Below are 115,343 nucleotides of genomic sequence, written 5' to 3' on the forward strand. Positions count from 1 at the left end.
GGCAGTTAGCGGTGGTAGTTGGAGTGTTTCGCCAACAGTCCTGGCTGAGGGTAGCTACAATGTTACTGCTACGGTAACGGATCGGGCTGGCAACTCTGTGAGTGATGTCTCAACAGGTGAGCTGGTGATTCAGCCTAGTAGGGCCACCACTGAGGCTGATGGTTTAATAACAATTACCTATAGCGGTAGCTCAAATACGCCAACGGCAACGGTAGGCGCCCTGAACTTTTCTGATCTAGACGGTTTTTCTATAACTAAAGTGACTTGGTACAAGGCAGGGGTTCAGTATGGGGCAGTTCAAACCACGAATTTTGGAAATATATCATTGACCCTATCTGCTGCTTCAGACAAAGCCTCCGGCGGAACTCCTATTAGCTACAACGTAGCGATTGAGGTAACCGATAACTCCAGTGCAAAAAATGTAACAGTGTTTACATCTAGTACTTTTTCTATAAATACAAATAGCGGATCAAATGCAAGTGTATCTCTAACATCCAATGCAAATCCAATAACCCTTGATCTTAATGACAATGGAATACAGTATATTTCAGTGGATTCTGGAGTTACTTACGACTATAACCACGACGGCATAGCCGAATCCACCGCCTGGGTTGCTCCAGAGGATGGCTTGCTAGCTGTGCAGAAAGATGATGGCACACATAACATCGTGTTCTCAACTCAAGCTGGCGAGACTGACCTCCAAGGTTTGTCTAAAGTCTATGACTCCAATAAAGACGGTGTGCTTGACAAGTCAGATGCTGACTTTGCGAAATTTGGTGCCTGGCAAGATGCTGACAGCGACGGTATTGTCGATAACGGTGAGTTCTTATCTCTGGCTGACCGCGGTATTACTAGCTTGTCATTAACTTCAGATGGCCAAGTGCATTTCGAGGCTAATGGCGATGTGATCGTCTATGGTCAAACGACTTACACCACAAGCGATGGTCAATTGCATATCGCAGAAGACGTAGGCTTTGCCGTGAGTGATGTCTACGAACCTTTAGATATCGCAACAATCATTGCTAATGCTGATGCAATTGAGTCAATTACTCATATTGATCAATTGGTTGACACTGCTTCAAGCTCATCATTGATGGTGGAATTGGGTGGTCAGACTTATGAGATCGCCACCTTAGCTGGACATGAGGCTGGTACAGAAGATATCTTGTCTCAGTTCGTAGGTAGCGATACCAGTGCAAACTTGCTCACCAATAAGAGCTGGACCGATGTGATTGATATCTCTAGTGAACATGGCGGCCCAGGATCTATTATTGCTGCTGGCGGTACCTTGAATGAAGGTAACTACGCTAATGGCGAGGGTGATTGGACTGTCATCATCAACTCTGGCGATGCTAAGGTCGATGCAAGTAATAATCAAATTACCTTTGCTTCTGAAAGTGCAGATAATTCAGTGACGATTATTACGGCTGATGGTGCATCACACGACATTAACAACGTCGATAAGATACAGTGGCATGGTTAATTAAATGAAGTGACAGTATTGATGTCAATTTGGCGCACTTTCCTTCGGGCAGTGCGCCTTTTTTATTACTTTACTTAACCAAACCTTATCAATCTTAATTTAATTGACAGCCTAAATTAAAACTTCAGAACTTGCCCACTCTTTATAGATTGGACTTGGAATTCTGCTTGGCTTTGTTCGAGGCAAGAGGTGATTTCTTGCATGATTTTGGGAGCCTCATCAGGCTTGAGATGGGTAATCCAGATACTGCAGAGGCTATTGAGTTTTTGCACATTCATCACCAGTGACTCCGGGTGGTAGTGGCCAGAGAGCTTGGCTAACTCTTGTTCGGTATTAGTAAAGGAAGTCTCAATAATCAAATGCTGAAGGTAGTCTTGGGTCCTATCATTTTTTATCTTTTTGCTGTTGATGTTGCTATTAATGGCCTCCCAAAATTCTTTTGATGGACCAGTATCCCCGCTAAAGACTAATGCACCTTCACCAGAATCAATCCAGTAGCCATTTGCAGGAATGCTGTGATTGACGGGAAGGGCGGTAATTTGGACGTGGTCTACGCTAACCGTTTGCCCAATTTTGATGGTTTCAAATGCAACGCAGGGCTTCTCAAGACTTGGAATCTTTGTGAAATCAGGCCAGATAACATCATTAAATATATGAGATCGAAGGGCTTGAATAGTGTGAGCAATTCCATAGACAATTAGTGGCTTTGGCCGATTAACTCCTACAGCATCTAGCATCAATGGCAGACTGCAAATATGATCTAAATGACTATGCGTCAGAAAGAGGTAATCAATCTTTCTTAATTCATCTAAAGTGAGATCTCCAACTCCAGTGCCTGCATCAATGAGGATATTGTCGTTAATTAGGAAAGAGGTGGTCCTGAGATCTTGGCTAATACCGCCACTACATCCCAGAACACGAAAAGTGCAAGTCATCTATTGCTGATTCTTTCTACTTCTTAGTAAAGGTAAAGGCGCCATCCCACTGATCACCAGGAGGATTATCGCGCAAGAGGGCGATACGCTCTAAGTAGAGCTCATAGAGGACCTCACCAGTATCTTTGTGATTTTGCAGTAGGTTCTCAAACTGATGCTGCGCATCATCCCAGCGTTGTTCGCGATAGGCTTTTAAAGCGCTCTCAAATAAGGGAAGGGCGGTTAATTGACGTTCACCAACTTGACCCTCAAAACCTAAAGGCTCGAAGATTGTCACGGCAATATCTTTGCCCTTAACCCTCACTTTATCTACCTCTCTTGCAATCAGATCTGGCAACTGCTTGCGGGTTTCTTCACCAATGATGATGGCTGCACCATATTCCTTGGTAATACCCTCGAGGCGGGAGGCTAGGTTCACAGCATCACCCATAACGGTATAGGCGAGACGGATTTCTGATCCCATATTACCAACGCTGACTCGACCAGAATTTAAGCCAATACCAACTTTAATTGGCGGCCAGCCTTTGTTGATAAATTCTGCATTGAGTAATTCCATGGCTTTGAGCATTTCAAAGGCGGAGATGAGGCCATGACGAGCATGATCTTCATCCTTAATCGGGGCACCCCAAAAAGCCATGATGCAATCACCCATGTATTTATCAATCGTGCCACGATTTTTATAGATAACTTTAGTAAATGGTGTGAGGAAGGCGTTGATAAATTCTGATAAGGTCTTAGCGTCTAGACTCTCAGAAATCGTTGTAAAGCCACGCACATCGCTGAAAAGAATCGTGAGCTCACGACTTTCACCTTCCATGCTAAAGCTTGATGGATCTTGAGCCATTTCGTCCACTAACTCAGGTGGGACGTACTGACCAAATAGCCCGGTGATTAAGCGTTTACCGCGAGACTCCACAAAGAAACCATAAGCAATGTTCATTAAGTAGATCAATAGTAGGGAGCCCAGCAGCGCCGCAGCTGGCAATACATAGCTGCTTTGATAGCTATACCAGTTAAGTAGACCAACACCCCCTAAGGTCATCACTGCCACAATACTTCCCCATAAAGGACTCATGAAAGGCAATAGCAGAGAAAGTGCTACACCTAACACCAGGATGAGCAGTAAGTTCGCCGCTTGAGTCCAGAGGGGCGCTTGCTTAATTGTGCCATCAAGAATTCCGGCAATTAGATTGGCATGAATTTCAACACCGGGATAGGCATTGCCAACAGGTGTTGCTCTCAAGTCCAGGAGGCCGGGAGCGGTCGTGCCAATCAGAATAATTTTCCCCTCTAGCTTTTCCTTTGGAACCGTTTTTCCTAATACATCTGAGGCGGAAATATATTCAAAACTCTTGTAGGGTCCGCGATAGGGGATATAGCTTGTGAGTTCTTGATCAACCGGCAGCATCGCGCCACCAACATCTAAAAATTCTAAACCGCCAAGCGTATTGGCAGTGGCTCCAGGAGCCAACACTGGTTTAATTGGAAGGCCACCTAATAGGTTCCGTGCGGCAGCAAGACCAAGGGATTCGTAGTAACGATCCCCGTGTTGGATGAGCATGGGGATTTTGCGAATAATGCCGTCAGCATCGACAGTGGGATTAACGTGACCTCCGTCTGCAGCGCTTGCTTGAAGCAATTCAAGATTGGCAGTAAAGCCATCTCGCTTTAAAGCGCTAACTAAAGTTATAGGAATTTCTTGAGTCGTTAATTCCGATTGGGGTAGGGCGCCTTTTTTTGCGTTATCGCCAGGCGATAAGAAACTTAGACCGAGAATGATCGAGCGATCTTTGAAAGACTCGGCAAATTTTGCATCGTAATTGAGTGCTGACTTAATGCTGGCATATTGTGATTGAAAGTTAGCATTGTCTTTAAGCTGCTTCTGAGCTAATTCATCAATTGTGCGAATGCCAGAGGACTCATCGCGTTCTGAAAAAATGACATCAAATCCAGCTAAGGAGACTTCATAGTCTCCAAAAAGGCGATTTACTAATAAAGCCAATCGGTCTCTAGGCCATGGCCAACGGCCTTCTCCGCCCTTTTCTCGCTCTTGCAAGCTCTTTTCATCAATGTCAACAATGACTATACGTGGGTCTACGCTTGGTATCGCATTAAGTCGAACTTTCGTGTCATATACGATGCCATCGAGGCGATCTAAGAAGGAAATCGAAAGAAAAGATCCTGCTTGTAGGCAAAAAATGATAGTTAGCGCAAGGCCTAGAAAAATTCTAGGAAGTCGTTTTTTAAATGCATCAAAAGAAGGTAATAAGCGCAATTTCATAGTTAACAATTTAACCGATTATTGAGCGGAATTGGTATCTAAGCGATAGAAGTTTGGTGATATATTGAGACTGTCTATTTAGCATTCATTCAACTCTCTTCAATATTAGATTGGTCAGTTTAAATGGCGCAAAATTCATCCAAAAAACGTGTAGTAGCCAAGACCCAAGTCAAGTCTGTTGCCATCAAAAAAACTCCTCAGAAAAAAGCGTCTGCAAACCAGGCGATCTCTAAAAAAAATTCTATGAAGAAAAGTGCTAAAAAAGTAGTTCACAAAGAATCCAAGTCATTGACGGCGCTCGAGCAAGCAATCCAACTTCACCATGAAGGCAGGTTAAAGGAGGCATGGACCTCTTATCAATCGGTGCTCAAGGTTGACCCTCGACATTTTCTTGCAGTGCACAGCATGGGTTTAATAGCGGTGCAAATGAAGAATTACCAAATGGCGGAAGATCTTTTTAAGATGGCCTGCGAGTTTGAGCCTGGTAATGCCAAAGCGTTCAATAATCTAGCAAATGCCTATCTCAGTCTTGGTAAGAATGATTTGGCACTCAAGAACTATGACTTAGCTCTTCGGCTAGAGAATGGTTATATCGACGCCTTAAAAAACCGTGGCATCTTGTATGCGGGAACCCATCAACCTCAGAAGGCATTGGCAGATTTTCAGCAGGCACTCAAGCTCAATCCTGGCAATATCGAATTACATTCAAGTATCGCCAATGTCTATATCACAGAAGCGCGTTATGAGGATGCTCTACAAGAGTATGAGAAAGCGCTGAAGATTGCTCCTAAGAGCGCGGTCCTGATGAACAATATTGGGGTAGTTTTATGTTCCGTCAAGCGCTTTAAAGAGGCGCTTGAATACTTTACAAAAGCGACTCAAATCAATCAAGAATACGCTGAAGCCTTAAATAATCGAGCTGTAGCCCTTATGAACCTGAATGAGTATGCAAAAGCGATGGCAGACTATGAAAAAGCAATTGCCCTGAGCCCAGCATATGCCGACGCTTTGCAAGGTCTTGCGCGTGCGCGTAGATTTTTAAAATAGAAGTCCTATTGGTCTGTAGCACGTCGTTTTGGATGATTGTTGGGATCATCGGTTTTTTGGTATTTACCGCAAAAAACAAATAGCTCTAAACGGTTTCTGACTTCCAATTTGTCATAAATTGAGGCCAGGTGATTGCGTAGGGTGTGCTCACTAATGTGAAGGGACTCAGCCACCTGCTTGAGCGTCTTTTTGGGATAGAGCTGAATAGCTTTAGTAACCAATACTTCTTTTGGGGTTAACTGATTCAGTTTTAACTGTTCGGTAGTGAGATCCTTATTCGCATTTGGTTCGGTCACTCTTTTTAAGATTCGCGAAGTAGCATTTCGATTTAACCACAGCTCCCCCTCGGAGATTTTTTCCAAAGCCTTGAGTAGTGTTTCAGGTGATTCAGTTTTGAGAATGACTCCCTTAGCACCTTTCAGAATTGCACGATCTTGTAGTGAAGGGTCGCGATTAGAGGTGAGTAGTACTACCTTTGCCGAAGTCTTCTGAATCAAAGCATCTATTAACGCGATAGCATCTTCGCCATCGAGTTCCGGTTCAATCAAAATAACATGAGGTTTTTCATGTTCCGCATCTCTAAGGGCGTCCACTCCGTTAGTGGAAGATGCACAGACATTGAAACGCGTATCGCCATTGATGAGATGTTGAATACCCCACAAGAGAATTTGCTGAGGCTCAATGACATGTACGCGAATACTTTTAGCGACGGCAGAGCGGGATGGAGTCATGAAACCATTCTAGTACGTCAATACTAACGAGTTCAAGATATGTTCCAAATATAGTATATAAGTACTATGAATACGCTATTAGAGGTGCAAAATGGCCCTATATGCAATTTGCCCATTAGAATGAATTTCCTACTTAACTTGGATTTTTCATTGCGTGGACATGCAAGGCTTGTCGGTACAGAATTCTTCAATCAACATAGATAGACACTCAAAACCTCATGGGGCTCTTTAATCAACTCTTCTATCTATCGTACGGGGTAATTGTCCTAATTATCTGCTTAGGTTCATTCTCCGGTAATAGCTCAAAAGGTATTTTTGGATTCTATTTATATTGGCCGACCACACTAATTTTAATGGTGGTGGCTAGTTTTTGTTTTTTTGCTGCGGGATTCAGTCCACAGTATTTTCTATCTCTGGCCAACACTTCACTCGTATTTTCAGGGTTGGCGACCATTCTCCTTATTCGTTCCTGGCGGAAGCAAGAGGTGCTTTTTCCCATTCAAATTTTTTGGCTTGGATTTTTGATCTTTTGGGCAGTTTATGAATACATGTTACGCAACAGCTCATTTGATGTGCGCGTACTTGTGATGGTAAGTATTATTTCGAGTTTGAATGCATGGGGTCTTTTTGAAATATTCAAGCAATCAAGCAAAAGTGGCAGTCGTCACTATTATGTTCTGGCTCTAGCTTTTATTTTCCAAATCAGCATGATGTTTGTGCGTATTTATGTCTCAGGGCAAACACACTCCTTAGCCACCAATATTTATGAGGAGAAAGATCTCCCTGCAATGCTCCGAGCTATCGGGTTGGCATCTAATTTGCTGGTGTACATTGCCATTGGAAATATCTTACTCGAGCGCCTCTGGAAAAGAGAGGAAAAGAAATCCTCAAACGCTGAACTCAAGATGTTATCAAGCTTGAATGCATTGGCTCTAGCCCGTGATAATGAAACTGGTAGTCATATTATTCGCACTCAGTCCTATGTAAAGCTGATAGCAGAGCGTCTCCGTAAAAATGGCCATTATTTGGATTTATTGACGGATAAGAAGATTGAATACCTCTATAAAGCGGCGCCTTTACATGATATTGGTAAGGTGGGAATCCCGGATAATATTCTGTATAAAGATGGACCACTAAACAGGGATGAGTGGGGCATTATGAAAACCCACACCACGATTGGTGAGTATGTTCTTTCATCCGCCAGAGCACAGCTTGATGAAGAGGTGGAAGAAGAGGACGTTATTAATACCGCAATTGATATCGCCAGTTCACACCACGAGCGCTGGGACGGAGAGGGCTATCCAAAAGGGCTAGCGGCGCATGAAATACCTTTATCAGCTCGGATCATGGCTTTAGCGGATATGTATGACGCATTAGTTAGTGAGCGCGTCTATAAACCGGAGTGGCGGCATCAAGATGCTGTTCAAGAAATATTAAAAAAGAAGGGGTCACACTTTGACCCCTTAGTTGTTGATGCATTTATCGCCGAAAAGGAGGCATTTCAAGCGATCGCTCAAAAATACAAAGATGATCAGTCTGAATTCAAGATATTTTCTGAGGTTAGTCAATCCAGTGATCATAAGCTGCGTCGTTCTGAGGAAAAATTCCAGATTCTTTTTGAGCATTCCCCGATTGGTATGGCATTGGTTGATCATGCCACTGGAGAATTCTTAGAAGCTAATCAAGCTCTATTAAGTTATACGGGTTATACCAAGGATGAGTTTCTAAAACTGTCATTTTGGGATATTACCCCGCCTGAATATGCAGAACAAGAACGCTCTCAGATAGAGCAGCTTAATCAAAAAGGTTTCTTTGGCCCCAACCAAAAAGAATATATTCGAAAGGATGGCTCACGCTTTCCGATTTTATTAAGAGGCTTTGCTCTGAATGATGTTGATGGTCGAAAAATGGTTTGGGGAATCATTGAAGATATTACGATCAAGCAAAAGATTGTTAAGCGAGAAGCGGCACGAAACGCCGTTTTAGAATTATTGGCTAAAAATAGCCCTGCAGAGATTGCGTTATTTCAAATCGTTTCAGATGTAGAGAGAAGTTATCCCAACACATTTTGTAGCATTCTGTTGCTTAATGATGATAAACAAAGTTTTACAGTAGGTGCCGCTCCACGAATACCTCGTTTCTTTAATGAGGCCGTGGAATCATTACGTGTTGGTCCAGGAGTTGGGTGTTGTGGCGATGCGGTTGCTACTGGTCAAAAATCTATTGCAGAAAATCTGGAGACCCATCCTAATTGGGCTCCAGCCAAGTCTTTAGTGGAGCAAACTGGATTTAAATCTTGCTGGTCTCATCCCGTCCACTCATCAAAGGGCGAGATATTAGGAACCTTTGCGACCTATCGAAAAGAAGTGCATGCGCCTTCGGCAGAAGAGGTGGCAGAAATTGAGGCTGCTGCAAATCTCGTGAGTATTGTTCTAGAGCGAAAAATTCTTGAGAACCAGGTTCAAAAGTTAGCTCTTTATGACTATCTCACTGGTTTGCCAAATCGCTATCTATTAATGGATCGCATTAAATTGGCCATGTCCGTTAGTAAGCGGAGTAAGCGGTATGGCGCCATCTTATTCATAGATCTAGATAAGCTCAAGGAGCTCAACGATGAGTATGGGCATCATATGGGTGATGTTTTGCTGACCGAGGCGGCTAAGCGTTTGCAATCCTGTATTCGTGAGAGTGATACAGTGGCGCGTTTTGGTGGGGATGAATTTGTGATCATTCTCTCCGAGATCAGTATTGATATGGATGCAGCCATGGAGCAAGTGAAGATCATTTCAAAGAAAATACTGTCGGCTCTTGTAGAGCCATATCACCTGAATGCTGATGGAAAAGATATTCATTATCGCTCTAGCGCTAGCATCGGTTGTCAAATATTCTTAGACGAGTCCGATACTCCTGAGCATGTTCTTAAGTTGGCAGATATGTCGATGTACCGCGCAAAAAAACTGGGCGGTAATCGGATTGATTTACTTTTCTAATGGGCAGTTTTGCGGTGTGAGTTGGCTGACTATTTAAAATCCCTCCCCACTAAACCGTACTCCATCCTTTTTATTGCTTTGGCATAATCTGCTTTTAGATTGAGATTTTCTGCTATGAAAAAATTCGATATTCTGCCAATTCTGTTTGGGGTTTTGCTGTCCATTATTGCGCTGTACTTCATGTTACGGCCATCCACTGCAACTAGCGCCCCTGTATCTACCATTCCTGTGATTAAGATTGGTAATCTTGCTTGGGATCAAACTGAGATGACAATTGCTGATGTAAAGACGTTTGCAGTTGCCACTGGATTTATTAGTCAAGCTGAGAAAAATGGCGGCGGCCTTTCCTATGAGGCAGGCTTTGTGAAGAAACCAGGCTGGACCTGGAAGACTCCTTATGGGGTTCCTGCAAAAGATAGCGAGCCAGCTGTCCACCTTAACCAATCAGAAGCGCAGTCGGTGTGCCGCTTTTATGGCAAGCGTTTGCCGACCGATGCTGAGTGGACTAGCGCAGCATTTTTGGAGCAAAGAGAAAATCCTCCGGCTGGATATGTCAAAGGACAGCATTACCCTTTTCCTGGTGGTAATAATCCCTCCGTCTCTCACTGCCTAAGTGGTTGTGGCGATTACAAAGGCATTGCTCCAGCAGGCGCTCTAAATCGTGGCACTGGCCATGTTTTAACAGGTACTACAAAGCCGGGCGTTAATGGCTTGCTGGATATGGGCGGTAACGTCTGGGAGTGGACTGCTACAGAGCGCAGTGGAGGCTTTATTACTCGGGGCGCATCATGGTGGTATGGTCCGGAGCGTCAAAAAGAGTCTGATGTGGAGTCTAAAGCGGCTGATATTGGTGTGGTTTACATAGGCTTTCGTTGCGTTAGCTGAACCCATGAAACAATAGGGGATGACAACAGCAATCCCCGACGCTAATGCGATAGAAATCACCCCGGAATATCAGGAGGTGATCGATGCAATTGAGCGTCATGATCCTTATATCTTTGTAAGTGGTAAGGCGGGTACGGGCAAAACCACCTTAATCGGTTATTTGCGTGAACATATTCCCGGCAATATTGTTGTGGTTGCGCCAACGGGTGTTGCTGCCCTCCAAGTGAAGGGTGTCACCATTCACTCTTTCTTTCGCTTGCCACCGCGCTTGATATTTCCCGAGGAGGATATCAAGCCCCTGAAGGATAAGCGTCTCTACAAAGATATCCGTCTGCTCATCATCGATGAAATCTCAATGGTGCGAGCTGATGTGGTTGATGCGATGGATCTCTTTCTTCGCGCTAATGGCCCTCATAAGAATCAACCATTTGGTGGTATCCAGGTAATGTTTGTGGGCGACCTGTTTCAATTGCCTCCAGTGGTATCTCAAGCGGATATGCAAGTTCTTGCAGAGCGTGGCTATGAAGGGCCTTATTTCTTCTGTGCGATGGTTTTGCATCGCAAAGATGTCACCATGGTCGAGCTTTCCAAAATCTTCCGCCAAAAAGATGCACATTTTGCTGGTCTACTTAATCAGATTCGCATTAATCAAAATATTGATGAAGCGCTAGATACCTTAAATGCGGTTTGTTATGAAGCCAAAAAAGAGGCTGATGATCAAACCATCACTTTAACTACGACTAATGCACGTGCCGATCAAATTAACAATGCAGGCCTGCGTGCGCTGACGACAGAGGCTAAGGTTTATACAGGCAGCACAACTGGGAAATTCAATGTGGATGATCGGAATCTGCCATCGCCAAACCAGTTGACTTTAAAGGTTGGTGCGAAGGTGATGTTTACCGCCACGGATAGCAATTTTCCAAAACGCTGGGTCAATGGGACTATCGGCGTAGTTCGCGAGTTACTTCCCAGTACCGTTAAAGTGATGGTACAAAATGGTCCATATTCCAATACGGTAGAGGTAAAGGGTCATCAGTGGGAATCTTACCGGTATGACCATGACATGATGTCCGGAAAAATCTCGCCCAATATCATCGGCACTTTTGTGCAGATACCACTGATGTTGGCCTGGGCCGTCACCATTCACAAGAGTCAGGGTAAAACTCTGGACAAGATTAAAGTAGATCTCTCATCAGGGGCGTTTGCCTCGGGACAGGTCTATGTCGCTTTGAGTCGCTGCACCTCAATGGAAGGCATCATCCTAGAGCGACCTATACAGCCCAAAGATGTGAGCTGTGACCAAGAGGTGAAGCGTTTCTATCTCAACTGTTTGCCTGATTAAGCTACTTTTGCCATTCTCTTGTTATTCTTTTGTTTCTCGACCCGCTGCTTTTCCAGTGCCTCACTGGCAATCAGCTTAAATTCACCCTCTACGAATCGTTTTAAGGCCTCCCGCATGAGAGGTTGGTAACCCATATCGTATTTGGTGCCCAAGAGCTTATAGGACTCAATTAGGTCCTGTTCCAGCCTGATGGAGATCATTTGCAGCCCTAGCGCCTCATCAATTTGAGTGCCGATTTTTTTATCGACGGCTCTTGCATGCTTGAGGTCTCTACCTAGCTCACCACTTTCCCAGGCCTCAGCAGAATTCTCTATTTTTATCTTCTTACTTTTTGCGATCATCGCATTCCTCGCTTTTGAGATTTAACTTTTCGCCACTTTCATAGAAATGACACTTTTAGTAGGGTATTGATATTGTATTGTATATACGAATCTCTATTGAATTTGGTAGGAATGCGCTTTTTAAGTAAATTAGACCATCATCAAAGATAAAAACCACTTTTATCAAAACGCCACGATCATTTTCTGCGATGAACCACTCCGCTGGAGGCTCTGTTTGGTGATCAAGCCTGTTATCTATTAAGTAGGAGCGGGTTCTATTAACAAAACACTGCTCAACATCTTGGCGAGTAATCTGGTGTTTGAGGCTTAACTTTCCCTCGATTGCTGGGCTAATGACCAGATTTTTCATGCTCTTTTCCCTGTATTGTATATACAGATTTTATCGGATGGATAAAATACAAAAGTGATTGGGTTGATTAACCCATGATTGAAAGAGTGAGATTTATTTATTAGGCATTGAACAGTAGTGCCCCATTAAAATTTTTCCTACTGTTACCTAATGTTGGCCCTATGAAAAAAGACCCCAATAAAAATGATGAATGCATTGGTTTGGTGAAAAATATTTCGAATGCAATACTGCGAAAAGAAAGAATGTCTAGTGCTAGTTGGAGTGAGAACTCAAAAGTCATCGCCAGGCATGGAGATGATTATTTGGTTCTCGGTGAATTTCCGAATCTAGAGGATGAAAATCTGGATTGGTAAGTGGTTTAGAAGCCTGCTGCTAATCCATCGCGTCGATGATCGCTACCAGCAATATAGGCGGCGCTAGTATCTTCACCAAGCAAAGCGATAGCCTGAGCACTTCCAAAGTCCAGGCTGTTAGCTGGCATGACAGCGACTTCATGCCCCATTGCTTTTAAACCTTCCACAACTGCTGAAGGCATCGAGGCCTCAACAGTCAGTTTGCCCAGATCATCAATTCTCCAGCGAGGCGCATCAGAGCATGCTTGTGGATTAAGGTATTCATCTACAAAGCGCATGACGAACTGAAGATGCCCTTGAGGCTGCATATTGCCACCCATCACGCCAAATGCCATGACTGGTTGATTTCCTTTTGTGAGAAATGCTGGAATGATGGTATGGAAAGGTCGCTTACCTGGCGCAACCTGATTGGGGTGGCCATCGACTAGACTAAAGCTCATCCCACGATTGTGGAATGCGATCCCGCCTGGCGCAACCACTCCAGAGCCAAAGCCCTTGAAGTTCGACTGAATGTAAGAAATCATCATGCCAGATTGATCTGCGGCGCATAGGTAAACAGTGCCGCCAGCATGTGGGTCTCCTGCGCCATAAGTTCCTGCTTGGCTATGGTTGATGAGCGCAGCGCGACTGGCTAAATAATCTCGATCTAATAATGCGTTAGTGGCCACCTTCATAGTGCTTGCGTCTGATACATGCGCATAGGCATCAGAAAAGGCAATGCGCATGGCTTCAATTTGTAAGTGGATTCGTTGTGCAGAGTTGGCGGGATATTGTTTTACGTTTGCCGCTTGCAATATGCCAAGTGCCATTTGCGCAACAATGCCTGATCCGTTGGGTGGAATTTCATGCAGAGTGTAGTCGCCGTAGTCAAACGCTAAAGGTTCAACCCAGTCCGTTTTGTTTGCGGCAAAATCCGCCATGGTGAAGCAACCGCCTGTACTTTGCGCAAAATCTACCATGCTCTGGGCTAATTGGCCTGTATAAAAAGACTCACCTTCAGTATTGGCAATCTCTCGAAGCGTATTGGCTTGAGCCGGGTAGCGCCAAAGTTGACCAGCTACAGGCGCCTTGCCGTCGAGCAAAAAGGATTCGCTAAAACCAGGCTCATTTTTGAGAATAGGAATAGCTTCACGCCATTGACGCGCAATTACTGGGGAAACTGGAAAACCATTCTCGGCATAATCAATAGCACGCTTGAAGAGTTGTGCAAAAGGCAATTTACCGAATTTGCGAGACAGTTCAATCCATCCTGAAACCATGCCAGGCACAGTCACGGTATTCCAGCCAATTAAATCCATGGCGGATTTTCCGGCAAAGTATTTTGGGGTCCATGCGGCAGGTGCGCGACCGGAGGCATTCATTCCATGAAGCTTCTTTCCATCCCAGATGAGGGCAAAGCCATCACCGCCTAAGCCATTCATAGTAGGTTCAACAACTGTCAAAGTGATTGCGGTAGCCAGCGCAGCATCTACTGCATTGCCACCGTTTTGCAAAACTTCAATACCGGCCTGTGTAGCCAAAGGTTGTGAGCTGGCAACTGCATTTTTCGCGAGAACTGGCGCACGGCCGCCACCAAAAGGAGGGGAGATCAACATATGTCTAAGTGATTTTGAGTAATGGTTAACAAAGAATAAATGATGATACCGATCAAAATTAATCGATCTTAATATTGGCAGACTTTACTACTTTCTCCCATTTGCCATGTTCGCTATTGGTCATTTGCATGAGACTCTCGGCATTGGCAAATTGTGGGTGAATTCCTTGGTTCGCCATACGCACTTTAAAGTCTGGATTGGTGAGAATCTTGCGAATCTCCTTCTCTAGTCTGGCGACGATTGTGGGTGATGTGCCTTTAGGCGCATAGATTGCGTAGAGATTTTCAACGTCAAATTGTTTCATACCATCCTGGCCTAAAGTTGGCACATTCGGCATTAAGGGTGATCGCTCTGCTGCGGCGATAGCAATCGGTCTTAATTTTCCGCTCTGAATGTGGGGTAGTGAAGCGGTCACGCTATCAAACATCATAGAGGTATTGCCTGCAATTAAATCCGGCAAAGCAAAGCTGCTTCCCTTGTAAGGTATGTGAGTGCCAGAGGCGCCAATACGTTGCATGAAAAGTGTTGCCTCTAAGTGGGATAGGCTGCCATTGCCTTGCGAGGCGTAATTAAATTGACCATTTTTGGATTTGATATAGGTAATGAGATCGGGAAGGTTTTTTGGTGGCACGTTTGGATTAATCACAATCAAATGCGGCACCGTTCCAATTAGCGCTACTGGTACAAAGTCTTTGCGCAAATCCGCAGGCGGGTTTTTAAAGAGCGCTTGTGAAATTGCTTGATTGGTCATCGCGCTAATATGAATCGTATATCCATCTGGATTGGCTTTAGCTGCCGCGCCAAGTCCAATCATGCCGCCTGCACCAGGCTTGTTATCAATCACAACCCCTTGTCCCAAGGCTTCACCTAAAGGCGCGGCGATCGCTCGAGCAAATACATCGGTGGAGCCACCAGCAGGAAACGACAGGATCGCAACGATTGGTTTTTTGGGCCACTCTGTGTCTGGGGCTGCTAGTACCACCGTGATCGAATGAGCAACGAAAATCAGACTCCAGGCTATGCTGGTCAAAATATTTCTAGTGATGAGTGGTGAGGCCATTAATTAAAGAGGTGATACAAAATGGGAATGGCTACTGCACTGATGACGCCATTCATACCCATGGCTAGACTGGCATACGTTCCAGCCTCGGGATGGATGCTAAATGCGCGTGAAGTACCAATTCCATGCGCCCCTATACCAATAGCAAATCCACGTTGCCACCAGGCTTTCATGCCTAGAGCATTCAGGATAAACGGGGCCAAGATGGCGCCAAGTATCCCAGTACTCACTGCAAATATTGCGGTTAGTGTTGGCGAGACGCTAATACGCTCAGCAATACCCATCGCAATCGGTGCTGTGACCGATTTTGGATACATTGCACCAGTAATACTGGAGTCTGCACCAAATAATTTTGCGATATTGACTGCGCTGAGAATGGAAACTAATCCACCAGTCAACAAGGAGGCGAGCAAGGGGAAAGAGCGACCCTTGAGGCTATTTAACCCTCGGTAGATCGGAATGGCCAAGGAAACCGTGGCCGATCCTAGTAGAAAGTGTATAAACTGCGCACCCTCGAAATAGGTGGAGTAGGGCATCTCGATAAGCGAGATGATCGTAGCAACCAAAACAATGGCAATGGCTACGGGATTGGCCAGGGGATTTTGTTTGCTAGCTTTATAAATCGATAGCCCAATTTGATAAGCTGCAAGAGTAATAAAGAGGGCAAATAAAGGACTGCCTGAGAGATATACCCAAATCTCCACAATCGAGTGCTTTTCAGTCATCAAGTCTCTCCCCTGGCTTGGGGCTTAAGAAGCGCACCACGATTGCACTACTGGCGATAGTCAGGATGACGCTAGCAACCAAGGCGCTGATAATGGCCAGCGCGTTGGCTTTGAGTTGCGGCAAAAAGAGGACCACTCCAACTGCTGCTGGAACAAATAAGAGGCCAAGATATTGACTAAAGCCATCTGCCACCATCGCTAGCTCGCGGTTAATCCCCTTGCGAAGTACCAGCCAGATAATTAGCAGTACAAGGCCAATGACGGGGCCCGGTAGGGTAGGCAGGAAAAATTTGGAGATAAGCTCCCCCAAGCTTTGAAACAGGAGGATTTGGACGAGGCCGGAGATCATCACATGATCTTACTGCTCCGCAATATATGTTGCAAAGCAATATATGAATTCTTCGTTAAGATAATCACAACCACAGCAGGGGCTCTATTCAATAGATAGGGTCTTTATATAAAAAGTACTTAGGAGAGCATTCATGGCTGACTTAAACGTCAACGGTAAAAAATATAAGGTCGATGTCGATCCAGATACCCCTTTGTTATGGGTGATCCGCGATCATGTCGGTTTAACTGGCACTAAATACGGATGCGGCGTTGGTCAGTGTGGTGCTTGTACCGTGCTATTTGAAGGTCAGGCTATTCGTAGTTGCGCTATCCCGGTGAGTGCTGCTGAGGGTAAAAAAATTGAAACTATTGAGAGTTTGGAAAAAAACGGTCAACTCTCCAAAGTGCAAAAAGCTTGGGTAGACAATCAGGTGCCTCAGTGCGGCTATTGCCAATCTGGCATGGTGATGGCAACCACTGCCTTATTGCGCAACAATCCAAAGCCAACCGATGCGCAGATTGATGCTGCTGTCACCAATATCTGCCGTTGCGGAACCTTTCAACAAGTGCGTGATGCGATTCATGCTGTGAGCAAGGCATAAGGAGCGATCATGACAAATATTATTAATTCATCTCGTCGTAACTTCATAGTAGGCGCTAGCACTATTGGTGCTGGCCTGGCAATTGGTTTTGATCTTTCCTTTATCTCTGCGGCAAATGCGGCAATGGGAACCGGCACCACATCCATGGCTCCGTTGGCAACGCCTGAAATTGGTGTATGGGTTGTTGTGAAGCCAAATGATGACATCGTAGTGCGTATTGTTCGTTCGGAAATGGGTCAGGGAACTATTACTGGTTTGGCTCAGATGGTTGCCGAAGAATTGCAGTGCGACTGGAAGAAGGTGACATACGAATATCCATCTCCAGCAGAGAGCCTTAAGCGCAAACAAGCTTGGGGTAGCTATTCAACGGGTGGTAGTCGTGGCATTCGCACCTCAGAGCAGTATGTGCGTAAGGGTGGTGCAGCAGCGAGAATGATGTTGATTCAAGCTGCCGCTAATCAGTGGAGCGTTCCTGTATCTGAATGCGTTGCTAAGGATAGTGTTATTACCCATACTGCATCTGGACGTAAAACGACTTTTGGTAAGGTTTCAGTAGCGGCTTCCCAGCTGGAAGTGCCAAAAGAAATTCCTTTGAAGGATCCAAAGGAGTGGACTTTAATTGGTAAGCCAGTAAATCGTATCGACGGTACTGCTGATAAGGTGACCGGAAAGCAAATTTACGCTATTGATTTGAAATTGCCTGGTATGTTGGTTGCGACCATTAAAGAATCTCCTGTATTTGGTGGCAAGCTGAAAAGTTTTGATGCCTCCAAGGCCTCTGGAATGAAGGGGGTGAAAAAGGTTGTCCAAGTTGGTGATTCCGCGGTGGCGGTAGTGGCCGATACTTTTTGGCAGGCCAAGACAGGATTAGATGCAGTCAACATTGTTTGGGATAACGGTAGCAATGGAGATGTTTCTAGTGCATCGATTAAAAAGATGCTTGAAGGAGGTTTGACGGCCAGCGATACCTTCGTTGGCAACTCCAATGGCGATACTAAAGAGGCGATTGCTAAGGCATCTAAAACGATTGAAGCAACTTATTTCTACCCATTCTTGAATCATGCCACTCTTGAGCCTCAAACAGCTGCTGCTAAGTGGACTCCAGATTCTTGTGAGGCTTGGGTGCCTACTCAAGATGGAGAGGCTTCTTTGGCTGCGGTGATTGCAGCCTCGGGATTACCTGCTGAAAAGTGCAATGTCTATAAAGTGAATTTGGGTGGTGGTTTTGGTCGTCGTGGTGCGTTCCAGGATTACACAACTCAAGCCGTCAATATCGCAAAGCAAATGCCAGGTACACCAATTAAATTAATCTGGACTCGCGAAGAAGATATGACTCAGGGTCGCTATCACCCAGTCATGATGTGCAAAATGACTGCAGCGATAGATGATAAGAAAAATATTACTGGTTTAAATATGCGTTTATCAGGGCAGTCGATTTTGTCCTCAGTGCGTCCTGCCGTAGTTGCGGCCAATAAAGGTAAAGATCCAGCGGTATTTCAAGGTCTTGATCCTACCGGTGAGCATGGCATTACCTATAGCTTTCCAAACTTGATGGTGGATCATGCGATGCGCAATACGCATGTGCCTCCTGGTTTCTGGCGCGGTGTGAATGTGAATCAAAATGCTATCTTTCTTGAAACCTTCATGGATGAAATGGCTGAGGCGGTAGGAATGGACGCTGTTGAGTTCCGTCGTAAGCATATGGAGCAATATCCTCGTGCTGTAGCTGTACTCAATGCGGTTGCGGATGGTATCGGTTGGGGCAAGCCAGCTAAACCGGGCGTATTTCGTGGGGTTGCGCAGATGCGTTCGTTTGGAAGTTATGTCGCTGCTGCTTGCGAACTGTCGGTAAGCAATGGCAACGAGGTGAAGATTCATCGTATCGTTGCGGCAACTGATCCAGGCTATGTCGTTAATCCTGCACAAGTGGTTCGCCAGGTCTCTGGTTCATTTGTATATGGCTTATCCGCCTTGTTTGAAGAGGAAATTACGATCGAGAAGGGTGCAGTAGTGCAGAAGAATTTTGACACCTTCAACTCCATTCGCTTGTCTCAAATGCCTAAGGTGGAGACCATCATCATTCAGGGAGGCGGAAAGGAATGGGGAGGTGTTGGTGAGCCTACGATCGCTGTCGCAGCACCTGCAGTATTGAATGCGTTCTATCGTGCTACTGGTAAGCGTTTGCGTGAAGTGCCATTAAAAAATAGCGGCATTAAGTTGGTATAAGTGTTATGTATTGGAATGGGTGAGGCGAAATGAAGGGCGCGCTAGCAGCAGTATTGCTAGGTTTGTGCCTGATGTTTCTACCGCACTTATCCCAAGCGCAAAACTGGGCGGGGGAATCGATTATCGATCCCCTGACTTCAGTTCCTGGAGATGCAACTAAAGGTCGTGCGATAGTAGCCAGTCGTCAAACGGGTTTATGCCTACTGTGTCACAGTGGGCCTTTTCCTGAGGAGCGGTTTCAAGGTAATTTAGCGCCAGATTTAAGTGCTAGCGTGGGTCATTTAAGTGAAGGGCAATTGCGCGCAAGAATGGTCGACCCAGCCCGTTTTAATCCTGGCACTATCATGCCCGCCTATTACCGTACCGAGGGGCTTACGCGGGTTGCTCCCAAGTTTCAAGGGCTACCCATATTGAGTGGTCAAGAAATTGAAGATGTGATTGCCTTTTTGCTTAGCCTTAAAACAAAGCCCTCTTAATTGAAGTCTTTGATCAATATACAAATCATGCGAAATCTAAAAATGAATCAATGTGGAAGTGTTTCACTCACACGCCGCTGGTATTTATCAACGCTTGGTATCTTGGGTTTAGCGAGCTGGCTAACACCATTTGTAGCAAACGCCAAGAAGGCTGATGCGATGGAGGCCATCTCAAAAATTGTTGGATCAAATACGATTCAGGATGGTAAGGTGAAATTGGTCATCCCCCCTTTGGTAGAGAGCGGAAATTTAGTTGTTCTGAAGGTATCCATTGATAGCCCAATGACTGCTAGTGATTACGTCAAGGCAGTGCATATTATTGCTGAGGCAAATCCTTTGCCTAACATTTTTACAGCGTATTTCACGCCACGTTCCGGTAGGGCTGATGTCACAACTCGTGTGAGGCTAGCCGACTCCCAACGTGTTTGGGCCATTGCGCAAATGAGTGATGGCAGTTATTGGCAGACCTATGCCGATACTTTGGTGACCTTATCTGCTTGTACGGAGATGATATGAGTAAAACATCTCGGACGGGTGTTGCAGCCCCAGCACAAGCCAAGCAAGGCGCAATCATTGAGATTCGAGCTATCGCCCAGCACGATATGGAGACAGGCTTTCGTTATTCGGAGGATGGAAAGCGAATTCCAAGAGATATCATTCGCACTTTTACTTGTCTCTACAACGGCGAAGAGGTTTTTAAATCTGACTTTTATCCTGGGATTGGTGCAAATCCACTAATTATTTTTAATACGATTGCGGTAGCATCTGGCACGATTGAATGTCGGTGGGTGGGAGACGATGGTTATGAGGCAATTAACCAGGTCAAAATTACCGTTTCGTGAAAATGATTATTTCCTGCAGTCGATGGATTTTTTTAATGCTAGCACTTTCTGGCAGCCAATTAGCTTTTGCAGTCGATATATCAAAAGATGAGCGCCAATCCAGTTATCAGTTGATGACTGTGGAAAATCAAGCAATGCAAGATGATCCCAATCTCAATCCAGCTTGGTTTTGGGTAATGGATGGTCAGACTCTCTGGAAAGAGTCATCTGGAAAAAGAGCGGTATCTTGCTCCTCCTGCCATGGTGAGTCTGGGAAGGCTATGGCAGGCGTGGCGACTCGCTATCCCAAGATAGTGCAGGGTAGACTTCGCACCCTAGAGGGGCAAATTAACCAGTGTCGAGTATCACGGCAAGATGCTAAAGCTTTGGCCTATGAGAGCAAAGAGTTATTGGCCTTGACCAGCTTTGTAGCAACCCAGTCCAAAGGAATGCCGATTGCCGTTCGAGAGACGCCTCAAAACAGCAAAGACCTCAAGCAGGGCCGTCAATTTTTCAATGAGCGTATGGGTCAGCTCAATCTGTCCTGTGCTCAATGCCATCAGGATCGCGCAGGATTAAAGCTCGGTGGAAGCCTCATACCCCAGGGTCATCCCACTGCTTACCCGATTTATCGGATTGAGTGGCAAACAATGGGATCTTTACAAAGACGCTTAAGAAACTGCATGAGTGGGGTGCGAGCCAAGCAATTCGATTATGGTTCGATCGAAATGGCGCAGCTAGAGCTCTATTTAATGTGGAGAGCCCGGGGCATGACTCTTGAGAGCCCCGGGGTCAGACCTTAGTCCGAAAAGACAACGGAGGTAGCGCCATTAATTAGTACGCGATCATGAAGGTAGTAGCGTAGGGCGCGGGATAAAACGGTACGCTCTAAATCACGACCTTTGCGAACCAAGTCCTCCGGCGTATCCCCATGAGTCACACGCGTGACGTCTTGCTCAATAATTGGTCCCTCATCCAAATCACTCGTGACAAAGTGAGCTGTTGCTCCAATGAGTTTGATGCCGCGTGCATGGGCTTGGTGATAAGGTTTTGCGCCTTTAAAGCTTGGCAAGAAGGAGTGGTGAACGTTGATACACCTTCCAGATAGTTTAGTCGATAAATCATCGGAGAGAATTTGCATATAGCGAGCCAAAATCACCATGTCTACTTTAGATTCGGCGATGATTTCTAATAGTCGTGCTTCCTGAGCTGGCTTCGTTTCTGGGGTGACTGGCAAGTGATAAAACGGAATATCAGCAAAATCAATGCTGGCATAAACGTCGCGCGGGTGATTCGAAACAATACCGCAAATAATCATAGGCAATTCACCGATGCGCCAGCGATACAGTAGATCGACAAGACAGTGATCAAGCTTAGAGGCCATGATCAGTACGCGCTTTAATTCCTTGACGGCACGCAAATTCCAGGTAAGGTCAAAGCGTTCAGCAATTTCTACAAAGCCTGCTTTAAGCGCTTTTGCATCCGCAGCACAACTAAAGCTCACCCTCATAAAGAAGCGCTTGGAGGCCTTGTCATCGAATTGTTGGGCTTCTTCAATATCGCCGCCTAATTCAAAGATGTACGTGGATACGGCAGCGACGATACCGGGTCGATTGGGGCAGGTAAGTGTGAGGTAGTAGTTTTCTGTGGTCATGACTAAATTATCTAGCAAGGTTACTGGTTTATCTCAATTTTAGACTGCTTCTGCCCCATGTAGATTCTGAGTCTCTATTGCTTGGTATTTGGGCTAGGGGCGTCAGCTGGTCCGAGGTAGGGTTCACTTTTATCTGTAATGGTGGGAATGGGAATGTCTACGCAGATAGGTTTGGATCCCAAGGCATTTAAAAAATTACAATCTTGCTTTGTTGCAGCTGAGGCAGCATGCTCTAAGGGCGATTTACCAGTAGTCACCGTGGATATAGCGCTGGCCGCGGTACTGGGGTTGGCCACAGCAACAGATACCGCAGCGCTCCCTGCGGTGCTGGCCGCGCTTGTAGTTGCACCACCGAGAGCGACTAATGGCGCTGCGCAACCTGCAAGGACTAGGCTAGTCGTGACACTGGCCAGAATAATGAAGAGCTTAAATAATAAGGCGGCCCAGGCACCACTTTTTTTATCGACGAGACTAGATCCGCTCAATATTGAGTGATTATTTCCGCTGACAAACAATGTTGAATACTCCGGCTGCCCAGGATTCATTCACAACAGGTTCAAATACGCTGTCTGGAGTCTTGTTATCAGAAACAACCGTGCCCTCACCTTTGTTCCCAGAAAATTCTTTGTATTCGATAGGGCGGTAGCTTACTGCAGGGCAGTTGTATTCGTTGATGCCGATAATGGAATTCACTGGCTGTTTGGTCTTTGGGTTTACGCCAGATTTTTTAAGATCGAGCATAGACATGATTTGCGCTTTCTCACCAACAACGCTGATAGTGTCAAGATCAACATAAACTACCATTGCTTCGTTGAAGCCAAGCTCTTTCCAGGCTGCAAAACTGCTGGCGATCGGAAGAAGAGAGAGGGTGGTAAAGACGGCAAGTACGTGAATTTTTTTCATGAATTAGATTGGTATTAATCGTTGGCTAATAGGGTAATGCCTTGTGGGGCGAATAAGGCTTATTTTAAACCCCTTGCTTGCCTTTACTTTATATTGAGTTCTAGTTGACGCACGGATTTTTCGGGCTTCATTTGGAGGGGTAGATATTCATTTTGAGCCCATAAGGCGCTCATATTCCGATATAGCTTGCTCTGAACCCAGCCTGATTGCCCTGATTGGTAGATAAAAAGCGATTTCTCTAGTTCGGATAGGTCATAGAGGGTTCTTAAGCTAGGGGCCTGCTTAGTTTCAAAGGGATTATCCGCCCTGAGCAGCTCTAGTCGACCTACGTTGATGCTAAAACTATCGCCAGGGAAGGGTTTGCTTAAGTTAAATAGATTGCCCAAAAAAGGCACCTTGCTCAGAGGGCGATGTTCTGAGACTGCAATATGGGCATTACCCCATGCCCAATTTTTCGGATTATTACCAAATTGAGCGCTCAGCTGATCTAGGGCCTTATCCATTGCAGTATTCAATGCATCTGCGCAGGATTCAACAGCCGCTGTTTTGGGGTCATCACACCAAGGACTATTTGGATTTTGTAATTGCAGAATTAAGGCTTGCCTAAAGTGACGTGCGCCATAATTTTCGGTAAACAAATAACTTAAGCGTGAAAAAAGTCTTCGGGTAATTTGATCTGCCCACGCATTAAAGATCAATGCCCCTGCACTATCCACCTTCATATTTCCATCAAAGTTCTTGCTAAGCTCTTTCGCTTGTTGAGCAAGGGGGTGTTGCGATTGTGATGATTGAAATAATTCCAAAAGCGGAGTTGCACCTAGAGAGAGTGTGTCAGCCTGCATTGATTTCATAGAGGTTAGATCGTGCATTGATTTTTCTTTAATCAGATTAACAATGCGGTCATACCGAGTGGGTAAATCCCAGTCACCCGTTAAAGGGTTTGGGTTATTAATCGCTAATACCTTTTGGTTAGCCGTGGCAATCCAGTTGGAGTCCGGATTATCGCTACTGGGTAACATGTCAAAGGGTAGGTAGCCCGACCAGTCATTTTGTTTCTCCCAGCCTAGGGCAGGAGCCACTCCATATAGCCCCTGATGAAGGGTGCGCTTTGGTGCAACGCCGGCGGCCTGAAATGCAATATTTCCATCAACATCGGCCATGACGACGTTTTGCATGGGCGCGTAGTTTTTACGAAGAGCCTGTTTAAAGGTATCTAAGTCCTTAGCATGATTCATTTCTATGAGGCCTGCCACCGATTGATTTTCTGTATCTAATGCGGTCCAGCGCAGTGCTAAGGCGAAACGTTCCGTGTCAATTGAGCGTTTGGCGCGAGCATACGATTCCGATATCACTGGCCCGTGACGGGTTTCTTTCACCAAGAAGCGCAATGGCGCCTCACCCTTAATGTCGATGATTTCCTGACGGACCTTAAATGCCAGTGGGCCATCGGGCCCACGATAAATCCCTGGATTTTTTGGATCAAGTTGTTCTATATATAAATCTTGAACATCTGGCCCTGTGTTGGTAAAGCTCCAGGCGAATTTTTCCGTACGACCCAAAACTACTGCAGGAATGCCAGGCAGAGTTCCTCCAATGACGTTGATTCCAGGTGCCTTGAGGTGGGCAAAGTACCAAATTGCTGGTGCCGATAGACCTAAATGCGGGTCGTTAGCGAGAAGTGGCTTTCCTGATGTCGTTAGTTTTCCATTGAGCGCCCAATTGTTGGAGCCGATGCCATCTTTCCCTCCGGGAATTTCATTCAGAGCCAATTCGGTTGCGGGGAGCTTTTTGGACTTCTGATCGCGCGCTAATGGATTGGGATTAAAGACATTGATATCTCGATAGAGTTTCGCAAAATCAACATTGCTTACAGGTTCGCCCGGGGTGTAAGCTGGCATGACTTCCCACACTTGTTTAGTTGTTAGAAACTGTGAGAGCTCAAGACGTTGCAATTCTTTTTGCCAGTTGCCACCCAGATCAAGTGCCATCATGAGCATCCACGCCACGCTATCGCTTGCAGACCAATAACCTGGCTTAGATCCTGTTAAAAAATACTCCAATGGAAGTGCCCAGCCTAAGTGGGCATTTCCGGCATTTACCCCATCTGCATAAGATTGCAGCAACCTTTTGGTGGCGATGGGGTAATGGTCAAATTGTTTTTCCGCTGCATGCTTGATTCCAAGGGTGCGAACAAAGCGATCTATCGCCACGGTTTCTTTGCCTAATATCTCAGATAAACGACCACTTGCCAGTCGACGATTAATTTCCATTTGCCATGAGCGCTCACTGGCATGAAGGTAACCCAAAGCAAAGAGTGCGTCATTAGATGTTTTTGCTTCAATATGGGGGATATCGCTCTCATCAAATGTGATGACGACTGAATCACCCAGGCTCTTGATCGTGCGCTTTCCAGAAATACTGGTTTGCGCAGAAAGTAGGTAGCCTACCCCAGCAATAATAGCTAAGATCAGCGCCGTGGAACCAAGCCAAAGAATGGCTTTCAAAAGGGATTTGAGGGTAGATTGAGGAGCGGGGATTTTCATGGGAGTAGTGTAGTGGGTTTGCCCCTTTTTCAGATCGGGCTTGATTGGAATGGGCTTCTCCTCCCGTACACTGATTCACATGCTAAAATTTCAACTGTCTTGATTTATTTAGCGCGACTTACTGCTCGTGCGAGCCCGAGTGGTGAAATCGGTAGACACAGCAGATTTAAAATCTGCCGACTCAAAAAAGTCGTGCCGGTTCGATTCCGGCCTCGGGCACCAATCGAAAATAGGCTTTAATGCCTCACTTATCTTTATTTATCCTGCGATTGATGAGGATCCAGGTGGACGAGTTACCTCGAAAATGTCCGTGCTGCGTAAATAAAATGATTTACCGTGCATTCTGGCTATCAGCCCCAACTTTTCTACAAGTACGTAACCAGTTTGTGCGTCATAGAATTCATCGTTAATGTGGTAATGAATGACGTTGCCAATGATCAGGTTGCGATCAAAGCCAATATCCATCACGTTCACAATTCGACATTCCATATTGATGGGCGATTCAGCAACTCTCGGTGGCTTGACTTGAATCGATGGCGCCGCTGTAAGTCCTGAAAATTTCAATTCATCTTCACCCTCTGGAAGAGGGGAGGCGCAAAGACTCATTTTTTCAGCAATATTTTCCGAAACCATATTGACTACAAATTCCCCAGTCAATTTCATATTGCGTACTGTGTCTTTAGGTACTCCTGGACTTTTTGAGTCGATTCCTAAAACAATAATTGCTGGTGTGCTCGCCATAATATTAAAAAAGCTAAAGGGCGCGGCATTGACTCTTCCTTGATCGTCTTGTGTAGTGACTAAGGCAATTGGCCGAGGGAGAATGCTGCTCATTAGCAGCTTATAACGGTCTTTTTTGTCTGCTTTGTTAAGGTCAATATGCATATGATTGTTTGATATGAATGCGATTGAGCTCTAGTCCAGGGTAATGCCGGCCTTATCAATCACTACTTTCCATTCTTGAATTTCTGATTGAATTTGCTTATTCATTTGCGCTGGTGTGGTGTGGGTGGTCGTCCAGCCCTGCTCCATGAGTTTAGATTTGACCTCTGGCATTGCCACAATCTTGCCCAATTCGCCATTGATCTTGTTGATGATGGCAGTAGGTGTCCCACTTGGCGCTAGGATGCCGTACCATGAACCAATTCTGTAGCCGGGTACGCCCTGATCTTTGATGGGCTTGATATCTGGCAATGCTTCCAGTTGTTTATCTCCTGTCACTGCGATTGCGCGTAGCTTGCCAGATTTGATGTATTGAATCACAGAGGGCACAGTTGAAAAACTCATTTGAATATCCCCACCTAACAAGGCAGTAGCCATTGGTGCCCCACCGCGGTAGGGAACGTGCACGATATCTAGGCCGGTTTGCTGATTAAATACCTCTAGGGCGAGGTGGCCTGTTGTGGCGATGCCAGAAGATCCAGAATGAAGCTTACCTGGATTGGCTTTTGCATAAGCAATCAATTCAGGAATGTTTTTAACGGGCACTTGGCTGTTTACAACCACTACGTTCTCAACGTTGACTAAGATATCTACGCCTGAAAAATCTTTTTCAGAGTCGTAAGGTACTTTTTTCATGATCTTGGGTAGCACTTCAACGGGCCCAACAGAGCCTAGTAATAGGGTGTAACCATCCTTATCAGCTCTCGCTACTTCTGCGGCAGCAATGACACCGCCACCACCAGATTTGTTGTCGACAATCACCGATTGCTTCCAAGCCTCTCCTAATTTTTGCGCCAAGATACGAGCCAGTATGTCAGTAGCTCCGCCGGGTGCAAAGGGGCTAATAATTTTGACGGTTTTATTTGGATAATTGCTTGCTAAGTCTTGCGCATGGCTTGTCAAGCTAAAGCCAAACAGGCACGCGATAGCAAGCGCTTGAATCAACTGACGGAAAGTTTTGCTCATCAGAATTGTCTCCAGCTTTGTGGATGTAGTTGGTATTATCCAATCAGTATATATTGAATTTTTTTATGAGTCATCAGTACCTACAATCGAATATGCGTCTCATTTCTAGTGCGTTTAGTTTTTGTCTAAGTCTTTGCATTGCTAGTGCCTCTGCCGAAACTTTAACTTTTAGTTGCACGAGAACTGAGCGTGACTTCACAGAAACTTATGATTTGCAAGTGAGGACATCTCCTAGTAATTTGACGACGCAAAAAAGCAAAGTCTTTTTGGATGGGCGTGACTTAGATCGAGTGGGTGCCGATGGAAATCAAACCATTAAAAATGTTCTTATCACCAAGGATAAAGTCTCATATCTAAGTGATACTCGGTTTGAGGCAGAGGTGCTTGATGGGATTTCTTATGCACCAGGCTCTGTGACCACTATGGTGATGATTGATCGCCATAGTGGAAAATTGCGTAAAGTTGAAACAGTGTCTGGCGGGATTCTCGCTAACAGCTTGGGCGAGGGCACTAGGTCCTACGAAGAGCAGTGCGTGTCAGTGGGTAACCCTTAATTAGGCTCCGTCACAAAGCCCAGCTTGGTCAAGCCTGCACGACGAGATGCTGCTAGGACTTGAGCGACATATTCGTACTTCACTGATTTATCTGCGCGCAAGTTAATTTCTGGTTGAGGTTCCTTCTGAGCGGCCTTTTCTGCATAACCATTGAAGGTTTCTAGATCAATCGCGGTACTGTTCCAAAAAATTTGTCCTTTAGCATCAATTGATAGCTGAACTGACTCAGGCTTCACTTCATTGCGAACACTATTCGCTTTGGGCAATTCAATCTTGACCGCTTGCTGAATTACGGGAAGGGTGATGATGAAGATGATCAAAAGAACCAGCATGACGTCCACCATGGGAGTCATGTTAATTTCAGACATGATAGCGTCGTCGTTTTGGTCGTCTTGAATATTAAAAGACATATTTATTCCCCAGACTTCACTCGAGCGCCAGTAACGAAGTAAGCGAGTAGGTCATTGCCAAAGCGATTGAGATCCGCAACGAATAATTTGTTGGCTCGATTAATCGCATTAAAACCGAGTACCGCTGGAATGGCGACCGCCAAACCTAAGGCGGTCATGATGAGAGCCTCGCCGATAGGGCCGGCAACTTGATCAATTTGGGCGCTACCAGAACTGCTAATGGAGATGAGTGCATGGTAGATGCCCCAGACCGTTCCGAAGAGTCCAATAAAAGGCGCAGTAGCACCTGTGGATCCAAGGAAAGTAAGTCCTTTTTGAAGGCTAGCAGCCACACCATCAATGCTACTCTTTAGGCTTCTTGCCATCCACTCAGAGTAATTCAGGGTCTGTAGTAATTCACGGCGACTGCTTGATTGGCTTTGGTGGTGAATAGATGCGCCGCTCGCTGCCTTAGCAATTTGATAATAAGGATTGCTAGCTTGATTAGTAAAAGTTTGAAGACCTTGCTCGTAGCTAGTCGCGTGCCAAAATTGGTCTAGCTCGGGCTTTAGTTTTCGCAAGTTACGAAGATCCCAAAAGCGAGAGAGTAGGATTACCCAAGTAACGATGGAGCAAAACAGTAAAGCAAGCGCTACAAATCGGGTGATGGTATCGCCCTCTAGCCATAAATTTGCCAAGCCAAATGGTGTGTTCATATGATTAATTCTTTAAATTAAATTTAATTAAAAGGTTAGTAGAAATTCTTTGGGGTGAGCCATTGACTAAAAATGGTTTAAAACGGTAGCGACGACCAATTTCTGCTGCTGCACGATCTAAACGCGGAAATGAGCTGGATCGTAGTAAAGCTACATCTTCCACTATCCCAGTTTCATCAATAATTAATCGCACTACTACTTCGCCCTGTTCTCCAGAGCGTTTTGAGAATGAGGGGTAATAGGCGTCCGCATCAGGCTGATACAACACTACCAGTTTACCAATATCAGTCTGAATTGGTGTTCCGCTCGGGCCAGAGCTGCTTGCGGGAGCGACAGTAGCGTTTGGTACTGGCGATTCGCTTTTTGATGGCTGAGGCGTGGGCGGAGTAGCTGTTTGCTGTTGGGATTGCGGGGGTGTTGGCGCTTGAGTAGATTTTTCATCCACCACTTTTTTCTTTTTTTCTTGCTTGGGTTTTGGTGGCGGTGGGGCTGCCTGAGGTTGCTTAGGCGCCTCTGGACTGACTAAATTGGCCATGACGCGTGAATCGTCGAGGTCGCTGTCATGGTCGGGTTTCATACCGTTTTGAAAGCCGATCAAAAACAATAAATGCAAAGCAATTACAACGCCTATGATGATGCGTTCTCTTTTATCAAATGGCAGTAGTGCGCTGATTTTTGATAAAAAGTGATTCATTTAAATGTGCTCACGAGTTCTAGCTCGGTGTGGTGCGCACTGAGATCGGATTGCATTAATTCTTGGGCCATATTGTGCAAGGTTTCTGCATCTTTACTACTAATAAATTTAACGGTACCCGCTTTGTCGTTCGTCAATTTCCCTTGGGGGGTCTCTAATTTTCTCTTAAGCTGACGTACCACCGCATCGCTAGTGTCAATCAGATTAATGGAGTCCCCTAGTAATTTGCGAATTGCTTTTTTTAAAAAAGGGTAGTGTGTGCAGCCCAGAACAATGGTGTCGGCGCCGGCGTCCTGCATAGTGATTAAGTGCTTTGCAAGAAGTTCCAATGTTTCTTCGCTATTGGCTTTTCCCGCCTCAATGAGTGGCACTAGACCTTCGCCAGATTGTTTAATAAAGTGACAGTCACTTGGGAGTGTTGCCAGCAGCGCATTGAACTTATCGCTTTTCAGCGTGGCTTCTGTCGCTAGGACGCCGACTACGCCATTATGAGATTGCATGGCAGCCGGCTTAATGCCGGGCTCCACTCCGATAATGGGGATACTGTTCAGTTCGGCACGGATATGTGCAATGGCTTGTGCAGTGGCGGTGTTACAAGCGATCATGATTGCTTGACATCCTTGAGCGGCTAAATATTGGCAAAGCTCCATGCTACGTAAGGCAATCCACTCGCTCGATTTTTCTCCATAGGGTGCATTCAGAGAATCTGCCAGGTAAATATAGTCATGCTCGGGAAGCTGGCGCAGAGCCTCATCCAGAATGGACAAACCTCCAACGCCAGAATCAAATACCCCGATGAGTGCCAATTAAGAGTCGCTTAACTATGAGCAGTTTTCAATGAATACATTAAGCAATCTTGACTGGAATGCCACCAATCTTTGCTTGCCATTCTTTTGGACCTGTCTCATGCATGGAGATACCTTCAGAGTTGACTGCCACGGTTACCGGCATATCTTTAACATCAAACTCATAGATTGCTTCCATGCCTAAGTCTGCGAAGCCGACAACTTTAGCTGTCTGAATTGCTTTGGACACTAGGTAAGCGGCGCCACCAACAGCCATGAGGTAGGCAGACTTATGTTTCTTGATGGCTTCAATAGCAGCAGGACCACGTTCTGCTTTACCAATCATGGAAATTAAACCAGTTTTGGAGAGCATCATTTCAGTGAACTTATCCATGCGGGTTGAGGTTGTTGGGCCGGCAGGACCAACGGCTTCATTGCCCACGGGGTCAACTGGACCAACATAGTAGATCACGCGATTCTTAAAGCTGACTGGCAGCTCTTCACCTTTGGCGAGCATGTCTTGAATGCGCTTATGAGCGGCATCTCGACCAGTTAAGATTTTTCCGTTGAGTAGTAGGGTTTCGCCTTCTTTCCAGCTGGCAACTTCTTCAGCGGTGAGGGTATCTAAATTCACTCGCTTAGACTTCTTGGTATCAGGGGTCCAAGTAACATCTGGCCAATCAGAAAGGGAAGGTATCTCTAATTTTGCTGGCCCATCACCATGCAAATGGAAGTGCACGTGACGTGTGGCTGCGCAGTTCGGAATCATTGCCACTGGAAGTGACGCGGCGTGCGTTGGGTAGTCCATGATCTTGATATCAAGCACGGTAGCTAAGCCACCCAAACCTTGAGCGCCAATACCGAGTTTGTTTACCTTCTCAAAAATTTCTAAGCGGAGTTCTTCGATCTTATTCTGTGGCCCGCGAGCAATCAGTTCTTGAATATCCACTGGACCCATCAATGACTCTTTGGCCATGAGCATGGCTTTTTCTGGGGTTCCACCAATACCGATGCCCAAGATGCCAGGAGGGCACCAGCCAGCACCCATTGTTGGCACGGTCTTCAGTACCCAATCCACGATTGAATCCGACGGGTTGAGCATGACCATCTTTGCCTTGTTTTCAGAACCGCCGCCTTTAGCTGCGCAAATGACCTCGACATCATCGCCTGGAACAATTTCGTAATGAATGACAGCTGGGGTGTTATCACCCGTATTCTTGCGTTTTCCAGCGGGATCGGCCAAAACAGAGGCGCGTAATGGATTGTCTGGGTTCATATATGCCCGACGAACACCTTCATTGACCATCTCGGTAACGCTCATGGTGGCATCGCCCCACTGAACATTCATACCAATTTTAAGGAAAACGACCGCAATACCGGTGTCCTGACAAAGAGGGCGGTGACCTTCTGCGCACATGCGGCTATTGGTCAAAATCTGAGCGATAGCATCCTTGGCAGCTGCACCCTGTTCAAGCTCGTAGGCCTTGCCCATAGCGGAAATGAAGTCTTTTGGGTGGTAGTAAGAAATGAACTGGAATGCGTCTGCAACGCTTTGAATCAGGTCGTTTTGTTTGATATTTGTCATGGTTATTGGCTTAATTTATTAAGGTTTGTCCTATTTTAAGGGTTTGCCATAGAGCAAATCCTGCGTGTTTTCACTTATCTTGTTAGCTCTTGGGGTTGCGATCCCCTAATTCTGCGTTATTTTCGCGGAAAAAGACGACTCATTATTGAATAGAAGGGCTGTGAAGCATGGAACCATTAATGCAAGAAAACCGCGTATTTAACCCACCAGCAGATTTTGTTAAAGGGGCTGCCATTCCTGGGATGGATGCCTATAACAAGCTTTGTGCTGAGGCTGAGAAGGATTATGACGGTTTTTGGGGTCGTCTCGCAAAAGAAAATATTTTCTGGAAAAAGCCGTTTACCAAGGTTCTTGATGAATCCAAAGCGCCTTTCTATAAATGGTTTGAAGATGGCACAACAAATGCTTCTTACAACTGCTTAGACCGCCAAGTTGAAAATGGTTTGGGTGACAAGACTGCCATTATTTTTGAGGCAGATGACGGTACCGTTACTAAAGTTACTTACAAAGAGATGCTTGAGCGTGTTTGCAAAATGGCAAACGCACTACGCAAGATGGGTATTAAATCTGGCGACAGCGTCATTATTTATATGGCGATGACTATTGAAGGTATTGTTGCCATGCAAGCCTGCGCCCGTATTGGCGCGATCCACTCTGTCGTGTTTGGTGGCTTCTCTGCTCAAGCATTGCGCGATCGTATTGTTGACGTCGGTGCAGTTGCGGTGATTACTGCTGATGGACAGTTCCGCGGTGGTAAATCCCTGCCGCTGAAAGCGATTTGTGATGAGGCGCTATCGAGTGGCGAGTGCAGCAAAGTGAAGCATGTCATCGTTAGCAAGCGTACTGGCACAGATATCGCCATGACCCCGGGTCGCGATGTTTGGATGCAAGAAATTGTGGCCAATGAAGCTAGCACTTGTGAACCAGAGTGGGTGAGTGCAGAACATCCGCTGTTTATTTTGTACACATCAGGCTCAACTGGAAAACCAAAGGGTGTTCAGCATTCCACAGGTGGCTACCTCTTGTGGGCGATTCTCACGATGAAGTGGACCTTTGATATCAAGCCTAATGATGTGTTCTGGTGTACAGCTGATATCGGTTGGGTAACAGGCCACTCTTACATTACCTACGGCCCTCTCGCAGTTGGTGCTACTGAGATTGTGTTTGAGGGCGTTCCAACCTATCCAAATGCTGGTCGTTTCTGGGACATGATTCAGAAACACAAAGCAACGATTTTCTATACTGCCCCAACCGCTATTCGTTCATTAATCAAAGCATCTAGTAACGATGCAGCGGTACATCCAAAGAGCTATGACTTGTCTTCATTGCGCCTTTTGGGTTCAGTTGGCGAGCCGATTAATCCAGAAGCTTGGATGTGGTACTACGAGAATGTCGGTGGCTCACGCTGCCCAATCGCGGATACTTTCTGGCAGACCGAAACAGGTGGTCACATGATTTCACCATTGCCTGGCGCAACTCCGATGATTCCGGGATCATGCACATTGCCATTGCCGGGTATTCAGGCTGCAATCGTTGATGAAGCTGGTAATGACGTGCCTAACGGTCAAGGCGGTATCTTGGTAGTCAAGCGCCCATGGCCTTCAATGATTCGCACTATTTGGAATGATCCAGATCGTTTTGTAAAGTCTTACTTCCCAGAAGAATTGGGCGGCACTTTATACCTTGCTGGTGATGGCGCAATCCGTAATAAAGATACTGGTTACTTCACAATCACTGGCCGTATTGATGATGTGTTGAACGTCTCCGGTCACCGTATGGGCACGATGGAAATCGAATCTTGCTTAGTTGCTAATCCATTGGTTGCTGAGGCGGCGGTGGTGGGTCGTCCAGATGATATGACCGGTGAAGCTATTTGCGTATTCGTAGTTCTCAAAGGTGGCCGTCCAACCGGTGATGAGGCTAAAAAGATTGCCACTGAGCTGCGTAATTGGGTCGGTAAAGAGATTGGCCCGATTGCTAAGCCAAAGGATGTTCGTTTTGGTGATAACTTGCCTAAAACTCGTTCCGGCAAGATCATGCGTCGCTTGCTGCGGGTGATTGCTAAAGGTGAGGAGGTTACTCAAGATACTTCAACCCTGGAAAATCCAGCAATTTTGGATCAACTCAAAGAGTCTCTGTAAGCATTTGGAGCTAAACCCTCTCGGGAAACGTATAATCGATGGTTTCCGGAAGGGTGGATGAGCGGTTTAAGTCACACGCCTGGAAAGCGTGCGTAGGTTAATAGCCTACCGCGGGTTCGAATCCCGCCCCTTCCGCCAGTAGTTCTATGACCACCTCCGGGTGGTTTTTTCTTTTCTGAAGAGGGCTTTGCTGCCTTAAACGATCAAAAACCCCAATTTAAATGGTCTTCAATGTGGTTTTCCGAATATTTATAACCTTTTTCAATAAATATGTTGCAATGCCGCAATTTTCATCTTAAAATGGTGCATCGCAACAAATAACTGATGTAATTTTTAAAGGATAAATCATGTTCCAGAATCAATTAAATGACCAACTCGTACAAGCTCAAGCTAAAGCTGTTGAAAACGCTAAGCATTTGGCTCAAGTAGCTGTTGAAAGCGCTCAAGAATTAGCTGAAATCAATCAAGCTGCCGCTAAGGATGCTTTGGTTGTGGCTCAAGAAACTAGCACTCAGTTGTTGGCTATCAAAGATCCACAGCAATTGTCCAAATTGGCTCAGCCAGAAGCTGCTCAAGAAGCCGCTAAGTACGCAGCTGCTTACCAAGCTAAAGTAAGCAAAGTAGTGCGTAATGGCAATAAAGAAGTTGCTCAAGTGGTTGACGCTTCTATTGATGACGCTCGCGCTGACTTGGTTAAGTTTGTTAAAGAAGCTACTAAGACTGCTCCTGCTGGTTCAGAGGCTTTTGTTTCTGCATTCAAAACAGCATTTGAGTCTTCACTACAACAGTTTGATCAAGTTCGCGCATCTGCTGCTGATGCATTTGCCAACTTTGAGAAGAGTGTTGATGCTGCTTTTGCAAACATTCAAGGTCAATACGCTGTTGCAAAGCCAGCTGCAAAAGGTCGTAAGTCTGCTTAATGCAGCTTTACCGGCTTGACTAAAAAAACCACCTTCGGGTGGTTTTTCTTTTCCCGCTTGACGTAAGATGCTTTCATTAAAATAACACCATGGAGAAAGTATGATTTTTGCAATCTGGTTAAAAGATCGCCCGGGTACCGCCCAATTGCGTACTGAGATTCGTCCCGTGCACAGGGCTTATCTTGAAAAGATGTCTGATCGCATCGCTTTTGCTGGCCCTTTGACTTCAGATGATGGCAAGACAACCCTTGGTAGCTTGTTGGTTATGGAGTTTTCTAGCCGGTCCGAGGTCGAGCATTGGTTGAAGGAGGAGCCCTTCATAAAAGCGGGTGTTTATGAAGAGCCTATCGTTCATGTTTTTTCGAATCTGTGGCAGCAAAAGGTGGGATATCCTTCGGTATAGGACAGTTTAGAGATACGTTAATGCGTTTACTTCAGCTTTCAACAATGCAGCGCTGGTCACTCAGAATTATTGGGGGAATCTGTGCATTGATCTTTCTTTTTTGGGGTGCATGCCATCTTTTTTTGCCGGGCGTAATTAAGAATGCAGCAGGGGATTACGGCAAGAAGATTGGCTATGAGATTGGCTATCAAGACCTGAGCATTTCTCCTTTGCGCTTACGGATTGAGCTTGAGGGTTTGCATCTAGCTGATCAACATCGCAATACATTGCTCGAACTCAAAAAGTCAGTCGTGATGCTCAATTGGTCAAGTCTGATGGCCGGCGAGATCGGTTTTGGTGAGATCACATTGAGTCAGCCGGCCGTTCGATTTGAAAAGCATGCAGCGAAGGGTGCTAAAGGCCAATGGAATTGGCAAGAATTTCTGGTCGATATTCAGAAACAGTTGCCTCCACCTGATCCTGGTAAGCCAAAAAAGAATATCAAAATTTCTGTGGATGCGTTGACAGTTTCTGGCGCCACTGTATTGATTGCTGATCCAAGTGTGAAGTTGCGCGAAGAATTTGGACCGCTCTCCATTGAGGTATTGAATGTTGCCAACTATGATTTGTCTGGAGAGATAGATGGTGTTCGTGGTCAATATGGATTAAATCTTGGCGCACTGCATTTCACTTTGCCGGGGCTGAATAAGAAGCTTGCTTTCAATCGTGTTGTCGTGAAAGGTGCCTTGGATAATTCAGCTCCAGGCGCTTTGGGGGCACAGGTAGATTTTGAAATTGATGAGGGCCGCATTCGGTCTCATTGGGATTTGAAGGGTGACAAATCCATCGCAGGAAAATTACAGGTAGAGAATTTCTCTATTAGCCCTTTTATTCCATTGCTTCCAGCAAACAAGGAACTGCAGGGAAAGAGTGGCACTATTCAGTCTGAAGTCATGCTTGATTTAAGGGGTGGCGAACTAATCGCATCAGGCGATTTTCATCTGCTTGATTTAGATGTATGGGAGCCTGGCCAAAAGCATGCTCTGCTGTCGTGGAAGTCTGCTGATATCAATCGATTTGCTTACAAGAGCGCCAAAACCACAGAGTCTAGTTTGACGATTGAGGAATTATTGATTAATCACCCCGGTCTGCGATTTGAGATTGACGAAAAAGGTTTTTCTAATTTTAGAAGGCTATTCTCAAAGCCGGTTAATGCGGAAGACGATCAAAAGGCCGGTGCAATAAAGTCTGAAAAGAATTCTAAGTCATCTGCCTTTCATTACGATATTGGCAAAATTCAGTTCCGCGATGGGGAGATGGCCTTCTCTGACTTGGCAATGAAGCCTAATTTCGAGGTCGATGTGAGAAGGTTTAATGCCAGCTTGTCTGGTGTAACTAATGCTCCAGGCAAGTCTGCTCTCGTTGATATTGAGGGTATGGTGGCTCGCTCTGGTGCAATGCGCATTAAAGGTCAGGCTTCATTTGATGATCCTCGGCGTAATAACGATCTCAGTCTGAATTTTAAGAATATGCCGCTGAATGCTTTGAACCCGGCGGCGATGAATTTTGCTGGTTATCAAATTGTCGGCGGTCGACTGAATTTAAATCTGCGCTATCAAGCTAAAGATGGCGAGCTCAAGGGCAGCAATCAGATTGTGATTAAAAAGGTGGAGTTGGGTGAAGAGGTTCCCAACTTTCAAGGAAAGAAATTACCCTTGGGCTTAGCAATTGCATTGATTGAGGATTCGGATGACACCATCGACGTCACAATTAATATCGCGGGAAATGTAGATTCTCCTGAATTCAGTGCTTCTGGATTGGTATGGCAGGCGATTGCGAATGTATTAACCAATGTGGCGACAGCGCCATTTAGAGCTCTAGGCGCACTTTTGGGTATGGGGTCTAGCGATGGTGTGAATGCAGTTCTCGGTGAAGTGGTTTATTTGCCACCAGATCAAGATCGACTAGAAAAATTTGGCGACTTCTTGGCAAAAAGACCTAACGCCACTTTAGAGCTAGTTGGTACGTATGACCCAGCTCAGGATAAAGAAGCGCTAGCACGTGCGATTGCCAGCACTGCCATTCTGAAAGCTTCGGGCATTAAGTTGTCTTCCAATGAGCCGGTTCCAAGCTTGAATCTTGCGGATGCCAAGACTCAGGCGGGTTTGCGGTCCGCCTATATCGAGCGGGTGGGAAGAATCAAGCTTGGCCAACGTTTGTTGATGTTGCCCGAAGGTGATGCGCGCAATCAGCAGCTCTACGCCGAGCTTGTTGCTGCTATTCCGGTTGGGGATGTCGAGTTAAAAGCCCTGGCAAAGAATCGCGCTAAATTGGCTTCTGAATTGATGGTTAAAAACAACCCTAATCTTCAGGAGCGGATTATGTTTGGGGATGTGAAAACAGCAAGCTCGGGAAAAGAGGGTGTTCCTCTCGAAGTTGAAGTCAGAATCAAGTAGACTTGAGGGATGAATTCACACCACTTCCGACATTCGATTGCCTTAACTTTTGTTGCCGCGCTTACTTTGTCGGGTTGCGGTTCTATTGAATCTGCGGCCCAAGATGACTGCACCTCCATAGGTTGGCAGATTGGTAGCCAAGGCTATCAAGAGTGCTTCAAGGCAAGGGTGTATGAGCGTAAGTTAGATTACTCACTACCACCTGGCGACAAGCCCTCCCCATCTGTAATCTAACTAGGGTTTTCCCTGACATCGATTCCCTTGAGCGCCGTCAAGGACTTGAGGGCGGAAATCACTCAAAATCAGCTGTGAATTTAGGGTTCACCTATATATAGCGAAGAATTTTCCTTCGCGATTATAGGGTGCCCTGAACTGAGCCATTTGAGTATAAAAATAGCGTCGAATATTGCGACTAGAAATTAGAGACTACAAACTATGAATCACCCAAAACCCTCAGGAGAAATCAATGCTGTTGCGGTAGCAACGGCGGATGATTTAAGGGATATTATTCGTCGCAAAAGTAAGTTGAAGGGTCGTCAGCCTGATGATGTTTCTGTGGCGGAAGTTCGTCAATTGATTGGGCTTGCTCCTCACCGTCGCGATCTTTTAATTGAAAATCTACACAAGCTCAATGACGCGTATCGCGCACTTCACGATCGTCACTTGGTCGCCTTGGCCAAGGAAATGAATTTGCCAATGGCTGAGGTGTATGAAGTGGCTACCTTCTATCACCATTTCGAGGTGGTTCGAGGTAATGACCCTGTTGCCGATATCACTGTACGAGTATGTGATGGTATTGCCTGTGAATTGGCGGGCGCGCAAAAGTTACTGGCTAAACTCCCCGCTATTTTGGGGAACCCAAAAGTGAAGGTCGTGGCTGCGCCATGCGTCGGTCGTTGTGAGCAGGCCCCTGTCGCCGTGGTGCATCAGTATCCAGTGTTGTTCGCAACTACTGATAAGGTTGCTGCTGCCGTACAAAACAAGCTCACCACTCAGCCTATGGCTCAAGATAGTGCCAGTTTTGATCCGGCCGCCTTGGCTGAAAAAGGTGTGTCACCGTTGGGTGAAAACCAAGCCATCTCCCCGGACTATGTTGGTTACGAGTCTTACCGCGCACAAGGCGGTTACGCTTTGGCAACGCAAATTGCTGAAGGTCAGGTTGATGCTGAGAGCATTATTAAGGCAATGGAGAATTCTGGCTTGCGCGGCTTAGGTGGTGCAGGCTTTCCAGCAGGACGTAAGTGGCGCATCGTTAAAGATCAGCCTGCGCCTAAGCTAATGGCTGTGAATATAGACGAAGGTGAGCCAGGCACGTTTAAAGATCGCACTTATCTTGAGCGTGATCCCCATCGCTTCTTAGAGGGCCTATTAATTGCGGCCAATGTAGTGGGTATTGATGCTTGCTACATTTATTTGCGTGATGAATACCATGGTTGCCGTGAGTTACTTGAGCTTGAGTTGAAAAAACTTCAGGCAAACCCACCGTTTAAATTGCCATTGATTGAGTTGCGTCGTGGCGCCGGAGCATATATTTGCGGCGAAGAATCCGCGATGATTGAGAGTATCGAAGGCAAGCGCGGTGAGCCGCGGATGCGTCCACCTTATATTGCTCAAGTAGGATTATTTGGTCGCCCAACGTTAGAGCATAACTTTGAAACACTTTATTGGGTGCGCGACATTGTGCAACGTGGCCCAGAATGGTTCAGTTCTTTTGGTCGCCATGATCGCAAAGGTTTGCGTAGCTACAGCGTTAGCGGGCGCGTCAAAAATCCTGGCGTGAAATTAGCTCCAGCAGGCATCACCATTCAAGAGTTGATTGATGAGTACTGTGGTGGCATGCAAGATGGACACAAGTTCTATGGCTATTTGCCCGGTGGCGCTTCTGGTGGAATCTTGCCGGCTACCATGAATGACATTCCATTGGACTTTGATACCTTACAGCCTTATGGTTGCTTTATTGGTTCTGCAGCAGTGATGGTGTTTGGTGATCAAGACAAAGCGCGTGATATGGCTTTGAATGTGATGCGCTTCTTCGAGCATGAAAGTTGTGGCCAATGTACACCGTGTCGCGTAGGCACAGGTAAGGCAGCTCAGTTGATGCAGTCTCCTTCATGGGATCAAGAGACTCTTGAGGATTTGGCAACCGTCATGGTCGATGCTTCTATTTGTGGTCTTGGCCAAGCTGCCCCCAATCCAATTCGTTGTATCCATAAATATTTCCCGCAAGAAGTTGCTTAAGAGCGAGCGCATAAAAACCAAGGGAAAAACGAGACAAATATGAACGCACCAGTAAATCCTAAAGAACTTGAATTACAAACCGTTGAGTTCAAGCTAGATGGAAAAACCATTGCTTCCTATGAGGGTGAGACCATCCTCAAGGCAGCTAAGCGCCACGGTATTGATATCCCGCATTTGTGTTTTAACGATGGTTATCGCCCTGATGGTAATTGTCGCGCATGCGTAGTGGAGATCAATGGTGAGCGTACTTTGGCGCCTAGCTGCTGTAGAAGCGCTACACCGGGCATGGAAGTCAAGGCAAATAGTGAGCGTGCGATAAAGAGTCAAAAACTTGTGCTGGAGATGTTGTTGTCTGACATGCCAGACGAGGGATTTAAGTGGGTTGGAGACAGCAAAGAAGAAGAGCAAAAAAATCAACATGGCGAATTAAGTACCTGGGCAGCGCGCCTAGATGTGTCGGTTCGACCAGAGCTCAAAGCATTACGCCGTGAAAAAGTAGGCAGCGATCTTTCTCATCCAGCAATGGCTGTGAATTTAGATGCCTGCATTCAATGTAATCGTTGTGTGCGGGCCTGTCGTGAAGAGCAGGTCAACGATGTGATTGGCTATGCAATGCGTGGTGCGCATAGTGAAATCGTTTTCGATCTGAATGACCCTATGGGTGAGAGTACTTGTGTTGCCTGTGGGGAGTGTGTTCAAGCATGTCCAACTGGCGCATTAATGCCTAAAGGATTGATTGGTTCGCAAACGGTTGATCGTAAGGTCGACTCGGTATGTCCTTTCTGTGGGGTAGGTTGTCAAATTACTTACAACGTCAAGGACGAGAAAATTGTGAGTGTGGAAGGTCGCGATGGGCCTGCCAACCACAATCGACTCTGTGTCAAGGGACGCTTTGGTATGGACTATATCCATAACCCACAGCGTTTAACTAAGCCGCTTATTCGTAAGGCGGGGGTTCCAAAGGACGAGGCATTGCTTGAGGGCAATCAAGACTGGTCGCATATCTTCCGTGAGGCTAGCTGGGAAGAAGCCTTGGAGTTGGCGGGTGGCGGTCTGAAGAAATTAAAGGATCAATACGGCAATAAGGTATTGGCTGGCTTTGGTTCCGCCAAGGGCAGTAACGAAGAGGCATATTTATTTCAAAAGTTAGTTCGCACAGGATTTGGTAGCAATAACGTGGATCACTGTACCCGTCTTTGCCATGCCTCTTCTGTTGCCGCTCTGCTAGAGGGCGTAGGGTCTGGTGCAGTTAGCAATCAGGTTAATGATGTAGAGCATTCAAGCTTGATCATGTTGATTGGATCTAATCCAACCGCTAATCATCCTGTGGCTGCGACTTGGTTTAAGAATGCCGCTAAACGCGGAGCCAAAATTGTATTGTGTGATCCACGTCAGACCGATATCGCAAAGCATGCGTGGCGGACTATGCAATTCAAGCCTGATACTGACGTTGCCATGCTCAATGCCATGATTTATACCGTCATTGAAGAGGGTTTGGCTGATGAGGAGTTTATTAAAAATCGCGCTAATAACTTCGAGGCCTTAAAAGAAAATATTAAAGGCTACAGTCCTGAGGCTATGGCGCCAATCTGCGGCATTCCTGCGGAGACTCTGCGTGAAGTTGCCCGTGAGTTTGCGACAACAAAATCAGCCATGATTTTGTGGGGGATGGGCGTTAGCCAGCACGTCCATGGTACAGATAACGCACGTTGCTTAATTGCCTTGGTCAGTATTACTGGTCAAATTGGTAAACCGGGTTCTGGTTTGCATCCACTACGTGGACAAAATAACGTTCAGGGTGCAAGCGATGCCGGTTTAATCCCGATGATGTTCCCGAATTACCAGCGCGTCGATAATCCGGAGGCGCATGCTTGGTTTGAGAAGTTCTGGGGTACTCCGTTAGATCGCAAGCCTGGTTATACAGTAGTTGAGATCATGCACAAGATTACGGCGCCTGATAGCGATCCCGATAAGATTCGCGGCATGTATGTCGAGGGTGAAAACCCTGCTATGAGTGATCCTGATTTGAATCATGCCCGTCATGCTTTGGCATCCCTAGACCTATTGGTGGTTCAGGATATCTTTATGACCGAGACCGCTCTATTGGCCGATGTGGTTTTACCAGCAAGCGCATGGCCAGAGAAGGTCGGCACAGCAAGCAATACGGATCGTATGGTGCAGATGGGTAAGAAGGCTATTAATCCACCTGGAGATGCGAAGCCTGATCTATGGATTATTCAGCAGATTGCTAAACGCATGGGTCTGAATTGGAACTATCAAGGCCCTGATGATGGTGTTGCTCAGGTATATGACGAGATGCGTCAAGCAATGCATGCTGCTATCAATGGAATTACTTGGGAGCGTTTAGAAAAAGAATCAAGCGTGACCTATCCTTGTTTATCTGCCGATGATCCGGGTCGTCCAATTGTGTTTGATGACAAGTTTGCTACGGGTGATGGCAAGGTGAAGTTAGTGCCCGCCGATATCATTCCAGCCGATGAGCGGCCTGATGCCGACTATCCATTTGTATTGATTACAGGCCGTCAGCTCGAGCATTGGCATACCGGCAGTATGACTCGCCGTGCCACGATTTTGGATGCCATAGAGCCAATGGCTACAGTCTCCATGAATGGAGAAGATATGGCCCAATTGGGTGTCACTGCGGGTGATGTTATTACCGTTCAATCACGCCGCGGTGAAGTCGGTATTCACGTGCGCAGAGATGACGGCACGCCTCGTGGGGTAGTGTTTATTCCATTTGCTTACTATGAGGCTGCCGCCAATCTCATTACTAATGCAGCTTTAGACCCATTTGGCAAGATCCCAGAATTTAAGTACTGTGCCGTTAGGCTTGGCAAGGGCGGTCAAGCCTCGTCAGTAATGGGTTATGGAACGAATAATCCTAAAAAATAAAGGGCGGCAATAGTTTCTTAAGGAAATTCCTCTCGACTCAACAAAGTCCCGTTATTAGGGGCTTTGTTGTTCTTGGGCTTGAAAAATGCCTAAATAGCGAATGCCCTTTAGAATTAACCCTCCATGACTAATTCAAAATCTCAAATCCCTCCAGCCGATAGTAAAGCGGAACTCCCTGTCTTGATTATTGGAGCTGGTTTAGCAGGCTTAACTGTTGCTCTGCATATGGCCAAAACCCAGCCTGTGATTGTGATGGCAAAGCGCGGTTTAGGCGAAGCAGCAACGGCTTGGGCGCAAGGCGGTATTGTTGGGGTAGTTGATAAAGAGCATGACAGCGTAGATGCCCACGTAGCAGATACCCTGGATGCTGGCGCCGGTCTTGTTGTGGAATCTACCGCTCGCTATATCGCCGAGGAAAGTACTGAAGCGATTCAATGGTTGGTAAATCAAGGCGTGCCTTTTACTGCTGATGAGGCAGGTCCTATGGGCCTGCATTTAACACGTGAAGGCGGCCATAGTCAGCGCCGTATTGCTCACGTTGCTGATGCAACTGGTAAGGCAATTCATGAGGTGCTTTTAGATAAAGCGCGCACTCATAAGAATATTCAATTGTTAGAGCATTGGATTGCGCTAGATCTGATTACTAACCGCCATTTAGATGCGAAGACGCAGCGCACCAAGCCTAATCGTTGCTACGGTGTCTATGCACTCGATATTAAAAATAACCGCGTTGAAACGATTGCGGCTAAATCTGTTGTTTTGGCTACGGGTGGAGTTGGTAAGGTATACCGATATACCAGCAATCCAGATACCGCTACAGGTGATGGTATTGCTATGGCATGGCGTGCCGGTTGTCGTGTGGGTAATATGGAATTTATTCAGTTTCATCCAACCTGCTTGTATCACCCAAGCGATCGTACTTTCCTGATTACTGAGGCAATGCGTGGTGAAGGTGGGATATTAAAGTTACCCGATGGCACGCGCTTTATGCATGAGCATGATGAACGCAATGAATTGGCTCCTCGCGATATTGTGGCTCGTGCTATCGACTTCGAGATGAAGAAGCACGGCTTGGATTATGTTCATCTTGATGCAACCCATTTAGGCGAGACATTCATTAAAGAGCACTTTCCGATGATCTATGCTCGCTGCAAGAGTCTTGGATTGGATATCACTAAAGAGCCTATTCCCGTTGTGCCTGCTGCCCATTACACCTGTGGTGGTGTAGTGACGGATCTTAAGGGGCGCACTGATTTGCCGGGCCTTTACGCTGTAGGTGAGGCTACATACACTGGTTTGCACGGCGCGAATCGCTTGGCAAGTAACTCATTGTTGGAGTGTGTCGTAATTGGCAAGGCTGCTGCGGAAGATATCTCTGCATTAAAAGCGCAAGCCATGCCGAAACTACCACTTTGGGATGAGAGTCAGGTGGAAGATGCTGATGAACAAGTAGTTATTGCTCACAACTGGGATGAGTTGCGCTCATTAATGTGGAACTATGTGGGCATCGTGAGAACGAATCGCAGGCTAGAGCGAGCATTGCATCGCATTAAACTCTTGCGTTACGAAGTTCAAGAGTATTACGCTAATTTTAAAGTGACGCGCGATCTGATTGAGTTGCGTAACTTACTTGAGTGCGCGGAGTTGATCGTTAGATCGGCACTCATGCGCAGAGAGAGTAGAGGTCTGCACTATAGTCGTGACTACCCCGGTACTTGGGCCGTTTCTTATCCAACTATTCTGACTCCTCAGGCCGAGGGGAATTCAGAGGGTGCGGAAACTTAATTGGCCACACCTTCGGTTTGGGTGCTTTTATTTCTTAATAGCGGGCGTAGCATGAAGGCTTAAGCCCAATGCTGAGATAACTTTAAGGATGGTATCGAATCCCGGGATTCGATCACCCGAGAGTGATTTGTATAGGCTCTCTCTCGTCAATCCAGAATCCTTGGCAACTTGAGTCATCCCTTTGGCTCTGGCAATATCCCCTAATGCTTTGGCAATAAATGCGGCATCACCATTTGCCTCTTCAATGCAAGCCTCTAAGTAGGCAGCCATTTCTTTTGGTGTACGAAGATGTTCGGCTACATCATAAGGGGTTGTGATTGTTTTTTTGATCATGATTTTTTATAGATTTCTAGCTAAACGTTGTGCATGTTTAATATCTTTGGCTTGTGTACTTTTGTCTCCACCCAATAAAAGAATGGTAATTTTTTGACCATGTTTGGTGAAGTACACTCGATACCCAGGACCAAAATCAACTTTCATCTCAAATACTTTTTCACCTACTGACTTAATGTTGCCTGCATTGCCTTCGTACAATCTTTTAATTCTCGCTTGTATCTTAGCTCTGGCCGTTAAATCAAATAAGTTATCTAACCAGACTTTAAATTCTTCTGTTTTCCTAATCTCGATCATGCACAAGTGTATCCAATAGGATACACTAAGTCAAAGAATATGCCCGATGTTGATCTGGAAATAGGGGGAAGGACTTACAAAATTCTCATTGAGAAATCTACAGCCAGAATATCCTTAGTGAGCTTGCCCAGGGAGATACGATCAACGCCGGTGGCTGCAATAGCGCGCATCTGCTCTAGGTTAATGCCGCCAGAAGCCTCTAAAAGGGCGCGACCATTAGTAATGGCAACAGCTTCTTTCATCTGATCGGTAGTGAAGTTGTCTATCAAGATACTCTTTGCACCGGCAGCCAAAGCTTCTTCCAGTTCGGCAAAGTTTTCTACTTCTACCTGAATATCTACTCCAGAATTTAAGGCTTGAGCAGCCTTGATTGCAGCAGCAACTCCACCGGCAGCGGCGATATGGTTTTCTTTGATGAGAATGCCATGCCAAAGAGCTAGACGTTGATTTTGACCGCCGCCTACTCGTACCGCATACTTTTGTGCTTGTCGCAGTCCTGGAATTGTTTTACGAGTATCTAGCACCGCGCAACCCTTTGGATTTGGACTTGCACCAGCAATGGCGTCAACATGTTGGCGCGCAATACTTGCGGTCCAAGAGAGTGTTTGCAAGAAATTAATGCAGGGGCGTTCGGCAGATAGTAGGGCGCGTGAATTTGCTTCAATATCGCAAACCTTAGTATCGGGCTTCATGAGATCGCCCTCAATGTAGTGCCAAGTGACCTTTGCCGCGGGGTCTAATTTTTTGAGGACGCCCTCAAACCAATCTACTCCACATAAAACCGCCTCTTGACGAACAATGAGTTGCGCATGAACTAACTTACTAGGAACCAATTGCGCCGTCCAATCGCACTTACCGATATCTTCCATGAGGGCATCGTGAATATTTCGTTGACGCGCTTGCTCTAAGGTTTCGTTGTAATCAAACATGGAGGGAATCAATCAAAAATGAAGTCAATGCAAATGGATTAGGCGGCGCCAATATTCTTCACAAAGCCATGTTGCGCTTTTGCTAGAAGGTCGGGATGATTTTGGGTGAAATCAAGCATACGTTCGATACAGCCCAATGCTTTTATACGAATATCTTCCTCAATGAAGATCTCACCAGAAGCATTCTCTAGGCAATTTAATATCCCTTGTAAGCCATTCATAGCCATCCAAGGGCAATGCGCGCAACTCTTGCAAGTGGCGCTATTGCCAGCCGTCGGCGCTTCAATTAATACTTTATGCGGTGCGAGTTGGCGCATGCGGTGCAAGATGCCTTTATCCGTAGCTACGATGTACTCAGTAGCGCTACCCTCGACAACGGCTTTAATCATGGCGGAAGTAGAGCCGACAACATCCGCTAAATCGACCACTGCTTGTGGAGATTCTGGATGAACCAGAATCATGGCATTTGGGTGTGCCGCTTTTAGCATTTCCAGCTCTACTGCTTTAAATTCATCGTGGACAATGCAGGCGCCATTCCATAGCAGCATATCTGCGCCAGTTTGTTCCTGTATGTAGCGACCTAAGTGACGATCAGGCGCCCATAAAATTTTCTTTCCCTCAACTTTGAGTTGATGAACAATAGCTAGAGCACAGGAACTTGTCACCATCCAATCAGCTTGTGCTTTCACGGCAGCGCTGGTGTTGGCATACACCACCACAGTGCGATCGGAATGCGCAGCTCGAAAGCTTGCAAAGTCGCCGGCATCACAGCCTAAATCCAAGGAGCAAGTTGCGTCTAAGTCTGGCATGAAAACGCGTTTCTCAGGACTGAGAATCTTTGCCGACTCACCCATAAAGCGCACTCCAGCGACAATCAAATTCTTAGCGGAGTGGTTCTTGCCAAAGCGTGCCATCTCTAATGAGTCGGCAACAAAGCCTCCTGTTTCTATTGCGAGGTCTTGAATATCGCCATCGACATAGTAGTGAGCTACTAAAGCGGCATCTTTTTCAACTAATAATTGCTTAATGCGGCTAATAACAGCAGCCTTCTCGGCGCCATGGAGTTGAGGCGGTGTTTTGGCCCATGCTTGGGCGGTACAGGTAGCCCCAGCGGCATCTTGCTGGGGGTAGTCAAAAGCAATAAGGGGGTTTGAGCTCATGCTAAATTTTAGCTTGCCATTTAATTTCTGGTTAAGGAAGGTTAAATCTTGTAGAACACCCTAGTGATATTAGAAGGGTAATTGTGCCCCAGGCTTGGCAGCGAATAATGCCGCTTTAAATTCCGCCTGAATGCGTTTGATAGCCTCTTGGCTATCCGCCTCGAAACGCATCACTACTACGGGGGTAGTGTTTGATGGTCTAGCTAGGCCGAATCCATCGGCGTATTCCACACGTACGCCATCAATCGTATTGATTGACTCTGCGGTAGGGAACTTCGCATTGGCCTTAATGGTTTCCAACAGGGTAAATGGCTCACCTTCAGCGCAAGCGAGTTGCAGTTCTGGAGTGCAGATGGCATTTGGTAAGTTATTCAGTGTATCGCTTGGATTTTTCTCTTTACTAAGAATCTCTAACAAGCGCGCACCTGTATATAGACCATCATCAAATCCAAACCAACGATCCTTGAAGAAGATGTGACCACTCATCTCGCCAGCAAGTGGCGCGCCAGTTTCTTTCAGCTTGGCCTTGACCAGTGAATGACCTGTTTTCCACATAATGGGCTCACCACCATGTTCTTTAACGAAGATACCAAGATTGCGAGTGCATTTCACATCGTAAATAATCTGTCCGCCAGGATTTCTGGATAACACATCTTTAGCAAAAAGCATCATTTGGCGATCAGGAAAAATCACCTGCCCATCTTTAGTGACAACGCCTAAACGATCAGCATCACCATCAAAGGCGAGACCTAATTCATTATCGGTAGTCTGGAGATTTTTAATCAGATCCTGCAGATTTTCAATATGGGCTGGATCTGGATGGTGATTGGGGAATTTGCCATCAACCTCGCAAAATAATTCTTGTACTTCACATCCAAGCGCTCTAAAAAGTTTTCCCGCGAATGCGCCACCAACGCCATTGCCGCAATCAACCGCAATTTTCATGGGGCGCGCCATTTTGATATCCCCCACAATGTAGTTGAGGTACATCGGGAAAATATCAAAGGTACTTCTAGCACCTTGACCGCTTACAAATTTTTTTGCTTCTATGCGCTTGCGCAAAGCTTGAATCTGATCGCCATAAATCGCAGCACCACCTAAGACCATTTTGAATCCGTTGTAGTTTGGCGGATTGTGGCTGCCAGTAATCATGATGCCTGACTTTGGAGTTTTGCCATCTATCGTATGGTTCGCAGCAAAGTACACCATTGGCGTAGCAACCATTCCTAAATCAATAACGTTAATTCCAGTAGAAAGAAGACCCTCGGTTAATGCTTCAATCAAACTAGGTCCAGATAGGCGGCCATCGCGACCGATGACAATGTGGGTTTCTCCAAGCTCGCGCATTTCAGTGCCAAAAGCTTGGCCGATTAACTTAGCGATAGAAGGATCTAAAGTCTCGTCAATAATGCCACGGATGTCATAAGCTTTAAAAATTGATGGAGACAATTGCATTGCAGATCTTTCAGTTAAAAAATGCTCACACTTAACTAGGATGGTGAGTAATTTGAATTCAATAAATTAATACGGGCGGCGGTAACGGCATCGATCTCTGCGTTCGATTGAATATCGCTTTGATGGCTCGCCAAGGCCTTTTCAATTGGCTTGGCTAATACCTTGCCGTATTCAACACCGGGCTGATCAAAGCTATTGATATTCCAAAGCGCGCCTAAGGTGGCAGTGCGGTTTTCGTAAAGCGCGAGAAGGGCGCCTAAGTAAAAGGCATTGAGTTTAGGTAGCAATAGGAAATTGCTTGGACGCTTACCGGGATAAACATCATTTGGATTGCTGGCAGTCTTGCCGTTTGCTAGTGCCTGAGCTTGGGCTAAGCAGTTTGATAGCAAGATACGATGGTGCGCAACCGCTTCAGGACGGTCGCTCATAGGGTCTCGTACCGCAATGAAATCTATCGGAATAATTTCAGTGCCCTGATGAAAAAGTTGGAAGTAAGAGTGCTGCGCATTGCTTCCCGCGCTGCCAAAGACAACGGGAGAAGAGTGCTTCACTGGTTTGCCATTGCGATCAACGCTTTTACCGTTACTTTCCATATCAAGCTGCTGTAGCCATTTTGGAAACCAATCCAACGCATCCGCATAGGGAATTGCCGCATAAGCCTTGATGTGATGTTTCTCTTGCTGATAGAGAAGACTTAAAGCCATGATGACGGGCAAATTTTTCTCAAGAGGTGCATTCTTAAAATGGAGATCGATTGCTTCCGCGCCAGCCAAAAATTGTTTGAAGGTTTCAAAGCCATACTGTAGGGCAATGGGAAGTCCCACTGCTGACCACACCGAGTAGCGACCTCCAACCCAATCCCAAAAAGGAAAGATATTGTCTTCATCAACCCCAAAATCTTTGGCAGCGTGAATATTGGCAGTTACCGCATAGAGTGCGTGAGTAATTTGACTTTGAGTGCAGCCACTGTCTTTAAGCCAAGCAACTACCGCTTTGGCATTCATCGTAGTCTCAAGGGTTGTAAATGATTTGGAGACAATGACAACGCGTGTACTGTGGGGTTGCGCACGCGCCAAAATGCGCGCTAATTCTGCGGTATCAATATTGGCCAAAAAGTGCATCCGCATACCGCGACTTTGTAGTCCCGGAACATGTGCTAATGCCTCAATAGCTAGGCGAGGCCCAAAGTCTGAGCCGCCAATGCCAATATGAATGACATCAGTGACACCCACCCACTTATTGCAAAGAGCCTCAATTCGTCGCCAAACATCAGCAACCGCTGGCATCACATCCTTGCCATCGATAAGGATGGGTGTTTTGGTGAGATTTCGTAGTGCTGAATGAAGTGCGGGGCGGTCCTCGCTATTGTTAATGTGTTTGCCCGCAAAAAGATCGGCAATAAATTGCTCCAGCTGCGATTGGCGCGCTTCCGCAAATAACTTTTCCCAGCCTTGGGTATCTATGCCTTGGTAGGCAGTATCAAGGACTATTTCAACGGCCGAATGGAGGTTTGGGGGGTTTAAATGGGACAAATAAGACATTTCTAGATTTTATCAATATAGATATCTAAATCCCCTTAAAACACTGAAAATGTTACGATTTCAGCAATGTAGAGCCTTAGTATGGCTGAAAATCAGGATATCTAGAGTCGAGTCAGGAAAAATTGAATGGAGCAGGTGGATTGCGTTGTTGTCGGGGCTGGCGTAGTTGGACTAGCTGTTGCGCGAGAGATGGCTCTCCAGGGTCGTGAAACGATCTTGCTCGAGAGAGAGAACTCCTTTGGCACCATCAGTAGTGCTCGTAACAGCGAAGTCATTCATGCGGGCATTTATTACCCCAAGGATTCTCTCAAAGCGAAACTTTGCGTAGAGGGCAACCGACTTTTGTATGAATATTGCCGCAGTCATCAAGTGGGCACTCATGCTTATGGCAAGTTAATTGTGGCTTCAGATGCCAGCCAGGTAGATGATTTGCAGGCCATTCTCTATAAAGCACAAAACAATCAAGTGCCAGATATTAAATTGATTTCTGGGGCGGAGGCTCGGGCGCTTGAACCACAACTTCAATGTGAGGCTGCACTCTTATCTGGCTCTACAGGCGTTGTGGATAGTCATGGCCTCATGCTCTCCTTGCTAGGTGGCTTTGAGGATGCAGGTGGCATGGTCGCCTATCAATCCCCGCTAATGAGTGCAAAGCCAATTGGAAAGAATGCTGAAGGAGGCTTTGAACTGGAAATTGGGGGCGCTGATGGGATGCGGATGCAGACCAAATTACTCATCAATTGCGCTGGCATGAGTGCACCAGCTCTAGCCAGAAAAATTGAAGGCCTATCTCCCGAACAAATTCCGAAGGCCTATTTCGCAAAAGGAAATTATTTTTCCTTGTCTGGAAAGTCACCCTTTACCCATCTGATTTACCCAATTCCCGAACCTGGGGGTTTGGGTGTGCACCTTACGCTTGATATGGGTGGGCAAGCTAAGTTTGGGCCAGATGTGGAATGGCTTGATATTGAGGAAGAGGATCAAATCAACTATACGGTCGACCCTCGGAGGGGAGAGGGCTTTTACGCCGCAGTTCGTCGTTATTGGCCCGGCCTAAAAGATGGGGCTCTACAGGCAGATTACTCTGGCGTTAGGGCAAAAATTGTGCCCTCGAGCGCACCAGCAGGGGACTTTTGCTTTGATGGACCCAGCCAACATCAGCTGCATGGCCTATTTAATCTCTATGGCTTTGAGTCCCCTGGACTCACTTCCAGCCTAGCAATTGCCAAGCATTTGGAGATGCTTGTGAAAAGTTCTCTATAATCTAGGTCTCAATTCGCAACGGAAGAGTGGCAGAGCGGTTGAATGCACCAGTCTTGAAAACTGGCGAGGATGAAAGTCCTCCGTGAGTTCGAATCTCACCTCTTCCGCCAATAAGTGCTGTTGGTCAGTTGCACTTCTGGTATTTGATTTTCTTTGCATCCTCTAGGTAGGTTTCAAATACCAACAGTGGATCAAATTGTTTCTCTCCTAAGATTGCAAATTTAAAACCTTTGGGCGTCACTTGATTAGATCCAAACCAGGAGTAGGCAGTCATAAAGCGCAGAGTCTTACTGTTTATCGTTAAATCCACATCCGAAGCAGTTCCATCTTTCTCTGGATTGATTAAGCGAAACTCAATAACAGTCTTTCCATTGCAATAAACAACGCCTTCGGGTTTTTCAATGGCAAAAGTAGCTTTAAAGCTAAATTGCGTAATTAAAAGTATGATTGCGTGGAGCTTCATATTATTTCCTTAACAATAATTTTAGGCTTGGTTTGATTAAATCTAGACAACCTTGCGCGTTGGCATCATTCATGACTGCAGCTCTATAGCCCACGTAATAAAGAGACCAAATTCCAAAACATCTTGCCTCAATGTCATCATAGTGTTCATGCAGTAGCGCATCAGAAATCGGCTTCAGTATTTGCATTAACTGTCCAATGATTAATGACTCGTATTTGCCGGACCACCTCCAACCAAATGCTGCACCCTCCTGGCGAATGCCTTTGATTGCAATGTCCTGTTTATATAGGTCAAGTAAGTAGGCCTCAATAAATTGAGGTGTAGTGAGTTTTTGGTTTGGGATGAAGGGCTTGATATTTTTGATTTGCTTGGCATTTACCCTGAGAATCACTTCAGCTAGTAGATCCTGCTTATCAAGACCTAAGCGATAGAGTTGCATTGGGCTTTTACCAGCGGCAGAACTGATTTCACGCATTCCCACTCGCTCATAGCCATTTTTCTCAAACAGCCGATGCGCCACTTTCACGATGTCTTCGATCTGTTTTTCAGCCTTTTTAGCTTTTTCTTCAAGCTTTTCAAGGGCTTTAGTCATGGCAGTTGTGTAATAATGATGAGCATTGTAGATAACATGTTAACAAATTCTGATGATCAAGTCACTATTTGCAGTCCTTCTTCTAGTAATAGGTTTAAGTTCCTGCACTACCTATCGATATGAATATATTGCGCCAGCAAGTGACTCTGGAAAGATGTGCGCGACCCAGTGCATGACTACTAAACAGGTTTGTTATAACGCTATGGGTCAGCAGGCACAAAACAATGTCAATTTCTGTCACCAACAAAATAATTACAGCTATCAGGCTTGTGTAAATCGCGCAAAAAGCCATGATGATGCGAAGAGGTGCAATCCCAATCCGCAATACTGTGCTGTTAACCCAAATTACTGGCAATGCGATGAGTCATATCGACAATGCTTTGCCACATGTGGCGGAACCGTGAACGTTTATAAAAATGAATAAACATCAATCTGCCTTGTTGATGCGATTTGCAATTGCAACACTTATTGCTTGCGGGTTTTCCGCAAATATCTATGCACAAAGTGCATCCGCTAAATCTATTCAGGCCTCGCTTTCGCAGAATCCAGTTTCGTTAGAGCGGGTGGATTTATCTGGGGTAACAGTTTTCGATGCAAGCAAGCTATGGTCTGACGCTCTCAAACGTTCGAGCGGAGGTTCTGATGCTCAATCTTATCCAGAGGTTTGTGACTCTGTGCGTAAGATCTATCGTGAGACAGGGTATTTCTTGGCTGAAGTGAGTTGCAAGATTGAGGGCTCTAAGCTGAGAGTTGTGGTCTACGAGGGTAGCATTCGCAAAATAGAGATTAGCGGTGTTGATGACGACCTGGCGAAGAAGATTTCCGACATCATTACTCGGGCTATTGGTGGCGGCCCTGTTACTCTTGAAAACTTTGAGCGTGGCGTCATGCTTGCAAAAGATTTGTCGGGAGTTTCACTCACAACAGAAGTAATTGCAAGCGCAGAATCAGGCAGCGACTTATTAAGAATTGCAGCGAATTCTGTTAAGCAGAGAGGAAGCATTTCTCTTGATAATCTACCTAGAAATTTTGGCCAAGGAATTTATGGCGTCCTGACGGAAGAGATTTATTCAACCCTGATCGCAGGAGATTTATTGAGGTTGAACGTATTGCCAAGCTCTGACTTTAACGGCCAGTGGAGTGGGGTGTTTGGTACGGCTACCTATAGGGCCCCATTAAATCTCGATGGTTTGTATGCTGAAGTGACAGCTGGTACAGGGCTGACAAAAACGTTTTATAACGGCACAAGTACATCCCCTAGCGATACCTTTCAAAAAACAAACCTAGCAAGTGCGATTATTGGTTATCCAATTATCAGAAATGCTCATGAATTTCTCTATACGCTCTCCGAGATTAATTACTACAGCCTAGCTGGCACCAATACTGGTGTGAGTAATATTGATACGAGAGTATTTCGCCAGTTTTTAACTTACAGCACCAATACGAATGATGGCAAATCTACGCGTGCTTCTGTAACCGTTTCTGCCGGCACCTCTGGCATTCAAACACTTCAATCGGCGCCGCCACAAAATTTGAATGATGCGAATTTTTACAGCTTAAGAGCGGGGGCTGGCCACATTACTCCACTCGATGATTTGAGCCCTGGGCTAGGCTTACGTTTAGAAGCTTCTTTGCAATATACAAGCAATAGCTTACCCACTGTTGAAAAGTATTTTTTAGGCGATAGGGCACGGTTGCGCGGATACGGTTATGCCGAGGTAATCGGTGATACTGGCTATGCTGCTACCGCAGAAATCGCGCAATATTTTCATCTAGGGTGGAATTATTTGGACTCCATCTCTCCATTTGGGTTCTTTGATTTTGGAGCCGTTAAGCAAAACACTGTTGTGCAGGGTAACTTTGTTAATCAGGCTAACTTAGCATCATTTGGAGTTGGTGTTCAAACAAACTCTAGAGAGAAATTCTCGGTACGTGGTTGGTATGGGGTGCCGATGAAGAGCATTCCCAATGGAACCCAAGCTTATTCACCTGCATTTTGGTTGCAGCTAACACAATCCTGGTAGATGATCCAATGCAGACTCAGATGATTAAAACTATTATTAGCATTACTTCGGCTTTCCTTCTGCTTAGTCAGGCTCATGTATTCGCCAAAGGTGGCGGCGGGGGTGGAGTAGGTAACTGCAATGGCAACGGCAATATTAAGCATGGTTGTGGCTCTTCCGTAATTACTCCTGATGTCTTGACTCAGACATCCCAAGGCAACGCAAGGCAGCCAACCGCTCCAATACCAACGGCAAATCAGTTACCCCCTCAACCGCCAGTGACTCCATTATCACCACCCCTGGTGCCACCAATGGTTCCACAACCAAAACCTGCCGCTCCGCCGTTAGCACCACCCCTGGTGCCACAACAAGTTCCTGTGCGTCAAGCTGTTGAAGGAACTCCAATTGAGCAAAGAGTTCCAGATTTACCTCCACCCCAAAGAACAGATGTGGTTACTAGTCCTGCCTTGGTTCCACAAGCTATTGTGGTTGAGCCACCGAGAGGGCTACAGGAAGTACCAATGGCAACACCACCCCTGGTGCCACAACAAGTTCCTGTGCGTCAAGCTGTTGAAGGAACTCCAATTGAGCAAAGAGTTCCAGATTTACCTCCACCCCAAAGAACAGATGTGGTTACTAGTCCTGCCTTGGTTCCACAAGCTATTGTGGTTGAGCCACCGAGAGGGCTACAGGAAGTACCAATGGCAACACCACCCCTGGTGCCACCAATGGCTCCACAACCAAAACCTACCGCTCCGCCGTTAGCACCAAAGATGATTCCACAAGCAGTGCCGCCAACGGTTTCTTCTGTAACCCCTATGTTTGTGGCATCACCATTGGCCTCGCCTCAGTTGGCTCCGGAGCCTAAAGTGGAAGTTACGCTAAAAGCTAGTAGTGCAGGGTTCAATAGAAGTATGATTTCGAATATTCCAGGGCGTCAGCCTGCTGATTCCTATGCGATTTTCAGAAACGATGCTACTGGGGTCTATAGAGAATGTGTAGTCAGTGGCCTGGAGCGCAGAAAAGTAATTCTCCCTAATGGCGAAATTATTTATAGAGGCACTTTGCCGAGTTTAAGAACTGTTTCGAATGAGTTGTCCGATATCCCGTCCTGGCATCCACATGAAGCAGGATGCATTATTTCTATTGAACATAAGAAACGGTAAAAAGTGCTTTCGCCACAATCTTCGTGGCACTTTTTTCTCTAATGTCCACCTAGGCGAAAAATCTTATTAGCTTAAGAGCTAATAAGAGTGGGGGTTATCCTAGCTTCTTGGTATGCAGTTTGCCTGGAAGTATTGTCATAATTGGTGCTTTTAGAACTTCTGCCACCTTTAAATGACTTTGCAGTCCTCATGCCGTTTTGTTCCCAATGAATCATCACATATATTTTTGATTGATGATGACGATTCTGTGCGACTCACTTTAAGTGCGATGCTGAAGTTTTTGGGTTATCAGGTGCATGCATTTTCATCAGCACTCGAATTCTTGCAGCAATCCGTTCAAGCAATGCCCGCAGTCATTATTACGGATATGCGCATGCCAGAAATGACTGGTGTCGAACTTCAGACGGAGTTGGTGAAACGAGGCAGGCAGATCCCCATCATTTTTATTAGCGGTCAAAGTAATGTGCCTCAAACGATTCGCGCAATGAAGCAGGGTGCTATTGAATTTTTGGTCAAGCCATTTGAGCGTGATCAGTTATTGGCTGCCATTACCCGCGGCTTAGAGCAAGATGCACTTTATATGCGTCACTATATTGAACAAACAAAATTAGAGGTAGATCTAAAGAACCTTGCTCCACATGAGCGTGAGGTATTTGAGTTACTTGCTGTGGGTTTCAATGATGAGCAAATTCAAGAGAAGCTCCAAATCTCTTTGTCAACCGCTGAGCAATATAAGTCAGAAGTAATGCGTAAGCTTAATTTGCACTCATTGGCTCAATTGATCGCCCTTAAGAATGGACAAGACTTCGAATCTCAGCCTCTGCGCCATTGAACGTTACTAGCTCAATACCCGACTAATTTGCTCGCATATGGCCTAATAATGTTATCTCTAGGGTGCATACTTAAGGATTCAGGGTGCATAAAAGGGTATTTATGTTGGCGAAGTTCATTGGAGTGATTTCTGGGCTACTGATTTCTTTATCCGTTGGAGCTGCAACACCTCAGGATTTGCTGAAATCTTATGAGTCTCAATCTGGCAAGGCTTCATCTGCCCGAGGGGAGCAATTTTTTAATGCCAAGCATGGAAAAGAGTGGAGTTGCGCCTCCTGTCACGATAATCCCCCCAATCACGAAACCAAACATGCCGTTACAGGAAAAGTTATTAAGCCTTTGGCACCAAGTGCGAATCCTGCGCGCTTCACTGATGAAGCTAAGGCGGAGAAATGGTTTAAACGAAACTGCAATGATGTACTTGCTAGGGATTGCACTGCTCAAGAGAAGGCAGATGTCCTTGCTTGGCTCATGACGGTGAAATGATTTCATGATGAAAAAATATAACTTCGTTTTATTAACTTGTTTGTTGAGTATCTCTGGCGCGTTCGCTGCCAAGATGCCAATGCCAGCTGATGCACCAGCATCCTATGAAGCAGAGTGCGCTAGCTGCCATATGGCCTATCCTCCAGGGCTATTGAGTGAGAAGAGTTGGCAAAATGTGATGTCTGGTCTGGATAAGCATTTTGGTACAGATGCGAGCGTAGATGCAAAGACTCGGACTGAAATGACGAGCTGGTTAGTTAAGAATGCCGCTACTCGGCAGAAATACAGCGAAACCGCTCCTGAGAATCGAATTACCAAAACATCTTGGTTTATACGGAAGCACGATGAGGTGAAGGCTGATGTTTGGAAGCGGGCCAGTATCAAGAGTCCAGCGAACTGCGGGGCTTGTCATATCGATGCCGCTAAGGGCGTCTTTAGTGAGAGCAACATTAAGATTCCCTCAAAATGAATAAACCCATAAATCATCCTATGGCTGATGTCGTTGGTACCACTGGAAAGTTGCGGCAGTTGATTCTTGTGTGGGATATGCCGGTACGGGTCTTTCATTGGCTTTTGGTAATCTGTTTTGCTGGTGCTTGGCTGACTTCAGAGAGCGAGCGTTTAGCCATGATTCACTATGCGTTTGGCTATACCGCATGTCTACTTGTGTTGATAAGGTTGATATGGGGGCTGATTGGCAGCCGTTACGCTAGATTTTCTCAATTCTTGAAGAGTCCTCGAGTGGTGCTTACCCATTTCACTGATATGTTGAAAGGGCATCGACATCATGATGTTGGACATAATCCAGCAGGCGGTTTAGTCATGGTAGCTCTGATGCTGCTGATTTTGTTGATCGGTTTTACAGGCTACTTAACCATGAAAGAGTTTCTAGGCGACTTTGTTTCTGAAATTCATGAGGCAGTAGCGAGTTTGGCTCTAGGTTTGGTGATATTGCACATTTTCGCGGCGATTGCGATGAGTGTGATTGAAAAGCAGAATTTGGCAAAGGCAATGCTCACTGGTAAGAAAATGGGTCTGCCGGAGCAGGCGATTCGTTACCCTCAATATTTCATTGGTACTACGCTTCTGGTTGCAGCCGCTTACTTTTTTTATCTTGTTGTTAGCGGCGCCTTACCCAGCCTCACTCAATAAGCAAGATCTGTTTTTGTATATTGCCATAGTACGATGACAGTATGAAATTACTGATTGCCCTCTATTTCTATATGCTGGCTACGATTCAGCTTGGTCTGCTATTGGGTGTCTATCACTACTTCCGCTCTCAGAGCTTGATTAAGCCAAGTCCATTCTGGATGAGATCATTAATCGTAAGCATTTTGGCCTTAATTGTTTTTGGCACCGGAATTGTAGGAATTGAAAATATAGAAAAGCCAGAATTTAATTTTACGATTGCTAATTCTTTATTTTATATAGCGGCTATTTTTCAGCTACTTTTTTGCCGCTCTTTAAACGGGTCAATTAGTAAGTCTATTCAGTATGGATTTATAGCCTCCGTAGTAATCTTTGCCCCCGTTTTTGAATATATGCGTCTTAATGGCACATATGAGATGCGTACGGTATTCATGTGTCTTGTGGGCAGCACCTTTTTTATCTGGCAAATTGCTCAATTAAGAAAAAAACGAAAAACAGAACCCTCTCGACAGCTCATGTATCTGCAGTACGCCACAACTGCGGAGTTGTTCTTTGCCCTAGCTCGCTTAGTGATTCTGGTTGCATCAGGCCTCACTATTCGCCACATCGAGCAGATTCCACAAGTATTGATTTTGATGACTATTGCCCAGTTGGTAATGAATACCTTGTCTTATATTGCACTCGGAGGCTACTGGGCTGAAAAAATTGCCTTATCGAACGCACGGTCACAAAATGAAAACCAGGAAATTAAAGCGCTCCTCGCCGAACGTGAGAATCTCATCTCATCCTTGCTAAAAGCAAATAAGACTGCAGCTACTGGTGCCTTATCTGCCTCTATCGCTCATGAGCTTAATCAGCCCTTAGGTGCTTCACAGCTCAATATTCAATTATTGCAAATGAAATTAGCAAATGGGAATATGGATCGCGCACAGTACGAAGAGGTGCTCTCCTCTTTGCTGAGTGATAATCAGCGTTCAGCCAAAATTATCCAATCATTGCGTTCGATTTTTTCAGATGAAAAAATTGGATCGGAGGCGGTTGATATTAACGAATTGGTTGAGTCTGTCCTCAATATTGCAAAAGCAGAGTTAAGCTCCAAAAAAATTCAAGTCATCCTCAATCTGTCTGCAACAATTCTAGTTAATGGAAATCGGGGCGAGCTTCAGCAAGTGATCTTGAATTTGGTGAATAACGCAGTTCAAGCCCTGTCAGGGGTGAGTGGTCCTTCCAAAGTGCTTCAGATTGAAAGTCGAGATACGGCTGAGGGTATTGAGCTTTTGGTCACAGACAATGGCCCAGGAATCAATTCAGAGAATCAAGCCCATCTATTTGAATTACTGGCTAGCAGCAATAAAAAGGCGGGCATGGGACTTGGTCTATGGTTGTGTCATCACATTGTTTCTCGCCATAGTGGCCAGATTGGGTATCGTGATGCTCCAGGAGGCGGCGCGCAATTTATTATCTCTTTACCGCAAGAACAGCCATAAGTGTTAGCCTAAGAGCTAATTGCCTCTCGCCCATGCTCTCTTTACATTAGTGTTGTCAATTTTTGCACTATTTACTACTAGATTTGAGAACTCCCATGAAAACTAAACTCACATTCATTGCGCTAACTGTTGCATTGATCTCCGGTAACCCAGTATTTGCAGCTGGAGGCGGTGGAGTAGTAGCCGATCCAGGCGCCATGGAAGGTAAGCACTTCGACCCCAAAGGCAAGGCGCCATCGACTTTTACTGTTCAACTGCAAAATGGCTTGCGAAAGTCATTGCCGTTTGAAGATAAACGCGACTTTGAGGAGTCCAAGAAGGGCTTTATCGCTGCCCCAGCCTACAAAACTATTAAAGCTGATGCTGGCAACGTGGCCTGGGATATGGGTAGCTATGAGTTCTTACTGCAAGGCAAGGATTTCGATAGCGTGCATCCATCATTGCAGCGCCAGGCTATCCTTAATATGGGGTATGGACTCTATGAGGTCGTACCAGGAAAGATTTATCAAGTACGCGGTTTTGATTTGGCCAATATTAGTTTTATTAAGACGAATACCGGCTGGATCGTATTTGATCCATTGACCGCTAAAGAAACTGCTAGGGCAGCCTTAGAGTTGGTGAATGAAAAGTTAGGTAAGCGACCAGTGGTAGCAGTAGTCTATTCACATTCTCATGGCGACCATTTTGGTGGTGTGCGTGGTGTGGTAGATGAAGCAGACGTGAAGAGTGGCAAGGTAAAGGTGATTGCTCCTGCAGGCTTTATGGATCATGCCGTGGCTGAAAACGTCTATGCTGGTAATGCCATGACTCGGCGTATGTATTTTCAATACGGAGTACTCTTGCCCCGTAGCCCATTTGGACACGTGGATCAGTCGATTGGTAAAAATACAGCTGCCGGTAATCTGGGTCTAATTGAGCCTAATGTCTATATCAATCAACCTTTTGAGAAGATGACGGTTGATGGTGTTGAGATGGAATTTCAGAACACTCCTGGTACAGAAGCGCCAGCGGAAATGAATACCTACTTCCCACAGTTCAAGGCATTTTGGGCTGCTGAAAATATCACGGGAACTATTCATAACATTTACACCCTGCGTGGCGCTCTAGTGCGTGATGCATTGGCATGGTCTAAGAATATTAATAACTCTTTATACCGCTATGGCAATGAGGCGCAGGTAATGTTTGCCTCCCATTCTTGGCCGCGTTGGGGTAATGAGCGCATTCAGGAAGTGATGCGTACGCAAAGAGATAGTTACGCCCACCTGAACAATGAGGTGCTCCATCTTGCGAATAACGGTGTCACCATCAATGAAGTGCATAACGTATACAAGCAACCAGAAAGCCTGAGATCGCAATGGGCTGCTCATAGCTATCACGGTTCTGAAGAGCACAATAGCCGCGCTGTGATTAATCGTTACTTAGGTTATTGGGATGCCAATCCCGCTACTTTGATTCCTTTGTCACCACGTGACTCTGCGCCACTTTATGTGGAGATGATGGGTGGTTCTGGCAAGATTATGGCAAAAGGCAAACAGCTCTATCAGCAAGGCAAGTACCGCGAAGCGATGGAGATCGTGAATAAGTTGGTATATGCCGAGCCAAACAATACTGCAGCCAAGGACCTATTAGCTGATATTTTTGAGCAAATCGGTTATCAAAAGGAAAGCCCAAGTGTGCGTAATAGCTTCTTAGGTGCTGCTTATGAGCTACGTCATGGTATGCCATCTGGTGCATCGCCAAAATCGAATGGCCCTGACATGATTAAAGCTATGACTACCGAGCTGTGGCTCAACTCACTGGCCATTAGTATGGACAGTAAGAAAGCTGCTGGCATGAAGTTTGTGATTAATCTTGATACTCCAGATAATGGCGAGAAGTTTGTTGTGGAGATGAGTAACTCTGCCTTGACCAATATTAAAGGTCAGCAAGCAAAGAACCCAACATTAACAATCGTGATTAATCGCAGTGATTTAGAAAAGATTATGGGTGGCCAAACTACCTTTGATAAGTTGTTGGCTGAAGGTAAGGTCAAGTTTGAGGGCGATCGCAAAGCATTCGATCAACTTCGTAGCACCTTAACAACCTTTACTCCAGACTTTGAATTAATGCCTGGCACAAAGGCGAAGAAGCCAGCACCTAAGCCTAATAAGGATCCTTTTGAGGCTCAGGAAATGGCGATTACTGCGGGAGAATAGACCTCTGTGGGTCATTCCGTGTAATTGCCTTGTTATTGAACGCTTAGTATGGCCTTAGATTGTGAAATCTTCTAGTAAATTTTCTGCTAGACGATTTCATTCATTCTATTAAGTAATTTCTTTCAATCAAGCTATCCGTGTGGAGCTTGTTTTTTTCATAATAATTATGTATTGTTGTATCGTTACATCAATACATAATTTAAAATGATCAACAGCAAAAAAATTCATCCGATACACATTGATAGAGATATCTATGGTTCCAGCTATAGATCCTCCGCATTTTGGGTCTACAAAAATCTATTAAATACATTCGATAGCAATGAATTATTTTTGCTGGAATCCTTAGGCGCTAGCTCGATCGATTCAAGAGCATCCTTAATAGGCATCAATCCGGTCTTTCGTATAGAGGTATTTGATCGGATGGTTACCGTTTCAGGAAACGAACAGCTCTTGAAAAGAGTTCGGTTGTTATATGCGGGGGAGTCATTGGTTGAATCTAGTAAAGATGTATTGAGATTTGAACTAGCAAGTCGAACGGGGGTTTGGGATTTTTTGAGATTACTAGATGCTGAATTTGATGGGGTCGTTGGGGGAGTGATGGCTTTTACTGTTTTTTCCTACAATACCGTCTATTTCATAGAGGAAATACCTGGCTATCTTCAGGGTGAAATTCCTGATATTTGTTTAGTGTGCTATTCCACCTATATAGAATTTGAAGAAAATCATGTAACACTTTATGAGTACGAATTTCTAGGTGTTGACTCTCTCAATCTTTCTAAGATCGAATCATGTTTCTCCTTAAAAGAGGTGACTACACCAACATTTTCTAAAAATCATTTTGAGATCAACAGAGAGACCCTTAAGAGCGACTACCTGAACAAGGCAATCCTAGCTTTAAATCATGTAAAGGTCGGAGATGTTTACCAAATTCAAGTCGGGCAAAAAATTACTATCAGGTCTGATATATCCACTTTGGATGTGTACTCAAGATTGCGATTCCTAAATCCATCCCCGTATATGTATTTATTCGATTGCGATCGATTTAAGGTGGTTGGAGCTAGCCCAGAGTTGTTTGTATATATGAAAGATGATGAAGTGGTTATGAGGCCAATTGCTGGAACGCTGGGTAAGGCTGCAGTACGAACTAGGGAGGATGCCAAAAATGAGTTTTACCAGAACTCAAAGGAGATTGCTGAGCATATGATGCTAGTGGATTTATGTCGAAATGATTTGTCTAGGATTTCGCTGCCTCAAAGCCTTGAAGTTTCTGAGCTTATGTCTGTTGAGGAGTATTCACATGTTTATCATATGACATCAACTGCAAAGTCAAGGGTAAAGAAAGATTGCGATAAATGGGACGTGCTACGGGCTTCGTTTCCCGCGGGAACAATGACTGGAACCCCCAAAATTAGAGCTATTGAGTTGATCTCTCAAATTGAGGATAGTGGCAGGGGTCTCTATGCTGGTGCTTTGGGCGTGATTGGATTGGGGGTTGATTTTCTCAATACAGCTTTATGTATCAGAACCGCGATTCAGTGTAACTCGGTTTTTACATTAAGAGCATCTGCTGGCATAGTGGCTGATTCCGTGGTTGAGAATGAGTACGCCGAGACATTGCAAAAGATGGGGTCCGTTTTTAAGGCTATTACTAATGAGGAAATTTCATGTCACCTCGTGTAATAGTGGTTGATGCATACGATAGCTTTGTCCACATCTTGGTGAATTATTTGCAAAGCATTGGTTGTTTCGTTGACTTGTATCGAAATGATGATGCTCGCTTGGTTCATGTGGTTCAAGAGTCAGCTGGCGATATCCTTTTACTCGGTCCGGGGCCTGGACATCCTAAAGATTCTGGTTATGGTAATTTGCTTTACTTAAATGCAGGGCGTATGCCGGTGCTAGGGGTTTGCTTGGGTCATCAAGCCATTGGCTTATATTACGGGTGTCAAGTAGAGTATGCAAAGCATCTAATGCATGGAAAGACTAGTCGCATACTCCATGATGGGCATGGGTGCTTCAAATCTTTTGGACTCAATGCATTTAACGCAATGCGATATCACTCAATTATCGTTTCAGATAAAAATCTTCCCAGGGAAATCGAAATTTCAGCTAGATCGGAGGATGATGATTATGTGATGGGAATTAGACATACGTCATTGAGCATTGAGGGTATTCAGTTCCATCCAGAAAGTATAGGTACAGAGTTTGGAATTCAGATCCTTCAAAATTTTATCGGCACACATCTCCACAATTAGCCAATGATTTGAAAGCAATTTTTTCCCACACCAAGTCAATTCTTTGGGAGGGAAATTTATGGTTGTTCCATTCAATGAAGTTTGCTAATCGGAGTTATTGTTATGAAAGTATGTGTATTGGTTGGTTCATCTCGTAAAAATGGCTTAAGTAGTCATATTTGTGCTGCATTACAGGATCAATTTAGGATCAGAGGTTTAGCTGGAAACTTTATTAATTTGGCTGACAAACGTATCGAATTTTGTGATGCTGATAATTTTTGCCAATTTTCTCCCTGCACAGTACCTGATGATATCCCGCATATTTTGGCCGATATGCAAGCCGCAGATGGAATTATTTACATGCCCGTGATGCATGCATTCGGTACTAATAGTAAATTCCAAGCTTTTTTAGAGCGAGTTGGTTACGGCTATTTGCGACCTTTAAATCGCCCACTTGTAGATAAGATTGCAGCAATTATTGTTGTTGGACGTAGGTATGGCCATACGGCTGTCTATTCTCAAATAATGCTAAATATCATGCTGAATAAAATGATTATGGCTGGGTCAGGTTTCCCAGCATTATTTTTAGGTATGCTTGGAGACATTCAGGATGATTCTGAAGCCCTTGAGGCTTTAAAGCAGACGGTGGATAGGATGCATGAAGTGCATCAGAGGTTTTGGAATATTAGGGTGTGACTTTATGGCGCAGGAATCTAATTGAATCCAGAAAACTTTGATTTCCAATAGGATTTAGCTTTTTGATCTCTAAGATTTGATGCGCCCCTGGTTACTTTGGAGATGCTGACATTTAGGGATTTGGCAGTATTTCTTTGGGGCATTTCAGTACAAGTCAGGGTTTGGTATATTCGAATCCTATCAAGTAGATCATTGACTTCTGCAGCAGTTAATATTTGCTCGAGAAAATATCGCATCTCATCAGCATTTTTAATATTGCATAGCATGTCTATTAAGGTCTGCTTTGCTTTAGATCTATTCATGAGTATGCTCCGTTTCTTCCACTAATGTACGACCCACTCAATTTTAAACTGCTAGCATATTTGTCGAATAATAATAATGATTGAGATTTAGTGGGTGAAAGCGCCACCAGCTTCAAGTTCTTTCAGGGCCTCACCCTCAATACCCAACTCTTCAAGTAATTCCTGGGTATGCTCGCCAAGGAGTGGGGGGTGCCTTCTCACTTCTTGAGGGGTGCCCATCATCTTCACGGCAAAGCCGATGTTAGGCACTTTGCCTTCAATTGGGTGATCAATATCCATGCGCATTTTTCGGTGTCTACCATGCTCGCTATCAAATGCTTGGGGGTAGGTATTGATTGGTCCTGCGGGAATGCCTGCTGCCAAGAGGAGGTCAACCCATTCATCACTGGTTTTGGTAACAAAGGTTTTTTCTAGCTCGCTAGCAAGCTCAAGGCGGTTAGCAAGCCGTAAGGGATTGGTTTTAAAGCGGGCATCTTCAAATAGCTCTTGACGACCAATTTTTTCACATAAAAGTTCCCAAAGTTTTTGATTGGTTGCCCCCATTACGAAGTGGCCATCCGATGCCTTCATGGCTTGATAAGGTGCGCTCATATGATTTGCGGTGCCCAGTTTATAGGGCTCTACACCAGTACCCCAATATTGCGCTGTATCCCAAATGGAGAATGCCAATGCAGAATCAAAGAGTGAGGCGTCAATAAATTGACCTTCACCAGATTTAGTTTTGCCGATGTAGGCCGACAGGATGCCGTACACCGCAAAAAGGGCGCAGCCGATATCGGCGACTGGCACACCTGCTTTGACTGGAGGACCATCTGGATAGCCTGTAACACTCATCACACCAGACATAGCTTGGGCCATTAAATCAAATCCAGGGCGATCTGCCCATGGACCTGTTTGACCAAAACCAGAGATGCTGGCATAGACCAGCCCGGGGTTTACTTCTTTTAGCGAGGGGTAATCAATTCCCAATTTTTTCATGACACCGGGTCGATAGTTTTCAACTAAGATGTCGGCAGTCTTCACAAGCTCAAAAAATACTTTTTTGCCTGCAGCCGTTTTTAAATTTAACGTAACACTACGTTTGTTGCGATTCATATTCAGAAAGCCCATGCTATCTGAGCCCTTCATCTTGAATCCCATGGCGCCACGTGTTTGGTCTCCCGTGCCAGGAGGCTCTATTTTGATGACATCAGCCCCCAAGTCTGCCAGCAACATGCAGCAATAGGGGCCTGCCATTACTTGACTTACGTCAAGAACCCGAACGCCAGCCAGCGGTAATAGCTTGCTCATAGGTGTTTTCATCATTGTCTCTGTAGTTCTTATATGTTTAGAATGAAATGCTAATTAATAGCCATGAATATAAAACAAAATATGGAGACAGTATGATCAATAAATCCCCTCGTTGGATTTTGAGTGGTTTCGCTTCCTTAGCTCTCTGCATGTTCGGTGCATTGCCACTTTCAGCTAATGCCCAGCAAAATTTTCCCAATAAGCCAATTCGTTTAATCGTGGGCTTTGCTCCCGGTGGTGGTACTGATATTGTGGCGAGAGCAATTGCGCCAAAGATGAGTGAAATTTTAGGTCAGAGTGTCATTGTTGAAAATAGAGCGGGCGCTGCTGGAACAATTGGTGCGGATTTGGTTGCTAAGTCGCCAGCAGATGGCTACACACTGTTGATGGGGCACTCCAACTCGAATGCGATTTCTCCATTTGTTTTAAAGAATGTTCCTTACAACCCAGCTACGGATTTCACGCCAATCACGTATTTGGGATATGTACCTAACGTATTGGTTGTGAAATCCAGCTTGCCAGTGAACTCTGTGGCGCAATTAATCTCGCTTGGTAAGCAAAACCCAGGTCAGATGACTTATGGTTCGTCTGGTATTGGTAGTACGCAGCACTTAGCCGGCGCATTGTTTTCTAAAATTACTGGGGTGCAAATGAATCACGTACCCTACAAGGGCAGTGGTCAAGCCATTATCGATTTGTTGGGCGGTCAAATTACGATGAACTTTGACACCCTTCCTCCGAATCTGCAGCAGATCAGACAGGGTGGTTTAAAGGCGCTGGCGATTTCTACGCCTAAGCGTCTACCATTGTTGCCTAATGTGCCCACATTTAATGAAGTCGGTATTGTGGGTTTTGATGTGACTAATTGGTATTCGATCATGGGTCCAAAGAATATAGATCCAGCGGTTGTGAATAAAATCGATCAGGCTGTTAAAGCGGCAACGAATGATCCAGAGATTAAGAAAACCTTGGACTCGCAAGGCCTCCAGCCGGAAGGGCCTGCAACACCGGCCGCCTTCAGTCTTTTCTTGGCTGGTGAGTTGGCTAAATATCAGCGTTTAGTGAAGAGTTTAAATATTCAATCTGAATGATCTTTTGAGTTATTGGCGGACCCTCTCTCCGAAATGAGAGAGGGTTTTTTTGTTGATCACATTGGCAAGAGATATGAATTTAGAGCGTGTTGCACAAGTTCGTTGTGAGTTGCGAGAAGGAATCGCATTTATTACCTTTGATCATATTGCCGCGCGCAATGCAATGACGGTTGACATGTATCAAAGTCTTAAAACTATTTGCGAGGATTTGGCCAAAAACCCAAACGCTCGGGTCGCTATTTTGCGCGGTGCAGGTGACAAGTCATTCGTTTCTGGAAGCGATATTGCTCAGTTTTCAAGCTTTCAGGATGGAAATGACGGCATTCGTTATGAGCAATCGATTGATGATTACTTAACGCCATTAGCGATGCTGCCAATTCCGACGATAGCGGTTATCGATGAGATGGCTATTGGGGGCGGGCTTGCGATTGCAAGCTGTTGTGATTTTCGGATTTCCACACCAGAAGCTCGTTTTGGCGTGCCTATTGCAAAGACTTTAGGTAACTGTCTATCTGCTGGAAATGTCGCGTGGCTTGTTGCGCATTTGGGGGTAAATATCGTTAAGCGTATGTTGTTGTTGGCAGAATTAATTTCTGCCCCAGAACTCTTAAAGCAGGGTTACCTGTTGGCGACATATTTGACTCAAGATCTGGAGCATGAGGCCAAGCAATTGGCGGAACGATTGATGAAGCTAGCGCCAATCACGCAAAAATCGAGCAAGTTAAGTTTGGCTCGAATCATGAGAAATCAGTTGCCAGATTGTGATGATTTAATTCGTGAGTGCTATGGAAGTCGCGACTTTCATAATGGTGTTAGCGCATTCTTGGAGGGGAGACCCCCAGTTTGGACTGGGGCTTAGAGAAATAACTCTTGTAGGTTATTTAGATAGCGCAAGCCTTGTTCTGTTGGCCTTAGTCTACTGGGATTGGTATCTAACAAACCTTTTTTACTAGCTTCATCCAGATTATTTGAGATTACATGGAGTGGTAAGCCGGTACGCTCACTAAAGGTATTAGTTTCAACGCCATCGGTGAGGCGAAGTGCATTGAGCATAAATTCAAAAGGTAGATCTTTAGTGGAAATCTCTTTTGATTCAATGAGTGCATGACCTGTATTTTCGATCGACTGCATATAAGTCTCGGGATGGCGCTCTCTAACTTGTCGGGTAATTTTGTCTGGGAAGGAAATTTTTCCGTGAGCCCCTGCACCGATTCCAATATAGTCCCCAAAGCGCCAGTAGTTGAGATTATGTTTGCACTCCTGATCTTTCTTGGCGTATGCAGAAACCTCATAACGTCGATAGCCTGCTTCTTTGAGTAGTGTGAGATTTTGCTCAAAGATTGCATCAATTTCATCCTCGGTTGGAAGTTTTGGAGGAAAGTTGGCGAAGTAGGTATTTGGTTCAAGTGTCAGGTTGTAAAACGAGAGGTGCGGTGTTTTAAAGGACAGGGCTGTATCAATATCTGCTTTAGCAGCTTCTAGACTTTGATTGGGTAGGCCATACATTAAATCGAGATTGACTAACTTGAAGTGCTTTAGCGCAATCTCAATAGCCTTCTTTGCTTCTGCTCCATTGTGGATACGACCCAAGGCTTTGAGTTGTGCATCTTGAAAACTCTGAATGCCTAAGGAGACTCGATTAATTCCAGATTTGGCAAAGGCAGCAAATTTTTCTGTTTCTACTGAGCCTGGGTTTGCTTCCATTGTGATCTCGCAATCCGGCTCAAGATTGACTCGTGCTCGAATTGCGGAAAGTAATTCATTCATACCCTCAGGAGAGAGGAGGCTTGGAGTACCGCCGCCAATAAAGATACTGTGTACTTGGCGACCCCAGGTGCGCGGAATTTCCGTCTCGAGATCAGTGATTAAGGCTCTGATATAGCGAGCCTCATCAAATCCCTGAGTCCGCTTCCCGTCACCTTCACTTTTAATTTGATGTGAATTGAAATCACAGTAAGGGCATTTCTTTTCACACCAGGGAAAGTGGATGTAAAGGGAAAGCGGTGGCAAAGCCTTAAGTTGCGGCTTTTGTGCTAACGAAGGCTGTAAGGTATTAGGCACGATGCTGTAATTGAGCTATGAGTTCACGTAAGGCTTGGCCTCGGTGACTTATGCGGTTTTTTTCTGATGGCTCTAGCTCTGCTGCCGTCTTATCAAGTTCTGGCAGCAAGAAGTAGGGATCATAGCCAAACCCATGAGAACCTTTTGCCTCATTAATAATTTGCCCATACCAACGCGTTTGCACAATCAGTGGCTCGGGATCATCAGGGCTGTTGACCAAAACTAGTGCGCAAACATAGTGCGCACCACGATCTTCTTTTTCACTTAAAGCGGTAATGAGCTTTCTATTATTGGCGTCGCTATTCCCATCTTCGCCTGCATAACGGGCAGAGTAGACCCCAGGCGCTCCGCCTAAGGCATGAGCGCAAATGCCTGAGTCATCTGCTAGAGCAGGTAGGCCGCTAGCGGCACTTGCATGACGCGCTTTGGCAAGCGCATTTTCAACAAAGGTGTGGTGCGGTTCTTCGGCTGCAGGTATTCCCAGTTCACCTTGGGGGATGACCTGAAAGTCAAAGGGCGCTAGGAGCTCTTGAAATTCGTGCACCTTGCCAATGTTGTTAGAGGCGAGAACCAACTTTTTCATATGAGCAACTTTTAATTCAAAGCTTCATGTTGGAGTTGAGTTAAATCTCGAATCCCATCTTGCGCCAGATCTAATAATGCGTTTAATTCTTCTCGCGAGAAAGCCGCTCCTTCGGCTGTCCCCTGAACTTCAATCATGCCTCCCTTGCCGGTCATGACGACATTCATATCGGTATCGCAAGATGAGTCTTCTGGATAATCCAAGTCGAGTACGGGTACGCCTTGATAGATGCCCACCGAAATTGCGGCAACGCTATCAATGATTGGATCGGCTTTAAGTGATCCATTATTGAGGAGAAAGTTAATGGCGTCGCGGGCGGCAATGTAGGAACCAGTAATGGCAGCGGTTCTAGTGCCACCATCGGCTTGCAGCACATCACAGTCCAAATGGATGGTGCGCTCACCGAGAATTTTTAAGTCAAAAATACTGCGCATCGCGCGACCGATCAAACGTTGGATTTCCTGAGTACGGCCGGATTGTTTTCCACGCGCAGCCTCCCGATCACTGCGAGTATGGGTGGAGCGGGGGAGCATGCCGTATTCAGCTGTGACCCAGCCTTCACCGGAGCCCTTTTTATGGGGAGGCACCTTTTCTAACACGCTAGCGGTGCAGAGTACCTTGGTATCCCCGAAGGCAATCAAGACCGATCCTTCAGCATGTTTTGTAAAGGAACGGCTAATGCTGATTGGGCGCAACTGGGTTGGGGTGCGTCCGCTTGGGCGGTTGATATTGGAATTGCTCATATGGGATGTCCTAAAGATCTACAATGTTCATATGATATCGAGCATGACTGGTTATGGCAGCGCTTCTCGCCAAGTCTCCCTGGGGGCTGGTGTGGTTGCTGATCTGCAGGTGGAGTGTCGGGCTGTAAATAGCCGTTTTTTGGATTTGGGTTTTCGTTTGCCCGATGAATGTCGTGGCGCCGAGCCCGCCCTCCGAGAAATGGCATCTCAAAGCCTCTCCCGTGGAAAGGTGGAGTTTCGTGCTGCGTGGCGCGTCAATGCTGCCGCTGCGGGCGTGGCCAAGGCCAATCCCCATGCCTTAGGCGCCCTGAACAAGGATCGCCTTGATGCTTTGTACACTCTTCAAGAAAAAGCTCAAGAAGCCTTTCCAAAGGCTGAGGCCTTGCGTATGGCTGATATTTTGCGGTGGCCCGGCATTGTTTCAGAGCCTAGGGGCGAGGAAGAAGGTTGGATTGCTGCAACCCTAGAGGCTGGAAGGGCTGCCTTAAGTGCCCTGATGGATAGCCGGAATTCTGAAGGTAAGGCTTTAGTCGCCGTTTTAACCAATATCACCGCCAAGATGCGTGAGATTGTCAAAGCGATCGAGCCCAAGGTGCCGGAGTATGTTGCGCAGTACCAAGATAAATTGACCGAGCGCCTAGCCCAGGCTTTGGCTACACAAGAGCAATCTCAGGGCGGTACCGAGCTTATGGAACGCATTCGTCAAGAGGTGGTGTTGTACGCAGTACGTATTGATATTGCCGAAGAGTTTGCGCGCCTCAAAACCCATCTGCAGGCAGTTGATACCGCGCTCGCTGGTAAAGGTCCGGTTGGAAAGCGTTTGGATTTCTTAATGCAGGAGCTCAATCGCGAAGCAAATACCCTGAGTTCAAAGTCGGTATCTGAGGAATGCACGCAAGCCGCATTAGAGCTAAAGCTCTTGATAGAGCAAATGCGTGAACAGGTTCAAAATTTAGAGTAACGCAGAGTTCATACATCATGACGGCTAGCATCAAACCCAATCTTTCTCCAGCCTACCAAGGCAGCATGTTGATGATCGTGGCACCATCGGGCGCGGGTAAATCATCCTTGGTTAATGCTTTGCTGCAGGAAGATGCTGCATTGAAGTTATCTCTTTCTACTACGACTCGGGCACCAAGACCTGGTGAAGTGGATGGCAAGGATTATCGATTTGTTGCTCGAGAAGAATTTATCGCAGAGCGTGATCAAGGTAATTTCTTGGAATATGCGGAAGTGCATGGTAATTTTTATGGCACTTCCCGAGCTTGGATTGAGACTCAAATGAAGACTGGGCGCGATGTCGTTTTAGAGATCGATTGGCAGGGTGCTCAGCAGATTCGAAAGATTATTCCTGAGGTGCAGTGGATCTTTATTTTTCCCCCCTCGTTTGAGGCTCTAGAAGAGCGCTTACGCAAAAGAGGGCAGGATGATGAAGCAACCATTCAGAGAAGGTTGGCTGCCGCTCATTTGGAGCTCCAGCATGCCCATGAGGCAGATTTTATCGTTGTTAATGATGATTTTCAGCAAGCATTGACTGATTTAAGGCATGTGGTTGCCGCTAGCCGCCTACGATCTGGCCCAATTATGGCGCGTAACCCTGCGCTTTTACGGCGTCTCGGGGTCTAATCAGTTATCCTATAGGTATTGAAGCTAAATTAAGTGAGTTCAGCATGGCCCGTATTACCGTAGAAGATTGTCTAAAAACTATTCCTAATCGTTTTGAGCTGGTACTGGCCGCGACATATCGCGCTCGTCAATTAGTTCAAGGTCACTCCCCACGTGTTGAGTCCAGAGACAAGGCAACTGTAGTTGCTTTGCGTGAAATTGCCGCTGGTGCAACCGACCGTGACATGTTGACCAAAGTACCTTTGTAATTTAGGGGTTCCGGTGTGGAGCTCCCCTTAGGCGACCCAAACACATCGGATACTCATGGCCAGGTCTCGCCCAAAGAGATCGTTAAAAACAGTAAGTCGTCCATCATTGCCACATTGCTGGCGCAATCTAGTCGTCATTTATTTGGGCCCACTTCAGCTCCCAACCTTCCGCTAAAGCACCAAGTTGTATCCATTGAAGGTTTAATTTCAAAACTCAGCTACCTAAAGCCTGAAGAAGTCACTTTAATTAAGAAAGCCTTTCAGTTTTCTGATGCAGCCCATTTAGGGCAGTACCGGCATAGTGGCGAACCTTACATCACTCATCCAGTAGCTGTTGCTGAACTCTGTGCCACTTGGCGCTTAGACGCACCTTCGATCATGGCCGCTTTGTTACACGATGTGATTGAAGATACGGGGTGTACAAAAGCGGATTTAGTGGAAAAGTTTGGCAGTAAAGTTGCCGAGCTCGTTGAGGGTTTAACTAAGTTAGATAAGCTGGAGTTCCAGAGTCATGCAGAGGCACAAGCGGAAAGTTTCCGCAAAATGTTTATGGCGATGGCCCGCGATGTTCGGGTGATTTTAGTCAAACTAGCTGATCGTACGCACAACATGAGAACCCTAGATGCTGTTCCTATGGAGAAGCGGCGTAGGGTGGCTGCTGAAACGATTGAGATTTATGCTCCGATAGCGCATCGTCTGGGCCTCAATATTATTTATCGTGATTTGCAGGATTTAAGTTTCCGATTCTCGATGCCTATGCGCTTTAGGGTCATTGAGGGCGCGGTAAAAAGAGCTCGCGGCAACCGCAAGGAGATGGTCGAGAAGATTTTGCAAAACACCCGCATGGCGTTTGCAAAAGCGAATCTTGAGGTAGACCTTCAGGGTCGTGAAAAAACCCTTTTTAGTATTTACAACAAAATGCGCAGCAAGCATTTGAGTTTTTCACAGGTGCTCGATGTGTATGCTTTTCGGGTAACAGTGCATTCGATTGACGAGTGTTATCGAGCCCTAGGAATACTGCACTCTCTTTATAAGCCGATGCCAGGCAAGTTTAAGGACTATATTGCGATTCCTAAACTCAATGGGTATCAATCGCTTCACACTACCTTGCTAGGACCTTCTGGTGTGCCGGTGGAGTTTCAGATTCGGACTAGTGATATGCATGCCGTCGCTGAGGCTGGGGTTGCTGCGCACTGGGCATATAAGGATGGCTCTCCTGATATGAGTGAGGTTCAAAACCGCGCACATCAATGGTTGCAGTCTCTGATTGATATTCAGGATAGCAGTGGCGATTCTCAAGAATTCTTAGAGCATGTCAAGATTGATTTATTTCCAGATGCAGTTTATGTATTTACTCCCAAGGGACAAATTAGAGCTCTTCCACGTGGTGCAACTGCTTTAGACTTTGCTTACTCCATTCATAGCGACCTGGGGAATACCTGCGTAGCAGTCAAGATTAACGGTATGCAATTGCCATTGCGTAGTGAGTTGAAAAACGGCGACATTATTGAGGTAGTCACTTCATCAAATTCTCAGCCTAATCCCGGATGGTTGGCTTTTGTGAGAACAGGTAAGGCGCGCGCCTCCATTCGCCACTCGCTTAAAACAAAACACTATGCTGAATCTCTTCAGCTTGGTGAGCGCTTATTGGCCAGCGCCCTTCGCCAGCAAGGTGTTGATGCTGGGCTATTATCCCCAGAGATTTGGGAAAAGTTATTACATTGGACGGGCGATAAAACCCGCGAAGAAGCTTGTGTGAATATTGCCTTAGGCCGAAGATCTGCTCAAGAGTTAGCCATTCGCTTGAAGATTTTGATTGATGAGGAGGGTGGTTCAGAGCAAATGCGCCTCGGAGTGGCTGATTGGGTTTCTCCTCAGCAAGAAATGATCGCCCATCACCATCAGCGTCAGGCGATTTTGGTAGATGGAAGAGAAGGAAATTCCATTAGCTTTCAGAGCTGTTGCCACCCCATTCCTGGGGACAATATCATTGGCTACCTCGGTAAAGGTGAGGGCTTGCAAGTCCACACCAATGACTGTCCAGTCGCGCTCAGAATGCTTTCAAAAGATAGTGATAAGTGGGTTGAGGTAGAGTGGGGTAAAGAAGTTAATCGTGAATTTGAAGTTGATCTAGCTATCGATACGCGCCAAGGCAAGGGGGTCTTGGCAAGGGTTGCCAGCAGCGTGACTGCTGCTGACTCCAACATCATGAATGTTTCTATGGATGATCGTTACAAAGAAGATGCGGTCACCATTCGCTTTACGATTCAGGTATCAGATCGTTTGCACTTATCCAAGGTGATGAGAAGTTTGCGTGCCAATCATGATGTCATGCGAGTGACGCGCACCAGATCCGCTTAAATATTGAGTTAACGGTATTGCACTTCCAAAATTTCAATTTCAGTAGGGCCGGTAGGCGTCTGAATCATCACGCAATCGCCTAAACGGGCTTTAATAAGGGCCTTGGCTATCGGGGATACCCAACTGACGTGCCCCAAATCTAAATCAACCTCATCGACCCCTACTATGGTGATCGTCGTCTTTTTTCCAGCTTGAGGGCCCTCTAGATTGGCATAAGTGACTGTTGCCCCAAAAAAGACCTGTTCGGCGTCCGCTTCCCCGGTTTTTCGGGCTTGATTGTCGACAATTACAGCAAATTCTAGGCGTTTATTGAGGAAGCGAATCCTTCGATCAATCTCCCGAAGCCGCTTTTTTCCATAGATATAGTCCCCATTTTCCGAGCGATCCCCATTCGAGGCGGCCCAGTGTACAACCTTGACAACCTCAGGCCTATCAAGGTTTAGGAGCTGTAAAAGCTCACTTTTAATCCGTTCATGACCAGCGGGTGTGATGTAGTTCTTCTCTTCCATGGCATAATTATGGCTGTTGCGGCTGTAGCTCAGCTGGATAGAGTACTTGGCTACGAACCAAGGGGTCGTGGGTTCAATTCCTGCCAGCCGCACCATCCCATTCCGGGCCTAGTTGAAAGACTAGGCCCGTTTCTTTTTAATAGCTTGTTTCACGAAGTTTTCATCGGTATCCCTTATAGTTTGCTTATGAGCATTTCAGAACCCATTCCACAGTCTGCGACCCCAGTTGCCGTTTGGTCGCAAGTTGACTCAAATCATGCTCAAGTTACCCTAAGTGGGGTGGTGAATGTGTATTCATTGGCCGGTATTTGGACGCAGGTTCGCCAGCAACAAGATGCATGGTTGCAGCAGGGTGGCGGCAAAGGCCAGTCCCTAAGTTTTGACGCTTCCAAAGTCGGATCCTTGGATGGTTCTGCATTTGCCTTCTTGATAGATGTTGAAGAGGCGCAGAAAAAGGCGGGCGGACAATTTGAGGTTCAGGGTTTGGATCCAAAGTATCAGCCCCTGTTAAAAGAATTTGATCCTATTGACAGTCTTTTTCCAGTACCCACCTCAAAGCCAAAAAATAATTTTGTCGTCACTGCTGGCATGGCTGCGCAAGATCTTTTGGATGATGCGCGTGGCTTAACAATTTTTATTGGGCATCTCTCTGCGGACTTAGCCTGGTCCATACGCAATATCAGGCAAGTGCGTTGGGGTGATTTTGTCAATGCCGCAGTAGAGGCTGGTATCTCTGCATTGCCAATTGTGGGCTTAGTGGCATTTTTAATTGGTGTGATTTTGTCTTTTCAGGCGGCGATTGGTATGGAACAGTTTGGTGCTGTTTCATTTGTAGGACCATTAGCTGCTTTAGGCATCGTTCGTGAGATGGGCCCCTTGATTACCGCGATTCTGCTTGCTGGTCGTTCATCCGCAGCTTTTGCTGCAGAGATTGGAACCATGACCGTCAATAGTGAGGTAGATGCATTGGTAACGGGTGGCCTAAGTCCTATTCGGTTTTTAGTGGTGCCAAGAGTTCTCGCAGGAATCTTAGTGGCGCCAATCTTGACCTTATTTGCTGACGTTGTCAGCATTTTCTCTTCCATGTTGACAATGCAGATTTACGGTATTCCATTTATTAATTACTACAACGGCATGTTATCCGCCGTCGATATAGAAGATATTCTTTCTGGTCTTGTGAAAGCTACATTGTTTGGGGTGGTTGTTTCCGCAATGGGCTGCTTACGCGGCATGCAAACGGGCACAGGCGCGGCGGCAGTTGGCATCTCTGCTACGCGCGCGGTTGTGAGTAGTATTGTGATGATTGTGCTGGTTGACGGTATCTTTGCTTACATCTCTTACAGGACGGGCTTCTGATGAGTGATCAAGACAACGCAATCGATGTTCAAAATCTCACTGTAGGCTACGGCTCAAAAGTCTTGCTGCAGAATCTCAATTTCTCCGTAAAGAGCGGGGAGATCTTTGTTATTTTGGGCGGTTCTGGCTGCGGCAAATCCAGTCTGTTAAAGAATTTATTTGGTCTTTATCAACCGCTTTCAGGAGACGTATTGATTGAGGGCCAAAATATCACTACCGCTCAAGGCGCTGAGCGTCAAAAGATCATGACCAGCTTTGGTGTGATGTACCAGCAAGGCGCTTTATTTGGATCTATGAATTTGCTTGATAACGTCACTCTCTTTATGGAGGAGTACACCAAGCTCACCAGGGATCAGATGAATTTATTGGCGCGCTGTAAGCTCGATTTGGTTGGCTTACTGCCTTATGAAACTTATATGCCTAGTGAAATCAGTGGCGGTATGCAAAAGCGCGCTGCGATTGCCAGGGCGATGGCTCTAGATCCGAAGATTCTATTTTTGGACGAACCTTCAGCTGGTTTGGACCCCATCACCTCGGCAGATCTAGACAGTACGATATTGGACCTCTCTAAAAACTTGGGCTTTACCTTTGTGATTGTTTCCCACGAGTTAGCGAGTATTTATTCCATTGCCGACAAGGTGATCATGCTGGATAAAGAAGCCAAAGGCATCATCGCCGAGGGCGATCCCAAGGTTTTAAGAGATACCAGTCAAGATCCTAGAGTGCATCAATTCTTTAATCGCATTATGAGCAAGGACGCAGCATGAGTAATAACTCCAATCTCAATTACTTCCGTTTGGGCATTTTTGTCCTACTGGCAATCGGTGCATTGATTTCCATCATCTTGATCTTTGGTTCAGGGCAGCTCTTTAAAAGGTCATTCATGGTTGAGACCTATGTTAAGCAGTCGGTAACCGGTTTGGATGCTGGCGCAGCCGTGCGCTTTAGGGGGGTAAAAATTGGTCAAGTGACTGCCATTGGTTTGTCTGGAGATTTTTATGAAAAAGACATTCCGATGGTCAATAAGCTGGAGTATGTGGTTGTCAGAATGCAAATTTTTGGGGATGGTATTCAGAAAGATCATCTTGAGACTTTCATTAAAGACAACTTGCGCGCGCGAATCAAATCGATGGGGATTACTGGAGTCAATTACGTAGAGCTGGATTTTTATCCTAAGGCGACTCAAAATCTCACTCTCAAATACCCATGGGAACCAGAATATCCAGTGGTTCCTTCAATGCCTAATCAAGCGGATGAAATAATTTCTGGCATTCAGAAGTTAATTGGAGCACTCAACGAACTGAATATCGATGGAACCCAGAAGAAGTTTGATACGCTTTTAGGAAATCTCAACAAATTAATGGCAGGCGATGGTAGGGATAACTCTGGGCTAATTAGTTCAGTGAAAGATCTTAATGTCTTGTTAGATCGCATTGCTAAAGTTACCGATAAAGATCAACTTAATATTTTGATGCGTGAGTTAATCGCCACCATGGTTTCCCTGCGTCAAACAGTGTCCTCTGTTCAAGGTGATACGACTGTTACCTTGGAAAACCTGCGTCAAGCAAGCGAGCAGTTAAATGAATTTACTCGTGTGGCCAGTCAATCTCCATCTACCTTAGTTTGGGGTGAGCCGCCTGCACGTATTACACCTCCAATGAATGGAGCTCAAAAATGAGAACCAAGATCTTTAAGAACAACTGTTTCACAAGGTTTGCTTTAGCGGCGCTCCTGATCGCCACACTAACGGCCTGCTCCTTGCCTAAAAGACCAGCATTAGAGACCAGCAGTTGGATGTTGGCACCCGAGAGAACTGGTGCGCCGTATCAGCCTCGCACAGATTTATGGTTAAAGATGGGCAATGTATCTATGGCTACTCCATTTGATGGAAAGTCGCTGGTATATCGCTTGAGTGATCAGCGCTATGAAAAAGATTTTTATAACATTTATTCTGCGCTGCCTAGTGAGATGATTGGTAATGCCACTCGTCAGTGGCTCAATAATTCCCAAATCTTCATGATGACAGTAGGTCAGGGAAATGCCTTTTTCCCTTATTACTACTTACAAACTTCTGTCGAAGAGTTTTATGGCGATTATCGGGTTCGCCCTGAGGCCGTTGTGACGGTTGAGTTTTTTCTGACCGCCACTGACCCTAAAAAACACAATCCCGTGATTGGAAAGAATCGCTATACCAAGCGTGTCGTGCTTAAAGACAATACCCCTCAGGCATTGGTTTTGGGGCAGCAGGAAGCTTTAGCGCAAATTCTGAAGGAATATGAGGCTGTATTGTATAAATACGCTGGTAATTTGCCGCCACCCTTAGGGCAGTAGTGATTTTGTAGTAGCCGTACATATTCAATAGAAGATGGAGAAGACATGGATTTAGGACTCAAAGGTAAGGTTGCTTTGGTAATGGCATCGAGCCGTGGTTTAGGTCAGGCAATGGCCGTATCGCTTGCGCGTGAAGGCGTAAAAGTAGCGGTGACCGGTCGCAATGCAGAAGGCCTAAAAAAGTCTGTGGAGCTGATTGAGGCTGCCGGTGGCAAGGCGTTGGCCTTGAGCTGGGATTTATCTGATGCCTCTGTGATCGACGCTCTTGTGACAAAGGTGGAAATCGAATTAGGTCCCATTGATATCTTGATTAACAATACTGGCGGACCGCCACCAACGCCTGCCGCAGGTCAAGATCCCGCTTTATGGCAAAAAAGTTTTAACGATATGGTGTTGTCTCTTATCGCCATTACTGATCGCGTGCTGCCAGGTATGCGTCAACGTAAGTGGGGGCGCATTATTACTAGCACAACATCAGGCGCAATTGCTCCGATTAAAAATCTGGCGATTTCTAATACATTGCGCGCAGCCTTGCTTGCGTGGTCTAAAACTCTGGCAACAGAAGTTGCTGCTGAAGGCATTACTGTAAACGTGATCATGCCAGGTCGTGTTGCTACTGATCGTCTGCGTCAATTGGACGAGGCGCGTGCTCAGCGTGAAAACGTTAGTTATGAGGCAGTAGTTCAGGCAAGCTTGAGGCAAATTCCAATGGGCCGCTATGGTGATCCAAAAGAATATGGTGATACTGCCGCATTCTTAGCCAGCCAGAATGCTTCTTTCATTACTGGTTCCGTGATACGAGTTGATGGTGGTCAGGTACAGGCGATCTAATCGTTGTGTTACTCAATTACTTTCGAGGTATTCAAAGAGAATTTAGATCGAGTGAGTTAGTGTGGCTTTTTGTCGCACTAACACTCTCTGTCACCGCTTTATCTAGCGTCGCATTTTTAGCCGATCGGATGCAGCGAGCATTTCAGTTTGATGCTCGTCAGCTTTTAGGCGCTGATCTACTCTTGGTTGGTGATCAGCCATTAGCAGAACGGTTTCTTGTTGAAGCTAAGGAGCGACAGCTTCAGCTTGCACAAACTATCGTTTTTCCAAGCATGGCAACCGTTGGGGTGCAAAGTAAGCTTGCCTCTTTAAAGGCGGTAAGCCCCGCTTACCCTCTACGGGGGCATCTCAAGGTCTCTCCCCAGGTGGATGCTCAGACTCCTTCCCCGGGTTCTGTATGGGTTGATCCTCCGATGTTGGCGAGTTTGAATGCTCGGGTGGGCGATCAAATGCGACTAGGGGACAAGCAATTCTTAATCGCTGGCGTACTCGAGCGTGAGTTAGATCGCGGTGCTGGTTTTATGAACTTTGCGCCACGTGTCATGATGTCGCTAGAGGATTTACCTTCTACAGGTCTGATCGGTCTGGGTAGTCGAGTAACTTACCGTTTGTTGTTGGCCGGAGACGATCAGTCTATTGCGTCTTATGAGCAATGGGTAAAGCAATATATCGAATCCGAAGGTCTGCGAGGTTTGCGTATCGAGACCTTAGAAAACGCCCAGCCAGTGATGCGTAAAACGCTGGAGAGGGCAGAGCGATTCCTTTCCCTAGTCGCCTTATTGACAGCCATGGTTGCGGCAGTTGCAATTGCCTTATCAACCCGCCGCTACGTCTTTAAGCAGGCTGATACCTGCGCTGTGATGAAATGTTTGGGCGCAAGTCAAAAGATGATTTTGCTGGCACAACTCAGAATACTACTGACTCTTACCGTTCTTTCTGCTCTTTTTGGCGCACTCATTGGCTACGTCGTTCAGGAATTATTGATGTGTATCTTGGGCAATTTGGTAATGGGGAACTTGCCAGATATCTCGCTTTGGCCTGTAGCTTGGAGCGTTTTATTGTCCCTTTCTTTGTTGATGGGTTTTGCTGGCCCTCCATTACTAAGTCTCATAACAATTTCTCCCATTCGCTTGGTTAGGAAAGAGCTGGGAACGATCAACATCAATGCCTTATGGGTGGCTATTTTTAGTATTGTGGCTTGCCTGGCTTTAATCGCCTTGGCTGCACGTGACTGGAAACTAGCTGCTTGGGTAAGTTTAAGTTTTGGTCTAGCGGTTGTGTTGTTTGCTGCTATTTCTTGGGGAGTATTACGCATCAGTAATGGTATTTTTTCTCGTTGGGGAGAACATAGTTTTGCCGTGCGCTTTGCATTGAAAACTCAAGCGCGTCGTGCAGGATTTGCGGTGATGCAAATTACCGCTTTAGGAATCGCATTAATGGCTTTATTAATGATCTTATTGCTTCGCCAAGATTTATTGGCTGCATGGCAGGGCAGTATTCCGCTTGATGCACCAAACCGATTCATGATTAACGTTCAGGAGGAGCAGAAGCAAGCAATTGCGAAATCTTTATCTGCCGCAGGCGTATCTCAACCTAGTTTTTATCCGATGGTACGTGCTCGTCTGATTGAGGTTAATGGAAAGTTAGTTAGTCCAGACGACTATGCTCAGGAGAATGCGCGTCGCTTAGTTGACCGCGAATTCAATCTTTCTTATACGGATCGATTACCAGAAGGAAATCGCGTGACTTCCGGCCAATGGATTGCAGGTGATGCGCCTCAAATTTCATTGGAGGCGGGGATCGCAAAAACCCTCAATCTTAAGCTGGGTGACTTGATGACATTTGAGGTAGCTGGTGAGAAAATTGTTGCTCCGATTACCTCATTGCGAAAGTTGGATTGGGGTTCTATGAGAGTGAATTTCTTTGTCATCATGCCTCCAGCGCAACTAAGTGGTATGCCGCAATCTTGGATTACTTCTTATTATCAAAATCCCACAATCGAAGGATTGGATCATCAGCTTTCTCAGTCCTATCCGAACCTCACTATTGTTGATGTTGCTGCGTCTCTTAAGCAGATTCAAGATGTTTTAGATCGCCTCTCTTCAGTTCTGGGATTGCTGTTTACTTTTACTATCGCAGCTGCAATGTTGGTTCTCATATCGGCTATTGCCGCTACGCAAGATGAGCGATTTAGAACTGCCGCGCTCTTGAAGGCGGTAGGGGCGTCACGTACTTTGCTGGGAAAAATTGCTATTGCTGAACTTTTAACCATTGGCTTGTTGGCCGGTGTCCTAGCTGGTTTAGCATCAGGCTTTGCTGCTTGGGCTCTTGGTCGTTTTGTGCTTGAAATTGAGTTCCATGCATTTATTGAAGCGCTCACGATGGGGGTGATGTTCGGTGTGTCAGCCTGTCTCTTGGCAGGCTATCGCTTTCAAAGAAGAATTCAGACGACTACTGCAATTGATTGTTTGCGTGAGGTCTAAAGCACTGTCTCATCGCCTTGAATTACGATAATGTGACGAGATTTTTAGGTAGCTCAACTAAGCGAGTACCGCCAAGACGATCGGGCAAACTTTGGCGTAACAATGGATTTACGCGATGAAGGTAAATGGTCAATGGCCAGAGAAATAGCGCAACAGTAAATAGCATTTCAATGATCTGCCATCTATGAAAATCTAGGAGCCACTGCAAAAGAATGCAGGGTACAAGCCATAGAGAAGCAAATACATAGCGCCATACTGCTTGTCGGCGAGTGAGGTTATAGCCGCCGGGACCAATCATGCGTACACGCCATGTTTGCATAGCTAATGTTTGCCCTGATTTTGTCCAATACCAAACAAAGTAGATACCAAGGACGGCATAGAGATACAAGAAAGTTAACCAGCTTGGCAATGAGACGCCAAACAAAATACCCAAACCTAAGTTGGGCAGAAGAAATGTAAAGGCCACTACACCCAGCAGAACAAGTTGTTCATAGAGTGCACAAGACACACGTCGCCAAAATTTCGGAGCGGGTAAGACGTTTAATTCTGCAGGAGTCATTGCAGATTAGGGGTTGCTTGAGCTGCTGTCCGAAGCGCCAGGTGCGGGCGTTTCAACTGCTGGTGTGCTTGGTGCGGCAGTTGGCGCTAGACTGGGTTTTTGCGTAATGGGATGTTGTTGCAAGGTTGGGGCGCTTGCGGCAGTAGGCTTTTTCTTATTCACCTCTGCTTGGGCAAGTTTCTTCTTTTGCTCGTCACTTAATTTTTGATAAGCGCTCCAGGCCTCTGCTTTTTTCTCAGCGGGGAATTTCAGGCTGCTTAAATAATTTTCGCGAGCAATGCGACGATCCCTTTGGGAGAGGTTGGACCAGCTTGCCATGCGTGACTGTAGGCGCTGTTGATCGACTTCGCTCATTTTGGGGTAGAGGTTAGCTACTTGAATCCACTTCTTACGGCTGTCGGGGAGCATGTAGTCCCAGTCGCTTTCGAGGGGCGCCAGAATCTTTTGTTGCTCTGGTTTTAAACCTTCCCAAGTGCCATCAGGCTTCTTCTCGGGAATTCCGGTGGTTTTGCCATGCGATCCAGAAGGAGTGGTTTGCGCCAAAGCCGATGCACTCTGAGTCAAGCAATATCCACCCAAGGCGAGTATCAGCAAGCTACTGAGGGCGAGTGAGGCGCTAATGGATCTCCAGATTTTTAGCATGCGTTATGCGGGGTCAGTATTTTTAAGAGGGAGCTTTGGATGAGTCCAAGCCATCTTTATCTGAGTCTGCGAGAGGGCCATTTTTTAGGAAACCCATAAAACCGCTATCTGCGTAAGCATCTGGTGGAACATCATCCGTTAGGAGGGCGGCATCAAGCTCGGCAATGTCGTTGATCCGAGATTCTTGCTGCCATTGAGCAATTCCAATCAGTCCAAAAACGAGAACGACTAAGGGTGCAACCCAGCTGAAGTTATCCCAAAGTGAGCGTGGCCCTGAAAACCAGTTTCCAGTGGAATTAGCCAATACATGCTGTTGAGCACGAATTTTTTCTGGTTTTTGAACCGAAAGCGCTTTTAAGCGAGCTGCATACAGGCGATCTTTGATGCCTGCAGGCAGGGATTTTGATCCGTGGCGGAGCAGGGCGGCAGTAGCTAGACCAAACTGGTCAACTTCTGTTGAGTCTAAAAGATCTTCATTCATGCGGTTCACAGCGTAATTCCTTTTAATTTCAATGCTTTAGCTAGAGCCTGGGTGGCTCTTGAGCAGTGGGTTTTGACGCTTCCCTCGCTACAACTCATAGCAAGGGCAGTTTCAGTAATGCTCAGCTCATCCCAATAACGCATCAGGAAGGCTTCTCGTTGACGGGCAGGCAATTTTGATATTTCTGACTCTAGCGCCTCTAAAAGTTGGCTCTTTTCGAGTTTTTGTGCCCCATCTTGGTGAATTTCGCTATCGTCAGGCGCAGAAAGTGACTCGAGAGGGTCAAAATCATCATTTTCATCTGATTTTTTACCCATGCTGGAAAAGAGGCTAACCCAAGTATTGCGAACTTTTTGGCGCCTAAACCAGTCATGAATGCGATTTTGCAAAATTCTAGTAAAAACGAGGGGGAGCTCCGCAGCAGGGCGGTCGCCGTATTTTTCGGCTAGCTTGATCATGGCATCTTGAACGATATCCAGAGCTGCATCGTCATCTCGCACAGCATAGACGGCTTGCTTAAAAGCGCGCTGCTCAACACTGCTGAGAAAATCAGATAGTTCTTGGGGGGAAGCCATTCAGCGAATTAGACCTGAATCAGATTGAATTCGTCTATTTTAGGGGATTACTATAGAATATAGGGCTTACTACCTAGAATCTCATTTACGAAGTGGTTTTTTCCGGTAGCAGCGCCGTTCGAACTCAGGCCACAAGCAGGAGACAGAACAGACCAAACAATTTTTTGCCGAAAATTGCAAAGGACGAAAGAAAATGAATACAAGCAGCGCCGAATTTTTAGCTACTAAAGCTAATCAAGACACAGCAAATATCAATACTGCAGCAGCCGCGCCTGAAATGATTGGTGCCGAGATGCTGGTTAGTGCATTGCACAAAGAAGGGGTCGAGTTCGTTTGGGGTTATCCCGGCGGATCGGTTCTCTTTATTTACGATGAAATTTTTAAGCAGGATAAGTTCGAGCATATCCTTGTTCGCCATGAGCAAGCAGCAGTTCATGCAGCCGATGGTTATGCACGCGCAACCGGTAAGGTTGGCGTTGCCCTAGTCACTTCGGGTCCTGGTGTAACTAATGCGGTTACTGGAATTGCTACTGCCTATACTGACTCGATCCCAATGGTGATCATTAGCGGTAATGTGCCAACATACGCAATTGGTGAAGATGCCTTCCAGGAAGCTGATACCGTTGGTATTACTCGTCCGGTCGTAAAGCACAACTTCTTGGTCAAGGATGTCAGAGACCTTCCCTTGGTGATCAAAAAAGCTTTCCATATTGCCCAGACAGGTCGCCCAGGTCCGGTGTTGATTGATATTCCTAAGGATGTATCAGCGGCCAAAGCCCCATTTGTTTATCCAGATGTTTTGGAGATGCGCTCCTATAACCCAGTCATCAAGGGCCATAGTGGGCAAATTCGTAAGGCGGTTTCCTTATTGCAGGAAGCGGAGCGTCCATACATCTATACCGGCGGTGGGGTTATCTTGGCTGATGCTGCGCCAGAGCTCAAAGAGTTTGCTGATTTACTGGGTTACCCCGTTACCAACACCTTGATGGGCTTGGGAGGTTTTCCGGGCACTAGTCCGCAGTTCTTAGGCATGTTGGGTATGCACGGAACATACGAGGCAAATATGGCGATGCAGCACAGTGATGTGTTGATTGCTATCGGTGCGCGTTTTGATGATCGCGTGATCGGCAATACATCGCACTTTGCAAGTCATCCGCGAAAGATTATTCACATTGATATCGATCCATCCGTCATCTCTAAGCGGGTAAAGGTGGATGTTCCGATTGTTGGCAATCTCAAAGAAGTACTGGTTGAGATGACCGCGCAGCTCAAAGCCGCTGGCCCACGCAAGAATGATGCCAAAGTGGCAGCATGGTGGGAGCAGATTAATGAGTGGCGTAAAAAAGATTGCTTGAAGTATGACGAAGCATCACAAATCGTGAAGCCTCAGTATGTCGTTCAGAAGTTATGGGAACTGACTGGTGGCGATGCGTTCATTTGCTCTGACGTTGGTCAGCATCAAATGTGGGCAGCGCAGTTCTATAAGTTCGATAAACCTCGTCGTTGGATTAACTCAGGCGGTCTGGGCACGATGGGTGTGGGCTTGCCATATGCGATGGGTATTAAAAAAGCATTCCCTGAGAAAGATGTATTCACCATTACTGGTGAAGGCTCTATTCAGATGTGTATTCAAGAGTTGTCCACTTGCAAGCAGTACGACACACCGGTAAAGATTGTTTCATTAAATAATCGCTACCTAGGTATGGTTCGCCAATGGCAAGAGTTGACCTATAACAAACGCTATTCCAGTTCCTACATGGACTCTTTGCCTGACTTCGTCAAGTTGGCTGAGGCCTATGGTCACGTCGGTATGCGTATTGAGAAGAAGTCTGATGTTGAGGGCGCTCTCAAAGAGGCAATTCGTTTAAAGGACCGTACAGTGTTTATGGACTTCCAGACAGACCCAGAAGAAAACGTTTGGCCTATGGTTCAAGCGGGCAAGGGTATTACTGAAATGCTTTTGGGTAGTGAGGATCTCTAATGCGACATATTATTTCTGTACTGATAGAGAACGAGCCAGGCGCCTTATCGCGTGTAGTGGGTTTATTTTCAGCGCGCGGTTACAACATTGATACTTTGAGTGTTGCCCCAACTGAAGATTCCTCTTTATCTCGCATGACTATCGTCACTTTTGGCTCTGATGATGTGATCGAGCAAATCACTAAACACTTAAATCGCTTGGTTGAAGTGGTGAAGGTTTTTGATTTAAGCGAAGGTCCGCACATTGAGCGCGAGCTCATGATGATTAAGGTTCGCGCTGTTGGTAAAGAGCGTGAAGAGCTTAAAAGAACAACAGATATCTTCCGTGGTCGCATCATTGATGTGACCGATAAGAGTTACACCATTGAATTAACGGGTGATGGTGCCAAATTAGACGCCTTTATTGATTCAATTGATCGCGCATCGATTCTAGAAACCGTCCGCTCGGGTGGTTCTGGTATTGGGCGCGGCGAGCGTATCTTGAAGGTTTAATTTTTTAACGAATTGCAGCATTAACTATATTTTCAACACAAGGAAAGAGCATGAAAGTTTTTTACGATAAAGACGCGGATTTGTCCCTCATTAAAGGCAAAAAAGTGACCATTATTGGTTACGGTTCACAGGGCCATGCGCACTCATTGAACCTTAAAGATTCAGGTGTGAACGTTACCGTTGGTTTGCGTAAAGACGGCGCCTCTTGGAGCAAGGCAGTTAATGCTGGCTTGACAGTAAAAGAAGTTGCTGAAGCGGTTAAGGATGCTGATGTCGTGATGATGCTCTTGCCTGACGAACAAATCGCTGATGTTTACAACAAAGAAGTTCACGGCAATATCAAGCAGGGTGCTGCATTGGCATTTGCTCATGGCTTTAACGTTCACTACGGTCAAGTTCAGCCACGCGCTGACTTAGACGTGATTATGATTGCTCCTAAGGCGCCAGGTCATACTGTGCGCGGTACATACGCGCAAGGTGGTGGTGTTCCTCATTTGATCGCTGTGTATCAAGATAAATCTGGTTCAGCCCGTGATGTTGCTTTGTCTTATGCAACAGCAAACGGTGGTGGTCGTGCTGGCATTATCGAAACAAACTTCCGCGAAGAAACTGAAACTGACTTGTTCGGTGAGCAGGCTGTTCTATGTGGTGGCGCAGTTGAGTTGATCAAAGCAGGTTTTGAAACTCTGGTTGAGGCTGGCTACGCTCCAGAGATGGCTTACTTCGAGTGCTTGCATGAGCTTAAGTTGATTGTTGACTTGATCTACGAAGGCGGTATCGCCAACATGAATTACTCTATCTCTAACAATGCCGAGTACGGTGAGTATGTGACTGGTCCACGTGTTGTAACTGAAGATACTAAGAACGCAATGCGTCAGTGCCTAAAAGACATTCAAACTGGTGAGTACGCTAAGAGCTTCATCTTGGAAAATAAAGCGGGTGCGCCTACTTTGATTTCTCGTCGTCGCTTGAATGCTGAGCATGATATCGAGGTAGTTGGTGCGAAATTGCGTGCCATGATGCCTTGGATTGCGAAGAACAAGTTAGTTGACCAGACTAAGAATTAAGTAATAACTTGGTAATTAGAGGTTAGAAATTAATAGCAGTAACTAAAAAGGCTCAGAACAAAGATGATGTATCCACACCCCATTATTGCGAAAGAAGGTTGGCCGTATTTAGCATTGGTGGGGGCGGTAACTTTGCTAGTCCACTACCTTGGTGGTATTGCATGGTCATGGCCCTTGTGGATTATCTTTATCTTTGTTCTGCAGTTCTTCCGCGACCCGCAGCGCATTGCTGCCTTAGGTCGTGATTTGGTTTTATCTCCAGCCGATGGTCGGATCGTTGTGGTGGAAAAAGCGAATGACCCTTATGCGGGTCGTGAGGCTTTGAAGATTAGTGTGTTTATGAACGTATTTAATGTTCATTCCAACCGGAGCGCGGTCAACGGCTTGGTTAAAGAGATTCAGTACTTCCCCGGTAAGTTTGTGAATGCTGATTTAGATAAGGCATCTACAGAGAACGAGCGTAACGCTGTTGTGATTGATGCCAACGGCCAGATTGTGACTCTAGTTCAGGTGGCCGGCTTAATTGCGCGCCGCATTCTTTGCTATATCCATGTTGGCGATAGGTTGAAGGCGGGTGAGCGTTACGGCTTTATTCGTTTTGGTTCTCGTGTGGATGTATATTTACCGTTAACAGCTGAGCCACTAGTCAGCGTTGGCGATAAGGTCTTTGCAACAAATACTGCCTTAGCACGTTTACCTGGCTTAGATTAATTAGGTTTTATTACTGGGATATTCTTTGACTACATTTCGCCGTCGTGGCCGTATAGATCGCAGTCGCCTTTCTCATAAGCGTACTCAAGATGAGTGGGCTCAGGATTTGGGTGATGGGGTTGATTTTGAGGTAGATGAACTGCATGCGGACAAACCGCGTCAACGTAGTAAAGGCATCTACTTGCTTCCTAATGCGTTCACAACCGCCGCATTATTCTGCGGTTTCTTTGCCATTGTTAACGCGATGAATCACCAGTTTGAAATGGCGGCTATTGCCATCTTTGCATCCTTGGTTCTTGATGGTATGGATGGTCGAGTAGCTCGTATGACCAATACGCAAAGCGCTTTTGGTGAACAGTATGATTCTTTGGCTGATATGGTGTCATTTGGTGTAGCTCCAGCTTTGGTCGCTTATGAGTGGGCTTTAAAAGATTTGGGTAAGTGGGGCTGGTTGGCTGCTTTTACATACTGTGCTGGGGCGGCTTTGCGTTTAGCGCGCTTCAATGTCAATACTGGTGTTGTTGATAAAAAGTTCTTTCAGGGCTTGCCAAGTCCTGCTGCCGGATCATTAATGGCGGGTTTCATTTGGCTCGCTGATGACAATAAGATTCCGGTTCGAGACAGCGCTATTCCTTGGATCACCTTCTTTTTGGCTGTCTACGCCGGCTTGACAATGGTTTCTAACGCCCGCTTCTATAGTGGCAAAGCCTTGGATGTCCGTTATCGCGTGCCTTTTGGTGTAATGGTCTTGATGATTCTCACTTTTGTCTTGATTTCCTCAAATCCACCCTTGACCCTATTTGGTTTATTCGTGATTTACTCGATCTCGGGCTACGTGATTTGGGCATGGGAGCGTTTAAGCGGGCGTCGTTTTAGCTAAAACTGTATTTTTAGGTTATATTTAATCTATGTTGATGAATTTCTCACTTTTTTCTAACTTGCCTAGCGGAAAACTGCTACTAGCACTAAGCCTAAGGCTTGGGGCAGGTAAGGCCTGAGTTAATGAGATTAACGTAATTCATTAGCCACGACATACCAGCCCCAGCAATTTGCTGGGGTTTTTGTTTTTAGATTCGCAATTGAGTAGCAAACATAATTAAGCAATATTGAACCGGAGAGTAGTGATGAGCGACAAAGTAATCATTTTCGATACCACCTTGCGTGACGGTGAGCAATCCCCTGGCGCATCAATGACCAAAGATGAAAAGGTTCGCATTGCGCGTCAATTGGAGCGCCTTAAGGTCGATGTGATCGAGGCTGGTTTTGCTGCTAGCTCTGAGGGCGATTTCCAGGCTATCTCCGCCGTGGCTGCGGCGGTAAAGGATTCCATTGTTTGCTCACTCGCACGCGCTAACGATAAAGATATTACTCGCGCTGCCGATGCTTTAAAGGCTGCCAATGCAAAACGGATTCATGCATTCTTGGCAACTAGCCCGTTACATATGGCTGTGAAATTGCGCATGTCTCCAGAAGAGGTGTTGGAGCAGGCCAAGCGCTCCATTCGTTTTGCGAGGAACTTGGCTGAGGATATCGAGTTCTCAGCGGAAGATGGCTATCGCTCTGAGATGGACTTTTTGTGTAGAGTGGTTGAGGCGGTTATTAATGAGGGTGCAAGCACTATCAATATTCCCGATACCGTAGGGTATGCAACCCCAGAGTTATACGGCGAGTTCATCAAGACCCTGCGTACTCGAGTGCCGAACTCAGACAAAGCAATTTGGTCCGTGCACTGCCATAACGATTTGGGTATGGCTGTTGCCAATTCATTGGCTGGCGTGAAGATCGGTGGTGCTCGTCAAATCGAGTGCACGATTAATGGTTTGGGTGAGCGCGCTGGTAATACTGCTTTAGAAGAGATTGTGATGGCTTTGCGTACCCGTAAAGATTATTTTGATTTGGTGTGTGGCATCGATGCGACTCAGATTGTTCCTGCATCGAAGTTGGTTTCACAAATCACCGGTTTTGTAGTGCAACCTAATAAAGCAGTGGTCGGTGCCAATGCCTTTGCACATGCCTCCGGTATTCATCAGGATGGCATCTTAAAGAATCGTGAAACCTACGAAATCATGCGCGCAGAAGATGTGGGTTGGTCTACCAACAAGATTGTCTTGGGCAAATTGTCTGGTCGCAATGCATTTAAGCAACGCTTGCAAGAATTGGGTATTGCCATTGAAGCTGAGGCAGATTTGAATGAGGCCTTTGTGCGCTTCAAATCTTTGGCTGATCAGAAGGCGGAGATTTTTGATGAAGACATCATTGCAATCATGTCTGATTCAGCAACATCCGAAGAGGGTGAGTTTTATAAATTCATTTCTTTGAGTCAGCATTCTGAAACCGGTGAGCGTCCGAAATCCAAGGTAACTTTCCGCGTTGGTGATAAAGAGATGAGCTCAGAGGCCGAAGGCAACGGCCCGGTTGATGCGAGCTTAAATGCGATTGAAGAAATTGCAAAAAGTGGAGCAGAGCAGTTGCTGTATTCAGTAAATGCTATTACTTCTGGCACTCAGTCGCAGGGTGAGGTGACAGTACGCCTTGCAAAGGGTGGTCGAATTGTGAATGGTGTTGGAACTGATCCCGACATTATTGCCGCCTCGGCTAAGGCTTATTTATCTGCGTTGAATAAATTGCACGATCCTAGCCAAGCTAAGCTCAATGCGCAGATGACGCCTTAGGATTGTTGCGGCGACATCTGCGGTAAAGCTGCCTCAATAGAATTACTTATTAAGGTCAGTATTTTTATAGTACTTAGTACCCTTGCCAGTAATTTCAGCGGCAAGGCCTGAGTCTGTAAGTTGATACATGAGAACGCCCGGAGCCACCACAGCTGCATCTTGGTAGGCATCTCCATTATTTTCATATTTGGCTGCAGCTGTGACTTGGCCACCAAAAGTCCATCCGGAGTTCACGAAGTCATTTAAGGCGGCTTGTGTTTCAAAAACAAAGATATTTTGGAAGGATTTAATGCCAAAACCCAAGCCAGCTTGAACTTCGGCCATATTCATGTAAATAGGCTTTGCCCCATCTTTTTGGATGACTACGCCACTACCGGTTCCACCACCAGCAATCAAAATCTTCATGCCAAAGTTGCTAAAGGTCGCGTAGCCAACCGACCTTTCAATGAGTCCCTTTGCCTTAGGCTGTACTTGATAAAGGGTTTTTAGAGTGGCACTGCTTGTTTTGAGAATGTCTTCGCGTTGCTGGGCAACTGTTTTTTGGGTTCCAAATGGATTGGAAAATTGGGCGAAAGCCGTACCCTGAAGGAAAAAAATGCCTAAAAAAAGTGCAAATATAGGGCGAATGAGGGGGTTAATTTTCATAAGTTATTGATTTAATTGAATATTTTTATATTAAAGGTAGATCTACCCCTAGAGCATAGCAAGTTCTAGGGCTTGCCACCCCATTTTTTGGGTTCTCTCTGATACAATTCGAGGGCTTTGATTTTTAAAGCTTTTTTGTTTTATTTGATTAATAAGTGCACGACACAGATTGGGTGAAAGCTCAAGTGTTCGCAAGTAAGGAGTATGAAAATGGCAGTTGCTGATATTAAAACGGCGGAAATCGTCAAAGAAAACGCGCGCAGCGCAAACGATACGGGTAGCCCTGAAGTTCAAGTTTCATTGCTAACAGCCCGCATCAATGAATTAACCCCCCATTTCAAAGCTAACGCTAAAGATCATCACAGCCGTCGTGGTTTGTTGAAGATGGTTTCACGCCGTCGCCGCCTCTTGGATTATCTCAAGGGCAAGGATTTGGGTCGCTATCGCGCATTGATCGAGAAATTAGGTCTCCGTAAGTAATTCTTATCGGTATTGCAATGCCATCTTTCTTAAGGTTGTTTCGTAACAGAATCAGTCTTAAGCAGATGGCATGTTTTTTGAGCGCTTCAAGATTATTTGTGTAGGGGATCGTGTCATTCCAATGAGTTTCTGAGTTGATTAACTCAGTGCCTCCCTGGAATGGCATCCCTTGTGATCTTTAAACGCTCCAGTGTTGTCGTGACACTGCTTTATCCCACGACAAGCGTACTACCCATGTGGGTTTTGCGTGAACAATTTGGAGAAGATCAGAATGACGATGTTTAAAAAAGCAGTAAAAACGTTTCAATGGGGCAACCATCAAGTCACTATGGAAACTGGCGAGATCGCTCGCCAATCTGGTGGTGCCGTTATCGTTAATGTGGATGACACAGTAGTAATGGGCACGGTAGTGGCCTCTAAATCAGCTAAGCCGGGCCAGTCGTTTTTCCCGTTGACTGTTGATTACCTCGAAAAAACTTACGCAGCAGGAAAAATTCCTGGTGGCTTCTTTCGTCGCGAAGGTCGTCCATCAGAAGGCGAGACATTGATCTCCCGTTTGATCGATCGTCCATTGCGCCCATTGTTCCCAGAGGGCTTCTTGAACGAAGTTCAGGTGGTAGTGCATGTCTTATCTATTAACCCTGACGTTCCTGCAGATATTCCTGCGCTGATCGCAGCCTCAGCAGCTTTGGCTGTCTCAGGTATTCCATTTGCCGGCCCAGTTGGCGCAGCGCGCGTTGGCTATGCTAACGGTCAATATCTTTTGAACCCAACTCGTACAGAGCAAGCTACTAGCGAAATGGATTTGATTGTTGCTGGTACGCAAGCTGCTGTTTTGATGGTTGAGTCAGAAGCCAATCAGTTGTCTGAAGAAGTGATGTTGGGTGCAGTTGTATATGGCCATGAGCAAATGCAAACTGCGATCAACGCAATCAATGATTTAGTTCGCGAAGCTGGCAAGCCAGAGTGGGATTGGACTGCCGCTCCTAAAGATGAGCCATTTATTGCTAAGGTCACCGCATTGGCAGAGGCGCCGTTACGCGAGGCTTATCAGATTCGTCAAAAAGGCGCGCGTTCTGACAAGCTCAAAGAAATCTCTAAAGAAGTATTGGCCAAGTTGTCTGAAGAGGGTGATGTAGATACGGTTGCCGTTAGTGACATCATGTTTGAAATTGAAGCGAAGATTGTTCGTAGCCAGATTTTGAATGGTGAGCCTCGTATTGATGGTCGCGATACACGCACTGTTCGTCCAATTGAAATTCGCAATGGCGTATTGCCACGCACACATGGTTCAGCATTGTTTACTCGTGGTGAAACGCAGGCTCTCGTTGTGGCCACGTTGGGTACTGCACGCGATGAGCAGATCATTGACGCACTCGAAGGTGAGTACCGTGATCGTTTTATGTTCCACTACAACATGCCTCCATTTGCTACAGGCGAAACTGGCCGCGTAGGTAGTCCTAAGCGTCGTGAAATTGGTCACGGCCGTTTGGCTAAGCGCGCATTGATTCCAGTATTGCCAAGCGCTGAAGATTTTGCATACAGTATTCGTGTTGTTTCAGAAATCACTGAATCCAATGGTTCCTCATCTATGGCTTCCGTTTGCGGTGGCTGTTTGGCCATGATGGATGCTGGTGTTCCAGTTAAGGCGCACGTTGCAGGTGTTGCAATGGGCTTGATTTTGGATGGCAATCGTTTTGCTGTATTGACAGATATCTTGGGTGATGAAGATCACTTGGGCGATATGGACTTTAAAGTAGCTGGTACTGCTAACGGTATTACTGCCTTGCAGATGGACATTAAAGTTCAAGGTATTACTAAAGAAATTATGCAAGTTGCATTGGCCCAAGCTAAAGAAGGCCGTTTGCACATTTTGAGCAAGATGCAAGAAGCAATGGGTTCAGTTCGCACTGAATTGTCTGCGCATGCTCCACGTATGGTTTCTTTCAAGATCCATCCAGACAAGATTCGCGAAGTAATTGGTAAGGGCGGCGCAACAATTCAAGCCTTGACTAAAGAAACTGGTTGCAGCATCGACATTAAAGATGACGGCACTGTAACGATTGCTTCTACTTCCGCGGAAGGTATGGCCGAAGCAAAAGCGCGCATCGAAGGTATCACTGCCGAAGCTGAAGTAGGCAAGATCTACGAAGGCCCAGTAGTGAAGTTGCTCGAGTTCGGTGCTTTGGTAAATATTCTTCCAGGTAAAGATGGCCTCTTGCATATCTCCGAAATTTCTAATGAGCGTGTAAAAGAAGTGAAAGACTATTTGGCGGAAGGCCAAGTGGTTCGCGTGAAGTTGCTGGCTGCTGATGAGCGTGGTCGTTTGCGTTTATCTCTCAAAGCTGCAATGGCGGATGAAGGTGGCACGATTGCTCCTTTGGCTGGTGCATCCACAGTAGCCGAAACGCCTGCTGAGGCTGCTCCTGCATCCGGTGAAACTGCTTAAGTTATTTATTAAGACACTGAGTTAGCGAGTGGAGTTCATATGCGCGTAATGGAGATTAAAGAATTTGGCGCACCAGAAATGTTGGTGGTCGCCACTCGTCCTGATCCGGTAGCTCCTGCTGCTGGAACGGGCGAGATTTTGATCAAGGTGATTGCTGCGGGCATTAATCGCCCAGACGTATTACAACGTAAAGGCCATTACCCAGTTCCTGCGGGCGCATCTGATATTCCCGGCCTTGAGGTTGCTGGTGAAATTATTGGTGGCGATTTAACGCATGCCGACAATCTCTTTGGTCTCAAAGTTGGCGATAAGATTTGTGCGCTTGTACAAGGGGGTGGTTACGCGGAATTGTGTACCGCTCCGATAGCGCAATGTTTGCCTTACCCAAAGGGGTTTACCGATCAAGAAGCGGCTTCATTGCCGGAAACCTTCTATACCGTATGGAGCAATGTCTTCATGCGCGGTGAATTATCTGAGGGCGAGACTTTATTGGTACAAGGTGGCTCTAGCGGTATTGGTGTGACTGCCATTTTGATTGCAAAAGCTTTGGGTCATAAAGTATTTGTGACTGCCGGCACTGATGAGAAGTGTGCTGCCTGTGTTGCTTTAGGCGCTGACCTAGCTATTAACTACAAGACACAAGATTTTGTAGAAGAGGTGAAGAAGGCTACTGATGGCAAAGGCGTTAACGTCATCTTAGATATGGTTACTGGCTCCTATGTGCAAAAAGAAATTGACTGCTTGGCTGATGATGGACGCATTGTGATTATTGCAATCCAAGGCGGGTCAAAGGCAGAGGTCAGTACCAATCAAATTTTGCGTCGTCGCTTGACTATTACTGGCTCAACTTTGCGTCCTCGCCCAGTTTCTTTCAAAAAGCAGATTACACAGCAATTACATGCTCATATTTGGCCGTTGCTCGATGCCGGCAAATTAAGGCCGGTGATTTATAAAACATTTACTTTAGATCAGGCTGCAGATGCTCATCGACTAATGGAGTCGTCTGAGCATGTTGGCAAGATTGTGTTAACTGTTTAATTATTGAATTTGATTTAATGCGTCCACTCACGGTTATTGGCAATTGGAAAATGAACGGCAGTCTTGCTGGTAATGCAGGCTGGGTTAAGACCGTTTGCCGAGGAATGGAGCAGGGTATGCCTGCGGGACGAAAGTTTGCCGTGTGTGTTCCAACCCCTTATTTAGCTCAGTGCGGTAAGTTGATTGAAGATTGTTCTCTCGCTTTTTTAAGTTGGGGCGCGCAGGATGCTTCAGCGCATGTTTCCGGCGCCTATACCGGCGAAGTGGCAGCATCGATGCTGAAAGAGTTAGGTTGCACCTATGTGATTGTTGGGCATTCTGAGAGACGTCAATACCATCACGAGACCGATGAGCAAATTGCCGAGAAGGCTCTGCAGGTTTTAGATAGCGGTATGACGCCAGTAATTTGCGTTGGAGAGTCTGCTGATGAGCGAAATTCTGGTCGTGCAACAGAAGTTGTGCGTGGTCAGATCTCAAAGCAGGTGATGGTGCTTCAGGATCGCTTGGCCGATTGCCTGATTGCTTATGAGCCAGTTTGGGCTATTGGCACGGGTAAGGTGGCTAGCGCCCAGATTGCGCAGGACATGCACCGCGCAATTCGTTTGCAGCTGGCTGAGTTTGATGAAGATGTAGCATCCCATGTGGGAATTTTGTATGGCGGTAGTGTCAAGCCCGATAATGCCGTTGAATTGTTTGCAATGCCGGATATTGATGGTGGATTGATTGGGGGTGCTTCTCTAGACCCGCAGGATTTTCTTTCTATCTGTCAGGCCTAGATTTTTTATTTGGAGATAAGCCATGGAATGGTTTAAGACTTTATTGATTGTTTTGCAGGTAATTTCAGCTTTAGCTGTGATCTTGCTAGTGTTGCTTCAGCAGGGTAAGGGTGCCGATATGGGCGCAGCTTTCGGCTCAGGGTCTTCAGGTAGCCTATTTGGCGCCAGTGGTTCAGCTAACTTCCTTTCGCATACAACTGCTATTTTTGCAGCGGTGTTTTTTATCTGCACCTTGGGTATTACCTGGATTGGCAATAAAAAAGAAGTTAGTCCCGGTGTTTTGTCTGGCACAGTAGCCCCTGTTGTTGCTCCTGCAGCAACTCCAGTCGCTCCAGTTCAGGATCCTACAAAGCCAGCGGTTCCAAAGTAAAAGTCGCCTTTAAAGCATCTCTGCCACACATTTTGGGGTAGTTTGCTGGTGCAATGCAGTAGAATTAACAAGTTTTACAAGATGCCGACGTGGTGAAATTGGTAGACACGCTATCTTGAGGGGGTAGTGGCTTAGGCTGTGCGAGTTCGAGTCTCGCCGTCGGCACCAAATTGTAGAATTTGTAGGGGTTTATGCGGTAAATCAAGGTTTTATGTACCGGAATAATTGATAATTTGTAGCTTCTTAGGACTTACCAGACGAACGACTTAGGGCCATTTTGAATCTCGCTAATTACTTTCCCGTTCTGCTTTTTATCCTTGTAGGTATTGGGGTTGGCTTAGTCCCCATGTTCCTCGGAAAGATTTTGGCTCCTTCGAAGCCAGATGCTGAAAAACTTTCTCCATATGAGTGCGGTTTTGAGGCATTCGAAGATGCGCGCATGAAATTCGATGTGCGTTACTACTTAATTGCCATCCTCTTTATTTTGTTTGATCTAGAAACCGCATTCCTATTCCCATGGGGTGTGGCTTTGCGTGATATCGGCTGGTTTGGCTACGCTTCCATGGTGATTTTTCTTTTGGAGTTCATCGTGGGCTTTGTGTACATCTGGAAAAAGGGCGCTCTCGACTGGGAGTGATCGATATGGCATTAGAAGGCGTACTTAAAGAAGGATTTGTTACTACTACTGCGGATCAGTTAATTAACTGGACGCGTAATGGTTCTTTGTGGCCAATGACATTTGGCCTTGCTTGCTGCGCTGTGGAAATGATGCACGCTGGCGCTTCCCGCTATGATTTGGATCGTTTTGGCGTAGTCTTCCGCCCATCCCCACGTCAGTCAGATCTCATGATTGTTGCTGGGACTCTTTGCAATAAGATGGCGCCAGCTTTGCGTAAGGTTTATGACCAAATGCCGGAGCCACGTTGGGTAATTTCCATGGGTTCATGTGCCAATGGCGGTGGTTATTACCATAATTCGTATTCAGTAGTTCGCGGGTGTGACCGCATCGTGCCGGTGGACATTTATGTGCCTGGCTGTCCTCCAACTGCAGAAGCGTTGATTTATGGAATCATCCAGTTGCAATCCAAGATCGCTCGCACCAGCACGATTGCGCGGAAGGCTTAAAGCATGTCAGATCGTTTAGTTCAACTCGCCGCCAATCTGGAAAAAGTTTTAGGTAAGCGTGCGCAGTCTATTGAAATCGCTTTGGGTGAGGTAACCGTTGTTGTCAGTGCCGATACCTATTTTGAATCCGCCATGTTATTACGTGATGATCCATCTTTAGCTTTTGAGCAATTGATTGATTTATGTGGCGTGGATTATCAAGACTTTCGTGATGGGCAGTGGGGTGGTCAGCGTTTTGGTGTTGTGACCCACCTCTTATCTTTGGCGCACAATTGGCGTTTGCGTGTACGTGTATTTGCTCCTGAAGATTCATATCCGGTTGTTGCGTCACTTACCCCTGTATGGGCTGCGGCCAATTGGTTTGAGCGTGAAGCATTTGATCTTTACGGCATCTTGTTTGATGGCCATGAAGACTTGCGCCGCATCTTGACTGACTATGGCTTTATTGGTCACCCATTTAGAAAAGATTTCCCCATTTCTGGCAATGTAGAAATGCGTTATGACCCAGAGTTAAAGCGTGTGGTGTATCAGCCTGTCACGATTGAGGCGCGTGAAATCACGCCACGTATCGTGCGTGAAGAGCAGTACGGAGGCCCGGTTTAAGTCATGGCACAAATTAAGAACTACACCCTCAATTTTGGCCCTCAGCATCCTGCGGCACATGGCGTATTGCGTCTAGTGCTTGAGTTGGATGGCGAGGTTATTCAGCGTGCTGACCCCCATATTGGCTTATTACATCGTGCTACTGAAAAATTAGCAGAGACGCGTACTTGGATTCAAAATGTTCCTTACATGGATCGTTTGGACTATGTGTCGATGATGTCAAACGAGCATGCTTACGTGATGGCAATTGAAAAATTGCTTCAAGTTGATGTGCCACTTCGCGCTCAATACATTCGCGTGATGTTTGATGAGTTAACACGCTTGTTAAACCATCTGTTGTGGATTGGTTGCCACGGCTTAGACGTTGGCGCTATGGCGGTCTTCTTATATGCCTTCCGTGATCGTGAAGATATTTTTGATATGTACGAAGCGGTATCTGGTGCTCGTATGCATGCTGCTTACTATCGCCCAGGTGGCGTATACCGTGATTTGCCAACGCAAATGGCGCAGTACACAAAGTCTAAGATTCGTAGCGCCTCTGCTATCAAGCGTTTGAATGAAAACCGTAGCGGCACTTTGCTTGATTTCATTGAGCAGTTCTCCAGTGGCTTTGATGCCAATGTAGATGAATATTGCAACCTGTTAACCGATAACCGTATTTGGAAGCAGCGCCTGGTTGGTATTGGTGTTGTCTCGCCTGAGCGTGCTTTGCAGCTCGGTTTTACTGGTCCAATGCTGCGTGGTTCCGGCATAGAGTGGGACTTGCGTAAAAAGCAACCTTACGAAACTTACGACAAACTCGACTTTGATATTCCAGTAGGCGTGAATGGCGATTCTTATGATCGTTATTTAGTTCGTATGGAAGAGATGCGTCAATCCAATCGCATCATCAAGCAGTGCGTAGCTTGGCTCAAAGCTAACGATGGCCCTGTTATGAGTGACAACCACAAAGTGTCTCCGCCAAAACGCGTAGATATGAAAACCAATATGGAAGAGTTGATTCATCACTTCAAACTCTTTACCGAAGGTATTCATGTTCCTGATGGCGAGGCTTACTCTGCGGTCGAGCACCCCAAAGGTGAGTTTGGCATTTACCTCATCTCTGATGGTGCTAATAAGCCATATCGTATGAAGATTCGTGCGCCAGGATTTGTACACTTATCCGCTATGGATGAGATGTCACGCGGCCATATGTTGGCTGATGCTGTAACCATTATTGGTACCCAAGATATCGTGTTCGGGGAGATTGACCGCTAATCAAGCGCGCCAAGGATTAATTCATGACAACAACTCTTCAACTATCCGATAAAACGCTCGCAGACATTGCGCGCAATGTCGCGAAATATCCTCCAGAGCAAAAGCAGTCTGCTGTGATGGCCTCCTTGATTGCTGCGCAAACCGAAGTAGGCTGGGTTTCACCAGAAGTCATTGAAACCGTTGCTCAAATTCTTGGAATGCCAACGATTGCCGTTGAGGAGGTGGCTACGTTCTACAACATGTATGACACTAAGCCGATTGGTAAATATAAGTTGGTGATTTGCACTAATTTGCCATGTCAGTTAACTCATGGTGAAACAGCTGCTACCTATTTAAAAGAAACGCTCGGCATTGGTTATAACGAGACAACGCCCTGCGGTACTTTTACCCTGAAAGAGGGGGAGTGCATGGGTGCTTGCGGCGATTCTCCAGTGATGTTGGTGAACAACAAGCGTATGTGTAGCTTTATGAGTAAAGAAAAGATTGATGCTCTGTTGAACGAGCTTCGTGCAGAAGGGAAAGTGGCATGACCAGTTTGCACGATAGACACATTAAGCCTTTAATTCTTGCGGGACTCAATGGCGAGAACTGGCGTCTAAAAGATTACGAAAGCCGTGGCGGATATCAGCAGCTACGTCGCATCATTAATGACAAGATTGCGCCTGATGCCATCATTGCGGAACTAAAGGCATCGTCATTGCGTGGCCGTGGAGGCGCAGGCTTTCCAACGGGATTGAAATGGAGCTTTATGCCTCGTCAGTTCCCGGGACAAAAATATTTAGTTTGTAATAGCGATGAAGGTGAGCCGGGTACTTTTAAAGACCGCGACATCATGCGCTACAACCCGCATGCCTTAATTGAGGGCATGATAATTGGTGCCTACACAATGGGCATCACGACAGGTTACAACTATATCCACGGAGAAATCTGGGAGGTTTATTCTCGCTTTGAGGAGGCTCTTGAGGAAGCGCGTGCTGCCGGCTATCTTGGTGACAAGATCATGGGAAGTGATTTCAACTTCCAGTTGCACGCTGCTCCAGGTTGGGGTGCCTATATCTGTGGTGAAGAAACTGCTTTGCTGGAGTCGCTTGAAGGCAAAAAGGGTCAGCCACGCTTTAAGCCGCCATTCCCAGCAAGTTTTGGTTTGTACGGCAAGCCAACTACGATCAACAACACTGAAACTTTTGCAGCTGTGCCATTCATCATGGCTATTGGCGGTCAAGCATATTTGGAATTAGGTAAGCCCAATAATGGCGGTACTAAGATTTTCTCTATATCTGGCGATGTGACTTATCCAGGCAACTACGAGATTCCTCTTGGTACACCATTTGCCGATTTGCTCAAGCTTGCTGGCGGCATGCGTGATGGAGTTGCGTTGAAGGCAGTTATTCCTGGCGGATCTTCTTCTCCAGTTATTCCTGGTGCCGAAATGATGACTCTCACGATGGATTACGACAGCATTGCAAAGGCTGGATCAATGCTGGGTTCCGGCGCGGTGATCGTGATGAACGAGACTCGCTGCATGGTGCGCGCATTAGAGCGTCTGTCCTATTTCTACCATGAAGAGTCATGTGGTCAATGTACCCCCTGTCGTGAGGGTACCGGTTGGTTGTGGCGAATTGTTCATCGCATTGAGCATGGCCAAGGTCGCCCAGAAGATTTGGATTTGTTAAACGATGTAGCGGCAAATATTCAAGGTCGCACAATTTGTGCCTTGGGTGATGCTGCTGCTATGCCAGTTCGTGGCATGTTGAAGCATTACATGGATGAATTTGCGTATCACGTAGAACACAAGCGCTGCTTAGATTCTGCGAAACCTTTATAAGACATTGAGCACGGGACATCTTAAAGTGAGCATGGTTGAAATCGAATTAGATGGTAAGGCAGTAGAAGTTCCGCAAGGTTCGATGGTGATGCACGCCGCGAACAAGCTCGGCACTTACATTCCTCACTTTTGCTATCACAAGAAATTATCTATCGCCGCCAATTGCCGTATGTGCTTGGTGGAGGTGGAGAAGGCTCCTAAACCATTGCCAGCTTGCGCCACACCAGTGACGCAGGGTATGAAGGTGTTTACCCATTCTGCTAAAGCAGTAGATGCTCAGCGTTCAGTGATGGAATTCCTTCTCATTAATCATCCTTTAGATTGCCCGATTTGTGATCAAGGTGGTGAGTGTCAGTTGCAGGATTTAGCGGTTGGTTATGGCAAGTCAAATTCACGCTACGAAGAAGAGAAACGTGTTGTTTTCCATAAGAATGTAGGCCCGCTCATCTCTATGCAAGAGATGTCTCGTTGTATCCATTGCACGCGTTGCGTACGCTTTGGCCAAGAAGTGGCTGGGGTAATGGAATTGGGTATGGTTAATCGCGGTGAGCACTCTGAAATTACTACATTCTTAGGTCAAACCATTGATTCAGAATTATCTGGAAACATGATTGATCTTTGCCCAGTGGGTGCATTGACAAGTAAGCCTTTCCGCTACGCAGCTCGTACCTGGGAGCTTGGCCGTAAACGTTCAGTCAGTCCACATGACAGTCTTGGTGCAAACACTACCGTTCAAACTAAAGCAAACAAAGTGATGCGAGTCGTTGCTTTGGAGAACGAGGCGATCAACGAATGCTGGATTAGTGATCGTGATCGTTTCGCCTATGAGGGTCTCAATAGTGCAGATCGTGTAACAACACCAATGGTAAAGCAGGGTGGTCAGTGGCTTGAGACCGACTGGGAATCCGCAATGGATTACGTAGCCCGCTCATTAAAAACAATCTCCTCTGAAAGTGGTCCTGACTCTGTTGGTGCTTTAGCGCATCCGATCTCGAGTACTGAAGAATTGCATTTACTGCAAAAAATAATTCGTGGCTTAGGATCTAAACAGGTTGAAACTCGTTTGCGTCAAACGGATATCACCGGTGCGGCACCCGCACCATGGTTGGGTATGCCGATTGCCAAATTAAGCGAGCTCGATCGCGCCTTGGTCATTGGAAGTTTCTTGCGCAAGGATCAGCCGCTTGTGGCTGCTCGTTTACGTACCGCTATTAAGCGCGGTTTACAAGTGTCGCGTATTGATGCTGGTGGCGATGATTGGTTAATTCCTGCCGCCGCAAGCATTTCTGTTGCTCCGAGTGCTTGGGTTAATGCTTTGAGTGAAGTGGCTGGCGCAGTTGCTAAAGCCAAATCTTCCACATTACCCGCAGGAGTTTCTGTATCCAATATTTCTCCGGCAGCGCAAGCGATTGCTGACAGCCTACTGTCCGGTGCAACCAGCGCTGTATTGATTGGCTCAGCAGCGCAAGCCCATCCATCCGCTTCCAGTCTGCATGCATTGGCACAATTTATTGCCGCTCAAACTGGCGCCACTCTTGGTTTCTTGCCGGTTGGTGGTAATGCTGTTGGTGCCAGCTTGGTTAATGCTAATGGTGTGGGTGTTGATTCTGTCTTGTCTGGCGAGCGTCGTGCTGTTCTCTTGATGAACATCGAGCCAGATGCAGATTTACCAAATCCTGAGCAAGCTCGTGCTGCCTTGGCTAAAGCGAGCACCGTGATTGCCTTGAGCGCATATCAGAGCGCAGATATTCTTGAACTTGCTGATGTCATTCTTCCAATTGCAAGCTATACAGAAACCGTTTCTACTTTTGTAAACGCAGAAGGTAGAACTCAAACTATTCAACCATCGGTTAAGCCCCTTGGCGACTCGCGCCCAGCATGGAAAGTATTGCGTGTATTAGGCGGTCTATTAAATCTGGATGGTTTCCTATTCAATATGCCTGAAGAGGTTTTGGGCGAGGCTTTGCCAGAAGACTATTGCAAGCTTTTGAACAATCAATGTTCAGCAAGCATAACTACTGCGCCGGTTACTAGCGGCTTGGAGCGTTTATCCGATGTCAATATTTATGGTGGCGATCAGATTGTGCGTCGCTCACCTGCTTTGCAATTGACCCGTGACGCTAAGCGTGGCAATCAAGCGGGTCTTGGTCAAAAGCTCTATGCCGAGTTAGGGCTAAAAGAGGGCGATGTAGTTCGAGTAACTCAGGGCGGCCAATCAATCGACTTGCCTGCGTTATTAGAGTCGAATTTAGCTGACGGTACCGTCAGAATTTCTGCGGGAACTGCGGCAAGCGCAAAATTGGGATCGATGTTTGGTCCTATAACTATTAGCAAGGCATAAGGGACGAGATGGATAATTTCTTGAACCTCATTACTACTCAGGGCGAAGCGATCTTCGGGTCTCTGTGGCCGGCGGTCTGGGCTTTAATCCGTATCGTGATCATCGTATTGCCGATGTTTGGTGCAGTTGCATATCTCACCCTTTGGGAGCGTAAGCTCATTGGTTGGATGCATATTCGTCTTGGCCCAAATCGTGTTGGTCCCTTGGGGTTGTTGCAGCCAATTGCGGACGCCTTGAAGTTGTTGATGAAGGAGATTATTTCCCCAGCACAGGCAAGTAAGGTTCTTTATGTCATTGCTCCAGTCATGGTGATCATGCCAGCATTTGCTGCTTGGGCTGTGATTCCATTCCAGGCAAAGATGGTCTTGGCGGATGTGAATGCTGGATTGCTCTATGTAATGGCTATCTCATCAATTGGTGTTTATGGTGTGATCTTGGCAGGTTGGTCATCTAACTCCAAGTACCCATTCCTTGGCGCTATGCGTGCATCAGCCCAAATGATTTCCTATGAAATTGCTATGGGCTTCGCGCTCGTAACGGTATTGCTCACTTCTGGTTCATTGAACCTAAGTACGATTGTTGCCTCGCAGGAGCAGGGCTATTTTGCTAGCATCGGCTTGAACTTCCTCTCTTGGAATTGGTTGCCATTGCTTCCAATGTTCTTGATTTACTTCATCTCCGGCGTTGCTGAAACGAATCGTCACCCATTTGACGTGGTGGAGGGCGAGTCTGAGATTGTTGCTGGCCATATGGTTGAATACTCTGGTATGGCCTTTGCGATGTTCTTTTTGGCTGAGTACGCCAACATGATTCTCATTGCGGCCTTGGCTTCAACCATGTTCCTAGGTGGCTGGTTGCCTATCGTTGATTTACCGATTTTGCGTGATATTCCAGGTTTCTTCTGGTTATTCGCCAAAACCTTCTTCCTCTTGTCTTGCGTGATTTGGTTGCGTGCTACATTGCCGCGCTATCGTTATGACCAGATCATGCGCTTGGGTTGGAAGATCTTTATTCCCATCTCTGTATTTTGGGTGGTTGTCGTTGGCGCGTGGGTGGTTTCCCCATGGAATATTTGGAAATAAGTTGATCAATCATGTTTAAGAAAATTTCCCAATTCCTCGATAGCTTAATGCTCAAAGATATTTTGACTGGTATGTCTATTACTGGTCGTTATCTCTTTAAGCCCAAAATCACTGTTCAATATCCAGAAGAGAAGACTCCTCTATCACCACGTTTCCGTGGCCTGCATGCACTGCGTCGCTATGAAAACGGGGAAGAACGCTGTATCGGCTGTAAGTTATGCGAGGCGGTATGCCCGGCTTACGCAATCACCATTGAGACGGCTGAGCGTGACGATGGTACGCGTCGGACCAGCCGTTATGACATTGATTTAACAAAATGTATTTTCTGCGGATTTTGCGAAGAGGCTTGCCCTGTAGATGCGATTGTTGAAACCAATATTTTTGAGTATTTCGGTGACAAGCGCGGTGATTTGTATTTCACCAAAGAAATGCTTTTGGCAGTAGGTGATAAGTATGAAAAAGATATTGCCGCTAACCGCGCAGTTGATGCGCCTTACCGTTAATCGAATAGAGCACAAGAACATATGACATTCGATACATCTACACTTTTCGCAGCATTCTTTTACGCTTTCGCTGGTCTGTTGGTGATTTCAGCGGTACGCGTGATCACTGCGCGCAATCCTGTGCATGCAGCACTGTTCCTTGTGTTGGCTTTCTTTTGTGCCTCTGGCCTATGGATGCTTCTCAAGGCAGAGTTCTTGAGTTTGGCGCTGATCTTGGTTTATGTCGGCGCCGTGATGGTGCTCTTCTTATTCGTTGTCATGATGTTAGACCTTGATTTAGAGCACTTACGTCGTGATTTCAAAAAATTCCTACCGGTTGCTTTCTTGATGGGTGCGGTGATTGTGCTCGAACTATCGATCGTATTGATTCGTAGCTTTATCGGCACCAGCTCACCAGTTCAGCCAATGCCAGAGGAGATGATGGCTAGCAATACTCAGGCTTTGGGCATGTTGATCTTCGTTGACTATGTTTATGCTTTCGAGGTTGCCGGCGTCATCTTGTTGGTGGCAATTATTGCTGCCGTAGCATTAACCCTGCGTAACCGCAAAGATGCCAAATCCCAAAATATTCATGAGCAGGTCAATGTCAATGCTGCCGATCGTATGCGCATTGTAAAAATGGGTTCAGATATGGCTGCAAAGCAAGATACTCGTGGGGAGAAGAAATGACTATTACTCTTGCCCACTATTTAGTGCTTGGTGCAATCTTATTTGCAACTAGCGTCATTGGGATTTTCTTAAACCGTAAGAACGTCATTGTGCTGTTGATGGCCATTGAGCTAATGTTGCTTTCGGTGAACATGAATTTTGTAGCCTTTTCCCATTATTTGGGCGACATGGCTGGTCAAGTATTCGTATTCTTTATTTTGACTGTGGCTGCCGCTGAAGCGGCTATTGGTTTGGCAATTCTGGTAGTGCTCTTCCGTAAGGTTGACACCATCAATGCTGAAGACCTTGACCACCTAAAAGGCTAGTCATGCAATTAACCTTAACTCTTCCTGTTCTTTGTGCAATTCCGCTCGCGCCATTATTCGGCTCTGCGATTGCTGGCTTCTTTGGAACAAAATTAGGCGGTAATCGTATTGGCCAAGGAGCTTGTCAGTTCGTGACCATTCTCGGTGTGATGATTGCTTTTGTATTGTCATGCTTTGTATTAGTGCAGGTAATGGATGGCTTTTATTTCAACGGCACGGTTTATCGTTGGATGCAATTAGGCGAACTCAATCTGGATATTGGCTTTTTGATTGATCCACTTACTGCAACCATGATGTGCGTGGTGACCTTCGTTTCCTTAATGGTGCATATCTACACAATTGGCTATATGCAGGGCGAAGAGGGCTATAACCGCTTCTTCTCATACATCTCGCTCTTTACCTTTGCTATGTTGATGTTGGTGATGAGTAACAATCTATTGCAGCTCTTCTTCGGTTGGGAGGCGGTTGGTGTTGTCTCTTATCTGTTGATTGGTTTTTACTTTGAACGTCAATCAGCAGTATTTGCCAACATGAAGGCTTTTTTAGTGAACCGCGTTGGTGACTTTGGCTTCATCCTCGGTATCGGCATCTTGCTAGCAAGCACTGGTTCTATGAACTATGACGTGATCTTTGCGCAGAACAATGCTTTGGCCGCCCAAACGCTGCCAGGTACAAGTTGGAATTTGTTAACAGTGGCTTGTATCTGTCTCTTTATTGGCGCTATGGGTAAATCTGCTCAGTTCCCGCTCCACGTTTGGTTGCCAGACTCAATGGAAGGCCCAACACCGATTTCCGCATTGATTCATGCTGCAACGATGGTTACTGCTGGTATTTTCATGGTGTCCCGCATGTCCCCATTGTTTGAGTTGTCGGATGCTGCTTTGAGCTTTATTTTGGTAATCGGCTCAATCACTGCGCTCTTTATGGGCTTTTTAGGAATTGTCCAAAACGATATTAAGAGGGTGGTTGCTTATTCCACTTTGTCACAGTTGGGTTACATGACTGTAGCGCTTGGAGTTTCAGCTTATCCAGTGGCAATCTTCCATTTGATGACACACGCTTTCTTTAAGGCGCTTTTATTCCTTGCTGCTGGTAGTGTGATTTTGGGTATGCATCACGAACAAGATATGCGCAAGATGGGTGGCCTGTGGAAATACATGCCTATTACTTGCTTGATGATGTTGCTCGGTAATCTAGCTTTGATCGGCACACCATTCTTCTCTGGCTTTTATTCAAAAGATTCCATCATTGAAGCGGTGGCGGCTAGCCATATTCCTGGATCCGGATTTGCTTATTTTGCAGTTATGGCCAGCGTCTTTGTAACCGCCTTGTACTCATTCCGTTTATATTTCTATGTGTTCCATGGCAAAGCCCGCTGGGGTCATGGTGATGCTCATGCGCACGATCACCACCATGATCATGCAGAGCAGGGCGATGACCATGCGCACCATGGTTTAGCTCCTGGTGAAAAACCACATGAGTCACCATTTGTTGTGACCTTACCATTGATCCTGCTGGCAATTCCTTCAGTCATCATCGGTTATTACACAATTACGCCTTTGTTATTTGGCACCTATTTTGGCGATTCAATCTTTGTAGATATCGGTAAGCACCCAGCGATGAAGGAGCTTGCTCAAGAGTTCCATGGTCCAATTGCTATGGCGATTCATTCGTTTACTTCGCCAGTATTGCTGTTGGTGGTGCTAGGTGTTCTGGCTGCTGCAATTGGTTATCTCTGGGCGCCGAAATTGCCAGGTCAGTTTGCGCAAGCGCTTGCACCACTCAAGAAACTTTTGGATAACAAATACTATCTCGATGATTTGAATCAGGCCGTGTTTGCTAAAGGTTTGCTATGGATTGGTGGTGTCTTATGGCATCGCGGTGATCAGCAGGCAATCGATGGTTTTGTTGTTAATGGAAGTGCTCATGCAGTAGGGCGCTTCTCCGCTGTAATTCGTCATTTGCAATCCGGTTATCTCTATCACTATGCCTTTGCGATGATTGCGGGCTTGGCGGTATTGTTGGCTTGGGTTTTGTACGCTTACCTGCCTTTTGTTCGCTAGGCCTTTGTTACTTAAGTAGCCATCATGATTCTTTCTTACGCCATTTGGATCCCGATTTTCTTCGGCATCATTATTTTGTTTTACGGTTCGGAGAAGCCTTCTGCCGGGGTTCGCTGGCTTGCCCTCATAGGCGCAATCTTGGGCTTTATTGCAACATTGCCTTTGGTAATTCAGTTTGATATTGCCAATCCTGGCATGCAGTTTGTCGAGAAAATTAGCTGGATTCCTCGTTACGATATTAATTATCACCTGGGTATAGATGGCATCTCAGTATGGTTCATCGTGCTGACTGCATTCATTAATATTTTTGTTGTGATTGCAGCTTGGGAAGTAATTGAGACCAAGGTATCCCAGTACATGGCTTCGTTCATGATTCTCTCGGGATTAATGATTGGCGTATTTGCAGCGTTAGATGCCTTGTTGTTTTATGTATTCTTTGAGGCAACCTTGATCCCGATGTACATCATCATTGGTGTTTGGGGTGGTCATAACCGCATTTATGCCGCCTTCAAATTCTTCCTGTATACCTTGCTCGGCTCCTTACTGACTTTGGTTGCGATGCTGTATTTGTATAACGCAACAAATACCTTTGACATCTTGGCTTGGCATAACGCTCGCTTGGATATTGTTGAGCAAATCTTATTATTCTTTGCATTCTTCATGGCTTTTGCTGTGAAGGTTCCAATGTGGCCGCTGCATACCTGGTTGCCTGACGTTCATGTGGAAGCACCGACAGGTGGCTCTGTAGTTCTGGCTGCCATCATGTTGAAGCTCGGCGCTTATGGCTTCCTTCGTTTCTCATTGCCAATTGCACCAGATGCAAGCCAGTACCTTGGCCCATTCGTGATCTTCCTGTCCTTAGTTGCGGTGATCTACGTGGGTGCAGTTGCTCTTGTTCAGAAGGATATGAAGAAGCTGGTTGCTTACTCATCTGTTGCTCACATGGGTTTTGTGACTTTAGGCTTTTTCCTCTTTAGCCCTTTGGGTATTGAGGGCGGTATTGTGCAAATGATTTCTCACGGCTTTGTTGCAGGTGCCATGTTCCTATCTATTGGTGTGCTCTATGACCGGATGCACACCCGTCAAATTGCTGATTACGGGGGTGTGGTTCATCGTATGCCTGCCTTCACAGCGTTCGCAGTATTGATGGCGATGGCCAACTGTGGACTGCCTGCAACCTCTGGATTCGTTGGTGAGTTCATGGTGATCTTAGCTGCCGTTGATTATGACTTTGTGATTGGTGTCTTGGCAGCGACTGCATTAATTCTGGGCGCTGCTTATTCCCTGTGGATGGTCAAGCGTGTGTTCTTTGGCGCGGTAGGAAATGAACATGTTGCCGCCTTAAAGGATCTCAATGCGCGTGAGTATTTCATGATGACTGTGTTGTCTATCTGCGTTATCGGTATGGGCGTCTATCCAAAGCCTTTTACTGACATTATTCATCCAGCCGTAATTAATCTGCTGCAGCATGTTGCTGTCAGCAAACTCTGAGTAAAAGCTAATGCAAGCATTCGACCTATACGCCATCCTGCCGGAACTTGTTTTACTTGTTGCCACCTGTCTCTTATTGGTGGCGAGTGTTTATGTACCTGAGCGCCAATTGGCTAGTCCTGGGGTAGAGCAGGACATTTTCCATACACCGCGTGGTGTTGGTTTTGTCTATTTTTTCTCTATTATTTTGTTGGTGTATTTGATCTTTGTATTCTTGGGTCGCATGGGTGATGTATCCCTGGTTGCTATGAATGGTTTATTCCAGTCCGACCCCTTCTCCAATCTTCTCAAAGCATGTTCATGCGGGGCCGTATTAGTGAGTTTGGTTTACTCTAAGCAATACCTCATAGATCGAGCGCTGTTCCGTCCGGACTTTATTGTTTTAGCACTGCTCGCCTTATTGGGTCAGTGCGTTCTGATCTCCGGATCTAATCTATTGACCTTGTATTTGGGTCTTGAATTGATGGCGCTCCCGACTTACGCTTTGGTGGCAATGCGTCACAGTAGTGAAAAGAGTGTAGAGGCTGCTATCAAGTACTTTATTTTGGGCGCATTGGCATCAGGTTTCTTGCTATACGGCATGTCGATGTTGTACGGCGTTACAGGCTCACTCGATTTAATCGAAATCTTTAGAACGGTTGCTGATCCACGAGTAAATCATTTGGTAATGGCTTTTGGTTTGGTATTTATTGTTGCCGGCCTGGCATTTAAGTTGGGTGTTGTTCCTTTCCATATGTGGGTGCCTGACGTTTATCAAGGCGCTCCTACCGCGGTGACATTGATGATTGCGGCTGCGCCTAAGTTGGCTGCATTTGCCCTGCTATTCCGCCTATTGGTTAATACGCTATTGCCACTCTTAGGTGATTGGCAGCCGATGTTGGTCTTGCTTGCTGTTTTGTCTTTGCTAGTGGGTAACATTACTGCGATTGCTCAAACCAATTTCAAGCGTATGTTGGCTTACTCTGCAATTGCTCAGATGGGTTTCGTATTGCTGGGTATGTTGTCAGTGTTTGATGACCACGCCTTCAGTGCCTCTATGTTCTATGCGGTAACTTATGTTTTGACAACCTTGGGTAGTTTCGGTCTCTTGATGATGCTATCTCGCAAAGGGCATGACTGTGAAACCTTGGAAGACTTGAAGGGTTTAAATAAACGTCATCCGTGGTTTGCCTTCATAGGTCTTGTGATGATGTTCTCTTTGGCGGGCATTCCTCCAACAGTCGGTTTTGCAGCAAAGCTGGGTGTATTGGAGGCTTTAGTAGATGCTGAGCATACTTTCCTGGCTATCATTGCCGTGATCGCCTCTTTGATTGGTGCCTTCTACTACCTTCGAGTGGTTAAAGTCATGTACTTTGATGAGCCAAAAGCTGAGCATGCCTCTGAGGTGACTGGCTCTGGCTTTGCGCGCGGCCTCCTCAGTTTGAATGCGGTATTGGTGATTGCTGTGGGGGTCTTCCCTGCTGGATTGATGTCTATTTGCTTAGATGCAATGCGACGCACATTATTGGGGTCATAAGACCAGAAGCTTGGTGGTGAAAGGGCTCCTTGATCGGAGCCCTTTTCTTTTGTGTCATTTGTTTTTTGTATGATGGCCCAATAGCTTGACTAAACCCCATTGAGAGTAAATGAGATGACTGAAAAATGTTTTAACGATCTTCCGGCTGGCGATCTTCATTTACGCGAGGAGCGACTATCAGGTGAGGATATCTATGGTGGTATTTTCCTCAATATGAAGCGAGATCAGGTCAAACTTCCGGATGGCAAGCAGGCCGTACGGGAGTATCTCACTCACCCTGGAGCAGTGGCTATTTTGGCGATTTTGGACGATGGCAGGGTGCTGATGGAGCGTCAGTATCGCTATCCTATTGCAAAGGCTTGCATTGAGATTCCTGCAGGGAAGTTAGATCCCAAAGAAGATCATCTGAGCTGTGCTCAGCGTGAGCTTGAGGAAGAGACAGGCTATTCCGCCAGAAAGTGGACCTTTATTCGTCGCATCCATCCTGTCATTTCGTATTCCACTGAATTTATTGATATCTATCTTGCTGAGGGTTTGGTGCCGGGTAAAAATCACCTAGATGATGAGGAGTTCTTGGATGTATTTGCCGCCCCCTTAGAGCAGCTGATGGAATGGGTGGAGCGGGGCGAGATTACTGATGTAAAAACCACTATTGCGACCTATTGGCTAGATCGCTATCGTCGCGGGCTCGTCAGTCCTATACCTCTCTCATAATCCTATTAAAATAGCGGTATTGAATTTATCAGTTTTGCCCCTATATAGGCCTTATGAAAGTTTATAACCTCGCCTGCCCACTAGACCATCGCTTTGAGGGGTGGTTTGCCTCTGAAGAGGATTGTCTTGCTCAGCAAGACAAGGGTATGCTTGCCTGCCCAATTTGCGACAGCACAGAAATCACCCGGATGCCATCGGCCCCCCATATTGCTAAATCTTCCTCCAATAAAGGGGATAAAGCGGCTGCAGCCTCATCCGAGCTAACTGTTCCTGGCGGCGCTGATGGTAATGCTGTTGGCGGGGCCTTAAGCGGCGACGTTGTTGCTCTAACAGGCAGCGACCATTCTCAATTGGAAGCCCAAGTTCAGGCAGCCTTTTTGAAAGGTATGCGCGAATTGATGAGCCGTTCTGAGGATGTTGGCGACTCTTTTGCTGAAGAGGCCCGTAAGATTCACTATAAAGAATCTCCCGAGAGGAGTATCCGTGGCCAAACCACTTTGGATGAGGCTGAAGCTCTGCGTGAAGAGGGTATTGAGGTGATGGCAATGCCACTGCTTCCAGCCCTTAAAAATACCCTGCAGTAATTCTTTCTCTCTAAATCCCCTATACTTGGCAAGCAGTAGAGCGCGATTTCCGCGTAGCTTGAACCCAGCATATCGGATAGGAGTAATACCCATGAAACGCTTTTTTCTGGCAATGTTTGCCGCAGTTCTAGCGCTGACCATCTTGGCTTGCTCCAAGTCCCCAGAGTCTAAAGAAATTAAGGTTGCAGTTTCTCCTGCATCACCCCCCATGTTATTTGACGATAAGGGGCAAATTGTTGGTGTGGATATGGATATCTTCCAGGGGTTCTGTCAGTCTCGCGGTTGCACGATTAAGGTCACTCCATATGATTGGGCTGGAATGCTCGGAGCCGTCTCCAGCGGTCAAGCTGATGTCGCTTTTTCAGGAATTTCAATTACCGATAAACGTAAAGAGGCGATGGATTTCTCTCAGCCTTACTATGACAATGCTTGGCATTTAGTCAGCATGAAGAATAAGAATATTCAAATTACTGATTTAGCTCAGCTCAAGAAATACTCTATTGGTTATCCACGTGGAATGGCCTACGATGATCTGATCAAAAATGAGCTAGAGCCTAAAGGTTACTACTCGTTAAGCAAGGTAAAGCTCTACCCTTCTTATGCCGAAGTCGTCACTGATTTACAAAATGGAAACTTAGACTTGGCATTTATTGAAGAGCCCGTGCTCCTCAATTATGAAAATAAACTTAAGCTGCCGATTCAAAGTAGTTACGTATTTAATGGGTTTGATAAATTGGGTTTTGCGTTTGCAAAAGGCTCTAAGTTGCGCGATGACTTTGATCGCTACTTGAACGAACTGGGGCCTGAGAAAATTAAGGCAATTCTAGATAAGTGGATGAAGTAAGAAGGCAATTTCTTTTCATCTTGAAGCGTCGTTGAGAGTCTCTCTGTGACCTTTTTAGACATTCTCACTCAGTTGGCACAGGGGGTTTCTTACACGCTTCTTGTAACCTTAGTTTGCTCTGTAACAGGTCTATTGGTTGGGCTTGGCTTAGCTAGCTTACGAAGACTCGGGTTACCTCTATTAACACCATTGGTGGATTGGTATACCTATGTATTTCGTGGTGTGCCGGTTCTAGTTCTTTTGTTTAC

The 115,343-nt window shown here is 46.0% G+C and carries 114 protein-coding genes and 5 tRNA genes (1 of these 119 running past the window's edge); 80 read left to right on the plus strand and 39 right to left on the minus strand.

The window, feature by feature from the left end; all coding sequences use genetic code 11:
- On the plus strand, positions 1-1,483 hold a 1,483-nt coding region (locus AOB49_RS12145), incomplete at its 5' end, for an Ig-like domain-containing protein (RefSeq protein ID WP_216634634.1).
- 116 nt (positions 1,484-1,599) lie between these two features.
- Here the strand turns inward: AOB49_RS12145 and AOB49_RS03730 are convergent.
- Together AOB49_RS03730 and AOB49_RS03735 are read right to left on the minus strand one after the other, a co-directional pair.
- Positions 1,600-2,418, minus strand: a complete 819-nt coding sequence (locus AOB49_RS03730) for a 3',5'-cyclic-nucleotide phosphodiesterase (RefSeq protein ID WP_062308158.1) — start codon at positions 2,416-2,418, stop codon at positions 1,600-1,602.
- Positions 2,419-2,434: 16 nt separating this feature from the next.
- Complete coding sequence (locus AOB49_RS03735; protein ID WP_062308160.1) at positions 2,435-4,699, minus strand: CHASE2 domain-containing protein; 2,265 nt, start codon at positions 4,697-4,699, stop codon at positions 2,435-2,437.
- Positions 4,700-4,822: 123 nt separating this feature from the next.
- Here AOB49_RS03735 and AOB49_RS03740 point away from each other — a divergent pair, with 123 nt between their 5' ends.
- Positions 4,823-5,746, plus strand: coding sequence for a tetratricopeptide repeat protein (locus AOB49_RS03740; RefSeq protein WP_062308162.1), 924 nt, complete (start codon positions 4,823-4,825; stop codon positions 5,744-5,746).
- Positions 5,747-5,751: 5 nt separating this feature from the next.
- On the opposite strand, the gene AOB49_RS03745 is transcribed toward AOB49_RS03740, so the two are convergent.
- Complete coding sequence (locus AOB49_RS03745; RefSeq protein WP_062308164.1) at positions 5,752-6,477, minus strand: response regulator transcription factor; 726 nt, start codon at positions 6,475-6,477, stop codon at positions 5,752-5,754.
- Between the two features lie 548 nt (positions 6,478-7,025).
- On the opposite strand from AOB49_RS03745, the gene AOB49_RS03750 reads away from it, so the two are divergent.
- The 3 genes from AOB49_RS03750 to AOB49_RS12360 all read left to right on the plus strand — a co-directional run bounded on the left by AOB49_RS03750 (position 7,026) and on the right by AOB49_RS12360 (position 11,697).
- A complete protein-coding gene (locus tag AOB49_RS03750; protein ID WP_172793394.1) occupies positions 7,026-9,467 on the plus strand; it encodes a diguanylate cyclase domain-containing protein in 2,442 nt (813 codons plus the stop codon).
- Between the two features lie 114 nt (positions 9,468-9,581).
- A complete protein-coding gene (locus AOB49_RS03755) occupies positions 9,582-10,352 on the plus strand; it encodes a formylglycine-generating enzyme family protein (RefSeq protein WP_062308169.1) in 771 nt (256 codons plus the stop codon).
- 19 nt (positions 10,353-10,371) lie between these two features.
- Entirely contained in the window at positions 10,372-11,697 is a 1,326-nt protein-coding gene (locus tag AOB49_RS12360; protein ID WP_062308171.1) for an ATP-dependent DNA helicase, read from the plus strand.
- Here the strand turns inward: AOB49_RS12360 and AOB49_RS03765 are convergent.
- On the minus strand, positions 11,694-12,038 hold the full coding sequence (locus tag AOB49_RS03765) for a hypothetical protein (protein WP_062308174.1): 345 nt from the start codon (positions 12,036-12,038) through the stop codon (positions 11,694-11,696). The two genes, AOB49_RS12360 and AOB49_RS03765, sit on opposite strands and share 4 nt — an antisense overlap.
- A gap of 55 nt (positions 12,039-12,093) precedes the next feature.
- Positions 12,094-12,387 carry a hypothetical protein gene (locus AOB49_RS03770; RefSeq protein WP_062308176.1) on the minus strand — a complete coding sequence of 98 codons (294 nt, stop codon included), beginning with the start codon at positions 12,385-12,387 and terminating at the stop codon, positions 12,094-12,096.
- Between the two features lie 161 nt (positions 12,388-12,548).
- Between AOB49_RS03770 and AOB49_RS03775 the strand changes: the two genes are divergently transcribed.
- On the plus strand, positions 12,549-12,740 hold the full coding sequence (locus tag AOB49_RS03775) for a hypothetical protein (protein ID WP_156471328.1): 192 nt from the start codon (positions 12,549-12,551) through the stop codon (positions 12,738-12,740).
- A gap of 5 nt (positions 12,741-12,745) precedes the next feature.
- Here AOB49_RS03775 and AOB49_RS03780 read toward each other — a convergent pair whose 3' ends face one another.
- The 4 genes from AOB49_RS03780 to AOB49_RS03795 are packed head-to-tail and all read right to left on the minus strand — an operon-like array spanning position 12,746 to position 16,469.
- Positions 12,746-14,335: a gamma-glutamyltransferase family protein gene (locus tag AOB49_RS03780; RefSeq protein ID WP_062308181.1), complete on the minus strand. Its 1,590-nt coding sequence runs from the start codon at positions 14,333-14,335 to the stop codon at positions 12,746-12,748.
- Between the two features lie 58 nt (positions 14,336-14,393).
- The gene (locus AOB49_RS03785; protein ID WP_062308184.1) at positions 14,394-15,395 is read right to left on the minus strand and encodes a Bug family tripartite tricarboxylate transporter substrate binding protein; all 1,002 of its coding nucleotides are present in this window, start codon (positions 15,393-15,395) and stop codon (positions 14,394-14,396) included.
- Complete coding sequence (locus AOB49_RS03790) at positions 15,395-16,120, minus strand: LrgB family protein (RefSeq protein WP_062308186.1); 726 nt, start codon at positions 16,118-16,120, stop codon at positions 15,395-15,397. The genes AOB49_RS03785 and AOB49_RS03790 overlap by 1 nt, the downstream gene beginning before the upstream one ends.
- Positions 16,113-16,469: a CidA/LrgA family protein gene (locus AOB49_RS03795; protein ID WP_062308189.1), complete on the minus strand. Its 357-nt coding sequence runs from the start codon at positions 16,467-16,469 to the stop codon at positions 16,113-16,115. The genes AOB49_RS03790 and AOB49_RS03795 overlap by 8 nt, the downstream gene beginning before the upstream one ends.
- A 133-nt stretch (positions 16,470-16,602) precedes the next feature.
- On the opposite strand from AOB49_RS03795, the gene AOB49_RS03800 reads away from it, so the two are divergent.
- From AOB49_RS03800 to soxA, 6 genes are read left to right on the plus strand one after another with little or no spacing between them, the layout of a single operon-like run.
- Positions 16,603-17,052 (plus strand): (2Fe-2S)-binding protein, encoded by a 450-nt coding sequence (locus tag AOB49_RS03800; protein ID WP_062308191.1) that lies wholly within the window; start codon positions 16,603-16,605, stop codon positions 17,050-17,052.
- A 9-nt stretch (positions 17,053-17,061) separates the two neighbouring features.
- Entirely contained in the window at positions 17,062-19,278 is a 2,217-nt protein-coding gene (locus tag AOB49_RS03805; protein WP_062308195.1) for a xanthine dehydrogenase family protein molybdopterin-binding subunit, read from the plus strand.
- Positions 19,279-19,307: 29 nt separating this feature from the next.
- Complete coding sequence (gene soxX, locus AOB49_RS03810; RefSeq protein ID WP_062308197.1) at positions 19,308-19,754, plus strand: sulfur oxidation c-type cytochrome SoxX; 447 nt, start codon at positions 19,308-19,310, stop codon at positions 19,752-19,754.
- A 27-nt stretch (positions 19,755-19,781) separates the two neighbouring features.
- A complete protein-coding gene (locus AOB49_RS03815; protein WP_245640607.1) occupies positions 19,782-20,270 on the plus strand; it encodes a SoxY-related AACIE arm protein in 489 nt (162 codons plus the stop codon).
- Positions 20,267-20,596, plus strand: a complete 330-nt coding sequence (locus AOB49_RS03820) for a thiosulfate oxidation carrier complex protein SoxZ (RefSeq protein WP_062308200.1) — start codon at positions 20,267-20,269, stop codon at positions 20,594-20,596. The genes AOB49_RS03815 and AOB49_RS03820 overlap by 4 nt, the downstream gene beginning before the upstream one ends.
- Positions 20,597-20,631: 35 nt before the next feature.
- A complete protein-coding gene (gene soxA / locus AOB49_RS03825) occupies positions 20,632-21,378 on the plus strand; it encodes a sulfur oxidation c-type cytochrome SoxA (RefSeq protein WP_245640608.1) in 747 nt (248 codons plus the stop codon).
- Here the strand turns inward: soxA and purU are convergent.
- The 4 genes from purU to AOB49_RS03845 all read right to left on the minus strand — a co-directional run bounded on the left by purU (position 21,375) and on the right by AOB49_RS03845 (position 25,675).
- Entirely contained in the window at positions 21,375-22,229 is an 855-nt protein-coding gene (gene purU / locus AOB49_RS03830) for a formyltetrahydrofolate deformylase (protein ID WP_062308205.1), read from the minus strand. The genes soxA and purU overlap by 4 nt on opposite strands.
- A 74-nt stretch (positions 22,230-22,303) precedes the next feature.
- Positions 22,304-22,714, minus strand: coding sequence for a hypothetical protein (locus AOB49_RS03835; RefSeq protein ID WP_156471329.1), 411 nt, complete (start codon positions 22,712-22,714; stop codon positions 22,304-22,306).
- A 10-nt stretch (positions 22,715-22,724) separates the two neighbouring features.
- Complete coding sequence (locus tag AOB49_RS03840; protein ID WP_062308209.1) at positions 22,725-23,132, minus strand: surface-adhesin E family protein; 408 nt, start codon at positions 23,130-23,132, stop codon at positions 22,725-22,727.
- A gap of 83 nt (positions 23,133-23,215) precedes the next feature.
- Complete coding sequence (locus tag AOB49_RS03845) at positions 23,216-25,675, minus strand: penicillin acylase family protein (protein WP_062308212.1); 2,460 nt, start codon at positions 25,673-25,675, stop codon at positions 23,216-23,218.
- Positions 25,676-25,808: 133 nt separating this feature from the next.
- Here AOB49_RS03845 and AOB49_RS03850 point away from each other — a divergent pair.
- Positions 25,809-25,897 (plus strand) — tRNA-Leu (locus AOB49_RS03850).
- A 36-nt stretch (positions 25,898-25,933) separates the two neighbouring features.
- Here the strand turns inward: AOB49_RS03850 and AOB49_RS03855 are convergent.
- Together AOB49_RS03855 and AOB49_RS03860 are read right to left on the minus strand one after the other, a co-directional pair.
- Positions 25,934-26,509, minus strand: coding sequence for a flavin reductase family protein (locus AOB49_RS03855; RefSeq protein WP_216634638.1), 576 nt, complete (start codon positions 26,507-26,509; stop codon positions 25,934-25,936).
- 81 nt (positions 26,510-26,590) lie between these two features.
- Positions 26,591-27,583: a Bug family tripartite tricarboxylate transporter substrate binding protein gene (locus AOB49_RS03860; RefSeq protein WP_062308216.1), complete on the minus strand. Its 993-nt coding sequence runs from the start codon at positions 27,581-27,583 to the stop codon at positions 26,591-26,593.
- A 92-nt stretch (positions 27,584-27,675) separates the two neighbouring features.
- On the opposite strand from AOB49_RS03860, the gene AOB49_RS03865 reads away from it, so the two are divergent.
- Complete coding sequence (locus AOB49_RS03865; protein WP_062308218.1) at positions 27,676-28,137, plus strand: hypothetical protein; 462 nt, start codon at positions 27,676-27,678, stop codon at positions 28,135-28,137.
- On the opposite strand, the gene AOB49_RS03870 is transcribed toward AOB49_RS03865, so the two are convergent.
- The 5 genes from AOB49_RS03870 to AOB49_RS03890 are packed head-to-tail and all read right to left on the minus strand — an operon-like array spanning position 28,134 to position 32,306.
- Entirely contained in the window at positions 28,134-28,547 is a 414-nt protein-coding gene (locus tag AOB49_RS03870) for an ExbD/TolR family protein (RefSeq protein ID WP_062308221.1), read from the minus strand. The two genes, AOB49_RS03865 and AOB49_RS03870, sit on opposite strands and share 4 nt — an antisense overlap.
- Positions 28,548-28,549: 2 nt before the next feature.
- A complete protein-coding gene (locus AOB49_RS03875; RefSeq protein WP_062308226.1) occupies positions 28,550-29,242 on the minus strand; it encodes a MotA/TolQ/ExbB proton channel family protein in 693 nt (230 codons plus the stop codon).
- A gap of 4 nt (positions 29,243-29,246) precedes the next feature.
- Positions 29,247-29,936: an energy transducer TonB gene (locus tag AOB49_RS03880; protein ID WP_062308227.1), complete on the minus strand. Its 690-nt coding sequence runs from the start codon at positions 29,934-29,936 to the stop codon at positions 29,247-29,249.
- Positions 29,933-30,742: a glutamate racemase gene (gene murI, locus AOB49_RS03885; protein ID WP_062308230.1), complete on the minus strand. Its 810-nt coding sequence runs from the start codon at positions 30,740-30,742 to the stop codon at positions 29,933-29,935. The genes AOB49_RS03880 and murI overlap by 4 nt, the downstream gene beginning before the upstream one ends.
- 40 nt (positions 30,743-30,782) lie before the next feature.
- The gene (locus AOB49_RS03890) at positions 30,783-32,306 is read right to left on the minus strand and encodes a fumarate hydratase (RefSeq protein ID WP_062308232.1); all 1,524 of its coding nucleotides are present in this window, start codon (positions 32,304-32,306) and stop codon (positions 30,783-30,785) included.
- A 167-nt stretch (positions 32,307-32,473) separates the two neighbouring features.
- Between AOB49_RS03890 and acs the strand changes: the two genes are divergently transcribed.
- From acs to nadB, 9 genes are all read left to right on the plus strand, one after another.
- Entirely contained in the window at positions 32,474-34,447 is a 1,974-nt protein-coding gene (acs, locus tag AOB49_RS03895; protein ID WP_062308234.1) for an acetate--CoA ligase, read from the plus strand.
- A gap of 47 nt (positions 34,448-34,494) precedes the next feature.
- Positions 34,495-34,585: transfer RNA gene (locus AOB49_RS03900), tRNA-Ser, on the plus strand.
- A gap of 209 nt (positions 34,586-34,794) precedes the next feature.
- Positions 34,795-35,367 carry a phasin family protein gene (locus AOB49_RS03905; protein ID WP_062308237.1) on the plus strand — a complete coding sequence of 191 codons (573 nt, stop codon included), beginning with the start codon at positions 34,795-34,797 and terminating at the stop codon, positions 35,365-35,367.
- Positions 35,368-35,467: 100 nt separating this feature from the next.
- Positions 35,468-35,770, plus strand: coding sequence for a YciI family protein (locus tag AOB49_RS03910; RefSeq protein WP_062308238.1), 303 nt, complete (start codon positions 35,468-35,470; stop codon positions 35,768-35,770).
- Between the two features lie 20 nt (positions 35,771-35,790).
- Positions 35,791-38,205, plus strand: coding sequence for a DUF748 domain-containing protein (locus AOB49_RS03915; RefSeq protein ID WP_062308240.1), 2,415 nt, complete (start codon positions 35,791-35,793; stop codon positions 38,203-38,205).
- A gap of 9 nt (positions 38,206-38,214) precedes the next feature.
- The gene (locus tag AOB49_RS03920; RefSeq protein ID WP_062308243.1) at positions 38,215-38,439 is read left to right on the plus strand and encodes a hypothetical protein; all 225 of its coding nucleotides are present in this window, start codon (positions 38,215-38,217) and stop codon (positions 38,437-38,439) included.
- A 201-nt stretch (positions 38,440-38,640) separates the two neighbouring features.
- On the plus strand, positions 38,641-40,443 hold the full coding sequence (locus AOB49_RS03925; protein WP_062308247.1) for an NAD(P)H-dependent oxidoreductase subunit E: 1,803 nt from the start codon (positions 38,641-38,643) through the stop codon (positions 40,441-40,443).
- Between the two features lie 39 nt (positions 40,444-40,482).
- Positions 40,483-43,356: a formate dehydrogenase subunit alpha gene (gene fdhF / locus AOB49_RS03930; RefSeq protein ID WP_062308250.1), complete on the plus strand. Its 2,874-nt coding sequence runs from the start codon at positions 40,483-40,485 to the stop codon at positions 43,354-43,356.
- 123 nt (positions 43,357-43,479) lie between these two features.
- The gene (gene nadB, locus AOB49_RS03935; RefSeq protein ID WP_062308252.1) at positions 43,480-45,141 is read left to right on the plus strand and encodes an L-aspartate oxidase; all 1,662 of its coding nucleotides are present in this window, start codon (positions 43,480-43,482) and stop codon (positions 45,139-45,141) included.
- Positions 45,142-45,168: 27 nt separating this feature from the next.
- Here the strand turns inward: nadB and AOB49_RS03940 are convergent, their stop codons facing one another.
- The 6 genes from AOB49_RS03940 to pgi form a co-directional block, all read right to left on the minus strand.
- Positions 45,169-45,474, minus strand: coding sequence for an addiction module antidote protein (locus AOB49_RS03940; RefSeq protein ID WP_342667195.1), 306 nt, complete (start codon positions 45,472-45,474; stop codon positions 45,169-45,171).
- 6 nt (positions 45,475-45,480) lie between these two features.
- Complete coding sequence (locus AOB49_RS03945) at positions 45,481-45,771, minus strand: type II toxin-antitoxin system RelE/ParE family toxin (RefSeq protein ID WP_062308255.1); 291 nt, start codon at positions 45,769-45,771, stop codon at positions 45,481-45,483.
- Positions 45,772-45,845: 74 nt separating this feature from the next.
- Positions 45,846-46,700, minus strand: a complete 855-nt coding sequence (gene nadC, locus AOB49_RS03950; protein ID WP_062308258.1) for a carboxylating nicotinate-nucleotide diphosphorylase — start codon at positions 46,698-46,700, stop codon at positions 45,846-45,848.
- 38 nt (positions 46,701-46,738) lie between these two features.
- A complete protein-coding gene (gene nadA / locus AOB49_RS03955) occupies positions 46,739-47,860 on the minus strand; it encodes a quinolinate synthase NadA (RefSeq protein WP_062308261.1) in 1,122 nt (373 codons plus the stop codon).
- Positions 47,861-47,929: 69 nt separating this feature from the next.
- Positions 47,930-49,315, minus strand: coding sequence for a phosphomannomutase/phosphoglucomutase (locus tag AOB49_RS03960; protein ID WP_062308263.1), 1,386 nt, complete (start codon positions 49,313-49,315; stop codon positions 47,930-47,932).
- A gap of 35 nt (positions 49,316-49,350) precedes the next feature.
- Entirely contained in the window at positions 49,351-50,856 is a 1,506-nt protein-coding gene (pgi, locus tag AOB49_RS03965) for a glucose-6-phosphate isomerase (RefSeq protein WP_062308266.1), read from the minus strand.
- A gap of 126 nt (positions 50,857-50,982) precedes the next feature.
- Between pgi and AOB49_RS03970 the strand changes: the two genes are divergently transcribed.
- Complete coding sequence (locus AOB49_RS03970; RefSeq protein WP_062308269.1) at positions 50,983-52,119, plus strand: NAD(P)/FAD-dependent oxidoreductase; 1,137 nt, start codon at positions 50,983-50,985, stop codon at positions 52,117-52,119.
- Positions 52,120-52,139: 20 nt separating this feature from the next.
- Positions 52,140-52,229 (plus strand) — tRNA-Ser (locus AOB49_RS03975).
- Between the two features lie 14 nt (positions 52,230-52,243).
- Here the strand turns inward: AOB49_RS03975 and AOB49_RS03980 are convergent.
- Together AOB49_RS03980 and AOB49_RS03985 are read right to left on the minus strand one after the other, a co-directional pair.
- Complete coding sequence (locus tag AOB49_RS03980) at positions 52,244-52,582, minus strand: hypothetical protein (protein ID WP_062308272.1); 339 nt, start codon at positions 52,580-52,582, stop codon at positions 52,244-52,246.
- A gap of 1 nt (position 52,583) precedes the next feature.
- Positions 52,584-53,174, minus strand: a complete 591-nt coding sequence (locus tag AOB49_RS03985; protein ID WP_062308275.1) for a TetR/AcrR family transcriptional regulator — start codon at positions 53,172-53,174, stop codon at positions 52,584-52,586.
- A gap of 172 nt (positions 53,175-53,346) precedes the next feature.
- On the opposite strand from AOB49_RS03985, the gene AOB49_RS11995 reads away from it, so the two are divergent.
- From AOB49_RS11995 to AOB49_RS04040, 12 genes are all read left to right on the plus strand, one after another.
- Positions 53,347-53,598 (plus strand): hypothetical protein, encoded by a 252-nt coding sequence (locus AOB49_RS11995; RefSeq protein WP_156471330.1) that lies wholly within the window; start codon positions 53,347-53,349, stop codon positions 53,596-53,598.
- On the plus strand, positions 53,591-55,198 hold the full coding sequence (locus AOB49_RS03990) for a ShlB/FhaC/HecB family hemolysin secretion/activation protein (RefSeq protein ID WP_062308277.1): 1,608 nt from the start codon (positions 53,591-53,593) through the stop codon (positions 55,196-55,198). Before AOB49_RS11995 ends, AOB49_RS03990 begins: the two co-directional genes overlap by 8 nt.
- Positions 55,199-55,218: 20 nt before the next feature.
- Complete coding sequence (locus AOB49_RS03995) at positions 55,219-56,343, plus strand: hypothetical protein (protein WP_156471331.1); 1,125 nt, start codon at positions 55,219-55,221, stop codon at positions 56,341-56,343.
- A gap of 172 nt (positions 56,344-56,515) precedes the next feature.
- Positions 56,516-57,175, plus strand: coding sequence for a response regulator transcription factor (locus tag AOB49_RS04000; protein ID WP_062308281.1), 660 nt, complete (start codon positions 56,516-56,518; stop codon positions 57,173-57,175).
- 101 nt (positions 57,176-57,276) lie between these two features.
- Positions 57,277-57,660 carry a DUF1924 domain-containing protein gene (locus AOB49_RS04005; RefSeq protein ID WP_062308284.1) on the plus strand — a complete coding sequence of 128 codons (384 nt, stop codon included), beginning with the start codon at positions 57,277-57,279 and terminating at the stop codon, positions 57,658-57,660.
- Between the two features lie 4 nt (positions 57,661-57,664).
- Entirely contained in the window at positions 57,665-58,129 is a 465-nt protein-coding gene (locus AOB49_RS04010) for a diheme cytochrome c (RefSeq protein ID WP_245640609.1), read from the plus strand.
- Positions 58,126-58,812 carry a cytochrome b/b6 domain-containing protein gene (locus AOB49_RS04015; protein ID WP_245640610.1) on the plus strand — a complete coding sequence of 229 codons (687 nt, stop codon included), beginning with the start codon at positions 58,126-58,128 and terminating at the stop codon, positions 58,810-58,812. Before AOB49_RS04010 ends, AOB49_RS04015 begins: the two co-directional genes overlap by 4 nt.
- A 41-nt stretch (positions 58,813-58,853) precedes the next feature.
- Positions 58,854-60,296 (plus strand): sensor histidine kinase, encoded by a 1,443-nt coding sequence (locus AOB49_RS04020; RefSeq protein WP_062308286.1) that lies wholly within the window; start codon positions 58,854-58,856, stop codon positions 60,294-60,296.
- A 95-nt stretch (positions 60,297-60,391) separates the two neighbouring features.
- Complete coding sequence (locus AOB49_RS04025; protein ID WP_062308289.1) at positions 60,392-62,491, plus strand: alkyl/aryl-sulfatase; 2,100 nt, start codon at positions 60,392-60,394, stop codon at positions 62,489-62,491.
- 204 nt (positions 62,492-62,695) lie between these two features.
- Complete coding sequence (locus AOB49_RS04030; protein ID WP_082784050.1) at positions 62,696-64,171, plus strand: anthranilate synthase component I family protein; 1,476 nt, start codon at positions 62,696-62,698, stop codon at positions 64,169-64,171.
- Positions 64,156-64,746: an anthranilate synthase component II gene (locus AOB49_RS04035; protein WP_062308292.1), complete on the plus strand. Its 591-nt coding sequence runs from the start codon at positions 64,156-64,158 to the stop codon at positions 64,744-64,746. Before AOB49_RS04030 ends, AOB49_RS04035 begins: the two co-directional genes overlap by 16 nt.
- A gap of 102 nt (positions 64,747-64,848) precedes the next feature.
- Positions 64,849-65,421 (plus strand): flavodoxin family protein, encoded by a 573-nt coding sequence (locus AOB49_RS04040; protein ID WP_062308295.1) that lies wholly within the window; start codon positions 64,849-64,851, stop codon positions 65,419-65,421.
- 17 nt (positions 65,422-65,438) lie between these two features.
- Here the strand turns inward: AOB49_RS04040 and trpR are convergent, their stop codons facing one another.
- Together trpR and AOB49_RS04050 are read right to left on the minus strand one after the other, a co-directional pair.
- Positions 65,439-65,723 (minus strand): trp operon repressor, encoded by a 285-nt coding sequence (trpR, locus tag AOB49_RS04045; RefSeq protein ID WP_062308297.1) that lies wholly within the window; start codon positions 65,721-65,723, stop codon positions 65,439-65,441.
- An 87-nt stretch (positions 65,724-65,810) separates the two neighbouring features.
- Positions 65,811-67,025 (minus strand): CaiB/BaiF CoA transferase family protein, encoded by a 1,215-nt coding sequence (locus tag AOB49_RS04050; protein WP_062308299.1) that lies wholly within the window; start codon positions 67,023-67,025, stop codon positions 65,811-65,813.
- Positions 67,026-67,105: 80 nt separating this feature from the next.
- Between AOB49_RS04050 and AOB49_RS04055 the strand changes: the two genes are divergently transcribed.
- Both AOB49_RS04055 and AOB49_RS04060 read left to right on the plus strand, forming a co-directional pair.
- On the plus strand, positions 67,106-68,104 hold the full coding sequence (locus tag AOB49_RS04055; RefSeq protein ID WP_062308301.1) for a Bug family tripartite tricarboxylate transporter substrate binding protein: 999 nt from the start codon (positions 67,106-67,108) through the stop codon (positions 68,102-68,104).
- A gap of 49 nt (positions 68,105-68,153) precedes the next feature.
- Positions 68,154-68,963, plus strand: coding sequence for an enoyl-CoA hydratase/isomerase family protein (locus AOB49_RS04060; protein WP_342667196.1), 810 nt, complete (start codon positions 68,154-68,156; stop codon positions 68,961-68,963).
- Here the strand turns inward: AOB49_RS04060 and hemW are convergent.
- From hemW to rph, 3 genes are read right to left on the minus strand one after another with little or no spacing between them, the layout of a single operon-like run.
- Entirely contained in the window at positions 68,960-70,165 is a 1,206-nt protein-coding gene (hemW, locus tag AOB49_RS04065) for a radical SAM family heme chaperone HemW (RefSeq protein ID WP_062308306.1), read from the minus strand. The two genes, AOB49_RS04060 and hemW, sit on opposite strands and share 4 nt — an antisense overlap.
- Complete coding sequence (gene rdgB / locus AOB49_RS04070; protein WP_062308308.1) at positions 70,158-70,748, minus strand: RdgB/HAM1 family non-canonical purine NTP pyrophosphatase; 591 nt, start codon at positions 70,746-70,748, stop codon at positions 70,158-70,160. The genes hemW and rdgB overlap by 8 nt, the downstream gene beginning before the upstream one ends.
- Before the next feature lie 11 nt (positions 70,749-70,759).
- Entirely contained in the window at positions 70,760-71,491 is a 732-nt protein-coding gene (rph, locus tag AOB49_RS04075; protein WP_062308312.1) for a ribonuclease PH, read from the minus strand.
- Between the two features lie 31 nt (positions 71,492-71,522).
- On the opposite strand from rph, the gene AOB49_RS04080 reads away from it, so the two are divergent.
- From AOB49_RS04080 to AOB49_RS04095, 4 genes are all read left to right on the plus strand, one after another.
- A complete protein-coding gene (locus tag AOB49_RS04080; protein ID WP_062308314.1) occupies positions 71,523-72,452 on the plus strand; it encodes a YicC/YloC family endoribonuclease in 930 nt (309 codons plus the stop codon).
- 17 nt (positions 72,453-72,469) lie between these two features.
- A complete protein-coding gene (gene gmk / locus AOB49_RS04085; RefSeq protein ID WP_062308317.1) occupies positions 72,470-73,117 on the plus strand; it encodes a guanylate kinase in 648 nt (215 codons plus the stop codon).
- A 44-nt stretch (positions 73,118-73,161) separates the two neighbouring features.
- On the plus strand, positions 73,162-73,365 hold the full coding sequence (gene rpoZ / locus AOB49_RS04090) for a DNA-directed RNA polymerase subunit omega (RefSeq protein WP_062308320.1): 204 nt from the start codon (positions 73,162-73,164) through the stop codon (positions 73,363-73,365).
- Between the two features lie 78 nt (positions 73,366-73,443).
- Positions 73,444-75,726, plus strand: coding sequence for a RelA/SpoT family protein (locus tag AOB49_RS04095; protein WP_216634665.1), 2,283 nt, complete (start codon positions 73,444-73,446; stop codon positions 75,724-75,726).
- An 8-nt stretch (positions 75,727-75,734) separates the two neighbouring features.
- Here the strand turns inward: AOB49_RS04095 and greB are convergent, their stop codons facing one another.
- Positions 75,735-76,235, minus strand: coding sequence for a transcription elongation factor GreB (greB, locus tag AOB49_RS04100; RefSeq protein WP_062308326.1), 501 nt, complete (start codon positions 76,233-76,235; stop codon positions 75,735-75,737).
- An 18-nt stretch (positions 76,236-76,253) separates the two neighbouring features.
- On the opposite strand from greB, the gene AOB49_RS04105 reads away from it, so the two are divergent.
- From AOB49_RS04105 to AOB49_RS04135, 7 genes are all read left to right on the plus strand, one after another.
- Positions 76,254-76,330: transfer RNA gene (locus tag AOB49_RS04105), tRNA-Arg, on the plus strand.
- A gap of 91 nt (positions 76,331-76,421) precedes the next feature.
- Positions 76,422-77,591, plus strand: coding sequence for an MlaE family ABC transporter permease (locus AOB49_RS04110; protein ID WP_062308329.1), 1,170 nt, complete (start codon positions 76,422-76,424; stop codon positions 77,589-77,591).
- Positions 77,591-78,358 (plus strand): ABC transporter ATP-binding protein, encoded by a 768-nt coding sequence (locus AOB49_RS04115; RefSeq protein ID WP_062308333.1) that lies wholly within the window; start codon positions 77,591-77,593, stop codon positions 78,356-78,358. Before AOB49_RS04110 ends, AOB49_RS04115 begins: the two co-directional genes overlap by 1 nt.
- Complete coding sequence (locus AOB49_RS04120; protein WP_062308337.1) at positions 78,355-79,269, plus strand: MlaD family protein; 915 nt, start codon at positions 78,355-78,357, stop codon at positions 79,267-79,269. Before AOB49_RS04115 ends, AOB49_RS04120 begins: the two co-directional genes overlap by 4 nt.
- Positions 79,266-79,922, plus strand: a complete 657-nt coding sequence (locus AOB49_RS04125; protein WP_062308340.1) for a PqiC family protein — start codon at positions 79,266-79,268, stop codon at positions 79,920-79,922. Before AOB49_RS04120 ends, AOB49_RS04125 begins: the two co-directional genes overlap by 4 nt.
- Positions 79,923-79,967: 45 nt before the next feature.
- Positions 79,968-80,753: an SDR family oxidoreductase gene (locus AOB49_RS04130; RefSeq protein WP_062308342.1), complete on the plus strand. Its 786-nt coding sequence runs from the start codon at positions 79,968-79,970 to the stop codon at positions 80,751-80,753.
- Between the two features lie 59 nt (positions 80,754-80,812).
- A complete protein-coding gene (locus AOB49_RS04135; protein ID WP_245640612.1) occupies positions 80,813-83,236 on the plus strand; it encodes an ABC transporter permease in 2,424 nt (807 codons plus the stop codon).
- Positions 83,237-83,258: 22 nt separating this feature from the next.
- Here the strand turns inward: AOB49_RS04135 and AOB49_RS04140 are convergent, their stop codons facing one another.
- Genes AOB49_RS04140 through AOB49_RS04155 form a run of 4 tightly spaced genes read right to left on the minus strand, consistent with a single transcriptional unit; the run spans position 83,259 to position 85,493 of the window.
- On the minus strand, positions 83,259-83,795 hold the full coding sequence (locus AOB49_RS04140; RefSeq protein ID WP_062308348.1) for an RDD family protein: 537 nt from the start codon (positions 83,793-83,795) through the stop codon (positions 83,259-83,261).
- 6 nt (positions 83,796-83,801) lie between these two features.
- A complete protein-coding gene (locus AOB49_RS04145; protein WP_062308351.1) occupies positions 83,802-84,437 on the minus strand; it encodes a DUF3106 domain-containing protein in 636 nt (211 codons plus the stop codon).
- 22 nt (positions 84,438-84,459) lie between these two features.
- Complete coding sequence (locus AOB49_RS04150) at positions 84,460-84,918, minus strand: DUF3619 family protein (protein ID WP_216634642.1); 459 nt, start codon at positions 84,916-84,918, stop codon at positions 84,460-84,462.
- A gap of 5 nt (positions 84,919-84,923) precedes the next feature.
- Positions 84,924-85,493 carry an RNA polymerase sigma factor gene (locus tag AOB49_RS04155; RefSeq protein WP_062308356.1) on the minus strand — a complete coding sequence of 190 codons (570 nt, stop codon included), beginning with the start codon at positions 85,491-85,493 and terminating at the stop codon, positions 84,924-84,926.
- A 193-nt stretch (positions 85,494-85,686) separates the two neighbouring features.
- Between AOB49_RS04155 and AOB49_RS04160 the strand changes: the two genes are divergently transcribed.
- The 6 genes from AOB49_RS04160 to AOB49_RS04185 all read left to right on the plus strand — a co-directional run bounded on the left by AOB49_RS04160 (position 85,687) and on the right by AOB49_RS04185 (position 92,415).
- Positions 85,687-87,474, plus strand: a complete 1,788-nt coding sequence (locus AOB49_RS04160) for an acetolactate synthase 3 catalytic subunit (RefSeq protein WP_062308359.1) — start codon at positions 85,687-85,689, stop codon at positions 87,472-87,474.
- Complete coding sequence (gene ilvN / locus AOB49_RS04165; RefSeq protein WP_062308360.1) at positions 87,474-87,965, plus strand: acetolactate synthase small subunit; 492 nt, start codon at positions 87,474-87,476, stop codon at positions 87,963-87,965. The genes AOB49_RS04160 and ilvN overlap by 1 nt, the downstream gene beginning before the upstream one ends.
- 50 nt (positions 87,966-88,015) lie before the next feature.
- Positions 88,016-89,032 carry a ketol-acid reductoisomerase gene (ilvC, locus tag AOB49_RS04170; RefSeq protein WP_062308363.1) on the plus strand — a complete coding sequence of 339 codons (1,017 nt, stop codon included), beginning with the start codon at positions 88,016-88,018 and terminating at the stop codon, positions 89,030-89,032.
- 63 nt (positions 89,033-89,095) lie between these two features.
- The gene (locus AOB49_RS04175; RefSeq protein WP_062308366.1) at positions 89,096-89,743 is read left to right on the plus strand and encodes a phosphatidylserine decarboxylase; all 648 of its coding nucleotides are present in this window, start codon (positions 89,096-89,098) and stop codon (positions 89,741-89,743) included.
- Positions 89,744-89,768: 25 nt separating this feature from the next.
- The gene (pssA, locus tag AOB49_RS04180; RefSeq protein ID WP_156471332.1) at positions 89,769-90,623 is read left to right on the plus strand and encodes a CDP-diacylglycerol--serine O-phosphatidyltransferase; all 855 of its coding nucleotides are present in this window, start codon (positions 89,769-89,771) and stop codon (positions 90,621-90,623) included.
- Between the two features lie 244 nt (positions 90,624-90,867).
- Positions 90,868-92,415, plus strand: a complete 1,548-nt coding sequence (locus AOB49_RS04185) for a 2-isopropylmalate synthase (RefSeq protein ID WP_062308369.1) — start codon at positions 90,868-90,870, stop codon at positions 92,413-92,415.
- A gap of 42 nt (positions 92,416-92,457) precedes the next feature.
- Here AOB49_RS04185 and AOB49_RS04190 read toward each other — a convergent pair whose 3' ends face one another.
- The gene (locus AOB49_RS04190) at positions 92,458-93,060 is read right to left on the minus strand and encodes a lipid-binding SYLF domain-containing protein (RefSeq protein ID WP_062308373.1); all 603 of its coding nucleotides are present in this window, start codon (positions 93,058-93,060) and stop codon (positions 92,458-92,460) included.
- Between the two features lie 210 nt (positions 93,061-93,270).
- Between AOB49_RS04190 and rpsO the strand changes: the two genes are divergently transcribed.
- The 24 genes from rpsO to AOB49_RS04310 all read left to right on the plus strand — a co-directional run.
- Positions 93,271-93,540, plus strand: a complete 270-nt coding sequence (rpsO, locus tag AOB49_RS04195; RefSeq protein WP_015420915.1) for a 30S ribosomal protein S15 — start codon at positions 93,271-93,273, stop codon at positions 93,538-93,540.
- 271 nt (positions 93,541-93,811) lie between these two features.
- Positions 93,812-95,989, plus strand: a complete 2,178-nt coding sequence (pnp, locus tag AOB49_RS04200; RefSeq protein ID WP_062308376.1) for a polyribonucleotide nucleotidyltransferase — start codon at positions 93,812-93,814, stop codon at positions 95,987-95,989.
- A gap of 39 nt (positions 95,990-96,028) precedes the next feature.
- A complete protein-coding gene (locus AOB49_RS04205; RefSeq protein WP_062308379.1) occupies positions 96,029-97,027 on the plus strand; it encodes an NAD(P)H-quinone oxidoreductase in 999 nt (332 codons plus the stop codon).
- Positions 97,028-97,044: 17 nt separating this feature from the next.
- Positions 97,045-97,803, plus strand: coding sequence for a triose-phosphate isomerase (tpiA, locus tag AOB49_RS04210; protein ID WP_062308380.1), 759 nt, complete (start codon positions 97,045-97,047; stop codon positions 97,801-97,803).
- 22 nt (positions 97,804-97,825) lie between these two features.
- On the plus strand, positions 97,826-98,173 hold the full coding sequence (secG, locus tag AOB49_RS04215) for a preprotein translocase subunit SecG (protein WP_062308383.1): 348 nt from the start codon (positions 97,826-97,828) through the stop codon (positions 98,171-98,173).
- A gap of 83 nt (positions 98,174-98,256) precedes the next feature.
- Positions 98,257-98,341: transfer RNA gene (locus AOB49_RS04220), tRNA-Leu, on the plus strand.
- 109 nt (positions 98,342-98,450) lie between these two features.
- On the plus strand, positions 98,451-98,810 hold the full coding sequence (locus AOB49_RS04225; protein WP_011902892.1) for an NADH-quinone oxidoreductase subunit A: 360 nt from the start codon (positions 98,451-98,453) through the stop codon (positions 98,808-98,810).
- 5 nt (positions 98,811-98,815) lie between these two features.
- Entirely contained in the window at positions 98,816-99,298 is a 483-nt protein-coding gene (locus AOB49_RS04230) for a NuoB/complex I 20 kDa subunit family protein (protein WP_011902891.1), read from the plus strand.
- Between the two features lie 3 nt (positions 99,299-99,301).
- Positions 99,302-99,901, plus strand: coding sequence for an NADH-quinone oxidoreductase subunit C (locus AOB49_RS04235; protein ID WP_062308385.1), 600 nt, complete (start codon positions 99,302-99,304; stop codon positions 99,899-99,901).
- Between the two features lie 3 nt (positions 99,902-99,904).
- The gene (locus AOB49_RS04240; protein WP_062308387.1) at positions 99,905-101,158 is read left to right on the plus strand and encodes an NADH-quinone oxidoreductase subunit D; all 1,254 of its coding nucleotides are present in this window, start codon (positions 99,905-99,907) and stop codon (positions 101,156-101,158) included.
- Positions 101,159-101,181: 23 nt separating this feature from the next.
- Positions 101,182-101,688, plus strand: coding sequence for an NADH-quinone oxidoreductase subunit NuoE (gene nuoE / locus AOB49_RS04245; RefSeq protein ID WP_062308389.1), 507 nt, complete (start codon positions 101,182-101,184; stop codon positions 101,686-101,688).
- Entirely contained in the window at positions 101,685-102,983 is a 1,299-nt protein-coding gene (gene nuoF / locus AOB49_RS04250) for an NADH-quinone oxidoreductase subunit NuoF (protein WP_062308393.1), read from the plus strand. The genes nuoE and nuoF overlap by 4 nt, the downstream gene beginning before the upstream one ends.
- A 31-nt stretch (positions 102,984-103,014) precedes the next feature.
- Positions 103,015-105,324 (plus strand): NADH-quinone oxidoreductase subunit NuoG, encoded by a 2,310-nt coding sequence (gene nuoG / locus AOB49_RS04255; RefSeq protein ID WP_062308396.1) that lies wholly within the window; start codon positions 103,015-103,017, stop codon positions 105,322-105,324.
- A gap of 8 nt (positions 105,325-105,332) precedes the next feature.
- Positions 105,333-106,406, plus strand: a complete 1,074-nt coding sequence (gene nuoH, locus AOB49_RS04260; protein WP_062308399.1) for an NADH-quinone oxidoreductase subunit NuoH — start codon at positions 105,333-105,335, stop codon at positions 106,404-106,406.
- 11 nt (positions 106,407-106,417) lie between these two features.
- The gene (gene nuoI, locus AOB49_RS04265) at positions 106,418-106,909 is read left to right on the plus strand and encodes an NADH-quinone oxidoreductase subunit NuoI (protein WP_062308402.1); all 492 of its coding nucleotides are present in this window, start codon (positions 106,418-106,420) and stop codon (positions 106,907-106,909) included.
- Positions 106,910-106,930: 21 nt separating this feature from the next.
- A complete protein-coding gene (locus AOB49_RS04270; RefSeq protein WP_062308404.1) occupies positions 106,931-107,578 on the plus strand; it encodes an NADH-quinone oxidoreductase subunit J in 648 nt (215 codons plus the stop codon).
- A complete protein-coding gene (gene nuoK, locus AOB49_RS04275; RefSeq protein WP_062308407.1) occupies positions 107,575-107,883 on the plus strand; it encodes an NADH-quinone oxidoreductase subunit NuoK in 309 nt (102 codons plus the stop codon). The genes AOB49_RS04270 and nuoK overlap by 4 nt, the downstream gene beginning before the upstream one ends.
- Before the next feature lie 2 nt (positions 107,884-107,885).
- The gene (nuoL, locus tag AOB49_RS04280) at positions 107,886-109,946 is read left to right on the plus strand and encodes an NADH-quinone oxidoreductase subunit L (RefSeq protein ID WP_062308410.1); all 2,061 of its coding nucleotides are present in this window, start codon (positions 107,886-107,888) and stop codon (positions 109,944-109,946) included.
- Between the two features lie 24 nt (positions 109,947-109,970).
- A complete protein-coding gene (locus AOB49_RS04285) occupies positions 109,971-111,437 on the plus strand; it encodes an NADH-quinone oxidoreductase subunit M (RefSeq protein ID WP_062308413.1) in 1,467 nt (488 codons plus the stop codon).
- 10 nt (positions 111,438-111,447) lie between these two features.
- Entirely contained in the window at positions 111,448-112,953 is a 1,506-nt protein-coding gene (gene nuoN, locus AOB49_RS04290; RefSeq protein ID WP_062308415.1) for an NADH-quinone oxidoreductase subunit NuoN, read from the plus strand.
- A gap of 114 nt (positions 112,954-113,067) precedes the next feature.
- On the plus strand, positions 113,068-113,667 hold the full coding sequence (locus AOB49_RS04295; protein ID WP_062308418.1) for an NUDIX domain-containing protein: 600 nt from the start codon (positions 113,068-113,070) through the stop codon (positions 113,665-113,667).
- A gap of 53 nt (positions 113,668-113,720) precedes the next feature.
- Positions 113,721-114,251 (plus strand): DUF1178 family protein, encoded by a 531-nt coding sequence (locus AOB49_RS04300; RefSeq protein WP_062308419.1) that lies wholly within the window; start codon positions 113,721-113,723, stop codon positions 114,249-114,251.
- A 91-nt stretch (positions 114,252-114,342) separates the two neighbouring features.
- On the plus strand, positions 114,343-115,095 hold the full coding sequence (locus tag AOB49_RS04305; RefSeq protein WP_082784052.1) for a transporter substrate-binding domain-containing protein: 753 nt from the start codon (positions 114,343-114,345) through the stop codon (positions 115,093-115,095).
- A gap of 45 nt (positions 115,096-115,140) precedes the next feature.
- Positions 115,141-115,343 carry the 5' end (the start) of an amino acid ABC transporter permease gene (locus tag AOB49_RS04310; protein ID WP_062308422.1) on the plus strand. 451 nt of this gene lie beyond the right edge of the window, so 203 of the gene's 654 nt are visible here — the first part of the coding sequence; its start codon is at positions 115,141-115,143; the stop codon falls past the right edge of the window.

The sequence above is a fragment of the Polynucleobacter sinensis genome (assembly GCF_001595985.1).
GTDB classification, from domain to species: Bacteria; Pseudomonadota; Gammaproteobacteria; order Burkholderiales; family Burkholderiaceae; genus Polynucleobacter; species Polynucleobacter sinensis.

Coding starts and splice junctions, on each gene's coding strand:
- AOB49_RS04230 (WP_011902891.1), top strand. CDS start 98,816: ATGGCATTAGAAGGCGTACTTAAAGAAGGATTTGTTACTACTACTGCG.
- AOB49_RS03795 (WP_062308189.1), bottom strand. CDS start 16,469: ATGATCTCCGGCCTCGTCCAAATCCTCCTGTTTCAAAGCTTGGGGGAG.
- AOB49_RS03920 (WP_062308243.1), top strand. CDS start 38,215: ATGAATTCACACCACTTCCGACATTCGATTGCCTTAACTTTTGTTGCC.
- AOB49_RS04155 (WP_062308356.1), bottom strand. CDS start 85,493: ATGGCTTCCCCCCAAGAACTATCTGATTTTCTCAGCAGTGTTGAGCAG.
- AOB49_RS04035 (WP_062308292.1), top strand. CDS start 64,156: ATGTCACCTCGTGTAATAGTGGTTGATGCATACGATAGCTTTGTCCAC.
- soxA (WP_245640608.1), top strand. CDS start 20,632: ATGCTAGCACTTTCTGGCAGCCAATTAGCTTTTGCAGTCGATATATCA.
- AOB49_RS04235 (WP_062308385.1), top strand. CDS start 99,302: ATGTCAGATCGTTTAGTTCAACTCGCCGCCAATCTGGAAAAAGTTTTA.
- AOB49_RS03905 (WP_062308237.1), top strand. CDS start 34,795: ATGTTCCAGAATCAATTAAATGACCAACTCGTACAAGCTCAAGCTAAA.
- AOB49_RS03995 (WP_156471331.1), top strand. CDS start 55,219: ATGATTAAAACTATTATTAGCATTACTTCGGCTTTCCTTCTGCTTAGT.
- AOB49_RS04270 (WP_062308404.1), top strand. CDS start 106,931: ATGACATTCGATACATCTACACTTTTCGCAGCATTCTTTTACGCTTTC.
- AOB49_RS04295 (WP_062308418.1), top strand. CDS start 113,068: ATGACTGAAAAATGTTTTAACGATCTTCCGGCTGGCGATCTTCATTTA.
- acs (WP_062308234.1), top strand. CDS start 32,474: ATGGAACCATTAATGCAAGAAAACCGCGTATTTAACCCACCAGCAGAT.
- AOB49_RS04030 (WP_082784050.1), top strand. CDS start 62,696: ATGATCAACAGCAAAAAAATTCATCCGATACACATTGATAGAGATATC.
- AOB49_RS04055 (WP_062308301.1), top strand. CDS start 67,106: ATGATCAATAAATCCCCTCGTTGGATTTTGAGTGGTTTCGCTTCCTTA.
- AOB49_RS04000 (WP_062308281.1), top strand. CDS start 56,516: ATGACTTTGCAGTCCTCATGCCGTTTTGTTCCCAATGAATCATCACAT.
- AOB49_RS03915 (WP_062308240.1), top strand. CDS start 35,791: ATGCGTTTACTTCAGCTTTCAACAATGCAGCGCTGGTCACTCAGAATT.
- AOB49_RS04240 (WP_062308387.1), top strand. CDS start 99,905: ATGGCACAAATTAAGAACTACACCCTCAATTTTGGCCCTCAGCATCCT.
- nuoN (WP_062308415.1), top strand. CDS start 111,448: ATGCAAGCATTCGACCTATACGCCATCCTGCCGGAACTTGTTTTACTT.
- AOB49_RS04130 (WP_062308342.1), top strand. CDS start 79,968: ATGGATTTAGGACTCAAAGGTAAGGTTGCTTTGGTAATGGCATCGAGC.
- AOB49_RS04115 (WP_062308333.1), top strand. CDS start 77,591: ATGAGTGATCAAGACAACGCAATCGATGTTCAAAATCTCACTGTAGGC.
- AOB49_RS04140 (WP_062308348.1), bottom strand. CDS start 83,795: ATGACTCCTGCAGAATTAAACGTCTTACCCGCTCCGAAATTTTGGCGA.
- AOB49_RS03980 (WP_062308272.1), bottom strand. CDS start 52,582: ATGAAGCTCCACGCAATCATACTTTTAATTACGCAATTTAGCTTTAAA.
- tpiA (WP_062308380.1), top strand. CDS start 97,045: ATGCGTCCACTCACGGTTATTGGCAATTGGAAAATGAACGGCAGTCTT.
- nuoK (WP_062308407.1), top strand. CDS start 107,575: ATGACTATTACTCTTGCCCACTATTTAGTGCTTGGTGCAATCTTATTT.
- rpoZ (WP_062308320.1), top strand. CDS start 73,162: ATGGCCCGTATTACCGTAGAAGATTGTCTAAAAACTATTCCTAATCGT.
- soxX (WP_062308197.1), top strand. CDS start 19,308: ATGAAGGGCGCGCTAGCAGCAGTATTGCTAGGTTTGTGCCTGATGTTT.
- AOB49_RS03860 (WP_062308216.1), bottom strand. CDS start 27,583: ATGAGCAAAACTTTCCGTCAGTTGATTCAAGCGCTTGCTATCGCGTGC.
- AOB49_RS04160 (WP_062308359.1), top strand. CDS start 85,687: ATGAATACAAGCAGCGCCGAATTTTTAGCTACTAAAGCTAATCAAGAC.
- AOB49_RS03735 (WP_062308160.1), bottom strand. CDS start 4,699: ATGAAATTGCGCTTATTACCTTCTTTTGATGCATTTAAAAAACGACTT.
- nadA (WP_062308261.1), bottom strand. CDS start 47,860: ATGAGCTCAAACCCCCTTATTGCTTTTGACTACCCCCAGCAAGATGCC.
- AOB49_RS03785 (WP_062308184.1), bottom strand. CDS start 15,395: ATGGCCTCACCACTCATCACTAGAAATATTTTGACCAGCATAGCCTGG.
- AOB49_RS04080 (WP_062308314.1), top strand. CDS start 71,523: ATGATATCGAGCATGACTGGTTATGGCAGCGCTTCTCGCCAAGTCTCC.
- AOB49_RS03875 (WP_062308226.1), bottom strand. CDS start 29,242: ATGAACACACCATTTGGCTTGGCAAATTTATGGCTAGAGGGCGATACC.
- AOB49_RS03820 (WP_062308200.1), top strand. CDS start 20,267: ATGAGTAAAACATCTCGGACGGGTGTTGCAGCCCCAGCACAAGCCAAG.
- AOB49_RS04145 (WP_062308351.1), bottom strand. CDS start 84,437: ATGCTAAAAATCTGGAGATCCATTAGCGCCTCACTCGCCCTCAGTAGC.
- AOB49_RS04150 (WP_216634642.1), bottom strand. CDS start 84,918: ATGAATGAAGATCTTTTAGACTCAACAGAAGTTGACCAGTTTGGTCTA.
- AOB49_RS03910 (WP_062308238.1), top strand. CDS start 35,468: ATGATTTTTGCAATCTGGTTAAAAGATCGCCCGGGTACCGCCCAATTG.
- secG (WP_062308383.1), top strand. CDS start 97,826: ATGGAATGGTTTAAGACTTTATTGATTGTTTTGCAGGTAATTTCAGCT.
- AOB49_RS04040 (WP_062308295.1), top strand. CDS start 64,849: ATGAAAGTATGTGTATTGGTTGGTTCATCTCGTAAAAATGGCTTAAGT.
- AOB49_RS03970 (WP_062308269.1), top strand. CDS start 50,983: ATGGAGCAGGTGGATTGCGTTGTTGTCGGGGCTGGCGTAGTTGGACTA.
- trpR (WP_062308297.1), bottom strand. CDS start 65,723: ATGAATAGATCTAAAGCAAAGCAGACCTTAATAGACATGCTATGCAAT.
- AOB49_RS03775 (WP_156471328.1), top strand. CDS start 12,549: ATGAAAAAAGACCCCAATAAAAATGATGAATGCATTGGTTTGGTGAAA.
- nuoH (WP_062308399.1), top strand. CDS start 105,333: ATGGATAATTTCTTGAACCTCATTACTACTCAGGGCGAAGCGATCTTC.
- AOB49_RS03730 (WP_062308158.1), bottom strand. CDS start 2,418: ATGACTTGCACTTTTCGTGTTCTGGGATGTAGTGGCGGTATTAGCCAA.
- AOB49_RS03990 (WP_062308277.1), top strand. CDS start 53,591: ATGAATAAACATCAATCTGCCTTGTTGATGCGATTTGCAATTGCAACA.
- AOB49_RS04025 (WP_062308289.1), top strand. CDS start 60,392: ATGAAAACTAAACTCACATTCATTGCGCTAACTGTTGCATTGATCTCC.
- rdgB (WP_062308308.1), bottom strand. CDS start 70,748: ATGAAAAAGTTGGTTCTCGCCTCTAACAACATTGGCAAGGTGCACGAA.
- AOB49_RS04110 (WP_062308329.1), top strand. CDS start 76,422: ATGAGCATTTCAGAACCCATTCCACAGTCTGCGACCCCAGTTGCCGTT.
- AOB49_RS03925 (WP_062308247.1), top strand. CDS start 38,641: ATGAATCACCCAAAACCCTCAGGAGAAATCAATGCTGTTGCGGTAGCA.
- AOB49_RS03845 (WP_062308212.1), bottom strand. CDS start 25,675: ATGAAAATCCCCGCTCCTCAATCTACCCTCAAATCCCTTTTGAAAGCC.
- AOB49_RS04125 (WP_062308340.1), top strand. CDS start 79,266: ATGAGAACCAAGATCTTTAAGAACAACTGTTTCACAAGGTTTGCTTTA.
- AOB49_RS04005 (WP_062308284.1), top strand. CDS start 57,277: ATGTTGGCGAAGTTCATTGGAGTGATTTCTGGGCTACTGATTTCTTTA.
- AOB49_RS03870 (WP_062308221.1), bottom strand. CDS start 28,547: ATGTCTTTTAATATTCAAGACGACCAAAACGACGACGCTATCATGTCT.
- AOB49_RS03865 (WP_062308218.1), top strand. CDS start 27,676: ATGCGTCTCATTTCTAGTGCGTTTAGTTTTTGTCTAAGTCTTTGCATT.
- AOB49_RS12360 (WP_062308171.1), top strand. CDS start 10,372: ATGACAACAGCAATCCCCGACGCTAATGCGATAGAAATCACCCCGGAA.
- nuoF (WP_062308393.1), top strand. CDS start 101,685: ATGACCAGTTTGCACGATAGACACATTAAGCCTTTAATTCTTGCGGGA.
- nuoE (WP_062308389.1), top strand. CDS start 101,182: ATGACAACAACTCTTCAACTATCCGATAAAACGCTCGCAGACATTGCG.
- pgi (WP_062308266.1), bottom strand. CDS start 50,856: ATGTCTTATTTGTCCCATTTAAACCCCCCAAACCTCCATTCGGCCGTT.
- nadB (WP_062308252.1), top strand. CDS start 43,480: ATGACTAATTCAAAATCTCAAATCCCTCCAGCCGATAGTAAAGCGGAA.
- AOB49_RS04015 (WP_245640610.1), top strand. CDS start 58,126: ATGAATAAACCCATAAATCATCCTATGGCTGATGTCGTTGGTACCACT.
- AOB49_RS03770 (WP_062308176.1), bottom strand. CDS start 12,387: ATGAAAAATCTGGTCATTAGCCCAGCAATCGAGGGAAAGTTAAGCCTC.
- ilvC (WP_062308363.1), top strand. CDS start 88,016: ATGAAAGTTTTTTACGATAAAGACGCGGATTTGTCCCTCATTAAAGGC.
- greB (WP_062308326.1), bottom strand. CDS start 76,235: ATGGAAGAGAAGAACTACATCACACCCGCTGGTCATGAACGGATTAAA.
- AOB49_RS03805 (WP_062308195.1), top strand. CDS start 17,062: ATGACAAATATTATTAATTCATCTCGTCGTAACTTCATAGTAGGCGCT.
- purU (WP_062308205.1), bottom strand. CDS start 22,229: ATGACCACAGAAAACTACTACCTCACACTTACCTGCCCCAATCGACCC.
- AOB49_RS03765 (WP_062308174.1), bottom strand. CDS start 12,038: ATGATCGCAAAAAGTAAGAAGATAAAAATAGAGAATTCTGCTGAGGCC.
- AOB49_RS03750 (WP_172793394.1), top strand. CDS start 7,026: ATGTTACGCAACAGCTCATTTGATGTGCGCGTACTTGTGATGGTAAGT.
- rpsO (WP_015420915.1), top strand. CDS start 93,271: ATGGCAGTTGCTGATATTAAAACGGCGGAAATCGTCAAAGAAAACGCG.
- AOB49_RS11995 (WP_156471330.1), top strand. CDS start 53,347: ATGACTACTAAACAGGTTTGTTATAACGCTATGGGTCAGCAGGCACAA.
- AOB49_RS04205 (WP_062308379.1), top strand. CDS start 96,029: ATGCGCGTAATGGAGATTAAAGAATTTGGCGCACCAGAAATGTTGGTG.
- nuoG (WP_062308396.1), top strand. CDS start 103,015: ATGGTTGAAATCGAATTAGATGGTAAGGCAGTAGAAGTTCCGCAAGGT.
- AOB49_RS03890 (WP_062308232.1), bottom strand. CDS start 32,306: ATGACAAATATCAAACAAAACGACCTGATTCAAAGCGTTGCAGACGCA.
- nuoL (WP_062308410.1), top strand. CDS start 107,886: ATGCAATTAACCTTAACTCTTCCTGTTCTTTGTGCAATTCCGCTCGCG.
- AOB49_RS03800 (WP_062308191.1), top strand. CDS start 16,603: ATGGCTGACTTAAACGTCAACGGTAAAAAATATAAGGTCGATGTCGAT.
- AOB49_RS04175 (WP_062308366.1), top strand. CDS start 89,096: ATGATGTATCCACACCCCATTATTGCGAAAGAAGGTTGGCCGTATTTA.
- AOB49_RS03940 (WP_342667195.1), bottom strand. CDS start 45,474: ATGATCAAAAAAACAATCACAACCCCTTATGATGTAGCCGAACATCTT.
- nadC (WP_062308258.1), bottom strand. CDS start 46,700: ATGTTTGATTACAACGAAACCTTAGAGCAAGCGCGTCAACGAAATATT.
- AOB49_RS03745 (WP_062308164.1), bottom strand. CDS start 6,477: ATGACTCCATCCCGCTCTGCCGTCGCTAAAAGTATTCGCGTACATGTC.
- AOB49_RS03985 (WP_062308275.1), bottom strand. CDS start 53,174: ATGACTAAAGCCCTTGAAAAGCTTGAAGAAAAAGCTAAAAAGGCTGAA.
- AOB49_RS03780 (WP_062308181.1), bottom strand. CDS start 14,335: ATGTTGATCTCCCCTCCTTTTGGTGGCGGCCGTGCGCCAGTTCTCGCG.
- AOB49_RS03840 (WP_062308209.1), bottom strand. CDS start 23,132: ATGAAAAAAATTCACGTACTTGCCGTCTTTACCACCCTCTCTCTTCTT.
- ilvN (WP_062308360.1), top strand. CDS start 87,474: ATGCGACATATTATTTCTGTACTGATAGAGAACGAGCCAGGCGCCTTA.
- AOB49_RS03855 (WP_216634638.1), bottom strand. CDS start 26,509: ATGAGCAGCATTCTCCCTCGGCCAATTGCCTTAGTCACTACACAAGAC.
- AOB49_RS03740 (WP_062308162.1), top strand. CDS start 4,823: ATGGCGCAAAATTCATCCAAAAAACGTGTAGTAGCCAAGACCCAAGTC.
- AOB49_RS03945 (WP_062308255.1), bottom strand. CDS start 45,771: ATGATCGAGATTAGGAAAACAGAAGAATTTAAAGTCTGGTTAGATAAC.
- AOB49_RS04050 (WP_062308299.1), bottom strand. CDS start 67,025: ATGAAAACACCTATGAGCAAGCTATTACCGCTGGCTGGCGTTCGGGTT.
- AOB49_RS03790 (WP_062308186.1), bottom strand. CDS start 16,120: ATGACTGAAAAGCACTCGATTGTGGAGATTTGGGTATATCTCTCAGGC.
- AOB49_RS04300 (WP_062308419.1), top strand. CDS start 113,721: ATGAAAGTTTATAACCTCGCCTGCCCACTAGACCATCGCTTTGAGGGG.
- fdhF (WP_062308250.1), top strand. CDS start 40,483: ATGAACGCACCAGTAAATCCTAAAGAACTTGAATTACAAACCGTTGAG.
- AOB49_RS04285 (WP_062308413.1), top strand. CDS start 109,971: ATGATTCTTTCTTACGCCATTTGGATCCCGATTTTCTTCGGCATCATT.
- AOB49_RS04190 (WP_062308373.1), bottom strand. CDS start 93,060: ATGAAAATTAACCCCCTCATTCGCCCTATATTTGCACTTTTTTTAGGC.
- AOB49_RS04010 (WP_245640609.1), top strand. CDS start 57,665: ATGATGAAAAAATATAACTTCGTTTTATTAACTTGTTTGTTGAGTATC.
- gmk (WP_062308317.1), top strand. CDS start 72,470: ATGACGGCTAGCATCAAACCCAATCTTTCTCCAGCCTACCAAGGCAGC.
- AOB49_RS04120 (WP_062308337.1), top strand. CDS start 78,355: ATGAGTAATAACTCCAATCTCAATTACTTCCGTTTGGGCATTTTTGTC.
- AOB49_RS04185 (WP_062308369.1), top strand. CDS start 90,868: ATGAGCGACAAAGTAATCATTTTCGATACCACCTTGCGTGACGGTGAG.
- rph (WP_062308312.1), bottom strand. CDS start 71,491: ATGAGCAATTCCAATATCAACCGCCCAAGCGGACGCACCCCAACCCAG.
- pnp (WP_062308376.1), top strand. CDS start 93,812: ATGACGATGTTTAAAAAAGCAGTAAAAACGTTTCAATGGGGCAACCAT.
- AOB49_RS04020 (WP_062308286.1), top strand. CDS start 58,854: ATGAAATTACTGATTGCCCTCTATTTCTATATGCTGGCTACGATTCAG.
- AOB49_RS03755 (WP_062308169.1), top strand. CDS start 9,582: ATGAAAAAATTCGATATTCTGCCAATTCTGTTTGGGGTTTTGCTGTCC.
- AOB49_RS03960 (WP_062308263.1), bottom strand. CDS start 49,315: ATGCAATTGTCTCCATCAATTTTTAAAGCTTATGACATCCGTGGCATT.
- AOB49_RS04305 (WP_082784052.1), top strand. CDS start 114,343: ATGAAACGCTTTTTTCTGGCAATGTTTGCCGCAGTTCTAGCGCTGACC.
- AOB49_RS03815 (WP_245640607.1), top strand. CDS start 19,782: ATGCGAAATCTAAAAATGAATCAATGTGGAAGTGTTTCACTCACACGC.
- AOB49_RS03880 (WP_062308227.1), bottom strand. CDS start 29,936: ATGAATCACTTTTTATCAAAAATCAGCGCACTACTGCCATTTGATAAA.
- nuoI (WP_062308402.1), top strand. CDS start 106,418: ATGTTTAAGAAAATTTCCCAATTCCTCGATAGCTTAATGCTCAAAGAT.